A 115,343-nucleotide genomic window follows, 5' to 3' on the forward strand; every position below is an offset into this window, starting at 1 on the left:
GCGAACTCGGCCAACCGCTGTGGCGTGTACCGCAACGGCGCGCCGCCGACCGCGAGCCCGAGCAAGTCCCGACCGCGCTTGTCCGCGCCCATCCGCAGCGCCAGGATCGCGCCCATCGAGTGCGCCACGACGAACACCGGCAGCCGACCCGGCCCCTTCGACTCCGCGCCGGCCGGGATCCCGGCCGCCTCGGCCGACGAGTCGGCGAGGCTCTCGGCCACCTCGTCCAGCAACGCGAACACCAGGTCCGCCTGCGCGTCCAGCCCCTGTCGTTCCCGGGCCAGACCCGCGGAGGCCCCGTAACCGGGTCGGTCGATCGCCAGGACCGCCCAGCCGAGGCCCGCGCCCAACAGCAGGAGTGAGCCCTCGGCGGCGCCCTCGCGATGCCAATAGGCCGCGCGCGACCCGCCGCCGTGCAGCGCGAGCAGCAGTCCGCGGGGGCGGACGCCGGGTCCGGGTCGGGCGAGCAGACCCGACAGGGTCAGGCCCGCGATGTCATAGGCAACGTTCTCGACCCGGCCGGGCATGGTGCTGACCTCCACGTGCGATTGCCCACTGATGACACCACATCCGGTCGCGGGTCATTGACGGGGTATCGGCCCGGTCCAACAATGTAACGGTGTAACAGAGATCCGGTCGGGGTTGTGCCGGCCGGCCCGGACATCGGAGTCACACCGTGAAGCACCAGGACGTGGTCGCCACCGGGCGGCGCATCATCGAGCACATCACCCACCGCACGCTCGACCTGGGCGCGGCGCCCGCCGTCCTGGACGGCTCGTGCTTCACCGACCCGGCCCGGCACGCCCGCGAGCGGGAGGTGCTCTTCCGCCGCACTCCGCAGGTGATCGGCTGGGCCGGCGAGGTGGCCGAGCCGGGCGACTTCATCGCGCGCGACGTGGACGGCGTACCGGTCCTGGTGACCCGGGACCGGGACGGCGGATTGCACGCGTTCCTGGACGCGTGCACCCACCGGGGCATGCGGGTCAGCCGGGACGTCCCGGAGACCGAGGGCCTGACCGGCACCGGTTGCGGCAGCGCGCAGCGCTTTCGCTGCGGCTATCACGGCTGGACCTTCGACGACCGGGGCGCCTTGACCGGGCTGCCCGGGCGCCCGCAGTTCCCCGGGATCGACCCGGAGAGGTTCGGCCTGCGCCCGCTGCCGGTCGCGCTGTCCGCCGGCCTGGTCGTGGTCGGCCTGCGTCCGGACGTCGAAGTGGCCGGTGCGCTGGACGAATTGGAGGACGCCTACGCGGGTTTCCCGTACGACCGCACCCGCGCGGTGGTCAGCGAGCGGTTCGAGTTGGCCTGCAACTGGAAGCTCACCGTCGACGTCAACGTCGAGGCGTACCACGTACCGTTCCTGCACACCGCGACCATCAACGGGATCGTGCTCAACCACGGCATCGTCGACACGTGGGGACCGCACACCCGGTTCGCGGTCCCGATCGTGGGGTTCGAGCAACTCGCCGAAGTCCCCGAGGAGTCCTGGCCCGCGCGGCTGCCGATGGTCAACGTGCAGACGGTGTTGCCGTCCACCGTGCTGATCGAGAGCCCGCTGAGCACCACGATGTTGCGGATCTACCCGGGCGACCGACCGAACCGCTCGGTCGTGCACATGACCGAGGGCACCTGGGAGCCGCCGGCCGAGGGCAGCATCGCCATGGCCCGGGCCAACCACGAGACCAACAAGCGGGTGCTGGTGACCGAGGACTTCCCCGGCGCCGAGTCCTGTCAGCGCGGCTTCGACGCGGGTCTGCCGACGATGGTCGTGGGGACGGGCGAGTCGGCGGTCGCCCATTGGCACCGGGTGTGGGACGGCGCGCTCGATTCGGCGCGGGACTGAGCGCCGCGACGACCCCGGGCCGGCCGGCGGGCCGGCGGGCGCGGGCGGGTTATGATCGTCCTGCTCGCGAAACGCTGTGCGGTTCGCGAAGGAGGCGCCTTTGGCCGGGCGCCTCCTTTTCTTTTTTGCCCGAAGCAGGTCCGTCTTCTGCCCCCAAGCAGGTCCGTCTTTGTCCCGAAGCCGGCCCGCTCCTCGTCCGGCCCCGGTCCGAACGCGGTCCGAACGCGGCTCGAAGCCGGTCCCCACACGATCCGGACCCGATCCGAAGCCGGCCCGTCCCCGGTCCGAACCGGTTCCGGCCCGGTCCCGGAGCACACGCGTACCGGTCCGAAATCGCCGCCGAGGTCGCCCCTGGCGCCTCGTGTTCCCCTCGCGAGTCGGGCCGGCGAACCGTTTCCGGATCGTTTTTCCGGGCTCTATCCGTGCCGCCCCCCAGGTCCTACTCTGCTCTCCAGCAAGCACGTCGACAGGTCCCGGAAGGGCGTGGGCGATGCCCGGAGTGCGGACGCTCGGTGAGGTGCTCGACCACGACGGTCCGCTTGCGGACGGCCCGTTGCGCGAGGTCGCGGCGGGCATCGCCGACGCTCTGGCCCGTGTGCACGCGATCGGTCTCGTGCACGGCCGGCTGGGTCCGGACCAGGTGCTGATCACCCCGTACGGTCCGCGCGTGACCGGCTTCGCGGGCCGCACGGACGCGGACGACGGCGGTGATCCCTCCGAGGACGTGTACGCGTTCGGCACGCTGATCACGCTCGCCGGGGGCGGCACGCCCTCCGCCGAGTTGAGCCCGCTGCTCCGGCGCTGCCTGGATCCCGACCCCGGACAACGTCCGACGGCGGTGGACGTGGACCGGGTGCTGACCCCGCGGCCCTCGATACTGGTCCTGCCCGCCGCTCCCGCGCGCGAGCGCGCCGACATGCCGCAGGCGGCCCGGGCACAGGACCCGCCGACCGGGAGCACGCTGACCCGGCGCCGGCTCCTGATCGCGGGCGGCTTCGCGGTGACCGCGGCGACGGTGACCTCGGCCGGCGTCGCGTTCGCGCGGCTGGGCGAGGGCCGGTCGCAGCCGAAGACGCGATGGCGGCGCGCGGTGGAGGGCCGGGTGACCACCCTCCAGGTCTTCGACAACGTCGCCTACTGCACGACCACCGAGAACGTGGTGATGGCCCTGGGCACCGAGACCGGCGTCGCGCTGTGGACCGCGCGCACCGAGTCGATGGTGTGGTCCGAGCCGGTGGTCTCCGGGACCGCCGTGTTCCTGGCGTGTGTGGCGGGGCAACTCTCCGCGCTCGACCCGGGCAACGGTGAACGCGTGTGGCAGCAGTACGCGGGCGACCAGATCCTCGGCGCGCCGGTGATGCTGGGCTCGTCCCTGGTGGTGGGCACCCGGGACGACCGGGTGCTCGCGTTCGACATCGCGCAGGGCGCGCACCGCTGGGAGTGGAGCGAGTCGGCGCAGCGCGGCGGGGTGATGCCGGCCGTGATCGGCGAGAACGGCGGCGGCGACCTGGTGTACCTGACCCATACCGACGGCACGGTCAGCGCGATCGTCCCCGAGCGCGGGGAGCCGCGATGGTCGATCCACCTCGCCGCGCCGATCACCCGGCCTCCGCACGTCGTCCGTGATCTGGTCTACGTGGTCACCGGGTTCACCCTGGTCGCGCTGAACATCGCCACCGGCGAGATCGTCTGGCGCTTCCGCGGCACCCCGGACCTGACCGCGCCGGTGGTCGTGGACGACATCATCTACACCACCGACGTCGGGACGCTGTACGCGCTGGACGCGCGCACCGGCGCGGAGCGCTGGCGGCGGACCACCGGTGCCGGCGTGCCCAGCCCGGTGGCCGTGGTGGACGGGATCGCCTATGCCGGCGGCACCGACGAGTTGCACGCCTTCGATCGGGCGACGGGCCGGCGGCGCTGGACGCATCCGCTGTCGACCTACCTGACCGCCGCTGCCGCGGGCACCGGCGAGGTGTTGTTGCTGGGTACGGCCGGCTCCGAACTGGTCGCCCTGGAGAGCTGATCCGCCAAGGCCGCGACCGGGGCCGCGGGCGTCGCGGGGGCCGGAGCCGAGGCCGACGTCCCCGCGAGCGCGCGGTGTGCCGTCATCGTGTCCCGCGCGGTCACGGTCACCAGGAGACCGCCGCCCGCGAGATCGCACACCGCCCGGCCCGGCGCACTGGTCGGTCGATCGGGCGGGGCAGGCAGGGTCAACCGGGTGGCCACCACCGTCCCGCCGGCCGTGCCCGCCGGTCCGCGCCAGCCCGGATGCGCGGCCGGGCCGTAGCCGCTTTGCTGGCGCAGCACCGGACGCCCGTCGACGACCACGTCCCAGCGCGAGAGCGCGTCCCCGCAGGGCTCGTCGACACGCCCCAGGACCAGCGTCTCCTGCACCAACAGGCCTGCGTCCGGCGCCGGTTCGGCCCGCACGACGCTGTGGAAGGCGGCCCGCGCGGCCACCACGACCGGTTCCGGCAGCCACTCCAGCAGGCCGCCGGCGCCGATCACCAGGTCCACCCGTTGCCGGGCCGGCGTGCCGTCGCCGATCAGGATCACCGCGGCGGCGGCGGTGCGTACCCGCAGCCGCGCGCCGGCCCCCACCTCGACGCGCAGCGCCAGGTCGTCGCCGCCGATCGGTCCGGCCGCGCCGCCCACGAAGACCACCTCGGCGACACCGCCCGGCACGGACACCTCGCGCGGCAGCAGCGGCACCTGTCCGCGCAGTTCGGTCAGCACCGTGCGGCCGTGCCGAAGTTCCGCGCGGACCAGGGCGGTTGCCCTCACCCGAGGACCGGGGCCGCGGCCGACGCGACCTCGACCCGGCCCGCCGGCCGTACCGGTACCGCCGTGCCGGCCCGCCATGCGGCGATCTGGTCGAGCACCCACGCGGTGACCACGTCCGCGCCCGGACTCTCGCGCAGCGACAGGAAGGCAACCGGGGTGCCCGGTCGCATGCGGGCCGCGTCGCGGTCCATCACGGCCAGGTCGGCGCCGATCTGCGGGGCGATGTCGGTCTTGTTGATCACCAGCAGGTCGGAACGGGTCACCCCGGGGCCGCCCTTGCGCGGCACCTTGTCGCCGCCGGACACGTCGATGACGAACATCTGCACATCGGCCAGACCCCGGCTGAAGGTCATGGTCAGGTTGTCGCCGCCGGACTCGATGATCACCAGGTCCAGGTCCGGATGCGCCGCCTCCAGGTCCTCGATCGCGTCCAGGTTGCCGCTGATGTCGTCGCGCACGGCGGTGTGCGGACAACAGCCGGTCTGCACGGCGGCGATCCGGTCCGCCGCCAACACCCCTGCGGCGCGCAGGAAGTCGGCGTCCTCGGTGGTGTAGATGTCGTTGGTGACCACCGCGAGCGAGAAGCGGTCGGCGAGGACCCGGCACAGCGCGGCGACCAGCGCCGTCTTGCCGGATCCCACCGGTCCGCCGATGCCGATCCGCAACGCGCGCGAGCCGGGCACGGTGGGCGGCGGCGAAAGGTGCGTGTGGGTCCCGCCGTTGCCGGGGGCATGGTCAAGATGCAAAGTGGACGACCTCCTCGTGGGCGTGCAGTTCGGCGCAGACGTCGAGGCCGACCGAGGACCAGCACGGCAGCCGGTCCCAGTCGCCGTCGGCGAACACGGTGCGGGCCGCGTCGGCGGCCTCCTCGGCGACCTGATCGCAGTGCCCGGCCATCTCGGCGAGCACCACGGTGACCGAGATCGGATCGAGGGAGAGCAGCTTGACCGCTGCCGAGGCGGGCCCGTTGACCACGTTGGTCGCGGCCAGCACGGCCGCCTCGCGCTCGTCGAGCCGGGCCCGGGTGGCCGCCGCGCCGAGCACGATCGCGTGGTGCGGGGACACCCCCAGGGCCGGCCACGGTTCGGTGGGCCAGGCCGCCTTGGCCACCCGGCGCAGTGATCGGCCCTGGGCGCGCGAGGCGGCCCGGGCCGGCGCGGAGGGGGTCCGCGCGTCGAGTTCGGCGTCGAGTTCGGCCCACGGCGCGATCTCGGGCAGCGCGTACGGCCCTGCGGTCAGCGCGGCGACGGCGGCGAAGGCCGCCTGCACCGCCCCGGTGCCGTAGAGCTTGCCGAGCAGGAATTCGGTGAGCGTGTCGAGGTCGTGCACCTCGCCCCGCTGGACGGCGTTCTCCAAGCCGCCCGAATGCGCGTAGCCGCCTGCCGGCAGCCTGGAATCCCCGAGCAGGAGAAGTCCAGCACCCATGAGTACCACCTCTTACTGGTCGTAACGTGTCGATGTCGGTCCTGGCCGGTCACCGCAGTCACAGTTCTACATCCTGACGGTGAGTCAGCTTTCACTGACCCTCCGTCAAGAAGCTTTCATGCGCAATCAGAACAGGAAATAACGTTGCGCCATCGGCAGGGTTCCGGCCGGCGCCGCGACCACCTTCTCCCCGTCCACGCGCACCGAGAACGTCTCGGGATCCACCTCGATGTGCGGCATGGCGTCATTGAGCGGCATGGCCGACTTGCCCCGTCCTCGCACATCGCCGGTCGGCACCAGTCGGCGGTCGATGTCCAGCCGCCGCGCGAGCCCGTCCTCCAGCGCCGCCGGCGCCACGAAGTGCACCGACGTCGCCGCGGCGGTGCGCGCCGCCGCACCGAACATGGGCCTGGGCAACACCGGTTGCGGCGTGGGAATGGACGCGTTCGCGTCGCCCATCGCGGCCCACGCGATGGCCCCGCCCTTGACGACCAGGTGCGGTCGTACGCCGAAGAACCTCGGGTCCCACAACACCAGGTCGGCGAGCTTGCCGACGGCGACCGAGCCGACCTCTTCGTCCAGGCCGTGCGCGACGGCCGGGCAGATCGTGTACTTGGCCACATAACGACGGGCCCGCAGGTTGTCCGCGGCCCCGTCGCCGGGCAGCGCGCCGCGCCGGACCTTGTTCACGTGCGCGGTCTGCCACGTGCGCAGCACGGTCTCGCCGACCCGGCCCATCGCCTGGCTGTCCGAGCCGATCATGGAGATCGCCCCGAGGTCGTGCAGCACGTCCTCGGCGGCGATGGTCGAGGGCCGGATCCGCGACTCGGCGAACGCCAGGTCCTCGGCGACGGCCGGATTCAGGTGGTGGCAGACCATCAGCATGTCGAGATGTTCCTCGACCGTGTTGACGGTGTGCGGCCGGGTCGGATTGGTGGACGAGGGCAGGATGTTGGGCAGTCCGGCCACGGTGATGATGTCCGGCGCGTGCCCGCCGCCGGCACCCTCGGTGTGATAGGCGTGAATGGTCCGCCCGCCGATCGCGGCCAGCGTGCCCTCGACGAAACCGGTCTCGTTGAGCGTGTCGCTGTGCAGCGCGACCTGGATGCCCGCCGCGTCCGCCACACGCAGCGCGGCGTCGATCACCGCGGGCGTCGAGCCCCAGTCCTCGTGCAGCTTGAGGCCGCCCGCGCCGGCCCGGATCTGCTCCCACATGGCCTCCTCGGACACGGTGTTGCCCTTGCCCAGGAGGACGAAGTTGATCGGCACCCCGTCCAGCGACTCCAGCATCCGGGCCAGGTGCCACGCGCCGGGCGTGACGGTGGTCGCCTTGCTGCCCTCGGCGGGCCCCGTACCGCCGGCGACCATCGTGGTCACCCCGGCCGACAGCGCCTCGGGGAACTGGGTCGGCGAGATCAGGTGCACATGGCAGTCGACCGCGCCGGCGGTCAGGATCCGGCCGTTGCCCGCGATGATCTCGGTCGACGGGCCGATCACCAGGTCCGGGTGCACTCCATCCATCGTGTCGGGGTTGCCCGCCTTGCCGATCGCCCGGATCCGGCCGTCCCGGATGCCGACGTCGGCCTTGACGATCCCCCAGTGGTCCAGGATCACCGCGCCGGTGATCACCGTATCCGGCGTGCCCTCGGCGCGGGTGGCCACGGACTGCCCCATCGACTCGCGGATCACCTTGCCGCCGCCGAAGATCGCCTCGTCCCCGGCCGCACCGCGCGGGCGGGTCAGGTCCTCGGTCACCTCGACCAGCAGTTCGGTATCGGCGAGCCTGATCCGGTCGCCGGTGGTGGGGCCGTAGAGCAGCGCGTATCGGTGCCGATCGATCGAGGTCATCGCGCGTCCTCCCCGTCCGACGCGCCCCGTGCCGCGTGTCCCGGGCCCATCGCCTCCCCCACGTCCCCGGCGTCCCCGGTGTCGCCCGCGTCCAGCACCCCGCCGCGGCCGGGCCGGAGCCCGGGCACGATCCGGGCACCGGCCAACGGCACCAGCTCCACCTCGCGGGCCACGCCCGGCTCGAACCGCACCGCGGTCCCGGCGGGCACGTGCAGCCGATGCCCCCAGGCCGCTCGGCGATCGAACTCCAACGCGTCGTTGGCCGCCGGGAAGTGCAGATGCGATCCCACCTGCACGGGCCGGTCCCCGGCGTTGACCACCGGCAACACCAGCACCGCCCGCCCCGGGTTCAGCGGGATGGGCTCCTCGCCCAGCAGGATCTCGCCCGGCACCACGGCCGCCAACGACCGGCGCGGCCTCACGGAATCGGCCGATGCACGGTCACCAGCTTGGTCCCGTCCGGGAAGGTGGCCTCCACCTGCACGTCCGCCAACAGCTCCGGAACGCCCTCCATCACGTCGTCCCGGGCGAGCACGTGTCGACCCGCCTCCTGGAGGTCGGCCACCGAGCGCCCGTCCCGCGCGCCCTCCAGCAGGAACGACGACAGGACCGCCACCGACTCCGGGTGGTTGAGCCGCAGTCCTCTGGCTCTCCTGCGCTGCGCCAGATCGGCGGCGTAGGAGACCATCAACCGCTCCTGCTCATGCGGGGTCAGCAACACGTCGTGCCCCTCCTCGAGAGTCGTACCGGCTCGTTGCCCTCGAAGAATCGCCGCCGCGTGTTACCCGTCGAAACGGGGCATGTTAACGCGGTGTATCCAAACCCTCACCACTCGAACGCCGCAACCCGCGCCTCGGGGCGGGGTCGGACGCCGCTCGCATGGTCGTCAGGGACTTGTCGAAGCCGCGCTTCATGAGCCGACTCAGCGGACGCTCGACCAGGCGATGCAGCAGCCATGCCACGGTCAGCGCCGCGACCAGCGCCACCCCGATCGCCGCCCGGTCGCCGAGCCCGCGCTCGCGCAGCCAGTGGATCAGCGTCCAGCCGGCCTCCTGGTGGATCAGATACAGGGGATAGGTCAGCGCGCCGAACACGGCCAGCCCCTTCCACCGCACCCAGTCGAACCAGCCCAGCGCCACCGCGATGATCACCGCGTAGGCCAGAGTGATCGCCACCGACACGCCCACCGTCGACATCGGGTCGCCGACCGCGTCGTCGTAGACCTTCTTCAGGCCCGGCACGTCCGCCATCGCCAGCAGCCAGGTGAAGCCGACCATGGCCCAGAGCAGCAGATTCGGCCCGAAGCGATACATCAGGTAGATGGTCACACCCGCGACGAAGTACGGCGCCTGACGCAACATCGCGAGCTCTTCCAGGATCGGCACCTCGCTGCCGTTCGCGATCATCGCCACGACCAGCCAGATGCCGCAGAAGGCGACCACGCGGCGATAGGTCAATCCCATCGCCACGACGATCGCGAACAGCAGATAGAACTGCAGTTCCAGCCACAGCGTCCAATAGACGCCGTCGACGTCCTTGTACCCGAGCCGGCCCTCGAACATGGTGAAGTTCACCAGCACGGTCCGGGCGTCGATGCCGGCCCGAGCGCCCGGCCGGCCCAGGTCCGGCGCGAAGTGCAGGACCGTGGCGGTGAGCAGGATGGCCGCCCAGAAGGCCGGATACAGGCGCACGACCCGGGAGACCACGAAGTCGCCGGCCTGCCGCCCCCACGAACTCATGCAGATCACGAAGCCGCTGATGATGAAGAACAGTTCGACGCCGAGCCAGCCGTATTGGGTGATCCCGGCGACGGTCGGCATGAAGTCCTGCGGGGTGCGACCGCCCCAGATCTCCGGCACGCCGGCGTCCGCCGTCCAGTGGAAGGACAACACGGCGAGCGCGGCGAACAGTCGAAGCACGTCGAGCGCGTACAGGCGGGTGGGACCCGTGCGGCGGGCGGCGGGAGCCGGGACCGGCGGATCGGGCAAAGGCCCGCGATCCGGTGCGGCGGAGGGTCGCTCTTCGACGGGCGCTTCGGGCATGGTCGGCTTCCTCGACGGTGGGCCGCCTCGGCTCGGACGGTCGACCGCGGTGCGGTCGACACCATCCCACCCGAGGCGGGCGAAAACATACGAACCGATGACCGAGTGCGTCGGCATGTCCGCACTGCCTCGGGAATCACAGGACCCGAGGGTAACGGCCCGCGCGCCCGATCCGGACGGGCGGGCCGACGGGCCGCGTCGGTCACCCGCGCGGCGCCCCGTCGGAGGGGACGCCGCGCTCGGTTCGAGCTGTGTCCGGTCAGAATCCCCCACCCGGCGGGGGGTCGATCGGGTCGGCCGGCCGGAAGCCGAAGACCTTTCCGTAGAACCACAGTTCGGCCTCCAACGCGCGGATGATGTTCTCCGCCCGCCGGAAGCCGTGCTGTTCGCCCTCGAAGGCCAGGTAGACGTACGGCAGCCCCTTCTCCTTCAGGGCCGCGACGATCATCTCCGCCTGGGCCGGCGGGACCACCTGGTCCTCCAGCCCCTGGAACACCGCGAGCGGAGTGGACAGGTGCTCGGTGTGGTTGATCGGCGAGCGCGCCCGATAGACCGCCTCGGCCTCCGGGTACGGGCCGACCAGTCGGTCCAGGTAGCGCGATTCGAACTTGTGCGTGTGCCGGGCCAGCGCCGCGATGTCGGCGACGCCGAAGTGGCTCGCGCCGGCGGTGAAGTCGTCGCCCGCCACCAGCGCGGCCAACGTGGTGTAGCCGCCCGCCGAGCCGCCCCGGATGGCCAGCTTGGTGCCGTCCACGACGCCGGTGTCGGCGAGGTGCCGGGCCACCGCGGTGCAGTCCTCGACGTCGACGATGCCCCACGAGTCGTACAGCAGGTTGCGGTACTCCCGGCCGTAACCGGTGCTGCCGCCGTAGTTGACGTCCGCCACCGCGAAGCCCCGGCTGGTCCAGTACTGGATCCGCAGGTTGAGCACCGCCGACGCCTGCGCGGTCGGCCCGCCGTGGATGGACACGATCAACGGTGGCAGTTCACCCTCCGGCGCCCGCACGTCCGGGTTCTTCGGCAGATACAGCAGCGCGTGCGCGGTACGGCCGGCCGCGGAGGCGAACTCGATCGCCCGCGGCGCGCTGAACCACTGCGCGTCCAACCCGAAGTCCCGGGCCGGGCGCAGCCGTTCGATCTGCAACGCGGTGGCGGTGCCGGGCGCGAGCCGAACCCGGCGCGGCGCGTCCTCGTCGTCCGGACCACCGCCGATCAACAACACCCCGCCGGGCACCGCGACCAGGTCGGACAACCGGTTCAGCCCGGTCTCCACCCGGGCTGGCGGCTGCTCCGGGCGGGTCGGGTCGACCAGACCCAGGTGGTCGAAGCCGCCGGAGCCGACCGAGCAGGCGATCCGGCCGTCGTCGAGGAAGGTGTAGAAGCGCTCGCCGAAGACCCACTGCGGGCCGCCGATCTCCGCCTCGACCGGCGCCACCGCCTCGACCTGCCCACCCGCACCGACCCGGTACAGGTTCCACCACCCGGTGCGGTCCGACGTGAACCACAGCGCGCCGTCCGGCCCCCACTCGGGCTGGACCACCGATTCGCGCCCGCCGCCCGCGAGCGCCTGCGCGCCGGTCGGCCGCGGCCCCGCCTCGATCGCCGCGACCATCAGCTCGGCCGCGTCCCACGGCATGTCCGGGTGCGACCACTGGGTCCAGGCGAGCGCGGAGCCGTCCGCGGCCGGGCGCGGCGAGGACACGAAGTCCGGTCCGGTGACCAGGACCCGATCGCCGCCCGGACCGTCCAGCGGCAGCGCGACGATCTCGTTGACCGCCTCGCCGTGCGTGTTCACCGCCGCCGGCTCGTGGCTCTCGCGCACCGCGACCAGCCACTCGCCCGGACCCCACTGCCCCGCGGGCACGATCGTGAAGTCGGCGTAGCGCAGGCCCGCCTCGACCTCCGGCTCGGCGGAGACCGGCACCGGCGCCGCGTCGCCGGGCGCGAGGCGGTACAACCGCTGATCGGTCCAGTTCGCGAAGACCAGCACACCCGCGCGAACCGTCCAGGCGGCGCCGCCGTACTCGTGCACGCGGGTTCGCGCCGAGAACCCCTCGGGCAGCACGTCCTCGGGCGACCCGCCCGGTCGCAGCCGCACCAACTGGATCCGGCCACCCTCGGACGGCCTACCCTCCGACCACCACACGTCCTCGCCGTCGGCCCGGATGTCGCCGGGAGTCGCGGCCCCCTCCACGAGCCGCTCGGCCGTGATCGGCGAGGGCCAGGACCCGTATGTCTTCGTCTCGTCCGCGTTCATGTCGGCACTCATCCCCCGATCCTCTCCGTCCCGAGCCCGGAAAGCATCCGCCAACGCGCTCGAAAACCCGGTCGACCCGGGCCGGTGCGACACGGGATCATGTCCGTATGACGACAGATCTCGACATTCGCGGCGTGGTGATACCCGCCGCCGAGCTGTCGTGGCGATTCTCGCGCTCCTCCGGACCGGGCGGACAGTCGGTGAACACCACGGACAGCCGCGCCGAGGTGTCCTTCGACCTGGGCGCCAGCACGATGTTGCCCGACGTGCTCAAGGAGCGGGCGCTGCACCGATTGGCCGGGCGCCTGGTGGACGGCGTACTCACGGTCGCCTCGTCCGAGCAGCGTTCCCAGCTCATGAATCGACAGGCCGCGGTCCGCCGATTGGTCGAGCTCCTGGTCGAGGCCACCGCCCCGCCCCCGCCACCCCGGCGGCCGACCAAACCCTCGCGCGGGATGCGCGAACGCAGGCTGCGCAACAAGCACCATCGCGGTGAGATCAAACGACTGCGGCGCTCGACGGGCGATTGATCCCGGATCCGAACAGGATCCGAACCGGGCGCAAAGTCGAGATGAAGTGCCACTTACCGAAGCATTACGGATCACACCCGGAAAACCACGCCCCGAGCACGACGGGCCATCGCACACTGCCAACGCCGGCGCAAGACCCGCGCTCCGCAGTGAACGAAGCGAAGGACTCCGGGATGCCATCCCCCGCACGTGTGCCCCATCCGCCCCATCCGACGATCGTCCCGGTCGCGTCCCGCTCGTCGAGTCATCCGTGACCGCCGTCGGGCGGGCCCGCGCCCGCGCTCGCCACGAGCGCACCTCGAGGGACGACCGGCACGACCCGGATCCCGAGCATCGACCCGGGCCCGTGTTCGTGCGTTGGACCATCGCACCCACGGTCGCCGGCGTGCCCGAGGTACGGCATCGCCTGCGCGACCTGTTACGCGCCTGGGGGGTGGCCGAGGAGATCGAGGAGATCCTGCTCCTGGTCGCCACCGAGCTGACCTCCAACGCGGTCCGACACGCCGCGATCCGTACCGAGCGCATCCGGATCACCGCGTCGCACACCGGCGCCGAGGTCCGCCTCGAGGTCGCCGACGACCACCCGTTCCGCCCGCACGCGCTCCTGGACACCGGCCCGGATGCCGAGGACGGCCGGGGGTTGATGATCGTGAAGCTGATGGTCGCCGAAATCGGCGGCCGGATCGACGTCCTGTCGGTCGGCGCCGGGAAGAGCATCCGGGTCACGGTGCGCGGGGACGCGCCGGGGTAGCCGGCCTCAGCGCACCCGGCGCCACCGCGCCTCACAGAACGAGTACAGCCCGAACACCACCAGGCCCAGTGCCACCACCACGAGCAGGGCGGGCCCCACCGGCGTGCCCGCGAACGAGCGCAACGTCTCGTCCACTCCCTTGGCCCGGTTCGGGTCGAACTTCACCGCCGCCACCACGATGAACACACCGGCCGCGCCGAACACCACACCTCGACTGATTCCGCCGATCATCCCGAGCAGGTCCACCACCTTGCGCTGCGTGGGGCTCATCTCGCCGGTGTTCAGCTTCTCCCGGAACTTGCGCAGCGCGTACCGTACGGCCATCCCGATCCCGACGCCGAGCAGCACCAGTCCGGCCAGTCCCACCAGATACCGACCACCCGGCCAGTCCAGCGCCTTGGCGGTGAGGTCCTTCGAGGTCTCGTTGCTGCTGCCGCCCTGCTCCTTGCCCTGCTCGCCACCGTCCGCGGTGAGGGTGCGGATCAGGGAGACGACCACAAAGCCGTAGAAGATCGCCCGGCCCAGCGACATCAGTCGCTTGCTCGCCTTGTTGCCGTCCGGCACGGCCTGCCCGAACGCGGCCTCCACCAGCCGCCACAGGCACATCCCGATCAGCGCGACGACCAGCACCCACAACATGGCCTCGCCGAACGGCTTCTTGCCGATCTCCTCGACCGCACCGCCCCGGTCGGCTTCCTGGTTCTTGTCGCCGAAGGCGATCTGCACCGCGATCGCGCCGACGAGGATATAGAGGAGGCCGCGTGCGGCCAGGCCCGCTCGGGCAAGGCCCACCATCACCTTGCTGTCGGCGGCCTGCCGCCCGGCGGCCTTGGCTTCACGACCCGATTCGGCCATGGAGGCTGACGCTGACATGTCGTATCCCCAAAGGTTGTCCCGGAGCGCCTTCGCGGCCGTGCCGTACGGCATCCGGCTGGGCAGGCGTCTGCCCGGACCGGCCCTGGGCAAACGGCGCGCAAAGCCGCCGCAGCGTCGGGGATCAAGGAATCGAGAGGTCGTCGGGTGGTCGGGTGGTCGGGTCGCCGGGCGGTCGGGCGGAGGCACCCCCGCCGCGCGGGTCCCATCAGTGGAAGGCGTCCAGGCCGGTGATCGCCTTGCCGATGACCAGGGTGTGCATCTCCGAGGTGCCCTCGTAGGTGAGCACCGACTCCAGGTTGTTCATGTGCCGGATCACCGGGTACTCCAGCGAGATCCCGTTCGCGCCCAGGATCGTACGCGCCTGACGGGCGATCGCGATCGCCTCGCGGACGTTGTTGAGCTTGCCGAAGCTGATCTGCTCCGGGCGCACCGCGCCCGCGTCCTTGCGCCTGCCCAGGTGCAGCGCGAGCAGGTGCGCCTTGCCGATCTCCACCGCCATGTCCGCCAGCTTGGCCTGGGTGAGCTGGAACCCGCCGATCGGCCGGCCGAACTGCTCCCGCGTGCGGGCGTAGTCCAGCGCGGACTCGAAGCACGAGCGCGCCGCGCCCACCGTGCCCCACACGATTCCGTACCGGGCCTCGCCCAGACACGTCAGCGGGCCGCGCATGCCCACCACGTCGGGCAGCACCGCGTCGGCCGGCAACCGTACGTCGTCCAGCGTCAACTCGCTGGTGATCGACGCACGCAGGGACATCTTGTGCCTGATGTCGACGGCCGCGAAGCCGGCGGTGTCGGTGGGCACCACGAAGCCGCGCACACCTTCCTCGGTCTGCGCCCAGATCACCGCCACGTCGGCCACCGAGCCGTTGGTGATCCACATCTTGCGGCCGTTGAGCACCCAGTCGTCGCCGTCCCGCTTGGCGTGCGTACGCATCGACGCCGGATCCGAACCGTGATCGGGCTCGGTCAACCCGTAGCACCCGAGCGCCTCGCCCGCGGCCAGCCGAGGCAGCCACGTGCGTCGGTGCTCCTCGGTGCCGAAGCGGTGGATCGCGAACATCGCCAGCGAGCCCTGCACCGACACCAGCGAGCGCAACCCCGAATCGCACGCCTCCAGTTCCAGGCACGCCAGGCCGTACTGCACCGCACTGGTCCCGGCGCAGCCGTAGCCGTCCAGGGTCATCCCGAGTACGCCGATCCCGCCCAGCCCACGCGCGAGTTCCCGCACGTCGGGCAGCTCGCCGCGCTCGAACCACTCGGCCACGTAAGGCGTGACCCGGTCGGCGCAGAATCGGCGCACGGTGTCCCGGATCGCCTTGTCCTCGGGGTCGAGCAGATCGTCGATGCCGAGCGGGTCCATCGGGTCGAACGCGGGTGCCTTGGCCATCTGCGGGTGCCTCCTGTGTGCGGACCGGGAGACCCGAACGGCGCCGAACGGGTCCCGGTAGATTGCCCCGAACATAGATCCGGAACACGGGGAGCACCACCATGACCCAACCGCCACACGACCCGCATCCCCTGTTCGGTGACGGCGCGGGCCCGCCCGGCGAGACGCCCGAGCAGCGGCGCCGCCGGCTCGAGGAGGAAGAGGAACGTCGCCGCCGCCAGGAGCGCCGTGAGGATCTCGTGGACGCAGCCGGGGAATTGGGCAACCAGCCCTCGGGCGGCGGAGGTGGTGGTGGCGGCGACGGCTGGTCCGGCGGCGGATCCGGCGGTTCCGGGGGGTCCGGCGGTGGATCGGGCGGTGGTCGTGGAGGTGGTGGCGGCGGAGGTGGTGGCGGCGGAGGCGACGGCCGGGGCTGCTGCGGCCGCGGCGGCAACCGGGACGGCGGCGATCGGGACAGTGGTGGAGGCGGGGGTAGTGGCGGCGGGGGCGGCGGCGGGGGCGGTCGCGGAGGCGGCGGGGGAAACGGCGACTGCGGTTGCGACGCGTGCCTGATCAGCCTGTTCTCGCTGCGCCTGATGTGGATCGCGCTGACCAGCCTGCTCCGCCCACGCGGCGGCTCGCCCGCCCGCCGGTTGGGTGCCGCCGTGGAGCGCTACCGCACCGAGATCAGCCCGCGCACCCCGCCGTGCTGCACCTTCACGCCGACCTGTTCGACCTACGGCAAGCAGGCCCTGCACCGGCACGGCGCGGTCCGGGGCACGTATCTGACGGCGCGTCGGCTGATCCGCTGCCGCCCCGGCAACGGCGGCTTCGACCCGGTGCCGGGCGCACGGCGGGCGAAGGGACACTGACCGGCGGTCGGGGGGCGGACCGAGTCCGCCCCCCGACCCGGCGTCACTTCTTCGGCGACGGCGAGCGGCGCATCTCCTTGTGGATCAGCTTCCACTCACGGGCCCGCTCGGCGCGGATGCGATGGTCCTCGCGCGAGGCGATCCAGCGTGCCTCCCGGAGCAGCTTGCGGTAGCTGTCCAGGCGGCGCTGCGGCAGTTCGCCCGCCTCGATCGCGGCGAGCACCGCGCAGCCGGGTTCGCTGTCGTGCGTGCAGTCGGCGAAGCGACAGTCCCGGACCAGGGCGTCGATGTCCGCGAAGGTGCGGTCCAGACCCTCGCCGACGTCGTACATGCCGACGCCGCGCATGCCCGGGGTGTCCACCAGCACGCCGCCGTTCGGCAGCGGGACCAACTCGCGCCAGGTGGTGGTGTGCCGGCCCTTGCCGTCGCCGCGCACCTCCTGGACCGAGGTCACCTCGGCGCCCGCGAGCGCGTTGGTGAGCGTGGACTTGCCCGCGCCGGAGGTGCCGATCAGCGCGACGCTCTGCCCGGCGGTGTAAGCCTGAAGCACGTCCAGGCCCTCGCCGGTGAGCGCGCTGGCGACCACGACGTCCACGCCCATCGCCACCGACTCGACGTCGGTGCGCAGGTCGTCGGCGTCGGCCGCGAGGTCGGCCTTGGTGAGGATGACCAGCGGCCGGGCGCCGCTCTCCCACGCGAGCGTGAGCAACCGCTCCAGCCGGCCGAGATCCGGCGGCACGTCCAGCGGGACGACGGCGCCGATCAGGTCGACGTTGACCGCCAGGACCTGACCCGCCGAGCGCCCGGACGCCTGCGAGCGCACCAGTGCGGTCCGGCGCTCCAGCAGCGCGGCGACGAACGCCTCGCGGCCGTCGTCGGGAAACTCCAGCGCGGCCCAGTCGCCGGTGCACGGCAGTTCACCACCGCCGTGCGCGGCCCGCACGGTGCCGTCGGCGGTGACCACCTCGCACAGCGAGCGGTCCACGCGGGCGATCCGCCCGGGGACGAGGCCGTGGGTCAGGTAGGGAGCGAATTCGATGTCGTGGTCCGCGTCCCAGCCGTAGGCGGCGAGCACGTCGGAGGTCGCGACGGAAGAGGTGTTGCGGGAAATGCGGTGCTGCTGGGAAGACAAGCCGGTGGCCCTTCGAGGGGCGGATCCGCCGACCTGCGCGCCACCCGGAACGACCCGGTGCGGCTACGCGGTGCGAACCCGAGAGATGGAGAGGGGGAATGAGGTCCAGCCCATCCGGGCGACCGTCATCAAGGTCGTGGTCACGACATCCACCTCCCACCTGTTGTGTGCGACCTCGGGTCGCGCGCTCTCGGGTACCACGTGGCCCCAGCGGACCACTCGGGAAAGCCTAGGCCATCACGGCCGGTCGCGTCGAGCGTGTTCCTGCTCGCCGGCCACGGGGCGGGTCGGCCGCGGCGGCCACGCCGTGTCGTCCAGCGGCAGGCCCGGCAACTCCTGCCCGGCGGGCATGTGCAGGCTCGGCGGCTGGCCGTTGGTGGGCGGCGGACCGGGCGGTCGAGGCGGTCGGGACGGCATCCGGGTGGGCACTTCGCCGGCCCGGCGGCTGCCGTTGGCCCGACCGTTGACCGTGCCCGCGTCGCCGCGCTTGGCGTCGCGCGCGTGGATGGCCCAGCGCTCGGGGAACTCGGACGGCGGCTCGGCGATGTCGGGGAGTTCGCCGTGGATGACGGTGTCCTCCATCTCGTCGTGCTCGTCCGAGGTGGGTGTCCAGTCGCCGGGGTTGCCCCGGTGCCGGCCCGAGCGCAGGTGCTCCATGGCCGCGGCGATCTCCTCGGCGGCCTTCTCCTTGTCCCGCTCGGCGCGCGCCTGCGCGGTCTCCTGGCTGGGCCAGACCTGGTCGATCGCGGCGTTGACGGCCGCGCCGATCAGCACGGCCATCGCCGCGAAGTACATCCACACCATGACCGCGACCGGGGCGGCGAGCGAGCCGTAGACGGTGGGGCCGTCGATGGTGGTGGCGAGGTACACGCGCAGCAGGAAGCTGCCGAGGATGCACAGGAGCAGGGCGACCAGCGCACCGGGTATGTCCTCGCGCCACGGCGTCCGTACCGGCACCGACACGTGGTAGAGCGAGGTCAGGAAGCAGACCGAGAGCACCACCAGGACCGGCCAGTACAGGATGTGCACGGTCCCGGCGAAGTGCGGGAAGGCCTTGACCACCAACTCGGGACCGGCCACCAGGAGCGGGATCAGGAACATCCCGAGCAGCAGGCCGACCACGTACAGCGTGAAGGACAGCAGTCGGGTGCGTACGATGCCGCGCTTGCCGGACAGGCCGTACATGATCGTGATGGTGTCGACGTAGACGTTGAGCGCGCGCGAGCCGGACCACAGGGCGATCAGGAAGCCGGCCGAGATGATGTCGGCGCGCCCGGAGTCGAAGACGTCGTTGACCAGTGGGACCACCACCTGCTCGGTGCTCTTGCTGGAGAGCACCGACCCGGCGGCCTTGACGATGTCCGCCTTGAGGTCGTTGACCGTGCTGCCGCCGATCATGCCGTGCAGGTAGCCGACGGTACCGGCGAGCCCGAGCAGCAGCGGGGGCAGCGAGAGCAGCATGAAGAACCCGGCCTCGGCGGCCAGGCCGGTGACCCGGTGGTTGAAGCAGGAGATCACCGTCTCGCGGAGTATCCGCCACAATGCGCTCCGCAACCGGATGCGACCGGCCCCTCGCAGGCGAGGTCGTTGTTGGTAGTCCGCTGCCACCCCTTTAAGGTATCCGGCCGGGGGCCCGCCATTCGCCAAGTCGCCGACCGGGTGGATCCACCCCCCGTTCGGCCGCCCTCCACACCCCGTTCATCAGGTGGTCCGCGCTGGTCAGCGAGTGGGCACGAGCACCCCGGAAAGCCTGCTGAGCACCCGCGCCGCGGTGCGCAGTTCCTCGGCCGGCAGGTCCGCGAAGGCGCTCTCCCAACTCTCCCGGAACAACGTGTCGAGCCGGTACAACTCGCGCCGTCCGGCCGGGGTGAGCCGGGCCACCGAGCCGCCCCGGCCGCGCCCGGCGCGCACCGCCTCGACCAGACCCTCGCGTCCGTGCACGTCCAACAGGTCGCGCACGGCGGGCACCGGCAGGCCGAGCACCCGGGCCAGCCGCTCGTTGTCCAGGTCGAGTTCGTCGGCGAGCGCGGCGAGCAGCCGATACCGGGTACCGTCGGCATCGGCGTCGACCGGACCGACCTGCCCGGCACGATCGGCACGGATCGCGGAGAGGAATCCGTTGAGGGCGTACCGCAGTGTCTCGACCGCTTCCTCGCGACGCGGCTCCGGCCGCTCGGAGGCGGATCCCGCGGTAGATACGGGAACGCATACGGAGCGCGTTCTGCGCCGGGGCGCGCCCAGAACCTCGCCTGGCATACCCATCAGCTCCTCGTCCACTGTGGTGCGTGGGCCGCGTACCGTTCGGGGGAAACGGCATCCGACCACCCGTACCGTAACCAACCGCGGCGACGATCCATGCCGCGACCGGCGGGGAAGATCATCTCATCTCATAATGTGGGCATGCGTGTTCGATATGTGAGATGGGCGTTCGCATCCCGGACAGTGATGGACGGCTTTCTGGCTCCATGTCAATCTTTGCGACATGTCACGCGCCGGTATTGCTCTCGTAGGTCGACTCCACGTCGACCTCGGACGCATGTCCAGCGCCGTCTGTTCGCCGGTCTGACGACCCGCCCGTAGCACCTGTCTGCCGGGCGCGCGGTCGCACCGGCACCTCGACTCTCACGGCCGGTCCGGCGAGGGTGCGGCCGGATGCTCCCCTGCGCGTCCCCCACCGATCCGCCCGGAGGACGCTCCCCATGGCCGCCACTACCGACACCGCCGGCAGCGGTCCCCGCGCCCGCAAGACCGCTCGCCATCGCGGCGAGGGTCAGTGGGCCCTCGGCCATCACGAGCCACTCAACGGGAACGAGCAGTTCAAGAAGGACGACGACGGTCTCAATGTGCGCGCGCGCATCGAGAATGTCTACGCCCATCGCGGCTTCTCCTCGATCGACCCCAACGACCTGCGCGGCCGGATGCGTTGGTGGGGCCTGTACACCCAGCGCAAGCCCGGGATCGACGGCGGCAAGACCGGCGTGCTCGAACCGCACGAGCTCGACGACGAGTACTTCATGCTGCGCGTGCGGGTGGACGGCGGCCGGCTGAACCTGGCCCAGTTGCGGGCCATCGCCGAGGTCTCCGAGCGGTTCGCGCGTGGCACCGCGGACGTCACCGACCGGCAGAACGTGCAGTTCCACTGGATCCGGATCGAGGACGTCCCGGAGATCTGGCGGATCCTGGAGGGCGTCGGCCTGTCCACCACCGAGGCCTGCGGCGACACCCCGCGCGTGGTGCTCGGCTCGCCGGTGGCCGGCGTCGCCGAGGAAGAGATCATCGACGGCACCTGGGCCATCGACGAGATCAACCGGCTGTACATCGGCAAGCCCGAGTACTCGAACCTGCCGCGCAAGTTCAAGACCGCGATCTCCGGATCGCCGCTGCTGGACGTCGCGCACGAGATCAACGACATCTCCTTCGTCGGCGTCGTGCACCCCGAGTTCGGCCCCGGTTTCGACGTGTGGGTCGGCGGCGGGCTGTCCACCAACCCCAAGCTCGCGGTCCGCCTGGGCACCTGGGTGCCGCTGGCGGAGGTGCCGCAGGTCTGGGAAGGCGTCATCTCGATCTTCCGCGACTACGGCTACCGCCGGCTGCGCAACCGCGCGCGGCTGAAGTTCCTGGTCGCCGACTGGGGGCCGGAGCGCTTCCGCGAGGTGCTGGAGAACGAATACCTGGGCCGCAAGCTGGTCGACGGCCCCGCGCCCGAGGCGCCCGCGCAGGTGTGGCGCGACCACGTCGGCGTGCGTCCGCAAAAGGGCGGCGGCTTCTACGTGGGCTTCGCCCCGCGCGTGGGCCGGGTCGACGGCGCGACGCTCGGCAAGATCGCCGACCTCGCCGAGCGGCACGGCTCGGACCGGGTGCGCACCACGGTCGAGCAGAAGATGCTCATCCTGGACGTCACCGAGGACAAGGTCGCCTCGCTCAAGGAGGGTCTGGAGGCGCTCGGTCTGCGGGTGGACCCGAGCCCGTTCCGGCGCGGCACGATGGCCTGCACCGGCATCGAGTTCTGCAAGCTGGCGATCGTGGAGACCAAGGGTCGCGGGATCCGGCTGATCGACGAACTCGAGCAGCGGCTGCCGGAGTTCGACCAGCCGATCACGATCAACATCAACGGTTGCCCGAACGCGTGCGCCCGGATCCAGGTGGCCGACATCGGCCTCAAGGGCCAGTTGGTGCTCGACGACGACGGCGAGCAGGTCGAGGGCTACCAGGTGCACCTGGGCGGCGGGCTCGGCCTGGACCCCGGCTTCGGGCGCAAGATCCGCGGCCTCAAGGTGACCTCGGCGGGCCTGGCCGACTACATCGAACGCGTGCTGCGCCGCTTCCAGGAGCAGCGCACCGAGGGCGAGCGCTTCGCCCAGTGGGCCGTGCGCGCGGCCGACGCGGACCTGTCGTGAGCGCCGCCGGCGGCGCCGAGCCGGGTCAGCGGGCCGTCCCGTTCTACTGCCCCTTCTGCGGCGACGAGGACCTTCGTCCGCACGAGGAGGGACACGGCACCTGGCTGTGCTCGGCCTGCCGGCGGGCGTTCTCGCTGAAGTTCCTGGGTTTGGTCTTCCCGCAGAAGCACGGCACCGCAGAGCACGACCGGTCGATCACACAGGAGGAGGCCCGATGACCGTCACCGAGACCACCGATCTCGAGGCACTCGCCACTCGCGCCGGCCTCGAACTCGAGGACGCCGGCGCGTCGGAGATCCTGGCCTGGACGCACGAGCTGTTCGGCCCGACCTGGTGCGTGACGTCCTCGATGGAGGACGCCGTGGTCGCGCACCTCGCCTCGAAGGTGGCGCCGGGCGTGGACGTGGTCTTCCTGGACACCGGCTACCACTTCCCCGAGACCATCGGCACCCGCGACGCGGTCGCCGCGATCTACGACGTCAACGTGATCACCGTGCACCCGGAGCTGACCGTCGTCCAGCAGGACGAGAAGTACGGCGCCGCGCTGCACGATCGTGATCCCGACGCGTGTTGCGCGATGCGCAAGGTGGCGCCGCTGGAGCGGTCGCTGACGAACTACCGCGCGTGGGCCACCGGACTGCGCCGGGACGACTCGCCGAGCCGGGCGAACACCCCGGTCGTGTCCTGGGACGCGCGCAGGCGCAAGGTCAAGGTCGCCCCGATCGCCCGCTGGACACAGGACGACGTGGACGCCTACGTGGCCGAGCACGGCGTACTGACCAACCCGCTCCTGATGGACGGGTACGCCTCGATCGGCTGCGCGCCGTGCACCCGCCGGGTGGCGCCCGGCGAGGACGCCCGTGCCGGACGATGGGCCGGCAACGGCAAGACCGAGTGTGGGATCCACACATGACCGGCCCGATACGCACCACGGCACCGTGCTCGACGAAGACGAAGGAGGGGTTGGCGTGACCACGACGATCGACAAGGGCACCGCACCCGGGGCCCTGACCCACCTGGACGCGTTGGAAGCCGAGTCCGTGCACATCTTCCGCGAGGTCGCGGGCGAGTTCGAGAAGCCGGTGATCCTGTTCTCCGGCGGCAAGGACTCGATCGTGATGCTGCACCTGGCGCGCAAGGCCTTTTGGCCCGCGCCGGTCCCCTTCGCGCTCCTTCATGTCGATACCGGGCACAACTTCCCCGAGGTCATCGAGTATCGCGACCGCGTGGTGGCCGAGCACAACCTGCGGCTGCACGTGGCGAGCGTGCAGGAGTTCATCGACAACGGCCGGTTGCGCGAGCGCCCGGACGGCACCCGCAACCCGTTGCAGACCGTGCCGCTCCTGGACGCGATCGAGTCCAACCGCTTCGACGCGGTGTTCGGCGGCGGTCGGCGCGACGAGGAGAAGGCCCGGGCCAAGGAGCGGGTGTTCTCGCTGCGCGACGAGTTCGGCGCGTGGGACCCGCGCCGGCAGCGGCCCGAGCTGTGGCAGCTCTACAACGGCCGGCACCGCGTGGGCGAGCACGTGCGGGTGTTCCCGATCTCGAACTGGACCGAGCTGGACGTGTGGCAGTACATCGAGCGGGAGAAGATCGCGCTGCCGCGGATCTACTTCTCGCACGAGCGGGACGTCTTCGAGCGCAACGGGATGTGGCTCTCGCCCGGCGAGTGGGGCGGGCCGAAGGCCGACGAGGAGACGGTGCGGCGCGTGGTGCGCTACCGCACGGTCGGCGACATGAGCTGCACCGGCGCCGTCGACTCCCCCGCCACGACGGTGGCGGACGTGATCGCCGAGATCGCGGTGAGCAGGCTGACCGAACGGGGGGCCACGCGCGCGGACGACAAGATGTCCGAGGCCGCGATGGAAGACCGCAAGCGCGAGGGGTACTTCTAGCCATGAGTGGGACATCCGAGATTTCGCCGGACGCCGCGCCGTCCGCGGACGAGCGCGTGGGTCTGCTCCGGCTGGCCACCGCCGGCTCCGTCGACGACGGCAAGTCCACCCTGGTGGGTCGGCTCCTGCACGACTCCAAGTCGGTGCTCACCGACCAGTTGGAGGCGGTCACCCGGGTCAGCAACGAGCGCGGCCAGGAGGAGGCCGACCTCGCGCTGCTCACCGACGGGCTGCGGGCCGAGCGCGAGCAGGGCATCACCATCGACGTCGCCTACCGCTACTTCGCCACCGCCAGGCGCCGGTTCATCCTCGCCGACACACCGGGCCACGTGCAGTACACGCGCAACATGGTCACCGGCGCCTCCACCGCGGAGCTTGCCGTGGTGCTGGTGGACGCGCGCAACGGCGTGGTCGAGCAGACCCGCCGGCACGCGGCCGTCGCGGCGCTGCTGCGGGTGCCGCACGTGGTGCTCGCGGTGAACAAGATGGACCTGGTCGACTACAGCGAGGAGCGTTTCGCCGAGGTCGCGAACACGTTCACCGAGTACGCCGAGGCGCTCGGTGTGCCCGACGTGCGCTCGATCCCGGTCTCCGCGCTGCGCGGCGACAACGTGGTGGACCCCAGCTCGCACATGGACTGGTTCTCCGGGCCGACCCTGCTGGAGTACCTGGAGACGGTGCCGGTGGAGAGCGACCCGACGCTGGAACCGGCGCGCTTTCCGGTGCAGTACGTGCTGCGGCCGCAGTCGGACGACGAGTACCGCGACTACCGCGGCTATGCCGGCCAGGTCGCCTCCGGGGTGTTCCGCGAGGGCGACGAGGTCGTGGTGCTGCCGTCCGGACAGCGCACCTCGGTCGCGGGCATCGACCGGCTCGGCGTCTCGGTGCGCCAGGCCCGGCAGGGCGAGTCGATCACCCTGCGGCTGGCCGACGACGTGGACATCTCGCGCGGCGACCTGATCGCGCCGGTGGACTCGGCGCCGCGGCCCACCCAGGACGTCGAGGCCACCGTGTGCCACGTCGCCGACCGCCCGCTGCGGGCCGGCGACCGGGTCCTGCTCAAGCACACCACGCGCACGGTCAAGGCGATCGTCAAGGACATCGCCTACCGCCTGGACCTGAACGCCCCCATCGACGGCGTGCTGGGCCACGAGCGCCACCTGACCGAACTGCGCGCCAACGACATCGCGCGGGTCGTCCTGCGCACGGCGCAGCCGCTCGCGCTCGACGACTACGCCGTCGGTCGCCGTACCGGATCCTTCCTGTTGATCGACGAGGCCGACGGCTCGACGCTCACCGCCGGCATGGCCGGCGCCGCGTTCCCCGCGCCGGGTCGATGTCACGGCTGACTCGATCGCGGGTGTGACCACCCGCTTTTGACGCTCCGTCAGTTGTACCCAGACATCGTCCGCCGCCGTCCACCACACACGTCGTCCCGGCCCGCGCACAACGGCGCGGGCCCGAGGGAAGGTCCCCGCATGTCCGTTTTCAGGACAAACCGTCGTAGATCGATGCGTACCGGCTTCACCGCCGCCCTCCTTTTGCCGCTGCTCGCGATGTCCGCGTGCGGCTACGGCGAGGACAAGAAGGACGACAAGAAGAACACGCCGGCCGCGGGCGCGGCGCCGGCATCCGGTGGCGCGAAGGCGGGCACCTCGGCCTCGCAGATCCGCCTGGGCTTCTTCGCCAACGTCACCCACGCGACGCCGCTGATCGGTCTGAACGAGGGCTTCTTCGCCAAGGAGCTGGGGAGCACCGAGATCAAGCCGCAGGTGTTCAACGCCGGACCGGCCGCGATCGAGGCGCTCAAGGGCGGCTCGATCGACGCGACGTACATCGGCCCGAACCCGTCCATCTCCGGCTTCACCAGCACCAACGGCGAGTTGTTGCGGATCGTGGCGGGCGCCACCTCCGGCGGCGCGTCGCTGGTGGTCAAGCCCGGCATCAACGGGCCGGCCGACCTCAAGGGCAAGAAGATCGCCTCGCCGCAGCTCGGCGGCACCCAGGACGTCGCGCTGCGTGCGTGGCTGACCAAGGCCGGCTACAGCGTGGACACCTCCGGCAAGGGCGACGTCAGCGTCGTGCCGACCGACAACGCGCAGACCCTGGCCGCGTTCCAGAAGGGCGACCTGGACGGCGCCTGGCTGCCCGAGCCGTGGGCCACCCGGCTGGTGCTGGAGGCCAACGCCAAGGTCCTGGTGGACGAGCGCACGCTGTGGCCCGACGGCAAGTTCGTCACCACCGACCTGATCGTGTCCACCAAGTTCCTCAAGGAGCACCCGGACACCATCGAGGCGCTGCTCAAGGGCCAGGTCGCGGCGAACGACTGGGCCGCGAGCAACCAGGACAAGGCCAAGACCGCGGTCAACGCGAAGATCGCCGAGTACGCCGGCAAGCCGCTCGCGCAGAATGTGCTCGACACGGCCTGGCCGAACATCTCGATCACCAACGACCCGCTCGCGGCCTCGCTGCAAAAGCTCTCCGACGACGGCGTCGCGGTCGGTGTGACCAAGAAGCTCGACATCCACGGCATCTATGACCTCACTCTGTTGAACAAGGTCCTGACCGCGAGCGGCAAGCCCGCGGTCTCCGACGGGGGCCTGGGCCCGAAGAAGTAGCGTTCGCGCCGCTTCGACCCGGGCGACCGTGCCCGACCGAGCCCTTCCCCGCCCGACGCGCCCACCGAGAGAGGTGATCCGGACATGACCCAGACCATCAGCGAGGCCACGACCAAGGCCACGACCCCTGTCGAGACCGGCTTCGCGGTCCGCCTTGACCAGGTCACCAAGATCTTCGGCCGAGGCGGCGGCACGCCCGTCCTGGACGGCATCGACCTGACCGTCGCCCCGGGCGAGTTCGTCTGCCTCCTGGGCGCGTCGGGCTGCGGGAAGTCCACCCTGCTCAACCTGATCGCCGACCTGGACCGGCCCACCTCGGGCACCATCGAGGTCTCCGGCGACCGCCCCGCGCTGATGTTCCAGGACCACGCGCTGTTCCCGTGGCTGACCGCGGGCAAGAACATCGAGCTGGCCCTGAAACTGCGCGGGGTCCCCCGCGACCAGCGGCGCGCCGAGACCGACGCGCTGCTGGAGCTGGTCCGGCTCGGCGGCGCGCACAAGAAGCGCGTGCACGAGTTGTCCGGCGGCATGCGCCAGCGGGTGGCGCTGGCCCGCGCGCTCGCGCAGGCCGGCGATCTGCTGCTGATGGACGAGCCGTTCGCCGCGCTGGACGCGATCACCCGCGACGTGCTGCACGACGAGCTGACCCGGATCTGGGCGGAGACCGGCCGCTCGGTGGTGTTCGTGACGCACAACGTCCGCGAGGCGGTGCGACTCGCCCAGCGGGTCGTGCTGATGTCCTCGCGCCCGGGTCGGATCGCCCGGGAGTGGAAGATCGACATTCCACAGCCGCGCCGGATCGAGTCCACCGGCGTGTCCGAGCTGTCCGTGGAGATCACCGACGAGTTGCGAGGGGAGATCCGCCGCCATGGCCGCGCCTGATCTGACGAAGTCCGCCCCCGAGATCGAGGCCGACGCCGGCAAGGCCCATGTCGAGGAGGACCTGGCCGGGCTCGAGGCCGGTCTGGACGCGCTGGAGAGCTACGAGAAGGAGCGCAAGCCGTTCTCCCGCGTCCTGCTGGAGAAGGTGCTCCCGCCGATCCTGGCGATCCTGCTGGTGCTGGCCGCCTGGCAGATCGCCTACTCGATGGAGATCAAGCCCCGCTACGCACTGCCCAGCCCGCAGGACGTGTGGGACGCGTTCATGGTGCAGTGGAAGAAGGGCACCGTCTTCGACATCCTGTGGACGAGCCTGTCCCGGGGCATCCTGGGCTTTTTGATCGCGGTCGCGATCGGCACCCCGCTGGGCCTGATCGTGGCCCGGGTGAGCTGGATCCGGGCCGCGATCGGCCCGATCCTCTCCGGTCTCCAGTCGCTGCCCTCGGTGGCGTGGGTGCCGCCGGCGGTGATCTGGTTCGGACTGAACAACAGCGCCATCTACGCGGTCGTGCTGCTCGGGGCGGTGCCCTCGATCGCGAACGGCCTGGTGGCCGGGATCGATCAGATCCCGCCGCTGTACCTGCGCGCGGGCCGGGTGCTCGGCGCGCGCGGCCTGAACAGCGTGTGGCACGTCATGCTGCCCGCGTCACTGCCCGGCTACGTGGCCGGTCTCAAGCAGGGCTGGGCCTTCTCGTGGCGCTCGCTGATGGCCGCGGAGCTGATCGCCGCAGGGCCCGAACTGGGCTCGGGGCTGGGCCAATTGATGGACCAGGGACGAGACCTGGGCGACATGCCGATGATGTTGACGGCGGTGTTCATGATCCTGATCGTGGGCATCGGCATCGAGATGCTGGTCTTCACCCCCATCGAACGCCTCGTGCTGCGCCAGCGCGGCCTGGTCGCGGGGAAGTAGCCATGCGCCCCGCTCCCCCGCTCCTGGCCGTCGCGCACGGCAGCCGCGACCCTCGGCACGCCGAGGCGATGGCCGCCCTGGCCGGACGCGTTCGCGCGCTGCGGCCGGGGTTGCGGGTGGAGATCGGCTACCTGGACCACTGCGGCCCGCGGGTACCCGAGCGCCTGGACGAACTGGCCGACGCCGGTGCGGACGCGGTGGTCGCGGTGCCGCTGCTGTTCACCCCGGCGTTCCACGCCAAGCAGGACGTGCCCGACGTACTGCGACACACCCGCCTGACCGTGCGTCAGGCGGCCACACTGGCCCCCTCTCCGCTCCTGCTGGCCGCCCTGGACCTGCGCATGCGCGAGGCCGGGGTACGGCTGGGCGACGGCCGCTACGGCGTCGTCCTGGCCACCGCCGGTTCCACCGACCCGGAGGCGAACGCGGTGATCACCATTGTCGCGCGGGAGTGGCGGCGCACCGGTTGGTGCGCCGTGGTCCCCGCGTTCGCCTCCGTCCACCAGGGCTCCACGATCGGCGCCGCGGTCGCCGATCTGCGCGCTCTGGGCGCCGAGCGGATCGTCGTCGCGTCCTGCATGCTGGCGCCGGGCATCCTGCCTGACCGGATCCGCGAGCAGGCCGCGGCGGCGGGCGCCGACCCGATCACCGAGCCGGTCGCGGACACCGACGAGATCGCCCGTCTGGTGCTCGACCGCTACGACGCGGCGCTGCCGTCGCGATCCCGGCTCTCCGCCTGACCCGAGACCGGTACCATCACCGGCGTGATCGACTCGGTGGCCGGCGAACGTTCGGTACTCGTACGCGCGTGCGCGAAGGTCGGAGTGCCGTCCGCCGGCGCCACGTTGCTCGCCTTCGGCGAGAACGCGGTGTTCGCGCTGCCCGGTCCGGGCCTGGTGGTCCGGGTCGCGCGCGGGGCGCACATGGCCGAGCGGGCCCGCCGCGAGATCGCGGTCGCGTGCTGGCTCGCCGAACAGGACTTCCCCGCGGTGCGACCGGCGGCGGGCGTCGACCCGCAGCCGGTGTCGATCGACGGCCGTCCGGTCACCTTCTGGCAATTGCTCTCGCCGGCCGAGCGCGAGCCGGACATCGTCGACCTGGCCAAACTGCTCAAGAAGCTGCACGCGCTGCCCGCGCCGCCGTTCGCGCTGCCCGCCCGGGAGCCGCTCGCGCTCGTGGAGACCTGGCTGGACTCCGCGGACGCCGCGGTGGGGTTGGAGGATCGCCGCTTTCTGCTGGCCCGCCGCGACGCGCTTCAGGCGGCCTGCCGCGAGCTGACCCCGACGCTGCCGCGCGGCCTGATCCACGGCGACGCGCTGCTGCGCAACGTCGGCGTGCACGGCGGCCGGGCACTGCTGCTGGACTGGGAGACGGTCGCCCACGACCTGCGCGAGTTCGACCTGGTGCCCACCCCGTTGTCCGCCATGCGCTACGGCCTGCCCGACGGCGCCGAGCGACGGTTCGCGAAGAAGTACGGCTTCGACGTCACCGACTGGCCCGGCTACCCGGTGCTGCGCGACACCCGCGAACTGGCCGCCACCGCCTGGGTCGCCCAGCACGTGCCCGGCAACCCGGCGGCGGAGGAGGAGTTCCACCACCGGGTCCGCACGCTGCGCACCGGCGACCTGGACGCCCGCTGGCACGCGTTCTGAGCGCCGCGGGCGCTCACGAGGTGCGCTTGCTGTCCGCCCACTGCTGCTCGAACTCTTCCTGGAACAACGGGTAGAGCCCGCGCACCGTGTCGCCCGCCGCGTCGGCGCGCAGCACGAAGGCGGGCGACTCGATCCCGCGCGCGTGCCGCAGGTACGGCTGGACCAGGCCGACGTCGCCGTCCACCAGGTAGGCGCCGAATCGAGGCGCCTCGTCGTACAGCCGGATCTCGATCCGCCTGGGCTCGCGCAGCTTCGAGCGGATCCGGCGCATGTGCAGGATGTTGAGCGTGGTCATCCGGGACAGCAGCCCCTTCTTGATGCCCTCGTCCCGCTCCCGCTGCTTCATCGCGTCGCCTGCCGGGTTCAGGAACAACAGCCGCATCTCGCAGCCGCTCGCGCCCAGCCGGGCGAGATCGCGCCCGGAGTAGTTCTGGCACAGCAGGTTCAGCGACACGCCCATCGCGTCGATCCCGCGCGCGCCGTCCACCAGGTCGGCGAACGGCAACCGGCGTTGCAGCGCCGAGCGGTCCTGGAAGACCCCGACCACGTCCGCGTAGCGCCCGGCGAACAGCTCCTCCACCGCGTCCAGCGCCAGCCTGCGGTCGCCCCGGTCGGCGAGCGGGCCGTCCAGCATCGCCAGCACCCGCAGGCACGCGCGTTCGACCTGGGCCAGCACATCCGGCGACAACACCCGGTTGCGGGCCACGATGTGCCGGCCGATCTCGACCTCTTCCAGGGCGCGTTCCAGCTTGCGCCGGTCCGGCAGGAACGGTTCGAAGCACCACCAGTTGCGCACCATCAGCTCGCGCAGTTGCGGCAGGGTCAGGAACGCGATCAGTTCGTCGTCGGCCGGGTCCACGATGTATCCGCGGCGGCGGCTCATCTCCCGTACCGCCTCGGCGCGTTCGACCCATTCGTTCTGCGCGTTGCCGGCCGCGGCCAGCACCCAGGCGCCGTCGTCGTGGGGGTGTTCGCCGGGGCCGTAGACCGGGATGAGCACCGCGCCGATCACCGCGCGCAGCCGCTGTTCGATCAGGTTCAGGTACACGTACGCCCGACCCGCCCGGCGGGCCCGCAGCAGCGCGCCGGCCCAGTCCTCCTCGGTCCAGGTGAGCGTCGCGGGGTCTATCCCGGGCATCGGGTCGGGCGGGCCGGAGCCGTCCAGGACGGCGGTGTCGACGATCGCGTGCCGGGGGCCGGGCAGCGCTCCCGGGTCGATCGCGAACGAGCCGGTGTCGGTGAGCCCGGCCGTCCCGGCCGAGGACTCGCCGTCGGGGTAGGGGGCGTACGGATCCGGGAAGGTGTCACCGCCGCCGCCCGGCAGCGGGCCGCCCAGGTCACCGAAGCCGGTCGTACTCGTCCCCTCCACAGGATTCTCGGTCGTCGAGGGTGGCGAGTCGGACTCCCGATCGGCCATCGCGTCCCATCCGTTCGTCGTCGAGCCGGAACCGAACGAGCGTATAGCGAAACCCGGGGGCCTCGGGGAGCCCGCGCGGGCCGGGTCGGATACCCCGTTCGAGTGATGGAGCCGCGCGGATTACCCGGATGGCGTAAGGCGATTGGGGGGACTCGACGCGCTCTGGCAACTTCTGCCCAGCGGCACGACGGCGTGCCGGAACAATTGCCGGACGGGAGAGGGTCTTCCCTCCACCTGTTCCGAGACGCAACCGGGACGGATCGACGGTCCGTCTCATGCGGCAGGAACCGTGGCACCCAGGAGGTCGTCATGTTGGCCACGAACAGCAGGATCCCGGCGGGACGAAACGGCGCCGAGGACGATTTCGCCAAGTACCGCGACGTGGTCGCGGACATCTTCGCCCACCACCGGCGGACCACCGTCGCGGGCACCAACGAGGCCGGATGCTCGTGCGGCGGCCCGTGGCCGTGCCGGGACGAGATGCTCGCGGCCGAACTGCTCGACTGGATCTGATCGTTCCGATCGAAACCGATCGCAGTCGACGGCGCGCACGACCACCGCCCCGGGCCGGAATTCCACCCGACCGGGGGACGCCGGAGCGGATCTCGCACATGGATCCGGTTCGGTACGGGAGACTGCAAGCTGCCGAAGCACGATCCGCGACAAAGCAGGTTGCTCATGCAGGTCTGGCCCGGTCATCCGTATCCGCTCGGCGCCACGTACGACGGCGCCGGCACCAACTTCGCGGTCTTCTCGGAGGCCGCCGAACGCGTCTGGTTGTGCCTTCTCGACGAAGACGGCACCGAGCGGCGTGTCGAGCTGCGCGAGGCCGACGCGTTCGTCCGGCACGCCTACCTGCCCGGGATCCAGCCCGGACAGCGGTACGGCTACCGCGTCCAGGGCCCGTTCGCCCCGGCCTCGGGGGCCCGGTGCAACCCGAACAAGCTGCTGCTCGACCCGTACGCGAAGGCGATGTGCGGCGAGGTGCACTGGCACGAGTCGATGTACGGCTACTCGTTCGAGCACCCGGACCTGATGAGCACCACCGACTCCGGGCCGCACACGATGGCCTCGGTGGTGATCAACCCGTACTTCGACTGGGGTGACGACCGGCCGCCACGCACCGAGTACCACGACACGGTGATCTACGAGGCGCACGTGCGCGGGCTGACCCGCACCCATCCGGGGCTGCCCGAGGAGATTCGCGGCACCTACGCGGGCATGGCGCACCCGGCGGTGATCGAGCACCTGGTGAGCCTGGGCGTGACCGCGATCGAGCTGATGCCGGTACACCAGTTCGTCCAGGACCACCGGCTGTCCGACCTGGGCATGCGCAACTACTGGGGCTACAACACGATCGGCTTCTTCGCGCCGCACGCGGCCTACTCGTCCACGGGCGAACGCGGGCAGCAGGTGCAGGAGTTCCGCTCGATGGTCAAGGCGCTGCACGCGGCGGGCATCGAGGTGATCCTCGACGTGGTCTACAACCACACCGCCGAGGGCAACCACCTCGGTCCCACACTGTCCTTCCGCGGCCTGGACAACGCCTCCTACTACCGGCTCGCCGACGACAAGCGCTACTACCTGGACACCACCGGCACCGGCAACAGCCTTCTGATGCGCAGTCCGCACGTGCTCCAGTTGATCATGGACTCGCTGCGCTACTGGGTCACCGACATGCATGTCGACGGCTTCCGCTTCGACCTCGCGGCCACCCTGGCCCGGCAGTTCCACGAGGTGGACCGGCTGTCCTCGTTCTTCGACCTGGTCCAGCAGGACCCGGTGGTGTCCCAGGTCAAGCTGATCGCCGAGCCGTGGGACCTGGGCGAGGGCGGCTACCAGGTGGGCAACTTTCCGCCGCTGTGGACCGAGTGGAACGGCAAGTACCGGGATACCGTGCGCGACTTCTGGCGCGGCGAGGAGCGCACACTGGCCGAGTTCGGCTCGCGGCTGACCGGCTCCTCCGACCTGTACCAGGACGACGGCCGGCGGCCGATCGCCTCGATCAACTTCGTCACCTGCCACGACGGCTTCACGCTGCACGACCTGGTGTCCTACAACGACAAGCACAACGCGGCCAACCGTGAGGACAACCGGGACGGCGAGAGCCACAACCGCTCCTGGAACCACGGCGTCGAGGGCGAGACGGACGATCCGGACGTGCTCGCGCTGCGGGCCCGCCAGCAGCGCAACTTCATCGCCACCGTGCTGTTGTCCCAGGGCGTGCCGATGATCGCGCACGGCGACGAGTTCGGCCGCACCCAGCGGGGCAACAACAACGTCTACTGCCAGGACAACGAACTCGCGTGGGTGAAGTGGCCACAGGGCGAGGAGCCCGACCAACTGGAGTTCATGCGGATGATGACCCGGCTGCGGGCAGAGCATCCGGTGTTCCGGCGCCGGCGCTTCTTCCACGGCAGGTCGGTCCAGGGCACCCACGACGAACTCACCGACATCGCGTGGTTCACGCCCACGGGCGAGGAGATGTCCGACGGCGACTGGTGGGCGGCGGCGGCCAAGTCCGTCGCGGTCTTCCTCAACGGCAACGCCATCTCCGAGCCCGACCCGCGCGGTCAGAAGATCACCGACGACTCGTTCCTGCTCCTGTTCAACGCCTCGCACGAGGCCGAGGAGTTCACCATCCCCGACGGCCTGGGCAAGACCTGGACGGTCGTGGTCGACACCGCCGACGACAAGACCACGATGCACGAGCCCAAGACCCGCGCGACCGTCGACGGCGGCTCCTGCCAATCGGTCGAGGCCCGCTCACTGGTGGTGCTGCAACGGCCCTGACCGGGCGTGCGCCTACGCACCGGTGCCCCCGGCGCTCGACCGGGGGCACGGCTCGTCGAGCCGGCGCGTCGCCCCCGCCGCCCGAGCCCGCCGACGCGCGTCCGATCAGGTTTCACCACCCCGGCGGGTGGTAGCCCGTGGTCCTCCGGGGAAGCTTGTCCGCATGACCTCGTCGCCTTCGCGTGTCCCCACCGGCACCTACCGGCTGCAACTGCAACCCGCCTTCGGGTTCGCCGACGCCGCCGCCGCCGTGCCCTACATCGCCTCGCTCGGGGTGAGCCACCTGCACCTGTCACCCATCCTGCAGGCGGTGCCCGGGTCCACCCACGGCTACGACGTCGTCGACCACTCGCGCGTGTCCGCCGACCTGGGCGGCGAGGACGGCCTGCGCGAGCTCGCCGCCTCGGCCGCCGCGCACGGCCTGGGCATCGTGGTGGACATCGTGCCCAACCACATGGCGGTGCCCACGCCCGAGTCGCTCAACAGGCCGCTGTGGGAGACCCTGCGGGACGGGCCGGACTCGCCCTACGCCCGCTGGTTCGACATCGACTGGACGCGGCACGACGGCCGGGTCCTGCTGCCCGTGCTCGGCGGACCCGTCGAGGAGGTCGCCGACGAGCTGATCGTGGACGGCGACGTGCTGCGCTACCACGACCACGAGTTCCCGCTCCGGGCCGGCACCGACAAGCTCGCGCTCGAGGAGCTGCTCGCCGCGCAACACTTCGAACTCGCGTACTGGCGGCGCGCGGACACCGAGCTCAACTACCGCCGGTTCTTCACCATCGCGGGCCTGATCGGGCTGCGCCAGGAGGACGACGAGGTCTTCTCGGCCACCCACGAGACCATCCTGCGTCTGCTCAACGAGGGCCTGGTGCACGGCCTGCGGATCGACCACCCGGACGGGCTCGCCGACCCACGCGCGTACCTGGACCGGCTGCGCGCCGCCGCGCCGAACGCGTGGATCGTGGTGGAGAAGATCCTCGCCGACGAGGAGCGGCTCGCCGCCGACTGGGCCTGCGACGGCACCACCGGCTACGACGCGCTGCGCCGGGTGGACTCCCTGTTCACCGACCCCGAGGGCGCCGAGCCGCTGCGCGCACTGCACCGCGAGCAGACCGGCGTCCGTGAGGGCTTCGACTATCTCGCCCAGGAGGCCAAGGCCGAGGTGCTCGACGGTGGACTTGCCACCGAGTTCGCCCGACTGCGACGGGCCCTGGACCGACTCGAACCGATCGCCGGCGCCGGTGACATCGGCCGCGCGCTGCCGCCGCTGCTGGCCGCGTTCCCCACCTACCGCCCCTACCCCGGCGGCGGCCCCGAATCGATCGCGGCGATGGCACGCGCCCTCACCGGCGTCCCCGGGCAGGTCTCCGAAGCGGCCCGGGAGATCGCCGAACTCGCGCTCGCCGACGGAGAGTTCGGCACCCGCTTCGGCCAGGTGGCGGCGGCGCTCGCGGCCAAGGGCGTCGAGGACCGCGCGTTCTACCGTTGGTACGGCCTGACTTCGCTGAACGAGGTCGGCGGCGCACCGGACTCGATCGGCCTGGACATCGCCGGCTTCCACGCCGCGTGCGCGCGGATGTCGCCGACCACGATGACCACGCTGAGCACCCACGACACCAAGCGCAGCGAGGACGTGCGGGCCCGACTCACGGTGCTGGCCGAGGTGCCCGAGGACTGGGCCGAGCGGGTGCACACGTGGAACGACTGGTCCCGGCCGCACCGCTCCGAGTTCCGCTTCGGGCCGGACGGCTACGACACCTACCTGCTGTGGCAGACCCTGGTCGGCGCGTGGCCGCTGAGCCCCGACCGGGCCGTCGCCTACCTGCGCAAGGCGATGCGCGAGGCGGCCCGGGCCACCACCTGGACCGACCCGAACCCCGACTACGAACAGGCGAGCGAGGCGTTCGTGCGCGCCGTCCTGGCGGACGAGGAACTCACCGCCGACATCGCCGAGTTCGTCACCGACCTGGACCGTCCCGCACGCGCCGTCTCGCTCGGTGCCAAGCTGGTCCAGCTCACCATGCCGGGCGTGCCGGACGTCTACCAGGGCGGCGAACTGGCGCTGTACACCCTGGTCGACCCGGACAACCGGGCCCCGGTCGACTTCGGCCGCGAGCACGGCCCGCTGGACGCGCTCAAGTTCAAGGTCACCTCGGCCGCGCTGCGGCTGCGGCGCGAGCATCCGACCTGGTTCGCCGGCGCCTACGAGCCGCTGCTCGCGCGCGGCAAGGAGGCCGACTACGCGATCGCGTTCGTGCGCGGCGGCGAGGCGATCACCGTGGCGACCCGACTGCCGGCCGGTCTCGCGGCCAAGGGCGGCTGGGGCGGCGCGCTGCTCCCGCTGCCGCCGGGCCGCTGGGTCGACGCGCTCACCGGCGACACGTACACCGGCCAGGCCCGGCTGCGGCACATCCTGGAGAACCTGCCGGTGGCCCTGCTCACCCGCGGCTGACCCGGCCGCCCCCGCTCACGCACGTTCGCATCCGCCGCCACCCGTCGCCACGTTCGCCCGCACGTTCCCGGAAAGGACACAACCATCGTGGTCAGGTTCGAGGTCTGGGCTCCGAAAGCGTCGTCCCTCGACGTCGTCGTCGACGGCCGGCGCAAGCCGATGCGGGACGCGAACCGGCCGGGGTGGTGGCAGGCGGACGTGCCGGCCGCGGTCCACGGGAGCGACTACGCGTTCGTGATCGACGGCAGCACACCGCTGCCCGACCCGCGCTCGCCGTGGCAACCACAGGGTCCGGACGGCCCGAGCCGGGTGGTGGACCACGCCGCGTACGCGTGGGCCGATCAGTCCTGGACCGGCCGGCCGCTGCCCGGCGCGGTGGTCTACGAGCTGCACATCGGCACCTTCACCGTCGAGGGCACCTTCGCGGCGGCGATCGAGCGGCTGGAGCACCTGGTCGACCTGGGCGTCACGCACGTCGAGGTGATGCCGGTGTCCGCCTTCCCGGGCAAGGCCGGGTGGGGCTACGACGGCGTGTGCCCCTGGGCGGTGCACGAACCCTACGGCGGTCCGGAGGGCCTCAAACGCTTCGTGGACGCCTGCCACGGGCACGGCCTGGGCGTGATCCTGGACGTGGTGCACAACCACCTGGGGCCGTCCGGGAACCACCTGCCGCGCTTCGGGCCCTACTTCACCGACCGCTACAAGACGCCGTGGGGCTGGGCGGTCAACCTGGACGGCCCCGGCTCCGACGAGGTGCGCGCCTACCTGGTCGCCAGCGCGCTGATGTGGCTGCGCGACTACCACGTGGACGGGCTGCGGCTGGACGCGGTGCACGCGCTGGCGGACAACCGCGCGGTGCCCTTCCTCGAGGAGTTGTCCGAGGCGGTGGACAAGCTCGCCGCCTCGACCGGCCGGCCGCTGTTCCTGATCGCCGAGTCGGACCTGAACGACCCGCGCGTGGTCACCCCGCGCGAGAGCGGCGGGATGGGCGTCCAGGCCCAGTGGAGCGACGATTTCCACCACGCCCTGCACTCCCTGCTCACCGGTGAACGGCAGGGCTATTACGGCGACTTCGGGTCGATGGGCACGCTCGCCAAGACGCTCACCCGGGTCTGGCTGCACGACGGCACGTGGTCCTCGTTCCGCGAGCGCACGCACGGCCGCCCGGTGCCGACCTCGCGGATGCCCGCGTACCGCTTCCTGGGTTACCTGCAAACCCACGACCAGGTCGGCAACCGGGCCACCGGCGACCGGATCTCGGCCACGCTGCCGCCGGCGCTGCTGGCCGCGGGCGCGGCCCTGGTGCTGACCTCGCCGTTCACCCCGATGTTGTTCATGGGCGAGGAATGGGGCGCGTCCACGCCGTGGCAGTACTTCACCGACCACACCGATCCCGCGCTGGCGGAGGCGGTGCGGGGCGGACGCCGCGCCGAGTTCGCCTCGCACGGCTGGGACGCCGCGCAGATCCCGGACCCGCAGTCGCCGCAGACCGTGCGCGACTCGTGTCTGGACTGGGACGAGCGCGAGCGCGCCCCGCACGCGGCGCTGCTGGCCTGGTACAAGCGGTTGATCGCGCTGCGCCGGGAGTGGGAGAACCTGACCGATCCGGACCTGACCCGGGTGCAGGTCACCTTCGAGGAGACCGCCGGCTGGCTGATGGTGCACCGGGGCGCGTTCCGTACGGCGGTCAATCTCGCCGAGCAGCCCGCGACGCTGCCGATGGGCACCGGCGCGGCCGAGATCGTCGCGGCGTGGGACGACCGCGCGGAGATCCGCCGGGGCCTGGTCGGCACCACGCTGCGCCTGCCCGCGACCTCGGTCGCGGTGGTGCGTGTGGGGTCACGCTAGAACCGTCGGCGTGCGCGCGGGTCGTCCCGGATCCGATCCGACCCGCGCGCGATCGTGCTCACGTGTCGAGCAGCCGCTTACGCTCCGCCTCGACGTCGAAGGTGCCCGGCGGATACTGCGGGTCCACCTCGGTGAGGTGCTCCAGCAGCAGCCGGCTGATCGCCCAGTTGCGGTACCACTTGCGATCCGAGGGCACCACGTACCAGGGAGCCGCGTCGAGGTCGCACCTCTCCAGCGCCGCTTCGTAGGCCGCTTGGTACTGCGGCCACACCGCGCGCTCGTCGATGTCCGCCGGGTTGAACTTCCAGTGCTTGTCCGGGTTGTCCAGCCGCGCGAGCAGGCGCTCCTTCTGCTCCTCGGGCGAGATGTGCAGGAAGACCTTGACCACGGTCACCTCGTCCTTGGCCAGCCCCTGCTCGAACCGGTTGATCGCGCCGTAGCGGCGCGCCCACACCTGGCGCGGGACCAGGTTGCGCACTCGCGCGATCAGCACGTCCTCGTAGTGCGAGCGGTCGAACACGCCGATCAGGCCGGGTCCCGGCAGGTTGTTGCGGATCCGCCACAGGAACGGGTGCCCGAGCTCCTCCTCGGTGGGCGCCTTGAACGCGTGGATGTGGCAGCCCGACGGGTTGAACTGACCGATCACGTGCTTGACCGTGCCGCCCTTGCCGGAGGTGTCCATGCCCTGGACCACCAGCAGCACCCGGCGCCGCGCACCACCGGCCACCGCCTGCGCGTACAACTTCTCCTGGAGTTCGGCCAGTCGCGGGCCCATCGCGGCGATGTCGGCGACCGCGTCCGCCTTGTCGCCGGCGAAGGCCGGGGTCGCGCGCGGGTCGATCGTGCTCAGGTCGACCGGGCCGCCGGTCGGGCGCAGCGCGGCCCGGACGGACGGTACGTCGCTCCGGGGGCGAGGGATGTCGGCGGGCCGCTCGGCGACGACCCGGAGCCGGGGCGGCTCGGCCACGGGCTCGGCCGCCGGCTCGACGGCGTCCGCGGCTTCGGCCCGCTCCTCGACGAGCGTCTCGAGTTCCAGCGTCTCGAGTTCGACCGATTCGAGCCCGACCACCTCCAGGCCACCACCCGCTTCGAGGCCACCGGTTTCGAGCCCACCGGTTTCGAGTCCACCCGTGGGGAAGCCGAGTGCCTCGGCGGCGGCGCGCTCGGCCTCGGCCCGCTCGGCTGCCTGCTTGGCGGCCTTCTTCGCGCGCTTCTTGGCCGCCTTCGCGGCCTCGGCCGCTTCGGCCGCCTCGCGCTCGGCTGCGGCCTCCCGGGCCTTGGCGGCCTTCTTGGCCGCCTTGCGCGCCGCCCTGGCCTGCTCGGCGAGGCGCTCCCGCTCGGCCTTCAGCGCCTTCTCGGCCTTGGTGACCTTTACAGCCTTCTCGGGCTTCTCGGGCTTCGACACCTCGGCGGTCTTGGCGGCCTTGGCGGCAGCCTTGGCCGCCTTCGCGGCGGCCTTGTCCCGCGGCGCCTCGCCCAGGCCCACCGGGGCGTGCCTCTTCGAGTCCCGGTCGGCCCTGCCTGCACTCTTGCGTTCGGCCTTCTTCGCCATGCGCTGCCTCCGCGTCGTCGGGACCCGGCTCCGATGATGCCTCACCCGCATACCGGTCGCCCACGGACAACACCCGCGCGACGCACGGCCGACCCCGGACCCCGCACGGCCGCTCCGGTCAGTGCGTCGGGACGCGACCCGCGCCGTCGCGCGCCATCGCCACCAGGCGCGATACCGCGCGCAGGTACTTCTTGCGATAGCCGCCGGCCAGCATCTCCTCGGTGAACAGCTCGTCGAACGGCACGCCCGAGGCGACGATCGGCAGTTCCCGGTCGTACATCCGGTCCGCGAGCACCACCAGGCGCAGCGCGGTCGCCTGGTCCCCGACCGGGCGCACACCACGCCAGAAGATCCCGGTGACGCCGTCGAGCATCGCGCCGTAGCGGCTGGGGTGCACGCCGGCCAGGTGGGCGAGCAGGTCGGGGAAGTCGTCGAGCGCGGCGCCGTCGGGCGCGGCCTCGGCGGACTCACCGACCACGTCGTCCTCGACCGGCGTCGGCGCGGCGGGCAGGCCGCGGTGCCGGTAGTCCTCGCCGTCGATGCGCAGCGCCTCGAAGCGCGCGGACAGTTTCTGTATCTCGCGCATGAAGTCCTGCGCGGCGAATCGCCCCTCGCCGAGCTTGTCCGGCAGCGTGTTCGAGGTCGCGGCCAGCTTGACCCCCGCGTCGGCCAGCTTGCCGAGCAGCGTGGAGACCAGGACGGTGTCGCCCGGGTCGTCCAGCTCGAACTCGTCGATGCACAACAACCGGTGTCCGGACAGCGCCTCGACGGTGTGCCGGAAGCCCAGCGCGCCGACCAGGTTGGTCAGCTCGACGAACGTGCACAGCGACTTGGGCCCGGGGGCGGCGTGCCACAGCGACGCGAGCAGGTGCGTCTTGCCGACGCCGTAGCCGCCGTCGAGATAGATCCCGCTCGGTCCGGCCGCGGGCTCGCGGCGGAACCAGCGCCGCTTCCCGTTCCCGCCGTCGCCGTTGAGCTCGGCGGCGAACCGCTCCAGGCGCACCACGGCCGCGGCCTGCCCGGGCTGGTTCGGATCGGGGATGTAGGTATCGAAGCGCACGTCGCCGAAGCGCGGCGGCGGAACCATCTCGGCAACGAGACGGTCGGCGGGGACGCTGGGCTGACGCCGGGTGAGCGACACGACGTGGGGCACGGACACGATCATCAAGCCTACGACCCGTGCAAAACTCGGTCGCATGCGCCGTCTCCTTCCCGTGCCCAGCGCCCCCGCCGAGCCCGACGTCGACCTCGTCGAGGCGTACGCCTATCCCCCCGGTCGAACCTGGCTGCGGGCGAACATGGTGGCCAGCCTGGACGGCGCCGCGCAGGCCCCCGACGGCCTGTCGGCGGGGTTGTCCTCACCGGCGGACAAACGCGTGTTCGGCGTGCTGCGCGGCCTGGCCGACGTGATCGTGGTGGGCGCGTCCACGGTGCGCAACGAGGGCTACCGGCCGCCGAAGCCCAAGCCCGCCTACGCCGCCGCGCGCGCCGCCGCCGGGCAGCTCCCGGCACCGGTGATCGCGATCGTCTCGCGCAGCCTGGCCATCGACTTCACCACCCCGCTGTTCACCGAGGCGATCACCCCGACCATCGTGATCACCTGCGAGAACGCCCGCCCGGAGGGCCTGGCGGCGGCGGCCGAGTACGGCGACGTGCTCCGGGCCGGACGGGACCGGGTGGACTTCCCGAGCGCCCTGGACGCGCTGGCGGCACGCGGACTGACCCGGCAGCTCACCGAGGGCGGACCGCACGTACTGGCCCAGATCGCCGCGTGCGGTCGGCTGGACGAGCTGTGCCTGACCGTGAGCCCGCTGCTGACCGCGGGCCCCGCCGATCGCATCCTGGCGGGCCCCGGCCTGACCGGCGCGATGTCGATGCGCCCGATCTCGCTGCTGGAGGAGGACGGGTCGCTGTTCGCCCGCTACGTCCGCCCCTGAGCGATCGTCCCCGCGCGGTCCCGAGCGCTTCCGAGCGCTTCCGAGCGGTCGCCGGACGGTCGCCGATCCGGAGAGTGGGAGGGTGGTCCCCCGGGCAGACGGGGCTCAGACACCGGCCCGGCGGCCGGCTCACGTGGATCAAGGGAGTGTTGCGTGTACACGATCGTGCTGCTCGTCGAAAAGGTCCTGAACGAGGCGGACGTCAAGTTCGTCACCAGCCTGCACGAGGGCGTCGAGACCTCCTTCGTGGTGGTCCTGCCCGGCAAGGCCGACCATCGCAAGCTGCTCCAGGCGCTGGACGACGTGGCCCTGGTCCGGCTGGACGAGGCCGCGGAGGACATCGAGGACCGGCCCGGCCCGGACGACGGCGCGGACGCGGCCCGGCGCACCCTGGAGGCGAGCGTGGCGGCGCTGCGCGCGTTCGGCGCGAACGCGGTCGGCGAGACCACCCCCGGGCGCGACCCGCTGGACACGCTCAAGCAGATCGTCGAGCGGCACGACGCCGACGAGGTGATCGTGCTCACCGACCCGCACTTCATCGAAGAGGTCTTCCATCGCGATTGGGCCTCGCGGGCCCGGCAGAACGTGGGTGTCCCGGTGCTCAAGCTCTTCGCACACGATCTGGGCTGACACAATCGCGGGGAGCCCGCGCCGAACCGCCCGGGTCCCACGATTCGAAGGAGCCCGCTTCATGGCACCCCCCGCCGAGCCCGTCGACCTCGGCAGCCCCTTCTTCGTCGGCATCGGTGGCGCCGGCATGTCCGGGCTCGCCAAGATCCTCGCGATCCGCGGGGCGCGGGTGTCCGGCAGCGACGCCAAGGACTCCACGCAGGTGCTCGCGCTGCGCCAGCTCGGCTGCACAGTGCACGTGGGCCACGACGCGGCCAACGTGGCCGACGACGTGACCTGTGTGGTCGTGTCGTCCGCGATCCGCGAGAGCAACCCCGAACTGGTCGTCGCGCGCGAGCGCGGCATCCCGATCGTGCACCGCGCGGACGCGCTCGCCCGGCTGATGGACGGACGCCGCTCGGTGGCGGTCGCCGGCACGCACGGCAAGACCACCACGACCAGCATGCTCGCGGTCGGCCTGACCTCGCTGGGTCTGGACCCGTCCTTCGCGATCGGCGCCGACCTCAACGAGGCGGGCAGCAACGCGCATCACGGCTCCGGCAACATCTTCGTGGCCGAGGCGGACGAGAGCGATCGCAGCTTCCACAAGTACGCGCCCGAGGTCGCCGTCGTCCTCAACGTCGAGTTGGACCACCACGCCAACTACGGCTCGCTGGACGACGTCCTGGAGGCGTTCGAGATCTTCGCCGCCCGGATCGTCCCCGGCGGCACCCTGGTGGTGTCCGCCGACGACGCCGGCGCGCTCACTCTGCGCGAGCGGCTCGCGGTGTCCCTGCCGACGCTGAACGTGGTCACCGTCGGCGAGCGCGAGCACGCGGACCTGCGCCTGGTGGAGATCGAGTCGCTCGGTCTGGGCAGCCGGGTCACCGTGCGGGGCAAGGCCGCCGGCGGCGAGTTGGACTTCACCGTCGCGGTGCCCGGTCGGCACAACGCCTCCAACGCGGTGATGGCGCTCGCGGTCGGCCTGGCGCTGGGCGTCGAGCCGCAGCGGATGGCCGAGGGCCTGGGCAACTACCAGGGCGTGCGCCGCCGCTTCCAGCTCAAGGGCGAGGAGAGCGGCATCCGGGTGATCGACTCGTACGCGCACCACCCCACCGAGATCGCCGCCGACCTGGCCACCGCGCGCGGCGCGGTGGGCGCCGGCCGGGTGATCGCGGTCTACCAGCCGCACCTGTTCAGCCGCACGCAGCAGCTCGGCGTCGAGATGGGCCGCGCGCTGGCCGCCGCCGACATCGCGGTGGTGATGGACATCTACGCCGCCCGTGAGGACCCGCAACCCGGCGTGACCAGCAACATCATCGCGCACGCCGCGCTGGACAACGGCGGCCTGGTGCGCACCGAGCACAGCTGGTCCGACGTCGCGGGTTCGGTGGCCGGCCTGGCCCGGCCGGGCGACCTGATCCTGACCATGGGCGCGGGCGACGTCACGCTGCTCGGCCCGGAGATCCTGGACGCGATCCGCGACCGCGCCAACGCCCCGCGCTGAGCCCCGGTCGGCCCGGGTCGACCAACCGCGGTGCCGTGACGTCCCCGAGGGCAACGTCACGGCACCGTTGCGTGTTGGATGTGAACATGGCCTACGAAATCGAGAAGACCGACGACCAGTGGCGGGCCGAGCTGTCCCCCGAGGAGTTCCGGGTGCTGCGCCAGGCGGGCACCGAGCGCGCCTGGACGGGCGAGTACACCGAGACCAAGACGACCGGCGTCTACCGCTGTCGGGCGTGCCGGGCCGAGCTGTTCCGTTCCGACACCAAGTTCGACAGCCACTGCGGGTGGCCGTCCTTCTACGCGCCGCTGGCCGAGGACCGGGTCGAGTACATCGAGGACTCCTCGATGGGCATGACCCGGGTCGAGGTGCGCTGCAAGAGCTGCGGCTCGCATCTGGGACACGTCTTCGAGGGCGAGGGCTACGGGACGCCGACCGACCAGCGCTACTGCATCAACTCCATCTCGCTGACCCTGGAACCCGACCCGGCGGTGTGACGCGCGCTGCCGCGGCCTTCCCGGCCGCGGCACCGGCCTCGTCCGCGCCGGCGGCGGCCGCGCGAGGCGCCGGTCAAACATGCTTTCGGGTGGTGCGGCAAAGGTCACATCGCCCCACGCGGACCGTGTTCGTCCACTAAGCCTGTGGACCATGAATCCGTGGTTGCCACCCCTCGCGTACTCGGTCTGGACGGCGCTCGTGCTCGGCGTCGCCATCGGGTCCGCCCGGCGCGGCGGCCGGCGGGCGAACAAACGGCGCCTGGCCGAACTGGGTCCGACCGAGTACGCGTTCGTGTCCGGCGGCGCCGCCCGCGCGGCGGACGTGTCGATCCTGATCCTGCTCGGCACCGACGGCCTGCACGTGAGCCGGGACGGGCAGGTCGTCGCCACCCGCACACCCGAGCCTGGCGCGGCGTCGGACGCGCCGCTGCGGGTGCTGGACGAGGAGTACGGCGGCCTGCCGCTGCGCGAACTGCGCACGCGGGTGGCCGCCTCGGCGGAGATCCAGGCGATCGGCGCCTCGCTGTTCGCGGACGGTCTGGTCGCGCCGCCGGACGCGCGGGCACGCCGACTGCCCCGCTGGGCGCTGTTCGCGACCATCCCGCTGGGTGTGGCCACCGCCGTGGCGGGCTTCGTGGGCGCCGACGACGGGGCGGCGAGCGCGCTGCCGTGGGTGGGCCTGCTGCTCGCGGTGATCGGGGTCCAGGCCTGCGTCGCGGGCCTGCTGCTGCTCGGCGTGTTCGGTGAGCGGGTGGTGCCCACCGCGCCGACCGCGCGCCGGCTGATCCGGGTGCGCCGGGACGAGGCGGCGGTGGCGGCGCTGGGCGCCGACGGGATCGGCGCGGTCGCGCTGTGGGGTCTGGACCGCTACCCCGACCCGGTGGTCAAGCAGATCTTCCGCCGCAACGCGCCCACCCCCGGCAACCGGGACCCGGGCTCGGCGTGGTGCGGCGGCACGTCCTGCGCGTCCCCGCAGGGCGCCCGGGCGGGCTCCTGCGGCGGCAGCGCGGACGGCTGCGGCGGGTAGCGCCCGACCGCGGTTCCCGTCCGGGGTTCCCGGTCCCGGGCGAACCGAGGGAACTCCGCCTGTTTCGGACCGAGACGGGCCCGTCATGCTGGGCGTATGCGGACAGCGGTGGGAATCGGATGGCGGCCGGAGATCGACCTGACCGTCGAGCGCCTGGCCGGCGTCGACTTCGTCGAGGTGGTCGCCGAGAACGTGTGTGTGGAGCACCTGCCGGAGTCGTTGCGGGTGTTGCGCGCGCGGGGAGTGGAGGTGATCCCGCACGGGGTCGGCCTCGGGCTCGCGGGCGCGGACCGGCCCGACCCGGCGCGACTGGCCCGGCTGGCGGAGGTCGCCGAGGCGCTGGGGTCGCCGCTGGTCAGCGAGCACCTGGCGTTCGTCCGCGCGGGCGGCATGGAGGCCGGCCACCTGCTGCCCGCGCCGATGACCCGGGACGCGCTCGAGGTGGTCGTGGAGAACGTGCGGATCGCCCAGGAATCACTGCCGGTCCCGCTCGCCCTGGAGAACCCGGCGACGCTGCTGTCCTGGCCCGGCAACGAGATGAGCGAGGCGCGGTTCCTGACCGAGTTGGTCGAGCGCACCGGCGTGCGGCTGCTGATCGACGTGGCCAACCTGCACACCGAACGGGTCAACCACGGCCTGGACCCGGCCGCCGCGCTGGTCGAACTGCCGCTGGAGGCGGTCGAGTACGTGCACGTCGCCGGTGGCGTCGAGCGCGGCGGCCTGTGGCACGACACGCACGCGCACCCGGTGACCGCGCCGATCCTCGAGGTGCTGGAGATGTTGTGCGCGCTGCGCCCGCCGCCGCGCGTGTTGCTGGAGCGCGACTCCGACTTCCCGCCCGCCGGCGAGATGGCCGCCGAACTGGCCGCGATCCGCGCGGTGGTCGACCGTACGGCGGTGCGCTCGTGAGCGCGCGCGAGCGGCTGGCCCGGCAGCAGAGCGAGTTGCTCGCGGCGCTGGTCGCGGGCGGGCCCACGCCGGCCGGCTTCGATCCGGACCGGGTGCGCGCACAGGCGCGCGCGCTGGCCGCCAAGCGGCGCGACTCGGCGCTGCGCGCGGTGCCCGAGCTGGCGACGGCCCTGGGCCCGCGCTGGCCGGGCGAGTTCATCACGTGGGCCCTGGTGCACCCGAAGCCGGCGGACGGCGGCACCCGTGCGGACGTGCACGCCTTCGCGGCCCATCTGTGGGAGCGCGACGCGCTGCCGGCCGCGCTGGCCGAGGTGTTCATCCCGCGCGAGCCGTCCCGGTGGGGCCGGTGGCGGGCACGGCTCGGGCTCCGCCCGTGGACGCGCGACCGGTAGGTACGAGCAGGCGATCACGCACAGAGGGTGGGTGGCATGACCTGGTTCATGGTGGTTCCGTTCGTCATCGCGGGCACGTGCGCGCTGGTGGCGAGCCTGAGCGTCCGGGCGGCGGCCAGACGGCGGATGCGCCGCACGTTCGGCCGGCCGTACGGGCCCGGCGGCGGCCGGCCGCCCGGCGGGTCGTCGTTCGGCCCCCACCCCGGCTCCGGCCCGCCTCCCGGCCAGTGGTTGCCGGGCCCGCCCCCGTTCGACGGATACAACCCGCACCATTCGCCCGGCCCCGACTGGCAGGGGCACCACTCGCACGGCCACCACGCCTCGTGCGGTGGGAACTCCTCGTGCGGCGGGAGCGGGGGCTCCTCGTGTTCGAGCGGCTCGTCCTGTTCGAGCGGGTCCTCGTGCTCCGGCGGGTCTTCGTGTTCGAGCGGGTCCTCGTGTTCGAGCAGCTCGTCCTAGGTACCGGCGCCCCGAGGCGGTCGGGCCGATCGTGGCCGCCCGACCGCCGCACGGGGACGACTCAGGCCAGACCGGCGAGCAGCTCGCCGACCGGGTGCCGGCGACCGGTGTAGAACGGCACCTCCTCGCGCACGTGCCGACGGGTCTCCGAACCGCGCAGGTGCCGCATCAGGTCGACGATGCGGTGCAGTTCGTCGGCCTCGAAGGCGAGGATCCACTCGTAGTCGCCGAGCGCGAACGAGGGCACCGTGTTGGCCCGCACATCCGGGAAGCCGCGCGCCATCTTCCCGTGCTCCGCGAGCAGCCGACGGCGCTCGTCGTCCTCCAGCAGGTACCACTCGTACGAGCGCACGAACGGGTACACCGCGACGTAGTCGCGCGGGGTCTCGTCGGCCAGGAAGGCCGGGATGTGACTCTTGTTGAACTCGGCCGGGCGGTGCAGCGCCATGTTCGACCACACCGGCTCCAGCAGCCGCCCCAGACCGGTGCGGCGGAAGCGGTTGTACGCCTCCTGGAGCGAGTCCGAGTCCTCGGCGTGCCACCAGATCATGATGTCCGCGTCGGCGCGCAGGCCGGAGACGTCGTAGGTACCGCGCACCACGACGTCCTTGTCCAGCAGCTGCTCGAACAATTGCTCGACCTCGCCGGCCAGGCCGGCCCGGCCGCCGGGCAGCGGCTCACGGAGCCGGAAGACCGACCACATCGTGTACCTGATCACCTGGTTGAGGTCGCGGGCCTTGCGGCGCGCCGGCGTGGGGGCGCCCTCGGCCTCCAGGACGTCGTCGGTGAGCGCGGCCTCGATCACGGCTGCGGCGGCGTCGACCGGTTCCGGGGTGTTCTCCGCGGTGCTTTGCGTCATGGGTCGATTCTCTCTCCCCCGTGTCCGAGCTCAGCGCACGGGGCGCGCGAGCGGCTTCGCGAGCTGCGCCAGCACGTCGGCCGCGGCCGACGTCGCGCTCGCCACACACGCCGGAATGCCCACGCCCTCGTACACCGCGCCGCACACCGCGAGCCGGGGCAGCCGCTCCACCGCGTCGCGCACGCACGCGATCCGACCGAGATGGCCCACCGCGTACTGCGGCAACCCCCCGCCCCAGCGGGTGACCTTCGTGTCGATCGGCTCGGCCATCGGGCCGATCGCGTCGCGCAGGTCGGCGAGCGAGTCGGCGACCAGGTCCGCGTCCTCGCGTTGCAGCACGGCCTCCTCGCCGGCCCGCCCGAGCGAGGTACGCAGCACGAACGTCTCCGGATCCGCGTCGGCGATCCAGCCCCACTTGTTGGACGCGAAGGTGCTCGCCTTGATCCGCCGGCCGTCGATCGGCGGGACCAGGAACCCGCTGCCCTCGGGCACCGTCGCCAGGTCGGCGCGCCGGAACGCGAGGGTGACCAGGGCCATTCCGGCGTACTCGATGGAGGACAGTTCGACCGCCGCGACCGTCGAGTGCGGGCGCAGCAGCCGGGCGGCGGGCGCGGCCGGCACCGCGAGCACCACGGCGTCCGCCTCGATCGGCACCGGCGCGCTGGTCGGTCCGGTGACCAGTCGCCAGCCGGTCGGCGTACGCTCCAGCGCGCGCACCGTGGTCCGGGTCCGGATCTCGCCGCGCCCGGTCGCCACCACCGCGCCCGCGACCGCGACCGGCAACCGCCCGACGCCGCCTCGGATGCCCATGAACACCGGGCCGCCCGGTCGCTCGGCGGCCCGCTCCAGCAGCCCGCGCACACCCGCGACCAGCGACCCGCCGCCGCGCGCGAACGGAAGCAGTTGCGGGACCGCCGCGGCCAGCGAGATGTCGTAGGAATTGCCCGCGTACACCCCGCCCAGCAGCGGCTCGACCAGCCGGTCCACCACCTCGTGGCCGACCCGCTCGGCCACGTAGCGGCCCACCGAGACGTCGTCCTCGTAGCGGTGCGGCGCCAGCGCGTGGTCCAGCGGGATCCGGGCCAGGCCCGCGGGCGACAACACCCCGCTCGCGGCCAGTGGTTCCAGGTCGCCGGGCACACCCATCACGTGCCCGCGCGGCATCGGCCGCAACGCGCCGCGCGTCCACAACGACGCGGTCGCGGTGCTCGGCGGGCGCAGGTCCGCGGCCAGACCGACCTCGCGCGCGAGGTCGATCGACTCGGTGCGCCGGGCCAGCATCGACTCGGCGCCCTCGTCCACCGCGACGCCGGCGATGGTGCCGGCGTGCAGCTTGCCGCCGACCCGGGCGGAGCCCTCGAGCACCGTGACGGTCAGCCCCGGATCGCCGTCCCGGAGCAGAACCCAGGCGGCCGTGAGACCGGCGATTCCGCCACCCACGACGACGACATGACGACCGTTTTCCACCGGCGAACTGTCCACACCGCACCTTCTCACGAGCATCGTCCCGGGCACGGAACCGGTCACGACTCGGCACCGTCCCATCACCGACTTCGAGGGGGGACCGAGATGACCGCACGACACGCGAGACGCACGGGCCCGGTGCTCGCGACCGCCGTGGCCGCGGTGCTGGTGGTGGGCGGGTGCAGCGGCGACGGTTCGGGCGGCAAGGACCGCTCCGGATCCGGATCCAAGCCGGCGGCGGGCGCGGCGGAGGCGGCGGCGCCCGCGGCGCCCGGCGCGCCCGGCGGCAAGGCCGCCCCGAACCCGGCCGTCGACCCGGCCGCCGGGCAGCGCAAGGTGGTGCTGACCGGCGACCTGCGGATACGGGTGCCCGACCTCGATCGCGCCACCGCCGACGCACAGGCCGTCGCCCGGGCACGCGGCGGCCTGGTCACCGACGAACGCACCACCCGCTCGAGCGATCGGGACGCGAGCAGGACGGACACCGCGACCACCACGCTCACCCTCAAGGTCCCGCCGACCGAGTTCGATCGGGCGTTGGACGAACTGAGCCGGATCGGCAAGGTGGTCAACCGGCAACGCACCGCCAAGGACGTCACCGACGAGGTCGTGGACGTGAACAGCCGGATCGACTCGCAGCGCCGCAGCTTGGAGCGCACCAGACAACTGATGGACAGGGCCGACACGATCGCCGACATCGTCACCCTGGAGAGCGAGTTGACCCGCCGCGAGGCGGACCTGGAGTCGCTGCTCAAGCGGCAGCAGGCGCTCACCGCGCAGACCGACCTGTCGACGATCACGATCACGATCGGCAGCGACCCGAAACAGGCGGCGGCCGAACCGAAGGACGACGACGACGGCTTCACCGGCGCGGTCGGCGACGCGTGGTCGGCGGGCTGGCACGGTCTGGCCGGCACCGGCCGGGTGATCGCGATCGTGCTGGCGGCGGTCTTCCCGTTCGCGCTGATCCTGATCGCGGTCTGGCTGCTCGACCGCTTCACGGGCCGCCGACTGCGCCGACTGCGCCCCCTGCGCCGCACCCGACCCCCGGCACCGGCCTGGCTCGGCTCGACCGCGCCGACGCCACCGACTCCGCCGATCGTGTCCGCCCGACCCGAGCCGTCGACCCCCGCCACCCGGGAGGAGCCGCCCGAGCCGCGACCGTAGCCGCTCCCGCGAGCGCCGGCCGAGGTCGCCTCGACCCCTCCGGCGCTCGACGCGAGAGCGCCCTACCGCGCGCTGACCTCGTGCACGTGCGCCACGATGCGCGTGAGCACCTCGGGGTCGGTGTTCGGCAGGACGCCGTGCCCGAGGTTGAAGATGTGCCCCTCGGCCGCGCGGCCGGCGGCGAGCACCTCGTCGGTCTTGGTCCGCACCGCGTCCCACGGCGCGAACACCACCGCCGAATCCAGGTTGCCCTGCAGCGCCTTGCCCGGCCCCACCCGGGTCACCGCCTCGTCCAGCGGAATGCGCCAGTCGACGCCGACCACGTCGGCCCCGGCCTCGCCGAACATGCGCAGCAGTTCCCCGGTACCGACGCCGAAGTGGATCCGCGGCACGCCGTAGTGCTCGACCGAGGCCAACACCTTCGTGCTGGCCGGCAGCACCGACGCCCGGTAGTCGGCGGCGGACAGCGCGCCGGCCCACGAGTCGAACAGTTGGATCGCCGACGCGCCCGCCTCGATCTGCACCTTCAGGAACGCCGAGGTGATCTGTGCGAGCCGGTCCACCAGGTCGGCCCAAAGCTGCGGGTCGCCGTACATCAGCGCCTTGGTGCGCTCGTGGTTCTTCGACGGACCGCCCTCGACGAGGTAGCTCGCCAGCGTGAACGGCGCACCGGCGAAGCCGATCAGCGGTGTGCCGCCGAGTTCGCCGACGAGTTGGCCGACCGCCTCGGTGATGTAGGGGACGTCCTCCGGCGTCAGGTCGCGCAACTGCGCGAGGTCGGCGCGCGAGCGGATCGGGTTCGCGACCACGGGGCCGACGCCGGGCTTGATGTCGAGGTCGACGCCGATCGCCTTGAGCGGGACGACGATGTCGCTGAAGAAGATCGCCGCGTCCACGCCGTGCCGGCGCACCGGTTGCAGGGTGATCTCGGTGACCATGTCCGGCAGCGTGCACGATTCGAGCATCGCGGTGCCCTCGCGCAGCTTGCGGTACTCGGGCAGCGAACGACCCGCCTGGCGCATGAACCACACCGGGGTGTGCGGGACGGGTTCACGTCGGCAGGCCCGCAGGAAGGCCGAGTCTCGGACGGTGGCGTGCGGAAGGCTCGTTTCGGTCACATCCGCCATCGTCCCAGACGCACCCGGACGGCCCAGACCGAGCACCCCCGCCCGGCGCGTCGCCCGGGCCTGGCGACCCCGGCGCGGCCTAGGCTGCCAGGCATGGCAGCAGTCGGCGAGACCGAGGAGCCCGAGGAGTTCCGGCAGGCGCTGGCCGGATGGCGGACCGCGATCCTGCGCCCGGAGATCGTCCTGGAGGAGATGTCCCGGCCGCGCGGCCTGGCCCCCTTCTCCGCGGCGTTCGCGGCCGAGGTGGCCCTGGGCGAGGACGAGGACGAACTGGCCGGCGGCCGGATCGTGCTGCTGCACGACCCGGCGGGCCACGAGGCCTGGGAGGGAACGTTCCGCGTGGTCACCATGACGCGCGCCGAACTCGAACCCGAGCTGGCCATGGACCCGCTGCTGCCCGAGGTCGGCTGGACCTGGCTGACCGAGTCCCTGCACGCCGTCGGCGCCGCCTATCGGGCCCCCAGCGGCACCGTCAGTCGCAGTACGTCGCAGGGTTTCGGCGGGCTTTCCGGGCAGATCGCCCGCACCGAGATCGAGGTGCGGGCATCCTGGACGCCGGCCGACGACGAGTTGTTGCCGCACCTGTTGGCGTGGACCGAACTCATGTGCACGTGCGCGGGTTTGCCGCCGGTGGTTTCCGGCGAGGGGGTGGTGGCCATACCGCGCCGGCCCTCGCGACCCGGTTCCTGACACGCCGGGTCCGCACCACGAGACCTCACGGTCACACACCCGGGTCAACGTCGCATAACGGATTTGGATCTTCCTCTAAAGCCGAGCGCCATATGTGCCGAAGGACAGGGTGACCACCCCGAAGGAGTAGCTGGTCGGGCCGCTTCTTCGGGAATCGCGATCACTGCGCAGGAGGCCCGGTGTCGGTACTTCTCGATCACCCTGCAAACCTGCTTGCCTACCGTCCTTCCAAGCCCACGGCAATGGTTGTCGTCGCGGACCCTCGGGTTCGTGACGCGGTCATCCGCCACCTGTGGGCCCTCGGTGTACGCGACGTCGTCGGGGCGTCGACCATCGCCGAGGCTCGATCCCGTGCCGGCACGCCGCGCGACCTGTGTGTCGCCGACGTGCACCTGCCGGACGGCTCCGGACTCACGCTTCTCACCGAGATGCGCGCGTCCGGTTGGCCGAACGGCTTGGCACTCTCCGCAGCCGACGACATCGGTGCCGTCCGTTCCGCGCTTGCCGCGGGCGTTCGGGGCTATGTCGTGACCGGCGCGCGAGCGGGACTGAACCCTGGACACGCACGGCAAGCGGGAATGCACCACGGGATGCCCCAGGCAAACCGCATGCGTCCGTCGGAACAGCGCGGGACGGAGCCCGGCTCCGGCGTCCGGGAGCTTTCGGCGCGCGAGATCGAGGTCCTGCGCCTCGTCGCGGAGGGCCGGTCCAACAAGGCGATCGGCCAGGCGATGGGCCTGTCGGCGCTGACGGTCAAGAGCCATCTCGCCCGCATCGCCCGCAAGATGGGCACGGGCGACCGTGCCGGCATGGTGGCCCTCGCGTTGCGGGCGGGCATCATCAGCTGACGCAGGTCGGCCGAGCATCAGGACACCTCATCAGGTACGGCCCAATCCCGGCGGGTGGACCCACCCGCCGGGATTCGGCATGTGGCGCCGCGCCCGAGACAGGTGGTCCCGCCGCCGAGCCGGCGGGCCGATTCCGACTCCCCGGCACGTCCCGGATGTTTCGCGCCGGCTGATTTTGTGCGGTTTCCACCCGCCGTACACCCCCCGTGGCGCGCCCACCTTGGCGGGGACCTGCCCGATCGGGTGGACGGGCGGGTTATTTTGGTGGGGTGACCGACGCCTCCTTCGAAACCTCATCCGAACTTCCGGCGCCGGTCCCCCCGGCGCCGGTCCCTCTACTGGCACCTCGTGAGGGCGTACCGCCGGTCGTGGCGGATCCGCGGGCGCTCGCCGAGACCGTCGCCGCCTTCGCCGCCGGAGCGGGACCGGTCGCCGTCGACGCCGAACGGGCGTCGGGCTATCGCTACGGACAACGCGCGTATCTGATCCAACTGCGTCGGGCCGGCGCCGGCAGCGCCCTGGTCGACCCCGCCGCGTGCCCGGACCTGTCCGAATTGGGCGCGGCCATCGTCGACGCCGAATGGGTCCTGCACGCGGCCTCCCAGGACCTGCCGTGCCTGGCCGAGGTCGGTATGGTGCCGCGACGGATCTTCGACACCGAGCTGGCCGGCCGGTTGGCCGCCTTCCCCCGGGTGGGACTGGGCGCGATGGTCGAGACCGTGCTCGGCTTCTCGTTGGAGAAGGGGCACTCGGCGGTGGACTGGTCCACCCGGCCGCTGCCCGAGCCGTGGCTGCGCTATGCGGCGCTGGACGTCGAGGTGCTGATCGAGCTGCGCGACGAGCTCGAAGCCGTCCTGATCGAGCAGGGCAAGCTGGACTGGGCCCTGCAGGAGTTCGCCGCGATCGCCGCCGCGCCGCCGCCGGCGCCTCGGGTGGACCCGTGGCGACGCACGTCCGGGCTGCACCGCGTGCGGCGGCGCCGCCAGCTCGCGATCGTGCGCTCGCTGTGGCTGGCCCGGGACGCCATCGCGCGGCAGAAGGACGTCTCGCCGGGCCGGGTCATCCCGGACGGCGCGATCGTCGAGGCCGCGCTCGCCGGGCCCGCCTCGGTGGCCGCGCTGCTCGCGCTGCCCGGCTTCACCGGTCGCGACAGTCGGCGTCAGGCCGGGGTGTGGCTGGCCGCGATCGAGCAGGCCCGGGCGCTGCCCGAGGTCGAACTGCCGATGTCCACGTTGCCGCACGAGGGCCCGCCGCCGGCCCGGGCATGGACGGACAAGGACCCGGCCGCCGCGGAGCGCCTGACCGCCGCCAAGACGGCCGTGGCGGCCATCGCGGACGAGCACACGCTGCCCACCGAGAACCTGCTCGCGCCGGACTACGTGCGCCGGCTCGCCTGGGCCCCGCCCGCGGCCCCCACCGCCGACGCGGTCGCCGACGTACTGCGCGCGTTCGGTGCCCGGTCCTGGCAGATCGGCCTGACCGCGCACGCGCTGTCCGGCGCGTTCCTGCGACTGGCCGCGCACGCCGCCAACGGCACGAGCGCCTGACGGCTACGGCCGTACGGCCGTGCACCGGGCGCGCCCCGCCCGGTGCACGCACCCCGGTGTCGAGCAGCGCCCGGCGTCGGCCCGCCGCCCGCGCTTCGCCGCCTGTGCGTGCCCGGACACCCTTACCGGGGCTTTGCTTTGCCCGCATTGACGCCGGAACCGCCGGGTGGTTTGGTTAGCCTCGCCTAAATTTCAACATTTGTTCGAGTCGTGGGGTGGCCTGTGTTCGCCAACTATCTGATTGGCCTGCGCGAGGGCCTGGAGGCGGCCCTCGTGGTCAGCATCCTGATCGCCTATCTCGTCAAGAGCGAGCGCCGGGACGCGCTGCCCGCGGTCTGGCTCGGGGTCGGCGCCGCGGTGGCGCTGAGCGTCGCGCTCGAGGCGACCCTCGAACTGACCTCGGCCGAGATGACGTTCAAGCAGCAGGAGTTGTTCGGCGGGTCGTTGTCGATCCTCGCGGTGCTGCTGGTGACCTGGATGATCTTCTGGATGCGGCGCACCTCGCACGCGCTCAGGGCGCAATTGCAGGGTCGGCTCGACCAGGCGCTCGCGATGGGTACCGGCGCGCTGGTGACCACCGCGTTCCTGTCCGTGGGCCGCGAGGGCCTGGAAACCGCGGTGATCGTGTGGGGCACCGCCCGCTCCACCGGCGAGAACACCGACCCGATGATCGGCGTCGCCCTCGGCCTGGCCACCGCCGTCGTCCTGGGCTACCTCTTCTACGCCGGCGCCGTCCGGATCAACCTCGCGAAGTTCTTCCTGTGGACCGGCGCCGGCCTCGTCGTCGTCGCCGCCGGCGTCCTGGCCTACGGCGTCCACGACCTCCAGGAGGCCGACTTCGTCCCCGGCCTCAACAACCGCGCCTTCGACATCACCGACACCATCCCCCCGGACAGCTGGTACGGCACCCTCTTCAAGGGCATCCTCAACTTCCAGCCCGACCCCACCGTCCTCCAGGTCGCCGTCTGGCTCGCGTATCTGGTCCCCGTGATGGCCCTGTTCCTCTTCCTCCCCAAGGGCGACGGTAAGAGCAGGACACCGGCGGCCGGCCTGGAAACCCCGGCCACCGCCTGAGCAAGGACCACACCACGGCGAAGGGCCCGATCCGTACCTCGGATCGGGCCCTTCGCGGCAACGCCCGCAGGACGGTGGGGCAGGCCGGGAGACGTACCGCGCGCGGTGGCGTGGCACGGTCGCCGCGGGTCAGCCGAACAGCGCCTTCCCCCAGTGGTCGTCCGCGCCGCGCACCCCGCCGGGACACGCGAACAGGGCCGAACCCACGTGCTGGATGTACTCGTTCATCGTGTCGTTGGCCGCGAGGTGCTGCTGGAGCGGGATGAAGCCCTTGCGCGGGTCGCGCTGGTAGGCCAGGAAGAACAGACCCGCCTCGAGCCGGCCGAGCCCGTCCGAGCCGTCCACGAACGAGTAGCCGCGGCGCAGGATGGTCGCGCCGTTGTTCGAGTCGGGATGCGACAGCCGTACGTGCGAGTTCTCCGGCAGCGCCTTGAGCGGGACCACGTCGTGTTCGCCGGTCGCGCCGTGCGGCGCGCCGACGCCCTTGGAGCGGCCGATGATGTCCTGTTGCTCCGCGAGCGAGGTCCGGTCCCAGGTCTCGATGTGCATCCGGATCCGGCGGGCGACCAGGTAGGACCCGCCGGTCATCCAGTCCGGACCCTCGCCGGCCGGCACCCACACGTGCTCGCGCAGTCGCTCGGTCTCGGTGCCGGCGATGTTGCGGGTGCCGTCCTTGAAGCCGAACAGATTGCGCGGCGTCATCGCCTCGGGCGTGGTCGAGGAGGTCTTGCCGAAACCCAACTGGGACCAGCGCACCGACACCACGCCGAAGCCGATCCGGGCCAGGTTGCGGATCGCGTGCACCGCCACCTGCGGGTCGTCCGCGCAGGCCTGCACGGCGATGTCGCCGCCGGAGCGCTGCGGGTCGAGCTTGTCGCCGGGGAACAGGGGCAGTTCGGCGAGCGCCTCGGGCTTCCTCGCGGCGATTCCGAACCGGTCCTTGCCGTCCTTGTCGAACAGCGAGGGCCCGAACCCGACGGTGAGCGTGAGGTTGTTCGGCGGCAACCCCACCGCCTCGCCGGTGTCGTCCGGCGGCGACTGTGGGACGCCGCTGTCCGCGCCGGTCCCGATCGCCTTCCCGGTGGTCATCGCGGCCGCGGCCGCGGTCCACTGCCGGAGCATCCTGACCAGCTTGGCGCGGTCGTCGGTGATCACGTCGAACACGCAGAAGTGCAGCCGGTCCTGGACCGGGGTGGCGATGCCCGCCTGGTTGACGCCGTAAAAGTCCACCGCGCCCGTCGGTTCGTCGGCCGACGTGTCGTCGATGCCGGTGACCGCGGTGGCCACCCCGCCGGCTGTCGCGGCGCCGACCACGAGCGCGCCGCCGGTCCAACCCAGCAGGGCCCGTCGACTGAAACCGTCACCCGACGGCTCGACCGTCTCGGTGTCGTGCTCGATCTCGGTCATGGGCCCTCCCTATGGCGTTTGTTGCGACCGGACGTCGTGCCGCGACCGGCCGTATTGCGACCGCACGTTTCGATACGGCCGGCCGCTTCGGCGCGGCCGGCCGTACCGGGCTAGGCGACGACGCCGGCCAGCTTCGACAGCGGCTCGCCGAGCGCGTTGACCGCGTCCGACAGTTCCTTGCGCTTGGCCTCGTCGACGGTGTCGTAGGAAACGTAGCCCTCGCCCTGCCTGTACTTGGTCAGCAGGCCCTGGATCTTGGCGAACTCGCCGTCGAGGGTGCCGGCCAGCGCCGCGTCCTTCTCCGCCACGTACGGCTTGAGCAGGTCGAACGCCTTCTTCGCGCCGTCCACGTTGCCCACGAAGTCCCACAGGTCGGTGTGGCTGAACGCCTCTTCCTCGCCGGTGACCTTGCCGGTCGCCACCTCGTCGAGCAGTTCCTTGGCGCCGTTGGCGATCGAGGTCGGGGTGATCTCGGCCGTTCCGACCTTCGACTGCAGTGTCTTGAGGTCGGCCAGCAGCCGGTCGGCGTAGCGCTTGTCCTCGTCGGTGATCTGCCCGGTCGTCCACAACGTCTTCTCGATCCGGTGCCAGCCGGACCACTCCTGCCCCGGCTCCAGGTCCGCCTCGCGGGCGTCCATCTGCGGGTCGAGGTCGCCGAAGCTCTCCGCCACCGGCTCGATGGTCTCCCAGCCCAGGCGCGACTTCGGGTAGAGGTCCTTGGCCTTGGCCACGTCGCCGGCCTTGACCGCGTTCACGAACTCGGTGGCGATCGGCAACATCCGATCCACCGTCTCGGTGGTGAACGCGCGGTAGTGCGCGACGGCCGTGGCCAGGCGCGGGTCGACCGGCTTCTCGGCGGGCGTACCGGCGACCGTGATCGTCTGCCGGATGCCGTCCCCCTTCATGCCCGGCTTGCAGGCGACCTCGTACTTGCCGGCCTTGATCTCGAAGGTCAGCGTCGCCGACGTGCCGGGGCCGATGTTCTCCCGCTCGGTGACGATCCGGTCGCCCTGCGCGTAGACGTAGAGCTCGGTGACCTGGCTGCCCTTGTTGGTCACCTTGATGCTGTTCTTGCCGGCCGACCAGTCCTTCTTCGCGACGTCGCACGACTTGTCCTTCGCGGTGACCTTGACCGCGTCGCCGGAGGAGGAGTCGTCACCGCCGCACGCGGTGAGGGCGAGCGGGAGCGCGAGCAACAGTCCGGTACCCAGCACACGGGCGGCGGGGCGGCGACGGACGACAGACATGGACTCTCCCGGGGACGAGACAGCGCGAAGACGGGTCGAGGCCCGGCAGACGGATGGCGTGGGGATGCGTCGCGCCCGACACGGCGGGACACACCGGGTCGAACACGCATACACAAAGCGGGTGTTCAAATGCGACGAAAGGCAGTTATTAGGCAAGGCTAACCAAGCCTAGGCTTGGCTTATTTTGTCAGCCGAATGCCCCCATACGGTCAAGCCGGGGTAAAGGCCCGCGCCGGCGAAAGTGGATCACGTCACGTCGCCCGCGACTGCCACCCGACCCCGCCCCCATCACGTGCCGAGGGGTGGGATCCCGCCCGCGGCGCGGCCCACGACGGCCCGCGACGACCCGGACGAGACGACCGGCGGGACACGTCGGTGATCGGAATGGAGCCGAGGGCTAGGACCATTGGTTACTCATGAGTAGCATGGGGCCCGAACCCATCGCAGGAGGAGTGTGCGCTCGTGCCTCGTAACGTCCGGGACGTCGTCTTCGTAGACGGCGTCCGTACCCCCTTCGGCAAGGCCGGCCCCAAGGGCATCTACCACGAGACGCGAGCCGACGACCTCGTCATCGCGTGTATCCGTGAGCTGATGCGCCGCAACCCGTCGCTGCCGCCGGCCCGCGTGGACGAGGTCGCCATCGCGGCCACCACGCAGATCGGCGACCAGGGCCTGACCATCGGCCGCACCGCGGCGCTGCTCGCGGGGCTGCCGCGCGAGGTGCCCGGCTACTCGATCGACCGCATGTGCGCGGGCGCGATGACCGCGGTCACCACGGCCGCCGGCGGCATCGCGTTCGGCGCCTACGACGTCGTGGTCGCGGGCGGTGTCGAGCACATGGGCCGCCACCCCATGGGCGAGGGCGCCGACCCGAACCCGCGGATCATCTCCGAGCAGCTCGTGGACCCGTCCGCGCTGGTCATGGGCAACACCGCGGAGAACATCCACGACCGCTTCCCGCAGCTCACCAAGGAGCGCGCGGACAAGTTCGCCGTCGGCAGCCAGGACAAGGCCGCCAAGGCGTACGCCGACAACAAGATCCAGCCCGACCTGGTGCCGGTCGCGGCCCGCTCGGTCGAGCAGGGCTGGGGCCTGTCGAGCGTGGACGAGCCGATGCGCCCGGGCACCACGCTCGAGGGCCTCGGCGCGCTGAAGACCCCGTTCCGTCCGCACGGCCGGGTCACCGCGGGCAACGCGGCCGGCCTCAACGACGGCGCGACCGCGTGTCTGCTCGCCTCCGAGGACGCCGCGCGCGAGCTGGGCCTGCCGATCAAGATGCGGCTCGTGCAGTTCGCCTTCGCCGGCGTCGAGCCCGAGGTGATGGGCATCGGCCCGGTCCCGGCCACCGAGAAGGCGCTGGAGCGGGCCGGCCTCACCATCGAGGACATCGGCCTGTTCGAGCTGAACGAGGCGTTCGCGGTCCAGGTGTTGTCCTTCCTGGACCACTACAAGATCGCCGACGACGACCCGCGCGTGAACAAGTACGGCGGCGCGATCGCCTTCGGCCACCCTCTCGCCTCGTCCGGCGTGCGCCTGATGACGCAGCTCGCGCGCCAGTTCGAGGAGCACCCCGAGGTTCGCTACGGCCTGACCTCGATGTGCATCGGGCTCGGCATGGGCGGCACCGTCATCTGGGAGAACCCGAACTGGACCGCGAACACCGCGAACTCCGAGGGGAACGACAAGTGAGCGACCTGACCCGACTGGCCGCCGAGGTCTTCCCGGACGAGCTGGTCTCGCACTTCCCCGTACGCGTGCTCGATCTCCCGGGCGGCGCGGGCAGGTTCGCGCTGATCACGATCGACAACGGCTTCGACCACACCAAGCCGAACACGTTCGGCCCGGCCGGTCTGGGCGAGCTGAACGCTGCGATCGACAAGGTCGAGGCGCTGGCCGCGGCGGGCGACATCGTCGCGGCGGGCGTGACCGGCAAGCCGTTCATCTTCGCGGTCGGCGCCGACCTCAAGGGCGTCGAGAAGGTCGGCCTGCGCGAGCACGCGCACGCCATCGGCAAGGCCGGCCACGACGCGTTCAAGCGGCTGACCACGCTGCCGGTGCCCACGTTCGCGTTCTACAACGGCGCGGCGATGGGCGGCGGCGTCGAGATCGGACTGGCCTGCACGTACCGCACCATCTCCACCGCGGTGCCGGCCTTCTCGCTGCCCGAGTGCTTCCTGGGTCTGGTCCCCGGCTGGGGCGGCTGCGTGCTGCTGCCGAACCTGATCGGCCCGGACAACGCGGTCACCGTGATCATCGAGAACGCGCTGAACCAGAACCGGCAGCTCAACGGTCCCAAGGCCTTCAAGCTCGGGATCGCGGACGCGCTGGTGGACTCGGCCGACTTCCTGGCCCAGTCGCTGGTGTGGGCGGGCAAGGTCGTCTCCGGCGAGATCGTGGTCGAGCGGCCGGAGATCGACCGCGGCGCCGGTTGGGACGCGGCGATCGCCCGAGGTCGCGAGATCGCCGACTCGAAGGTGCACGGGGCCTCCCCCGCGCCGTATCGCGCGCTGGAGATCATCGACGCCGCGCGCACGGCCCGGTTCGGCGATGTCGCCTCCCTCCAGGCCGGCTTCGACGCCGAGGACGACGCGCTCGCCGATCTGATCATGGGCGACGAACTGCGCGCGGGGCTGTACTCGTTCAACCTGATCCAAAAGCGCGCCAAGCGCCCGGCCGGCGCCCCCGACCGGCAGCTCGCCCGCCCGGTCACCAAGGTCGGCGTGGTCGGCGCCGGGCTGATGGCCTCGCAGCTCGCGCTGCTGTTCGCGCGTCGCCTGCGGGTGCCGGTCGTGCTGACCGACATCGACCAGGAGCGGGTGGACAAGGGCGTCGGCTACGTGCACGCCGAGGTCGACAAGCTGCTGCTCAAGAAGCGGATCTCGGCGGACGCCGCGAACCGGCTCAAGGCGCTGGTGACCGGCTCGCTGACCAAGGACGCGTTCGCGGACGCCGACTTCGTGATCGAGGCCGTGTTCGAGGAGATGTCGGTCAAGCAGCAGGTGTTCGCCGAGGTCGAGGCCGTGGTCTCGCCGACCTGCATCCTGGCCACCAACACCTCGTCCCTGTCGATCACCGAGATGGCCTCGAAGTTGGCGCACCCCGAGCGGGTCGTGGGCTTCCACTTCTTCAACCCGGTCGCGGTCCTGCCGCTCCTGGAGATCGTGCGCGCGGAGCAGACCGACGACGGTGCGCTCGCCACCGCCTTCGCGGTCTCCAAGCAGCTCAAGAAGACCTCGGTCCTGGTCAAGGACGCCCCGGCGTTCGTGGTCAACCGCGTCCTCACCCGCTTCCTGGGCGAGGTGCTGGCCGCGGTGGACGAGGGCACCCCGATCGAGAGCGCCGACAACGCGCTGGCCCCGCTGGGCCTGCCGATGTCCCCGATGGTCCTGCTCGAACTCGTCGGACCGGCGATCGCCGCGCACGTCGGCGAAACCCTGCACACGGCCTTCCCGGACCGCTTCGGCGTCTCGCCCAACCTCGAGCGTGTGGTCAAGGCCGGGAAGCGCTCCTTCCTGACCTGGGCCTCGGGCGCCCAGGAGGTCGACCCCGAGGTCGCCGCGCTGCTGCAGGTGGGCGACTCCCCCTCCACGGAGGAGCAGGTCCGCGACCGGGCGTTGGCGGCCCTGGCCGACGAGATCAACCGCATGCTCGAAGAGGGCGTCGTCGCCGCCCCGCAGGACATCGACCTGTGCATGATCACCGGCGCCGGCTGGCCCTTCCACCTGGGCGGCATCACGCCGTACCTGGACCGCGCCGGGGTCAGCGAGAAGACCCTCGGCAAGTGCTTCCTCCCGGCGGGCGCGGCTTCGGTGCCGCGCTAGTCGACAACGTGCGAAGGGCGGCCCTGCTCCATCGGGCCGCCCTTGGCGCGCGTGTCGGACGCGGTCGGACGCGCCGGCATCGCGGTGTCGGTGCGCGCCGTGCGCGCCTGCTCGATCACGCCGCCCGCAGCAGCTCCGCGACCAGGAAGTCGAGAACCGTCTCCTCTTCGAGCTTGACGCCCGACGCGAGCATGGTCGGGGTGAGTTCGGGGTCCCATGTGGCGTTGTGGGGGCCGCCCGCGAGGGGCTCCAGTGGGGTGGCGTGCCTTCGGGCCAGACCGACGCCTGCTTCGTAGTCCGCGGTTGCCATCCGCCACGGCGAGGCGCCGAAACGGCGCAGCACCCGGTCGGCCATCGCCAGGCCCGGCCAGTCGAAGTCGCCGTGGTAGCGCAATCGGGCGCCGGCCCCGGCGAGGGCTTCGAGCAGGGTGATCACCACGGTCGCCGGGTTGCCGGCGGTACACACGAGCGCGGCTCGCACGCCGCGATCGGCGGCGACCTCGACCACCCGTGGGTTCTCGCAGACGTAGACCCGCGTCCCCGGCGGAACGGGCGGACCGGCCAGCCGACGGATCTCCCGCATGCTCAGATGCGTCTCGTATCCCGCGTCCGCGCGCTCGCGCAGCAGTCGAGAGGCCGGACTCGAACCCGGGGGCCGCAGACCGAGGGTCAGCACGGTCGCCGAGACCTCGTCGGTGACCGCGCCGGCCGTTCGCCACAGGTCACGCCGGCCCGGCGCGTGGGCGGGGATCTCACCCCGCGCGTGTCGAAGCGCCAGCCCGCGCAGCACGATCCGGGCCAGGAGCGTGCCATCGTCGAGCCCGTGCGCGGTACCGGTGACCAGGGCGGCCAGGTCGCCGCGACCGACGGGGCGGTCGGGGTCGATGGTGGTCAGGACTCGGGCGCCCTGTTCGATCAGCCGCAGGGCGGCGGCCGTGTCCAGGCGGGCGAGGGTACCGGAGCGGCGTACGGACTCGACCCAGTCTCGGTCGGCGATCGTGGCGGCCTCGTCCCACAGCCGCGTCGTGGCGTCGCGGGCGCTGAGGCGTTCGCCCCGGCGGTCGCGGATGGGGCCGCCGAGCGCTTCGAGCGCGGGGATCAAACCGCCTGCGGTGGCACGCAGTCGGGCGTCGACGTCGGCGAGCGCCACCGTGACGTTTCCGGTCGGCGACACGGACCTGCCGAGCAGCATCGACAGTTCACGGCGCTCGGCCTGGTCCCAGTGCCCGCCGCGGATGTGGCCTTGCACGGTGCGGCCGTTGCCCTCCAGACGGGCACGCAGGCGTTGCCACAAGCCGGCGAGTTCGGGGCGGGCGAGCCAGGCCACCGTGGCCGGGGAGAGCTCCGGCGATGTCGGGATCTGCGGCGGATCGACGCTCGCCGTGCCACCGGGCGGGTTCGAACTCACGTCGCCACCAGGCGCTTGCGGGAGCCGTCCCAGGTGAAGTGGAGAGTTGCCACCCCGCGATGGTGCGGGTCGCGCAGGCATTCGTAGATGTGCAGCGACGGCACCTCGCGGAAGGTGCCCCACAGGCGTTCGCTGGTCAGTACGAAGTCGAGATCGAGCCGGACCAGGAGGCCCAACAGGCGCCCGTGCGTGGGTTCGTCGACCTTGGCGAACGCGTCGTCGAGCAGGATCATCCGCGGCGCCTGGACGGCACCGGCCGCGACCGACTCGAAGTGCGCGGCGGCGGTGGCGAACAGGACGAGGTAGGAGATCACCCGCTGCTCGCCCTGGCTGAGGCCGGTCCGAGCGTTGAGGGCGCGTGCGCTGCCGGGGCGCGCGTCGTCGAGAACCTGGACACCGAAGGCGTGCCATTCGCGGTAGTCCAGGGCCCGACGCAGGTGCAGGGCGTAGCCGGCGGTGGGGTCCTTGAGACGTTCGGCCTCGATCAGCCGCTGGAGCACGGTCCGCAGGCTTTCCGCGTGTTCGCGCGAGCGCAGCGCGGCGGGTCCGTCCAGCAGGTCGACCGCGGCGCGGGTATCGGCGTCGGCGTCCTCCCGGATCTTCCACACCAAGCGCGCGCCGAGGCCGTGCGAGGTGCGGACGCCGTCCAGGGTCTCGTTCATCAACGCGATCAGCGCCTTCGCCGCGAACACCTGACCGGTGAGGTTGTCACCCAGCTCGCCCAGCAGGTACTTCTCGAAGACCTCGCGCTCGCGCTCGGAGAGGCGGTTGCGGGCGTCCTGGGCCTGCCCGGCCAGTCGCAGTGCGATCAGGGCCACGTCGTGCCGCCCGTGGTCGTCGGCTATGTGGCACAACTTGACCCCGTCGGTCTCGGTCAACGCGGCGTCGTAACCGCCGCGCAGGCCGGCCCGGAGTTCGGTGTACCGGTTGAGCAGGGTCGTATCGGAGACGTCCTTCGTCGGCGCGCCGAGCCGCTCGCGGATCTCCCGCAGGAGGCCGTCGAGGGCGCGGATCCGGGCGCGGACATCGGTGCCGGGCGGCTCGGGCGCGATCAGCGCCTCGACGCCGTCGAGACCGGCGCCGCGCTGGACCTCGGGCAGCGCGAGCGCACGGCGCAGGTCCGCGCCGGCGTCGACCACGGCCTCCTCCAGGGCACTCAGATCCGCCTTGCGGGCGTCGCGTTCGGTTTCGGCTCGGATGGCCTCGTCGTGGATCCTCGCCACGGCGCGCTCCGCGGGGCGGATCTCGCCGCGGGCCTCCTCCAGGCGCCGGGACACCTCCCGCTCGCGGGCCAAAATGGCCTGCGGGTCCTCACCGAGCGCGGCCTCCAGTACGGCCAGCCCGGCCCGTTCCTCGGCGAGGTGCAGCAGGCTGTCCTCATGCGCGGCAACCAGGCGATCGTGCTCCTCGTGGGCCGTTCGCCATCCATCGCGCGCGTCCCGATGCGGCGCGAGTGCGTCGCGCGCCGCGAGGACGCGCCGACGCAGTCCCTCGACGTCGTGTCGGACCCGATCCACGAGCCCGCGCAACCTGGCCAGTTCGGCCTGTTCGGCGGGCAGCGCGTGTGCGGTCGCGTAGGCGTGGGCGCGCTCTCGACACGTGACCTCGACGACCCGCTTCGCGTCCGCGTCCCGGCGGGCGACGGCCAACCCGGTCGCCAGGTCACGCGACTGTTCGCGGGCCTCGCCGAGCCTGACCCAGGCCGCGTGCAGATCGCGGCCCGAGGGCAGGGCGCGAAGCAGGGCACGCAGTTCCTCACGCCGGCGATCGAGGCCGGCGAGCGCGGCCTGCCGGCTCTCGTGTTCGACTCGGGCGTTCTCGATCCGGATGACGAGCTCGGCGAGCCGCCGGCGCCGGGTCGCGGCGCGAACCTCGGCTCCGACGTACTCGGCCTGTGCCTTGGTGTACGTTCCGGTTGCCACGCCGAGTTTCCAGGTGCCGTCGGGAGCGATCCGGCTCGTGCCCTCGTGCACACCGATCGAGCGCAGCAGCGCCCGAACCTGACCACCGGTCACGCCGCTCTCCGGCACGGACACCGGGACGAGCAGGTCGTCCAGGCTCTGCCCGCCGATGGCACCCGCCGGCACCAGGAGCACGTCGCGGGTGTCCGCGGCCAACACTCGGCCCTCGGCGGTGACCCAGCCATCGAGCAGCCCCGATGCCTCCAGCGCGGCCTCCAAGCCCGCCCGTTCGGCATCGCTCAGGTGGACGGCGAAATCGACGAGGCGGTACAGCGGCGCACCGGTACCCGGTGCCCGGAGCGCCGATCGGAACCGTCCGGCGGCAGGCATCGAGTCGACTCGGCGGGTCCACTCGTCGTGCTCGGCGCGAAGCGCGGCGAGTTCGCCGGCCGCGGTCCGGACCTGTTCGCGAGCCTCGTCGCGATCCGCGTCGAGCGCGACGACCAGCGGATCCACCACCATCCGCGCGGCGCGCTCGACGTCGTCGTACGTGTCGGCCGGCAGCGCGCGCTCCGCCAGGGGCAGCGAATCGTCCTGCGCCGCGGTCACCAGCGTCACGATCGGCGCCGCCAGGTCTGCGAGCGGGTGCGCCCACGCGCGGACCCGCTCGGCGAACACGGCGCCGGCCTGCTCCACCTCGGCCGTGTGCCGGTCGATGCGCAGCCGCGCGTGCTCCACCTGGGTGTCCAGGCGCTCGACGTCCGAGGCGGCGGTCCGCGCCGCCTGACCGGCGTCGAGCGCCGCCACCAAGTGCCGATCGAGTTCGCCGACGGCACGCAGTCGGGCCCGGACCACGGGGCCGGCCGCTTCCAGTCGGCTCGCCCACTCCTCGATGGCCGCACGCAGCGGTTCGACATCCACTGCGATCACCCCGGGGGCGAAGGTCTCGACGGGGGTGGTCGGTGCGACGCCGGTCGTGGTGGCGTCGAGCCCGGCGGGTACGACCGTTCGAACGAGCGCGCGGTGTTCGGCTCCGAGATCCTTGACCGTGCCCGCGATCCGTTCGAGGTCGGCCGCGAGCCGGGCAGCGGCGGCCTCCTCCGCCCGACGGGCGGTGTCGGCGGCGCGGCCGGCGGACCGGGAGGCGTCCTCGATCGCCTGGACCCGCAGCGTACGGTCCTGGATCTCGGTCAGACTCCGGTAGGCGGCACTCTCCTGGAGGGCCCGCAACTCCGCCGTGGCGGCGCGGAACAAGTCCCCCCAGTGGGTGAGTACTTCGGTGCGCCGGTCCTCTTCGGCGCGCAGGTCGGCGGCCTTGCGCTCACTGTCCCCCGCGGCCCGCCGACCGGCGGCCAGACCGGTCAACCGATCGGCCACCCTGTCGACCCGGCCTCGGAGCACTCCGTGCAGATATCCCTGATAGCCGGTCAGGAAACGAGCCAGAGCCCGGTCCAGCTCTTCGAGATCGTGGAGGTCGTGCCGGATGGCCGCCAGGTCGTCGAGATGCTTGGCGACCATCGCCAGGATGTCCTCGTCCAGCGGCGGCAGCGCCTCGGTGAGGACGGCGGTCAGGCCACCGGCCTCGATCCGGTCCCCCACAGTGGGCCGGCGCAGGCGGTGCAGGAGATGGGTCAGGCTGCGGTAGCGGGCGACGTCCGTGAGGCCGAACAGATCCCGGGCGACCCGGGTGCGATGCTCGGCCGCGCGATCGGTGACGTTGGCCGCGCCGACTGCCTCCTTGAGGCGGTCGATCCCGAGCGGTTGTCCGTTCTCGACGAGCGTCAAGTCGTGGTCCACGCGCCGGCTCGTGACGAAGAAGAAGGGTTTGGCCTCCTTCGTCGAGTTGGACGCGCGCACGGCCGCGCCGAGGGTGATGTGCCGGAGGGCGCCATCGCCGTCGACGCGTTCGAACTCGACCCACAGGTAGCCGAGCCGATTGGTCGCGGTATAGCCGTCGAGCATCAGCCACTTGAGCGTGGTCCGCCCGGTGCCCATCGCGTCGATCGAGCGCTGTTCGCCGTCGAGCAGGTAGGGCAGCAACATCTCGAGCGCCTTGGACTTGCCCGCACCGTTCTTGCCGCGCAGCAGCATCCGGCCGTCGGCGAAGTCGAAGCGCGCGTCGTCGTACTGCCAGACGTTGCGGATGCCCGCGCGGGAGAGGCGGAATCGGTGCGGGTGTCGCGGGAGGGCGAGGGGAATCGGCACTGTCACAAAGGGATACCTTCCTGAACCGCGCGGGGCTGCCGCTCGCGGACGCGGGCGGCATAGCGGGCGGCGATCGCGGGGACCTCCCACACGACCCCCTCCTCCCCGGCCACGGGTCTCCGCAAGAGCCTCATGTGTGCCAGGAGTCGGGTGACCTCGTCACGAAGGCGGGTGGGGTTCTCGATCAGATCGCGCTGCCACCCGGCCTTACGCCCATACTGCGCCACGAGCGCCGCGAGTGTCTCGTCGATCACCGGCTCGGCCGCGAAGACCGCGGCGGTCGGCTCGTGGGGACGCAGCCGGGCGACCAGACGTTCGATCAGCAGCAGCGCCGCCTGGGCGACCGTTCCTCGGCCGGGGAAAGCCAGATCGGACAACTCGTCGGCGGGGTCGAACAAGGCGACGCCCTCGGCGCGGATCTCCGCGTGCAGGCCGAGGAATTCCTCGAACGTGCGGGCCTCCCGCCGCTGATTCCTGCGCAGCCAGTCGTCCTCGTCCGCATCGAGTTCGTCGCGAAGGACGACGGGGGTCTCCGCCAAGCGTCGACGGACCGCCACGCGCACGCCGTGATGGCCCGGTTCCCGGGCGAGCGCGACCAGGTGCGCGGCGTCGTTCGCCTGTCCGAGCGGGCCGGCGATCAATGCCCGGGCGAGGTCGCGGTCGACGCTCAGCAGTGCCTCCGCGTCCTCCTTCTCGACGTAGTCGCCGAGGTTGCCGTCGACCTCGACCAGTACTCCCCACAGCACGAGTTGGCGCAGAGCGGCGGTGAGCGTGCGACGCTCGACCTGCCGGCCCGCGTCCTCGAGTTCGATCCGGGCGTCGACCGCCGCGCCGCGGATGTCGGTGACGAGTTGGGACAACAACACCTGATCGGACGCGGTGACCAGCGCCGCGAGGCCGAGAGTGAGGTAGGCGTAGGTCCGCGGATTGAACGGCGTCCCGGTGGAGCGGGTGAGCCCACGCCCCGCGCCCGCTCCGGGCCCGGCCTTCAGCAGCCGGGCGAAACGCGCCTCGACAACGACCTCGTAGCCGAGGAACCGACGAAAAGCGGTGGTGAGCCACTCGGCGTGCCGGCGGATCGCGGCGAACTCGTCGCGATGCGGTCCGTCCGCGAGCACCAGCGCGTCGGCGAGCAGTCGTCGGGCCGCGATACGTCGCTCGTCCGCGATCGCGGCGTCGTGGTCGAGGTCGCTCATCGACTCTCCCGGACCGTGGAAAGGCCCCAATCGGCGCCGGCCCGGCCGAGCAGGAGGCGTAGTCCCTCGATCTCGAAGTCACCTTCGGCGCTGCGTACCACCGTGCGAGCCGCGGGTTCGACGCGCAGCCCGAGCGCGATATCGAGCTCTTCGAGGTCGCAGCGGGCGCCGTCGAGGGCGGCGAGATCACCACTCACGCTGCCCAGCGCGCCGGTGAACAACTCCTCGAACAGCCCCTTGGCCGCCGTGGAGAGCCTGGCCCGCTCGAACTGGCCGGCCACTGCCCGCAGTTCGGCGGCAGCCTCGGTTCGAGCGGTCGCCTCGGCGTGGGCGCGTGCCATCAGGTGGGCCTTTTGCGCGGTGTGGTCCTCGACCGACGCCGCCCGTCCGCGTTGCGACCGCTCACCGCGCTCGCGCAGGGCGAGCGGCACCTCCGCCACCGGTCCCTCCCACCAGCTCGTTCCGGCGGGAACCGTTTGGTCGAGGTCCCCGGCCACGCCCAGCCGACGTGCCCCGTAGAGCCCGAACGCCGCCGCGTACAGGTCATGAGCGCCGGCCTCGTCGCACGCGTCGAACCAGGCGGCGAGTCGGATCAGATCGCCGCGCCGGGACTGCCCCGAAGTGGTCGAGCGGATCATCCGCTTGGCGTTGGCGAGCAGCGAGCCGAGCGCACGCATCGTCGCGGCCCGGAGCTGATCGACCTGACTGCCGCGCCCATCCGTGTCGACGAACCACGCGCGCAGCGCGTCCCAATCGGCGAGTTCGCGGCCACGACTGCGCTGTACCCGTGCGCCGGTGACCTCTTCGATGCCGGTCAGGCCGCCCCCGAGATCGTCGATCCGGCGCAGAAGGTCACCCAGATGCGGCCACAGCGCGTCGAGGGAGGCCCGGATGCGCGGCGTATGAAACGCCACGTCCGCACGGATGGCCTCGACGTAGTCGAGCAGCAGTGCCTTGAACCCGTGGTACTCGTCACCGTCGAGGTCGTAGCGCGCCAACACCTGCCCCAGGTAGGCATAGAAGTCCCGCACCGACTCGGCGAACTCACCGAACTGAACGAACAACGTGGCGACCGCGTCCCTGCCCTGCTCGGTGTCCACGCCACCGGGCGCCACCACCCCCAGAGCCAGCCCCGCCAGTTCCCGGTCCACCAGCGCGAGCAACTCGGCGGCCACCTCACGCGCCGCATCCGCCCAGGAGAGCACGTCGTCCACGTCCCGCTGGATGCGCTCGCCGAGCTTGGAGATCTGATAGCGCGCCCGGGCCCGCTGGAACTCGGCGATGCTGGCGGCCCGCACACGATGTGTACTGCGGATCAGGTTCCCCCAGCCGACCAGCGCGTCCAACCGAGCGGTCACGGTATCCAGGTCACCCCGGCCCAGCCGCTCTGCGACCTCGTGTGCCGACAGATCGGCCATCAACGAGGTCCCGAACAGTCGGACGATGGCGAGATAGTCGTCCCGCTCCGGCACACTCAGATAGCTGTACGCAACCAGCCGAGCCCGATTCTCCTGGTCGCCGTGCGTCATCCGCTCAGCCTAGGCGACCTCGGCCGGCCCCTCCCCGCGAAGCCGCCAAAAGCCACGGCCTCGGAGATCGGCTCTGCGGCGATCCGGGGAGTTCCCCCGTCGGAACCGACGGGGCCATCCATGCGGCGAACGCCACAGTGGCGGACATGAACGATGTGCCGACGGGGCCATCCATGCGGCGAACGCCACAATGGCGGACATGAACGATGTGGTGCGGGCCGTCTCGGCGGGCGAGTTGGAGCGGCTTCGGGAGATCGAGGTGGCGGCCGGGGTGGGCTTCGCGGCGGTGGGGATGCCGGAGATCGCGGCGGACGAGCCGCTGTCCGTCGAGGAGTTGGATGCGTATCGGGTCGGCGGACGGTGCCTGGTGGTCGGCGAACCGGCGCTGGCCTACGTGATCTGGGATCTCGTGGACGGCGCCGCGCACATCGAACAGGTGTCGGTGCATCCCGACGGGGCGCGGCGTGGACTGGGGCGGGCGTTGATCGATCGGGTGCAGGCGGACAGCGGGCTCGCGTCGACCCTGACCACATTTCGGGACGTGGCGTGGAACGCGCCGTACTACGCACGGATCGGATTCCGGGTGCTCGACCCGGGCGAGGTGACTCCGGGCCTGGCCGCGATCCGGGCCCACGAGGCGGCCATCGGGCTGGACCGGTGGCCGCGGGTGTGCATGCGACGGCCGTTCGCCGACCTGCGACTGTAGGGCGAGGCCCCGGAAGCACGGCGCGGGGGTGCCGCCCCGAAACCACGGCACTGAGCGACGCCCCGGAACCGCGGCTCCCGGGCGAAGGGAGAGCACGCACCGAAGTCGATCTCTTCTTCGCACTGATTTTCGGATTTCCCTGCCGTTGCCGACAGCCGGTCGACTAGCTTCTGCGCATGACGGATGCGCTGGGTGCGACGGACGAGTCGGCCGAGGTCAGCGGGACGGACGAGGAAGTCGAGCCGGAACCGACACCCGAGCGCAAGCCCTGGTCGCGACGCCGCAAGGCGGTCGTGGGACTGGTCACGCTGCTCACGCTGTCACTGTTCGTGATCGGCGGATGTACGGCCTGGCTGCTCTACTCGCTGAACTCCAACATCAAGCGGATCGACGGGGTCTTCGATCGCTCGGGCATCCCCGCCGCGGGGCCGCGTCCGGCGGCCGATCCCGCCGCCGGCCGGGCGCTGAACATCCTGCTCGTCGGGATGGACGCGGCGGCGGCCGGTGCCGATCCCGAGGCGCTGGAGGGCCGACGCAGCGACACCATGATGCTTCTGCACCTGCCCGCCGGTCGGGCGTCGATCTCGGCGATCTCGCTGCCGCGCGACTCGTGGGTGTCGATCCCCGGGCGCGGCGAGGCCAAGCTGAACGCGGCGTTCTCGTGGGGCGGGCCGGCGCTGCTCGTGGCCACCGTCGAGAACCTGACCGGGGTCCGGATCGACCACTACGCGGCGGTGGACTTCGGCGGCTTCAAGGGCATGGTCGACGCGCTCGGCGGGGTGACGGTGGACGCCGACAAGGGCGAGGCCAAGCTGGACGGCAACGAGGCGCTCAAGTTCGTGCGGCAGCGGTACGGGCTCGAACGGGGCGACCTCGACCGCGTCGCGCGCCAGCAGCAGCTCCTGGGCGCGATCGCGGAGAAGGTCACCGCGGAGGGCGTACTCGCCAGCCCGCTGCGGACCGAGAACCTGCTGCAGTCGCTGACCAGGTCGCTGACCGTCGACGACGACCTGAACTTCAAGGCGCTGCTCGACCTGGCCACCGACCTCAAGGGCATCAGCGAGTCCGACCTGGCGTTCCGCACCGCGCCGGTCGCCGGATTCGGCGAACGCGCCGGCGGCCAGAGCGTGGTCCTGCTCGACGACAAACGTTGCAAGGAGCTGTTCGCCGCGGTCCGCGCCGACATCCCGTGGCCGGAGCCGGCCCCCGGCGAACTGTGGCGGCCGTGAGCGCTCAGCGCAGTCGGTGCAGGGCCCGGCGGGCGGCCTTGGCCACGTCGGGATCGGGGTGGGTGGCCTCGGCGAAGCGCAGCACGTCCTCGGCGCACGGGTGGCCCATCGTCGCGAGTTCGCCGAAGACCACGTCGGCGCCCGGGCCCTGACTGCCGGTCACCTCGGTGAGCAGGCCCAGTACGGCGGCCTCGTGCCGGCCGAGCAGCGCCGCGGCGGCATTGTCCGCGGTGAGCCAGGCCAGGGTGCGCAGCGTCGCGGGGGGCACGTCGCGGTCGTGGGTCAGGCGCCAGTTCCACACGTGCGGGGCGAGGGTGGGATCGGCGGCGGCCTCGGCGAGGGCGCGTTCGACGGCGGCCTCGGGGAGGTCCGCGTCACCCACGTGGGCGAAGAGCATGAGCCGCTCCGTGGGGCCGGCCGCGCCCGCGACCGCGAACAGTTCGGACAGCGCGGCATCGACCGGACGGCACGCGATCCAGCTCGCGAACGTACGCGTGGCCACCGGTCGCGGCCACGCCCCCATCGCACCGAGCAGCCGGGCGCCCGACGCCGCGGTGTAGTCGTCGACGGTGGCGACCGGCAGCCCCTGCTCGCGGAACATCCGGTGCACGAGCGTGCCACCGAGGCCGGTCAACGTGATGCCCTCGGCGGTGCGCCGAACGATGCCGAGCGCCGCCAGCCGATCGGCAAGCAGGATCACACCGGCCCGAACCCGGCCGAGCAACTCGGCGGGCGTGCGATCCGCGATCGCGGGCGGGGTCGCGGGCGCGGGCTGGGTCGCGGGCGCGGCCCCGGGCAGGTGCGGGTCGGGCACAAGCGCGTCAGTCGCGGGCAGGTCGGTCGCAGGCGCGGCCGCAGGCGGGTCGGCCGCAGATGAGGACGAGGCGCTCACGGGCGTGCGCGGGTCGGTCGCGGGCGGGGTCGCGGGCATGCGCGGGTCGGTCGCGGGCGGGTACCCGTCGCCCGCAGGCGCGGGCGCAGGCGAACTCGGCTCGGGCTCGGGCGCGGGCGCGGGCGCGGGCGCGGGCGCGGGCGCGGGCGAAGGCGGGCATTCGTCGGCCGCAGGCGCAGACATGCGCAAGTCGGTCGCGTGCAGGTACCCGTCGATCGCAGACGCACACGCAGACGCAGACGCACTCGAGTCGATCGCATCCGCGCCCGCGCCGCACAGCCGGCCCAGTTCCCGGACCAAGTCGGGCGCGTCCAGGATCCGGCCGAGCGCGAACGCCTCGTCGTCGGCCGGCGGCTCGGCGGGCAACGTGCGCACCACGTGGTCGAGGTCGCGGCGCACCGCCAGACCGACGAACAGCGACACCGGGAGCGGACCACCGAGCTGGACCAAGCCGGTGAACAGCGACGCGGCGAGCCCCTCGGGAACATCCCATCGCTGCTCGTGGGCCTCGCCGAACGTCGCGTTGTCCTCGGCTACCACCACCATCGCGCGCGCGGCGAGCGCGATCAGCTCGCGGTCGCCACCCTCGCGCCACACCCGCAGACCGTCCGCGACGTGCACCGCGTCGTCGGCCAGGACCAGCAGGCCGGTGCCCAGTGCGAGCGTCCAACGCCGGTGCAGGGCGTGCTCGCCCCGGGCGGTACGGGGCGGGGCGGTGGCGGGACGGGGCGGCTGCGCGCGAATGCCGAGTTCGGCCATGACCCGGCGCGCGACCCCGCCCGCGAGTACCTCCTCGTGGGTGACCGGCAACGGCCCGTGCTCCGCCACGTACTCCGCGAGCGCGGCGGCCTGCGCGAGCAGCGGTGACATCCGCGCGGCCAGCGCGCACTCGGAGGTGGGCGGCACGTACAGCGGCGGCAGCGCGGGATCGGTCGGACCGCCACCCGGGCCGGTGAGCGGCGCGGGCACACCCAGCTCCAGGAAGCGAGTGCGCAACCCGTACAGCCCCAGCGGGGTCAGCCGCACCGCCATGAACGGCGCCCCACCACCGACGAGCTCACGGATCTCCAGGACGCCGAACGCGCGCAGGTCGTCCATCTGATGAGCCAGCGTCAGGCCGGTGAACAGCGCCGGATCGGCGACCGATGGCGACCGCGGGCGGCCGTCGGGCGTATACGAGAGCAGTTCGAACAACCCGCCCATCGGCACCCATCGACCCGCGTGGTCGTACAGCTCCCGCAACAACTCGCGGATCACGTCGCCCCCGCGCAGCACGTGCCCGGCGCGACGCACCGCCGGTCGCCCGGTGGCCTCGCCCACCGCGACGCCCTCCCACAGGCTCGACCACACGCCCAGCACGTCGCGGGGTCGGCCGACCGCCAGCGCCCGGGCGAGCGCGCCGGCGGTCGCGACGGTGCGGCCGACCTCGATCAGGCCCGCAGCGCACGCGATCGACCAGACGTGGTGCAACGGCTCCACGTCACGCGCGCTGCGGACGCCCGCGATCGGTTCGATGCCCAGCAGCAGCGCGGCCTCGGCCGCGGGCGCCAAACGCAGGACCCCGGTCGCGGTGACCGGCCGGCCGCGACCGACCCAGCGGGCAAGGGTGAGCGCGGCGGCGAACGACGGCGCCGTCGACGCGGCCCGGGCCAGCTCGCGCTCGTCCGGCAACCGCACCGCCGGCAACGCCCTGCCTCGGCCGGGACCGGTCGCGTAGCCCGCCACGAACAACTTCTTCGCCGATCCCCAGCAGGTCGAATCGGCCATCCGAGCCGGGAGTTCTCCCTCGTGCCGATCCAACACCGCCAACATCGGGTCGAGCCGGTCGCTGTCCGGATGCAGGGGCCCGCGCTCGCGCAGGAACTCCAGAAACAGCCGCAACGCGGGCACGACCAGTCCGACCGTGTCGTCACGGGGCAGCGCAACGTGCGCGGGCACCAGCGTCTCCAGCAGCGCGTTCAGGTCGCCGGCGCGCCAGCGGGTGTGGTCGTCGAGCCGCAGACAGGCCACCCGCAGATCGAGCAGCGTGCCCAGGACGTCGATCATCCGCTCCGCGTCCCGGGCCGGTCGGCCCGCTCGCGCGAGCCACGTGCCGAAGTCGGCCACGATGCCGCAGGAATCGGGAGATAGCGCCACGTCGCAGAGCGTAGTGAGCGCCGCAGCCCCTTCGCATGGATTTCGGACAATCCATGCGAACCCCCAAGACCCGAAACCACCACCCCTCATGAGGCCGCCGAGCACACCACCATCCGCGCCTCCACCTACCGCAATTCCCGGGCGACGCCCGCGATCAGCCCCGAAATCATCCGTACCTGCGCCGACCGGCGTCCGCGCACGCGACGACGGTTCGCCACCCACAACCGCCGGCCCTCGCACCCGCGACCACTCGCGCCCGCGCCTGCGCCCATTCCCACCTGCGACCGCACCCGCGACCCTCCCAGCCGCGCCCTCGACCCACCAGCGCCTGCGCCTGCGTCCCCTCGCGTCTGCCCCACACCCGCGACCACGCCCCCACCTGCGCCTGCGCCCATCAACCCCCGCGCCTGCACCTGTGCCCGCAGGCGTCGCCACTCGCAGCCACCGGTGCCCACGCATGACGACACCCGCACCCGCCCCCCACAACCACCTGCGCCCGCGCCCGCGGCCGCGCTCACACTCGCAGGCTCCCCCACCCCGTGCGCCATGCCATTCCGCGCCCATCCCCAACGGTGATGTCCGCCACTTTTACTGACAGAGCGTCAGATCTCCAGCGGACCTGCGTGAACACCGGCGCGTCGGGACGGAAAAAGACAGCCGTCTCCCTTCAGGTGACGGGTCGTCAGGTGGCATGGTGACCCCAGCGCAGAGCACGCCCGCAACGGCGGCCCCGCGCCGAGGCGACAACGTACGCGATCCACAGTGAGGTGCCCCGTGCTGCTCGACCCTTCCGCCGCCCTGCTCACCGATCGCGTCGCCGTGGTCACCGGTGCCGCCCGGGGAATCGGCGCGGCGACGGCCGTCGCGCTGGCCAGGTTCGGCGCCGACGTCGCCATCTGCGACCGCGAGCCGCTCGGCCTCCAGGAGACCGCGAAGGCGATCGAGGCCACCGGGCGCCGCGCGGTCGCGGCCGAACTCGACGTCCGCGACGGCGACGGCGTCGAGCACTTCCTCCGCGAGGCGCACACCACGCTCGGCCCGCTGGACATCCTCGTCAACAACGCCGGCGGCGGCTTCTGGTCGCCGTTCCTGGAGGTCCGCCCCAAGGGCCAGACCGCCCTCGTCGACGAGAACTTCACCTCCGTCACACACGTGATCCGGCACGGCACCCCCCTCATGCGCGAGGGCGGCTCGATCGTCAACGTCACCAGCATCGAGGCATTCCGCGCGGCGCCCGGGTTCGCGGTGTACGCCGCGATGAAAGCCGCGGTCGAGCAACTCACCAAATCGCTCGCCCTCGAACTCTCGCACCGCCGCATCCGGGTCAACTGCGTCGCCCCCGACGCGATCCCCACCCCCGGCGACGCCGGCCTCGCGGAGACTTTCGAGACCGACGAGGGCGCCTACGACTATGCCGCCAAGGTCCCCCTCGGCCTCGGCACCCCCGACGACTGCGCCGCCCCGATCGTCTTCCTCGCCGGCGACCTGGCCCGCTTCGTCACCGGCACCACCCTGCACGTCGACGGCGGCACCATGGCCGCCTCCGGCTGGGTCCGCCGCCCGGACGGCACCTTCACCCCCTGACTGCCCCCCGCACCCGCCGGCCCGGCCCCGCACCCGCACCCGCCGGCCCCAGCGCTCGCGACCACCCGAAGCGCCCGAACATACCCACCGCCGGAACGTACACACCGCCCGTCAAACCCACCGCCCACCGGACCCGACCGACCATCCCGCCCGACCCGACCGACCGCGGAATTGGGAGTGCAATGGAATTCGGCATCTTTCTTCAGGGCTACAACCCGTCGTTCCGGCGCGAGGGAAACCCCAACGCCGAACACGAAGCGCTGATGAACGACATGGACTTCGCGATCGCCGCCGACCTGGCCGGCTTCAAGTACGTCTGGCTGAGCGAGCACCACTTCCTCGACGAGTACTCCCACCTGTCCGCCAACGACGTCATGTGCGGCTACCTCGCACACGCCACCGAGCGGATCCACATCGGCTCCGGCATCTTCAACCCGCTCCCCCAGGTCAACCACCCGGCCAAGGTCGCCGAACGGGTCACGATGCTCGACCACCTCACCAAGGGCCGCTTCGAGTTCGGCACCGGCCGCGGCGCCGGCAGCCACGAGATTCTCGGCTTCCTGCCCGGCATCGAGGACATGTCCGAGACGAAGGCCATCTGGGAGGACGTGATCCGCGAGTTCCCGAAGATGTTCCTCCAGGACACCTACGAGGGCTACGACGGCGCCTACTGGCAACTCCCGCCGCGCAAGATCCTGCCCAAGCCGTACGGAAAGTCGCACCCGGCCATGTGGTACGCCGCCGGCAGCCCGCCCTCGTACGCGATGGCCGCCCGAATGGGCCTGGGCGTACTGGGCTTCTCGATCGGCGACCCGGCGAGCGCCGAGAAGCTCGTGGCCGGCTACAAGCGCGAGATCGGCAACGCCGAACCGATCGCCGACTTCGTCAACGACAACGTACTCGCGGTCAGCACCGGCTTCGTCGCCGAAACCCGGGAACAGGCGGTCGCCAACGCGGTCGCGGCCCGGCCGATGTACCTGACCAGCAACGTCTTCCGCTACCACGACACATTCCCGCACCCGGAGGGCATCCCGTACTGGCCCGAGTTGATGCCCGACCTGACCCCCGAGCTGGTCGAGTTCGCCGCCGACGCCGGCGCGCTGATCTGCGGTGCGCCGGACGGCGTACTCGACGCGGTCAAGGCCTACGAGGCGGTCGGCGTGGACCAACTCGTGCTCGGCCTGGGCTGCGACAACCGCGAGAACACACTCAAGACCATCGAGCTGTTCGGGAAGCACATCATCCCCAAGCTCGACACCGAGCCGGAACACCGCACCACCCGGTTCCGCCGGCAGGCCTGACCACCCCCGCCCGGTCGGCGTCCCCGGCCGGGTCCGTCCCGCCCGACACGTGTCACCGCACGACCCGAAAGGCAGCCATGAGCTTCAAGGAATACCCGATCCGGGTGGGCAGCATGCTGTTCACCGCCGTGGACCCCGAGCGCGGCCACGAGGTGAGCTACAACCGCTGGTACGAGCGCGACCACTACTACGCGGGCTGCATGATCGGCCCCGGCATGCTCGCGGGCAGCCGCTGGGTGGCCACCGCCGACCTCAAGGCGCTGCGCTTCCCGGCCGACACCGACGTCGTCCCGGCCATCGAGGCGGGCTCCTACGTCGCGATCTACTGGATCAACGACGGCCAGTTCGACGAGTGGAACGCGTGGGCGGTCGACCAGGTCAACTGGCTCTACGGCAACGACCGCGGCTTCCAGCACCGGATCCACGCGCACACCGGCATGTATCTGCACGACAGCCGCTGGTACCGCGACCAGGACCCGGTTCCGCTGGAGCTCGCCCTGGACCGCAACTACCAGGGTCTGGTCTCGCTCGCCGTACAGCGCGCCGAGGGCACCACGCAGGAGGACCTGGAGGCGTGGTTCACCGCGCAGTTGCCGGACTTCCTCAAGGGCTCGCCGATCGCGTCGGTGGCCGCGTGGACCGCCGTCCCGCTCAAGGACGACGCCCCCGCGTTCGTACCGCGCGACCCGAACGCGGCGACCCGCAGCATGCAGCTGTACTTCCTCGAGGGCGACCCGCGCGAGAGCTGGGACGCCTTCAAGGCGTGGGCCGAGCGGATCGACGCCTCGGGCATCGGCCGGGTCACCTACTGCGCCCCGTGGATCCCCACCGTGGTCGGCACCGACAAGTACACGGACGAACTCTGGGGCTGATCCCGACCGTTGATCGACACGTACGCGGCCCCGGGTCCAGTCGACCCGGGGCCGCGTACGTCACCGCAACAGCCGTCACCGGAACAGCCGCAACGAACATCCGTCGATGAACAGCCGCGACCACAAGCCGTCGCGATCACCGCAGTCGGCTGTGCTGCTTCCCGTAGAAGAAGTAGACGGCGAAACCGGCCACCATCCACACCACGAACCGAAGCCACGTCTCGCTGCTGAGGTTGATCATCAACCACAGCGTGGCCATCATCGACAGGATCGGCAGCCACGGCACGAACGGCACCCGGAACGCGCGCGGCAACTCGGGCCTGGTCCGGCGCAGAATCAGCACACTCACCGCGACCACCATGAACGCGAACAGCGTGCCGATGTTGACCATGACGTCGATCTCGTGGATCGGGGTGAATCCGGCGATCGCCGCGACCACAACCGCGATCAGCATCGTACTCACGTGCGGCGTGCCGTACTTGGGATGCACCTTCGCGAACAGCGGCGGCAGCAGCCCGTCCCGGCTCATCGCGAAGAAGACCCGGCTCTGACCCATCATCAGGATCATGCACACGGTGGTCAGACCGGCCACCGCGCCGATGCTGATGATGGTCGCGATCCAGCCCTTGCCGACCGCCCGGAACGCCTCCGCCAACGGCGCGGACGACGAGAGCATGTCGTAGCGTTGCATCCCGACCACGACCAGCGAGACCGAGACGTACAGGATCGTGCAGATCAGCAGCGAGCCGAGGATCCCGATCGGCATGTCGCGCTGCGGCTTGCGGGTCTCCTCGGCGGCGGTGGCGACCACGTCGAATCCGATGTACGCGAAGAACACCAGGGCCGCGCCGGAGAAGATCCCCATCGCCCCGTAGATCTGCGGGTCGAACCCGAACAGGGTCTGCACGAGCGGCGCCTTGAGCCCGTCCTTGCCCGAGCCCGACGGCTGCGAGTCGGGCACGAAGGGGTTGTAGTTGCCGGTCTTGATGAAGAACAGACCGGCGAAGATCACCAACAACACGATCGCGATCTTGATGGTGACCATGACGAGGTTGAACCGCGCCGAGAGCTTGACGCCGAACACCAGGATCGTCGCGACTCCCAGTACCAGCACCAGCGCCGGCAGGTTGACCGTCCCGCCGTCACCGGGCGCGGCCGTGATCGCCTGCGGCAGTTCGATGTCCGCCTGCGAGAGCAGCGAGGTCAGATAACCCGACCAGCCGATCGAAACCACCCCGACGCCGAGCGCGAGTTCGAGGATCAGGTCCCACCCGATGATCCACGCGGGCAATTCGCCGAGCGTGGTGTACGAGAACGTGTACGCCGAACCCGCCACCGGGACCGTGGACGCGAATTCGGCGTAGCACAGCGCGGCGAGCCCACAGACGACCCCCGCCAGCACGAACGACAACGCGACGGCCGGACCGGCGTAGTCCCTCGCGGCGGTACCGGTCAGCACGAAGATACCCGTGCCGACCACCACGCCGACGCCGAAGACCATCAGGTCGAGCGCGGACAACTCCCGGCGTAGACCGTGCCCTTCGGAGACATCGGTGTCCTGGATGGACTGCTCGATGTTCTTGGTGCGAAACAGCGCGTTGGCCATGGCAACACCTCCTGGTGGCGGAGACCGTTGCCATGATCGAGGGTTTCACTCCTGTTTTCGGGTGACCGATCCTCGGCGCGTCAGGGTGATCTTCGAACTCGACCCCGAGGCGCCGAAGCGGCGACCGGCCCGAGACCGGCGCTCCTCGAAGCGCGAGAGCCCCCGAATCCGGGCACCGACGGGCACGGTTCGGCCCGCGAACCGAAGGAGTGGACGGCCCGGGAAGGCCGCCCACCCCGCAGGCTGGGAAGCCGGGAAACGGGAAGCCCGGAAAAGCGAAACGGCCCCGGGGCCGGGAGCGGAAGCCATGGCTCCCACCCCGACCCCGAGGCCGTCACATCGCGCGCGCCGCTCTCGGGTCAGGCGGTCGTCTCGTGCTGCTCGGCGTCGGCGTCCGCCGTCTTGGACGCGATCTCCTCGACCACCTGGCGCGAGATGTCCTGGGCGTTCAGCCCGATCCGGGCCAGCACCTCCGGACGCTCCGCGTGGTCCAGGAACTCCTGCGGGATGCCGAAGTCGCGCAACGGTACGTCCACCCGCGCGTCCCGCAGCGACTGCGCGATCATCGAACCCACGCCACCGGCACGGCCGTTGTCCTCGATCGTGACCACGAGCCGGTGCCGGGCCGCCAGCGGCGCGAGCCCGGCCGGGACCGGCTTGATCCAGCGCGGGTCGACCACGGTCGCGGCAATGCCCTGGTCGGCGAGCCGGTCGGCGACCTCGACCCCGATCTCGGCCATCTGCCCGACGGTCACGATCAGCACGTCGCCGCGCTCACCGCCACCGTTGCGCTCGGGGCCGGTACGGCGCAGCACGTCCATCCCGTCGATCCGGCCGATCGCCTCGATGTCGGGACCCACCGCGCCCTTGCCGAACCGCACCACGGTCGGCGCGTCGCCGACCTCCATCGCCTCGCGCAGTTGGGCACGCACCTGTGTCGCGTCCCGGGGAGCGGCGAGCCGCAGGCCCGGCACGACCTGGAGGATCGACATGTCCCACATGCCGTTGTGGCTGGCCCCGTCCGGCCCGGTCACACCGGCCCGGTCGAGCACGAAGGTCACACCGCACTTGTGCAGCGCGACGTCCATCAGCACCTGGTCGAACGCGCGGTTGAGGAAGGTGGCGTACACCGCGACGACCGGGTGCAGGCCACCGGTGGCCAGGCCCGCCGCCGAGGTCACCGCGTGCTGCTCGGCGATCCCGACGTCGAACACCCGGTCCGGGTGCTTGGCGGCGAACTTGTGCAGCCCGACCGGGATCAGCATCGCGGCGGTGATGCCGACGACGTCCTCGCGCTCGTCGGCGATGGCGACCATCTCGTCGGCGAACACCGACGTCCACGAAGCGCCCGACTTCTTCACCGGCAGGCCGGTCTCGGGGTTGATCACCCCGACCGCGTGGAACTGGTCGGCCGCGTCGTTGACCGCGTGCGCGTAGCCCTTGCCCTTCTGGGTGATCGCGTGCACGATCACCGGCCCGCCGAAGCCCCGGGCCCGGCGCAGCGCGTTCTCCACGGCCTCGACGTCGTGCCCGTCGATCGGACCCACGTACTTCAGGCCCAGGTCCTCGAACAGGCCCTGCGGCGCGACCGCGTCCTTGAGGCCCTTCTTGGCGCCGTGCAGCATGTCGTAGACGGGGCCGCCGACCACCGGCGTGCGGCCGAGGACGCCCTTGCCCCACTCCAGGAAACGCTCGTAACCGCGCGTGGTGCGCAGCGTCGCGAGGTGGTCGGCGAGGCCGCCCTGGGTCGGACCGTACGAGCGCTCGTTGTCGTTGACCACGATGATCACCGGGCGGTCCTTGGCCGCCGCGATGTTGTTCAGTGCCTCCCAGGCCATGCCGCCGGTCAGCGCGCCGTCGCCGATCACCGCGACCACGTGCCGATCGTGCTGCCCACGCACCTGGTACGCCTTGGCGAGGCCGTCGGCCCAGGACAGCACCGTCGAGGCGTGCGAGTTCTCGATCACGTCGTGCTCGGACTCGGCACGACTGGGGTAGCCGGACAGGCCGCCGGCCTGGCGGAGCCGATCGAAGCCGTCCTTGCGGCCGGTCACGATCTTGTGCACGTAGCTCTGGTGACCGGTGTCGAACAGGATCTTGTCGCGCGGCGACTCGAACACCCGGTGCATCGCGATCGTCAGCTCGACCACACCGAGGTTGGGACCCAGGTGACCACCGGTCTTGGAGACGGACTCCACCAGGAAGGTGCGGATCTCGTCCGCGAGCTGCGCGAGCTGCTCGGGCGAGAGGGCCTTGAGATCACGGGGTCCTCGAATGCTGTCCAGCAGGGCCACCCGTTCCTCCTTCGTCAGATCCGTCACCGCCCCCACGGGTCTGCGTGCAGGAGAGGCGTCCACCGAGTCTAGACGCGGCGGTGCACCCGGATGGTTCGCATCGAGGTACCGCGATGGGCCATCCGTGCGGAACGGCTCACATCGAGACGCCGGCGATCTGCGCCTCGGGTGTGCGTTCGACGGCGAAGGGAGACATCTCGCTCATCACCATCGCCATCGCGCCGAGCACCTCGGCCCGCTCGCCGAGCGACCCGGTGACCACGGACAGTCGGCGCGAGGCGCTGGGAATGGCGTACCGCCCGACCGACTCGACGATCGGCGCGATCAACAGGTCGCCGGCGCCGGCGAGGTCGCCGCCGAGGATGATCCGTTGCGGATTGAGCAGGTTCGTCAGGCTCGCCACACCCACTCCCACGTGCCTGCCGGCGTCCGCGACCACCCGCCGGCAGCCCGCGTCGCCGTCCTTGGCGAGCTCGATCATGCGCTGGATGGTCAGGTCGGTGCCGTGACTGCCGCGGAGCAGGTCGAGCAGGTAGGAGGCGTTGGTGAAGGTCTCCAGGCAGCCGCGGTTGCCGCACCGGCACACCGGTCCGGACTCGTCCAGCGTTATGTGACCGATCTCGCCCGCGGTACCGCCCGGGCCCCGGTACAGCCGGCCGCCGATCACCAGGCCCGCGCCGACGCCGCCGGACACCTTGAGGTAGGCCATCTCGGTACAACCCACGCCCGCGCCCCACACGAGTTCGCCCAGCGCGCCGAGGTTGGCGTCGTTGTCGACCAAGACCGGCAGGCCCAGCCGTGCCTGCATCGCCTCGCGCGGGTGGCAGCCCACCCAGCCCGGCAGGATCGTGGTCGAGCCGAGCGCGCCGGTGTCGATGTCGATCGGGCCGGGCACGCCGAGCCCGACGCCGGTGACCTCGCCCCGAACCGCGCCGGCGCGCTCGAGCAGCACGCCGAGCAGGCGGTCCGCGAGCGCGAAGCCCTCGTCGGCGGAGGAGTCGACGTCGATCGGCACGTGCTCCTCGGCGAGCACGCGGTGCGCGAAGTCACCGATCGCCACGCGCAGGTGACGGTGGCCGAAATCGATGCCGACGACGACGCCCGACGCGCGACTGAGCGAGACGTTGCGGGCCCGCCGGCCGCCGGAGGACGTGGGGGTCACCTCGACCATGTCGAGGGCCTTCAACTCCCGTACGATGTTCGACACCGTCGCGGCGGACAGCCCGGTACTCCTGGCGATCTCGGCCTGGGTGAGCGCACCCGCCATGCGCACCGCGTGCAGGACCCGATCGAGGTTGGCCCGGTGCAGCGAGGACTGGGACCCGGAGGAGTGCGACCCCGGCGGCTGGGCCTCCCGGAAGCGGGCCCCCGTCATGCCGTCGGACATCTGCGATCCCCTCGCCCCGGTGCATCTGACGCACTTCTTGTGTGCAAGTCCTGAACTCTATTGCGCCCTTCGTGCGGGCAGAAGAGTCAAACCTGAACGCAGGCGTCACGATCGGGCCTCTATTCACCGCTCGGCGCGCGGTGAACGCATGGAACGTTACAAACACCCCTTTCGCGCCGGCGCCCGGCGACCCCGTGCACGTGCCTTGTGCCCCGCGCCTTGTGCCTTCTTGTGCACGGGCGTCGGGCGACGCCGCGCCCGCTCACCCCCTCCGCGACGCGGAACGTGTCACGGTCACAGCCGAGGCTCCCAACGTTCGCCCGCGAGGGCCTCCTCGACCAGCCGAACCGCCCGCTCGGTGGCCGCCGCCCGTGAGCCCTCGTACTCGTACATGCGCAGCACCGCCTCCAAAGCGGCCACGGGCACCCGGCCCGCGAGTTCGACGCGCGCCGTGCCGTAGCCGTGCCGGGCGGCGGCGAGCGCGGCGGCGACGTGCTGACGGGCCATCCGGGCCAGGATCAGCGGGTATTTGCGCAGCACGTCGTGGCTTCGATAGCCGGGTGGGCACAGGTCGTACAGCCAGGCGACCGCCGTGTGCTCCCAACCCGGTACACCGGGTGGCCGAACGCCTCGCGGCCAACCCGCCGGCGCGATCCCGTCCCTCCCGCGGGGCTTGGATTCCGCCCCGTTCCCAGCCTCGGCACGCCTGAAGCGACCCGGCTGCTCCCAGGCCGGGGTGTCGCGATCGCCATTGCCGTACATATGTTCGATTATGCGCGGTGGTTGGCCGAGAATGCACGCATGGATCATGGAGGGGGACATCCCGCACCCGCGTTCGACCTCCGGATCGGCGGGATCGGCCCCGCTCCGCCCCCGTTCGACTCTCGTACGACCTTCCAGGAGGACCCGTGATCCAGGCCGACCGCTCCGGCGACGAGGCCGCGTTCGCCCACATACCGCTGGTCGGCGTGTGGCGGAACGGCTTCCTGGAATCGATCCACCACGGCACGGCCGTACTCGCCGGCACCGACGGCTCGGTGGTCGAGGGACACGGCGCGGTGGACGCGCCGATGTTCCCGCGCTCGACCAACAAGCCGTTCCAGGGCCTGGCGATGGCGCGCAACGGGCTCGACCTGGACGGCGAGCTGCTCGCGCTCGCCTGCGCCAGCCACTCCGGCGAGACGTTCCACCTGGAGGGGAGCCGACGGATCCTGGCCCGGGCGGGCCTGCCGGAGAGCGCGCTGCGGTGCGTGGCGGACCTGCCCCTGGGCGCGGCGCAGCGCGACGCGTGGCTGGCGGCCGGCAAGGGGCCGGAGCGGATCGCGATGAACTGCTCGGGCAAGCACGCCGCGATGCTGCTCACCTGCGTGCGCAACGGCTGGTCGACCGAGGACTACCTGGATCCGGAGCACCCGCTGCAGCGGGCCGTGCGCCGGGCAGTCGAGGACGTCGCCGGCGAGCCGGTCGCGGCGGTGGGTGTGGACGGGTGCGGGGCACCGCTGTTCGCCATCTCGCTCGCGGGCCTGGCCCGGTCCTACGGCCGCTTCGCGGGGGCCTCCGAGGGCACGCCCGAACGACGGATCGCGGACGCGATGCGCGCCCACCCGGAGTGGGTCGCGGGCACCGGTCGCGACGTGACGAACCTGATGCGGGCGATCCCGGGCCTGCTCGCCAAGGACGGCGCGGAGGCGGTGTACGCGGTGGGCCTGCCGGACGGTCGGGGCGCCGCGGTCAAGATCGCGGACGGGGCGACGCGGGCACACATCGTCGCCATCGCGGCGCTGCTGTGGCGCATGGGCGTGGACGAGCAGACCCTCGCCCCGTTCGCGCAGGCACCCGTCTACGGCGCCGGCGAGGTGGTCGGCGCCGTCCGCGCGTTCCCCCTTTTGGGTGAACCAACGCCCTAGCCCTGTCGCCCACACGAGCCGGGCACAAAACTGACCCTGCGGCCGGTTGGGAAACCAACCGGCCGCGCCAGTGCCGCCCGATCCCGGTGCCCTCGCACGTGCCGGCGGATGCGCCCGCGGGTGCGAGCGCAAGGGCCGCGCCCGCGAGCGCAGCCGCACCGACCGCACCCGCCACATTCCGTCCCGGATCGGCGACTCGCTCGGGCCGAACCCGAAAGGCACCGGGCCGAGCCCCCGAAGGAGCCCGACCCGGTGCCTCGATGGCGCGCGACCTACCGTCGCCGCGGCGATCGTCAGCCCTTGTTCACCAGCGACCGCAGCACGTACTGCATGATCCCGCCGTTGCGGTAGTAGTCCGCCTCGCCGGGGGTGTCGATGCGCACGACCGCGTCGAACTCGACGCCGGTGTCCGTGGTGACCTTGACGGTCTTGGGGGTGCGACCCTCGTTCAGCGCGGTGATGCCCTCGAACGCGAAGGTCTCCTCGCCGGTGAGGCCGAGGGAGGCGGCGCTGTGGCCGGCCGGGAACTGCAGCGGGATGACGCCCATGCCGATCAGGTTCGAGCGGTGGATGCGCTCGTACGACTCGGCGATCACCGCGCGCACGCCCAGCAGCGAGGTGCCCTTGGCGGCCCAGTCGCGGGACGAGCCCGAGCCGTACTCCTTGCCCGCCAGCACCACCAGCGGAATGCCCGCGGCCTGGTAGTTCACCGACGCGTCGTAGATCGTCGACACCGGGGCGTCGGCCTGCGTGAAGTCACGCGTGAAGCCGCCCTCGGTGCCCGGCGCGATCTGGTTGCGCAGACGGATGTTCGCGAACGTGCCGCGGATCATCACCTCGTGGTTGCCCCGGCGCGAGCCGTACGAGTTGAAGTCCTTGCGCTCGACACCGTTCTCGGCCAGGTACTTGCCCGCCGGACTGTCGCCCTTGATCGAGCCCGCCGGCGAGATGTGGTCGGTGGTGACCGAGTCGCCCAGCTTGGCCAGCACGCGCGCGCCCGCGATGTCCACGACCGGCGCCGGCTGCATCTGCATGCCCTCGAAGTACGGAGGCTTGCGCACGTAGGTGGACTGCGGGTCCCACTCGAAGGTGGCGCCCGTCGGGATCTCCAGCGACTGCCAGCGCGAGTCGCCCGCGAAGACGTCGGCGTAGCGGTCGATGAACATGTCCTGGTCGATCGAGGAGGCCACGACCTCGGCGATCTCCTCGTCGCTCGGCCAGATGTCCGCGAGGTAGACCGGCTTGCCCTCGGAGTCCACGCCCAGCGGCTCGGTGGTGATGTCGATGTCCATCGACCCCACGAGCGCGTACGCGATCACCAGCGGCGGCGAGGCCAGGTAGTTCATCTTGACGTCGGGGTTGATCCGACCCTCGAAGTTGCGGTTGCCCGAAAGCACCGAGACGACCGCGAGGTCGGCGTCGTTGACCGCCTTGGAGACCTCCTCCGGCAGCGGGCCGGAGTTGCCGATGCAGGTCACGCACCCGTAGCCGACCAGCGAGAAGCCGACCTTCTCCAGGTACGGGATCAGGCCCGCCTTCTCGTAGTAGTCCATGACGACCTTGGACCCGGGCGCAAGCGTGGTCTTGACCCACGGCTTGCGGGTCAGACCCTTCTCGACGGCCTTCTTCGCGAGCAGCGCGGCGCCGAGCATGACCGAGGGGTTCGAGGTGTTGGTGCACGAGGTGATCGAGGCGATCACGACAGCGCCGTGGTCGATCTCGTACTCGACGCCGTCCTCGCCGACCACCGTGGTCGGGTTGTGCACGCGACCGTTGGAGCCGGTGGGCGCGTCCGAGGCCGGGAAGGACTCCTTGCCGGACTCGTCGCCGTTGGTGACGTAGTCCGCCAGCGCGCTACGGAAGCGGGCCTTGGCCTCGGCCAGCACGACCCGGTCCTGCGGGCGCTTGGGGCCGGAGATCGAGGGCACCACGGTGGAGAGGTCGAGCTCGATGTACTCCGAGTACTCCGGCTCGTGGCTCGGGTCGTGCCACAGGCCCTGGGCCTTCGCGTACGCCTCGACCAGCGCGAGCTGCTTGTCGTCCCGGCCGGTCAGTCGCAGGTAGGTGATCGTCTCGGCGTCGATCGGGAAGATCGCGCAGGTCGAGCCGAACTCCGGCGACATGTTGCCGATGGTGGCGCGGTTGGCCAGCGGCACCGCGCCGACGCCGTCGCCGTAGAACTCGACGAACTTGCCCACCACACCGTGCTTGCGCAGCATGTCGGTGATGGTCAGCACGACGTCGGTGGCGGTGACGCCGGGCTGCGCCTTGCCGGAGAGCTTGAAGCCGACCACGCGCGGGATCAACATGCTGACCGGCTGGCCGAGCATCGCGGCCTCGGCCTCGATGCCGCCGACGCCCCAGCCGAGCACGCCCAGGCCGTTGACCATCGTGGTGTGCGAGTCGGTGCCGACGCAGGTGTCGGGGTATGCCTGGCCGTTGCGCACCATGATGGTGCGAGCCAGGTGCTCGATGTTGACCTGGTGCACGATGCCGGTGCCGGGCGGTACGACCTTGAACTCGTCGAACGCGGTCTGGCCCCAACGCAGGAACTGGTAGCGCTCCTTGTTGCGGCCGTATTCGATGTCGGTGTTGATCTCGAACGCGTCCGGCCGGTTGAACACGTCGGCGATGACCGAGTGGTCGATGACCATCTCGGCGGGCGCGAGCGGGTTGATCCGGGAGGCGTCGCCGCCGAGGGCCTTCACGGCCTCGCGCATCGTGGCGAGGTCCACGACACACGGCACGCCGGTGAAGTCCTGCATGATCACGCGCGCCGGCGTGAACTGGATCTCTTCGCTCGGCTCGGCCTTCGCGTCCCAGCCGCCCAGGGCACGGATGTGATCGGCGGTGATGTTCGCGCCGTCCTCCGTGCGGAGCAGGTTCTCCAGCAGGACCTTCAGGCTGTAGGGGAGGCGCTTGCTGCCCTCCACCTTGTCCAGCCGGAAGATTTCGTACGACTCGTCACCCACGTTCAGGGTGGAGCGAGCGTCGAAGCTGTTCGCGGACACGACGGTCTCCCTTGATCTTGTGCGTTTCTCCCGCATCCTGCCGACACCCACTCGACTCACGCCAAGCAAGGTGACCCTAAGTAGGGGATGCCGGGGTCTGCGCCCCGCAGATATCTTGATGTCAAGACAAGTCTAGTCTAGGCCCCGACTCCTCCGTGCGGGTACCCGCCACACCCGCGCCGACCCGTCGCTCGCGGATTCCTGTGGGCGATCTCCCCCACACGCGCGCGTGCGCCCCTAACATGCGGACAGCGAGTCCGGCACGACCCACGCGTGGGTCCGGCGAGTGGCCCGGGTATGCGTTCGGAGCACGAGCGCCTCGGGCGGGATGGCGACGAGGGGGATGACGCCATGAAGCGGATCCGGATCGGCGTATTGGGCGCGGCTCGCATCGCGCCGGCCGCACTGGTCAAGCCCGCGCGGCTGATCCCGGAGGTGCAGGTCGCCGCGATCGCCGCCCGCGACGCTGCCCGCGCGGATACCTTCGCGCGACGGCAGGGCATCCCGCGAGTGCATACGGACTACGCCGCCTTGATCGCGGACCCGGAGTTGGACGCGGTGTACATCCCGCTGCCCAACGGGTTGCACGCGCACTGGACGATCCGCGCGCTGGAAGCCGGCAAACATGTGCTGTGCGAGAAGCCGATGGCCGCCAACGAGGCCGAGGCACGCGAGATCGCGGACACCGCCGCGAGTGCCGGCCTGGTGGCGATGGAGGCCTTCCACTATCGGTATCACCCGCTCGCGGGCCGGATGCGCGAGATCCTGGACGACGGCGAGTTGGGCGAGATCCGCCGAATCACCACGTCGATGTGCTTCCCGCTGCCGCTGCTCGGCGACATCCGCTACCGCTACGACCTGGCGGGCGGGGCGCTGATGGACGGCGGGTGCTACGCGGTGCACCTGATGCGACTGCTGGCGGGCGACGACGGAAGCGACCCGATCGAGGTGGTGGACGCGCACGCCCTGACGGTCCGCAAGGACCGGCGGGTGGACCGCGCGATGTCGGCCCGACTGCGCCTGCCCGGCGGCGTGACCGGCACCGTGCACGCGTCGATGTTGTCCCGGCGCGTCCTGGACATGCACGCGCACGTCGTCGGCACCCGCGGCGAGATGCGCGTACTGAACTACCTGATGCCGCACCTGCCGCACCGCTTCACCGTGCACACGGGCAAGCGCAAGCGCCGCGAGCACCTGGGCGAGGCCGCGAGGACCCCGACGTACCGCCTGCAACTCCAGGCGTTCGCGGACGCGATCCGCCTCGGCGGGCCGCCGCTGACGCCCGCTGCGGACGCGGTGCCGACGCTGCGCGTCATGGACGCGATCTACCGCGCGGCGGGCCTGCCCCTGCGCGGACAGACCCCGCCCACCAGGTGAGCGCGAAAGAGCCCCGCCGTAACCGAGGCCGGCCCATCACGCCTCGAGATACGACGCGCCGGCTCAAAGCATGATGTAGTGCAGGATCACGTCGTGGACGTGTCGGCCCTTGTCGTCGCTGCGAAACTCCACGCTGTAGGTCTGCGTGCCGACGTGGATCGCTATTTCGCTGGAGCTCAGGTACGAGCCGGTGAAGCTCTTGTTGGAGACCATGCTCACGCTGCTGATCTTCGAATAGGGCAAGGAGGTGATCGCGACCTTCTTGCCCACGAAGCTGTTGTCCTGGATGATCGCGCGCCGGTCGGTCAGGCCGATGAACCCGGTGCCGACGCCCTTCGCGTCGTAGACCGCGATGATCTGCTCACCCGGCAGCAACCCGCTCTGGATCTTCTCCAATTGCTCACGCTTGTCGAAGACGACGTTTCCCGCTCCGCTCATCCTTTGCTCCTCCTCGTCGACCTGCGACACCCAGCCTAAGGCCGCTCGATCAGCGCCATTCACTCGTCGCGTGGAAGTGTCGCAACGTGTCCTCGTACGCGGTCAGATCCAGCTCCTGTCGCGCGAGCCACTCGTCGGAGTAGTACGAGTGCGCGTAGCGCTCGCCACCGTCGCACAGCAGCGTCACCACCGAGCCGGTCCGACCCGCGGCGCGCATCTCGGCCACCAGACGCAGCGCACCCCACAGGTTGGTGCCGGTCGAGCCGCCCGCCTTGTGTCCGGTACGCCGGTGCAGGTCGCGCATCGCCGCCACCGACGCGGCGTCGGGGACCTTGATCATGCGATCGACGATGTTCGGCATGAAGCTGGCCTCGACCCGGGGCCGACCGATGCCCTCGATCCGCGACGAACACGCGTCGGTGTACGCCGGATCGTGCGTGCGCCATCCGTCGAAGAAGGCCGAGTTCTCGGGATCCACGACGCAGATCTTGGAGTGGTGCCGGCGGTAGCGGACGTAGCGGCCCATGGTCGCGCTCGTGCCGCCGGTGCCGGCGCCGACCACGATCCACTCGGGGATGGGATGCCGCTCCTCGGACATCTGCTCGAACACCGACTCGGCGATGTTGTTGTTGCCCCGCCAGTCGGTTGCGCGCTCGGCGTAGGTGAACTGGTCCATGAAGTGCCCGCCGGTCTCCGCCGCCAGCGCGCGCGAGACGTCGTACACGGTGGCGGCGTCCTCGACCAGGTGACATCGGCCGCCGTGGAACTCGATCAGCTCGATCTTCTCGGGGCTGGTGGTGGCGGGCATGACCGCTACGAACGGCAGGCCGATCTGGTTGGCGAAGTACGCCTCCGAGACGGCCGTGGAACCCGAGGACGCCTCGATCACGGTGGTGCCCTCCTCGATCCACCCGTTGCACAGGGCGTAGAGGAAGAGCGAACGCGCGAGCCGGTGCTTGAGCGAGCCGGTCGGGTGGGTCGACTCGTCCTTGAGGTAGAGGTCGATGCCCCACTCCGCGGGCAGCGGGTAGGCCAGCAGGTGGGTGTCGGCGGAACGGTTCGCGTCGGCGGCGACCTTGCGGATGGCCTCGTCCACCCAGTCGCGGGTCTTGGCGCTGAAACGATCCACATCGTGGTCCACCGACGTCACGTCCACTCCCCTGGCTGGTTCATACCCCGCGCCGGGTTCGGGCGGCGAGGGCTGCGGGATCGATGGTGATCGATCGTGGCCCAGGCTACGGGCCGACGCGCGGGCCCCTGGGCCAACCCCTCGAATGGCCCATGAGCTGCGCATACGTATTCTCGGCCGGAAGTTGTGACGTGCCGGGGGGTCCGCCGCGTCTATGGGGTGGGTACGCGCGAGGGCGCGTAGGGACGAGGAGGGTCTATGGCGGGCTTCGACGCTGAGCCGGCCGATTTCCTGGAGTTCGCCAACGCGTGCAGCGGTCGGCTGTTCCGGACGGCCTGGCTCCTGTGTGGCGATTGGCATCTCGCCGAGGACCTCGTGCAAACGACGCTGGGCAAGTTGTATCGGGCCTGGAAGCGGGTCAGCCGGGCCGACAGCCCGGAGGCGTACGCGCGCACCGTGCTGACACGCACCTATCTGTCCCACCGACGCAGGCTGAGCAGCACCGAGCAGCCCTACGCCGACCTGCCGGAGGGCTCCGGCCCCGAGGAGGACCAGGCGTTGCGGTTGACGCTCTTGAAGAGCCTGGCCGAACTGCCGCCCAAGGACCGGGCGGTACTGGTCCTGCGGTACTGGGAGGACCTGAGCGTGGAGCAGACGGCGCGGCAGATGGGCGTGTCCGAGGGGGCTGTGCGCAGCAGATCGATGCGGGCGTTGGAGAAGTTGCGCAGCGTGCTCGGGGCCGAGTCGGGATGGCTCTCCGCCGCATGAGGGAGTTGCCGCGTACACCGCCGGTACGGCCGTACGGCTGGTGAGCAGCAACGACCTGTGTTCGCACGGATGTCACCGATGGCGAGGAGACGGTAGGTCTATGGGGTCCGACGAGAATGAGCTGGCGGCCGCGATGCGGACGTCGGCGTCGGGGCTGGTCCCCCCGACGGGATTGGTCGCGGGCGGCATCGCCCGAGGCAGACGCATGAAGCTGGTACGACGTATCCAGGTCGGCGCGTCGACCGCGGCGGTACTGGCCGTCGCGAGTACGACCCTGCTCGTCGTGGCGAACGGAAACGACGACCACCGCGGGCGGGTGGCGGGTCCCGCGAGCACGACCGCCGAGGTCTCCGCGCCCGCCACCGAGGCCGGGCCCAAGCCCCGGCCGACGCTCACGGTGCCGGCCGGGACGGTGCCCGTGCTGCCACCGCTGCTGCTGCACAAGCTCTTGGCACTTGTGCCGGAGAACCTCCTGACCTCCCGGCTCACCGGCTCGGACAACACGAACCGGACGTCTGCGGGAATTCACAACGCAGGCGCTTCGGCGTCGTTCGTTCTCGAGGACTCGGCGGGGCCCAGCCTGCTCTCGGTGTCGGTGGAGCAGAACGCCGACACCCCGGAAACCGTTGAATGTCCGCACCCGGGCGGCGAGGTCTACGCCAAATGCGTGAACTACGAGGCTCCGGCAGGCCGGGTGGTGGAGCGGCAGGACTGGGTCTACCCCGCGGCGCCGGACACCCCGGAGAACCGCGCGGACGGCAAGGCCGGACCGTGGGGCAACGGGCCCAAGGTCTGGTCCGTGCGAGTCCTGCGTCGTGACGGCGTCGTGATCACCATCGAGGAGATCGCCTCGCGGGAGGAGAAGGGCGACATCGGCCGGAACACGCCGATCCTGTCGATGGACCGGCTGCGTGCGATCGCCACCGACCCGACCTGGCAGCTGTGGGTGGCCTCGGACGCCAACAAGGCGGCGGCCGACGCCTCGCCCAAGATCGGCAACCGATCCCCGTTCGGCGAGAATTACCAAACCCCGCCGTCCACCTCGCCATCCCCGTCGAACACGGGGGCAGCGCGGTCGGAGAACGGGACCGAAGCCGTCTCGTCGGGGTCCGGTGTCCCCTCCGGAACCGTCGGGACCTCGCGGTCCTGAACATCTTCGACGCCTGCCGGGCATGACTCGCCGTCGGCCGGGCATGCGCCGGATATCGAGCCCCCGGGCGCCTCTGACTCCCCCCTCACGCTCCGGGGGCTCGATGCCGTCCCGGTCCTCCCGTCTGGGATCCTGACGCGGGGTCCTGCCGGCCCCGAGGAGACTTCGAGGGAGGCGGTCGCGATGACCGAGGGCATAGGGATCGGTCTGGGCGGCGTGGGGTTCGAAGGTGGCTACGCGGAATACGGCCCGGCGGACGCCGAGGACCGCGCCCGGCACATCCTGGAGGTCTTCGAACGGGCCTTCGGCGCGCTGATCGATGGCGACTCCGCCGCGTTCCGGGTGAAGTTCCGCAAGATGGCGGCTTCGGCGTTCGCGTTCTATCGGGGCACGGCCTGCCTGTTCTACGCCGACCTGGACGGTCGTGTGGACCCCTTCCTGGACGAACGCAACTCGCGGGTGTGGATCCACGGCGACCTGCACGCGGAGAACTTCGGCACGTACATGAACGCGGACGGCAAGCTCGTGTTCAACGTCAACGACTTCGACGAGGCGTACGTCGGCCCGTGGACCTGGGACGTCAAGCGCTTCGCGGCGAGCCTCGCGCTGATCGGACACGGCAAGGCCCTCAGCGACGACACGATCACGACCCTCGTCGCGGGCTACGGCGCCGCCTACCTCGACCAGCTTCGACTGCTGACCGACAAGACCACGCCACAGGAGGCCGCGCTGACCCTGGCGACGACCGAGGGGCCGCTCCTGGAGGTGCTGCGGCAGGCCCGGCTGCAGACCCGAATCGAGTTGCTCCGCTCGCAGACGGTGGTGCAAGACCACGAACGGCGATTCGCCCTGTCCGGCGGCGCGTTCGAGTTGTCCGACGACGTCAAGGCGACGGTCTTGGAGGCCTTCGGGCGCTACCTGGACACGTTGCCTCCCGCGACCCGGCAGCGGCCGGACACCTACGACGTCAAGGACGTCGTAGGGCGGCGCGGGGTCGGCATCGGCAGCGCCGGCCTGCCCTCGTACAACTTGCTGATCGAGGGCAACACGGAGGCGTTGGAGAACGACGTGATCCTGTACATGAAGCAGGGCCAGACGCCGTCGGTGAGCCACCACGTCACCGACCCCGAGGTACGGTCCTACTTCGAGCACGAAGGACACCGCACGGTCATCTCGCAGCGCGCACTGCAGGCGCACGCGGACCCGTGGCTGGGCTACACCGACATCGACGGGGTGGGCCAGCTGGTCGCCGAGGTGTCGCCGTACGCGAACGACCTGGACTGGTCCGACCTCAACGAGGTGGACACGATCGCGGAGGTCGTGGAATACCTGGGCCGGGCCACCGCGACGATGCACGCGGTGGCCGACGAGGAAAGCGGTCACACGCTCGTACCGTTCTCGACCGAGCACGCGATCCTCGAGGCGATCGAGCGCGACGAGGAGGGCTTCACGACCTCGCTCGTGGACTTCGCGCACGCGTACGGGGCGCGCGCTCGCGCCGACCACGCCATCTTCGTCGACCTCTTCCGTAACGGGCTGATTCGGGGGTTGTAGGCGCCACCGGCGGCGCGAAGACGCCCTCACGGTGCTGTCCGATTCCCGCCGGCCACTCCTGCGGGAACGGGTGACACTGGTCGACGTGATGGACGACGAGCAGTGCTACCGAGCGTGCAGCAGCCGGGACAGTCGGTTCGACGGCTGGTTCTACATGGCGGTCACGAGCACCGACATCTACTGTCGGCCGAGTTGCCCCGCGGTCAAGCCGAAGCGTGAGAACGCGCGGTTCTACCCGTCGGCTGCGGCCGCACAGGCGGCGGGTTTCCGGGCGTGCAAGCGCTGCCGTCCGGACACCTCGCCGGGTTCGCCGGAGTGGGACGTCCGCGCCGACGTGGTCGGGCGCGCGATGCGGCTGATCGCGGACGGGGTCGTCGACCGTGAGGGCGTCGGCGGCCTCGCGGGCCGGCTCGGGTACAGCGACCGCCAGTTGAACCGTCTGCTGATGGCCGAGGTCGGCGCGGGCCCTCTCGCGCTCGCCCGGGCTCGACGGGCGCAGACGGCCAGGGTCCTGCTGGAGACCTCCGACCTCCAGATCGCGCAGGTCGCGTTCGCAGCCGGGTTCGCGAGCGTGCGGCAGTTCAACGACACCGTGCGCGAGGTGTTCGGCCGCACCCCCACGGAGGTGCGTGGGCGGGCCGGCGCCCGAGGCGTCGAGCCGGGCGAGATCCGGCTGCGGCTGCCCTACCGGGAGCCGATCGCGCTCGGGCACGCGCTGGATTTCCTGGGGTTGCGGGCGATCCCCGGCGTCGAGGAGTACGTCGACGGGGTCTACCGCCGGGTGCTGTCGCTCCCGCACGGCACCGGCGTGGTCGAGCTCTCGCCCGGCCCCTCCTGGGTGTGGTGCCGCCTGGTCCTCGCCGACCTGCGCGACTTGGGCGCCGCCGTGCAGCGCTGCCGACGACTGCTCGACCTGGACGCGGACCCGCTCGCGGTCGACGAGGCGCTCGGGAGCGCCGAAGCGGGCGAGGGTGGCTTGGGCGCGCTCGTGCGGGCCACCCCGGGGCTGCGCTCGCCGGGACACGTGGACCCCGACGAACTCGCCGTGCGAGCCGTGCTCGGCCAGCAGGTCTCGGTAGCGGGCGCGCGCACGATCGCGGGCCGGCTGACGGCCCTGTACGGCAAGCCGCTGGCAGCACCCCTGGGCGGACTCACCCACGCGTTCCCCTCCGCGACCGCGCTGGCGGACGCGGATCCGGCGGATCTACCGATGCCCGTGTCACGCAAGAAGGCGCTGTTCGCGCTCACCGGTGCGCTGGCGTCGGGGACGGTCCGGCTCGACCCGGGCGTGGATCGCAGGGCGGCGGAGGCGGGCCTTTTGGCCCTTCCGGGTATCGGCCCCTGGACGGCGTCGTACATTCGACTGCGGGCACTGGGCGATCCGGACGTGTTCCTGCCCACCGACTTGGGCGTCAAGCACGCACTCGCGCGATGGGACCTCCCGGTCTCGGCCGCGCAGTCGTGGTCCCCCTGGCGCTCGTACGCACTGCACCACCTGTGGGCGAGCCTGTCCGCAGCACCCACCGTCTCGGTGAAGGAAGCAGCATGAACCAGGACGCCCTGTTCGAGGCCGTCGAAGCGCCCGACCCGCACGTGCCCCCGGCCGTGTTCCACACCCCGCTCGACGGCCCCCGCCGATACGCGGTGATGGACTCCCCGGTCGGCGAGCTGCTCATGATCGGCGACGGCGACTCGCTCACCGCCCTCTACATGGCCGCCACGCCGGGCGCGGACTGGGTACACGATCCCGGTGCGTTCACCCAGGCGCAGGCGCAGTTGAGCGCTTACTTCGCCGGCGAACTGCGCGAGTTCGACCTGCCGTTGGCGCCGGCGGGCACGGACTTCCAGCTCAAGGTCTGGTCGGCCCTGACCACCATCCCGTTCGGGCACACGATGTCCTACGGCGCCCTGGCGACGAGGTTCCTCGGCCAACCGACGGCGTCCCGCGCGGTCGGACTCGCCAACGGCCGCAACCCGATCAGCATCATCATCCCCTGCCACCGGGTGATCGGCGCCGACGGCACCTTGACCGGCTACGCGGGCGGATTGCCGCGCAAGCAGCGCCTGTTGGCGCTGGAGCACGTCCGCGTCACCGGGTAGCCGGGCCACTCCGAACCGCACCGGCGCCGGCGAGGCCGCGCGATTCACGACTGGAACGCCCGCCGCACGACCCCCGCGACCCGCCCCCGCCGGAGCGTGTCGCGCCAGGTGAAGCGCAGCACGAGCGCGCCCACGAGGGCCAGTTCGTTGGCCCGGGACCGGTCGCGAAAGAGCGCGTCGGGCCGCGAGTGCACGTCCGCGCCGTCCGCCTCCGCGAAGATCGGTCGCAAGCCGGTCAGCCACGCGAGATCCACGCGGGCCCGGCCGCCGCCGGGCAGTACGACCTCGTGCTGCAACTCGTCCGATGCGACCCCGCCCCGAACGCAGTCGAGTCGTACCCGCGACTCCAATGGGCTCTCGGCCCGCGCGTCCGCGATTTCGAGCAACGGCCGAGCCCGCCCCGCCCCGGGCCGGCCCGCTGCCGCCTGCTCGACCGCCTCCAGCTCCGCCGCCTCGACCAGGCCCAGATGCAGCGCCGAATCGAGGACCGCCAGACCCTCCTCGGGCGGCAGCGTCGGCACCAGGTCGGCCAGTGTTCGCACCGGTGTCGTCACCGCAAATCCGTCCACCGTCACGATCTCGTCGGCCCGCAACCGGCGCCGATGCGCAACGATGCCGGGCCCACCACGACGCGACGCCGTGTCGGGCGTCGCGATGTGCACACATTCCACCGGCGGCACGCCACGCATCCCGTGCACGCGGGCCGCACTGTGCAATACGGCCACGGCTCGTTCGCCATAGGCCGCGAGCCCGGCGCGCAACAACCCGCGCGAGGAGAGCGCACATCGATCGGCATCGACGAGCCCCACGCCTCGCGCGAGTTCGCGCACCTTCCCATCGTTGACGAGTCTGCGCCACACCCGCCCGGACACCCCGGCGGATACCGCCTGTTCCCGTGTTACCACTCCGTCGTGCTGCCATGCCAACCCCCGCAAGACTCGTACGGCCTCTTCCATCCCCGGATCCTGGTCCGTGCGGCCCGCGGCGCGGTGTGAGCGGTCGCAATCTGTGGACAACCCGGCACTTGTGGACACCCAGGGGCGTGCTTTGCCGGATTCGTGGATGATCTTCAGCCATTGGACACCTTCATGATCATTGCGAGCCGCCGCGCGGCCGGCGCCAACCGGTGTGATGGGCGGGTCCCCACGCCCCGTACCGTCCCGAGGATCGCCATGCCCAACTTCCGCAAACACCGACGCGTCGCGGCCGTGTGCGCCGCGCTCGCGCTCACGGTGGGCGCCGGTTCCGCCTACGCCGAGAGCCGGCCGGCTCCCCGTGCGACCACTCCCGCCGGCGCCACCCCCGCCGCGCCCGCCAAGGTGTCCTTCAACGTCATCAGCGACGTGCAGGGCGACCTCGCGGACTTCGGTCGAGCACTCGACCAGATGAAGGTGATCAACCCCGCAAGCGGCGCGCTCGTCGTCAACGGCGACATCACCCCGCGCGGCTACAGGGCCGAGTACGACCAGGTGAAGCAGGTCCTGAACACGCGTCCGCACCCGGCGAACACGTTCTTCACGATCGGCAACCACGAGTTCTACGTGCCCAAGTACTGCAATCCGGACAAGCTGTGTCAGGAGACCTGGCCCAACGGCACCACCGAGCAGTCGCTCTTCCAGAACTTCTACGACTTCACCGGGCTCGACAAGGTCTACTACGAGCGCGTCGTCGACGGTGTCCCGATGTTGTTCCTCGGCACCGAGAAGTACATGAAGTACAGCGACCCCACCAAGTGGGACGAGGTGTGGTTCAGCGATGAGCAGCTGACCTGGCTCGAGCAGCGAATGAACTACTGGGAGGCGCAGGGCAAGCCGACGTTCGTGTTCTCGCACCACGTCCTGCCGGACACGGTCTCGGGCACGCGCAACAAGCTCTACAAGTCGGACTACCTCCAAGCCGACCGCATCATGAGCATCCTGGGCGCGCACAAGGACGCCGTGCTGTTCACCTCGCACACGCACTGGGACCTGAACCTGTCCGACTGGGCGGTGCGCAAGGTCGTGCCGGGGACCGGCAACCTCGAAGGCTTCACGGTCGTCAACACCGGTGCCGTCCAAACCCAGTGGACCGACGACGGCTCGGGTGGTGAGAGCGCGCTGAGCGGGTTGGAGAACAGCGGGCTCCAGGTCGAGGTCACCAACGACCGGGTGTCGATCAAGGCCCGCGACTTCCGGCGCAACCAGTGGGTCAAGGAGCTGAACGTCTCACTGCACACCAAGTGCGCCGCGGCCAAGCCGTGGACCGAGTCGATGACGTACACGAACGGCGACACCGTCGTGTGGAACAACCACACGTGGCGCGCCAAGTGGTGGACGCGCGGCGAGACGCCGGGCACGACCGGCCAGTGGGGCGTGTGGGAGGACCAGGGCGCCTGCTGATCGCCCGCGACAAGACCTGAAGGGGTGGGACCGTCGGCGGCCGGTCCCACCCCTTCGGCCGACCCGCGCCGCCCGCAGCGGACGTCTCAGGACTTCGGGGCGAGCCGCGGGGTCGACCACCGCATGAGGGTACCTCCGGTGAAGGCATCGCCTCGACCGATATGGCACCGCTTCGGCCCCGCGCACGACGGTGCTCGCCGGGCCGTTGGCGACCAAGGCAACCGGTTGTCGATGCCCTCACCCGCCGAGTCGAGCACTACCGGGGCCCGGCTCGACGTCGGACCGACGACGACGGGGACGTACGCGGAAGGTCTCGTGCGAGATCGGGCGCCGCATCCGAAGCCACCGGGGCCCGAGCCGGGCCGATCATGGGGTCGATGCGCACGATGGTCAGGTCCCCGTGCTCGAGTACGCCCGCTCTCCGTCGCGCGCCCACCCACCGGACGAGTTCACGGGGACTGCCCGCGGCCGGCTCGCGCAATTCCTCCCACGGCCGCCCACCGGCGAGAGCGCTGCGCAGGAACCACGCGCCGGCCGTGTCGTTGGCCACGTACAGCAGGTCCCGGTCGGTCCAGGTTCCTCGCGCACACCGAACCCGCCGCGCCACCGCGGCGGGGTCCGCGCCGTTGCTGGTCGCGACGTCGGGCCGTCGTGAGGTCGGAAACACCCGCCAGAGCCGGTCGCCGCGCACCTGGAAGAGATAGGCGTCGCCGAGCACCGCCGCCGCCCACTGGCCCCGCCCGGACAACCAAGGATGCGGCGCGATGTGCGCCGCGAGCACCGCGGACGCGTGCGCTCCGCGTTCCAATTTGCGTAGTTCGTAGGGCTGTACCGGCATTCCGCGCCGGTCCCGCTCGACCAGGTAGCGCTTGGTCAGGTCGGGCCATCGGTCCGCCGCACGCGCCAGCACGTCGGCGAATCCCGTACCGCCGCACAGGAGCGGGGTGGGCGCCGCACCGCACGCCCGCACCAGGAGTTCGGCCCAGCGCCGCGCGAGCAGACTCTCTGCAGCGCCGTCCGCGAGGGCGACCCGCAAGGCGCCCGGGCGGTCGACGCGGGCGCGCCTGCACGCGGGTCCGGCCGGCGGCAGGAACCCGCGTCCGGCCCCGTCGCCGATCCAGACCGCGTCCTCGTATTCGAGGGGTTCGCCTTCGTGCCGGTGCAGCGCCAGGACCGTGACGTTCGCGCGCACCGTGCCGTCTCCTCTGTGGTGGTACGAGAACCGCTCAGCCGCGTACGTCCGCGATCGGGTTGAGGATGTCGACGTAGACGGACTGGGTCTCCAACGGGACTTCGAGTTCGTCGAGACCCGCGACACGGGTGAGCAGGTTGGCCTTGCACCGCAGTGTGGCACCGTCGAGGAGGCGGTCCACGAGCGGGCGCCCGGCGGGGTGATCCGTGCGCGTGCGCACGAGCCGGTCGCGGAAGATCGCGATCAACGCCCGCTCGTCGGCCAGCCCTTGCGCACCCATCGCGCCGACGAGGCCGAGCACGTTGTTGATCGCGAGGTAGTAGCCGAGCCGTTCGTCGATCACGTGGTCGGGACACCAGGTCCCCAGGTCCCGGCCCGCGCCCGGGAGCCAGCGGGCCAGGCGCGCGCCGCGTTCGGCCGAGAAGTAGTAGCCCTGATTGCCGCGATAGCGTCCGCCGATCGGGCGGCCGTCGGTGTCCAGCACGACCAGCGTGTTCTGTTGATGGGCCTCCAGCCCGAGACCGTACTCACCGTGCAGCCACAGGATCGGTGCGACCAACACGTCCAGGTAGCGGCGGAACCACGACTCGGCCGTCTCGCGCAACGGCGTCGCGGTACGGGCGGCGAGCGTGTACAACACGTCGGCGAGCATCGACCGACCCCGCGGCAGGTCGGGGCGCGGCGCGGCCAGTCCCGCGATGCAGTACACGCGGTCGCGCGGGCCGAACGGGTTGTCCCGCACCACGAGTTCGAGGCCGGATTCGCCGCGCCCGCCGGGGACGTCCACCGCTATCCAGCCAAGATCACGCAGCACGTCGAACCCCGGGTGGGCGGAGTGCATGACGCGCTTGAGACCGGCGTCGAGCATCCGGTGCACGGCGAGGCCTCGGCGCAGTTCACTGCGGTGGTTCTCCCGGCGGGAGTTGGTGATCTCGACGCCGAGCGAGGTCTTCAGCATGACGGGCGCGCCGGTGCGGTACACGGTGCGCAGCGAGGAGGTGGCCGACCACGCGGGCCCGCCGGGGCCGAGGTCGCGGAGCAGCCCGCGCTCCAAGAGCGCGGCGACACCGGGTCGCCCGAGGACGTCGCGGGCCTGCCAGGGGTGCGCCGGCAGGGCGACCATGCCCGGCGGCAGGTTCACATCGCCTTCGGCGAGCCCTGCGAGCACCACCGGCACGGGTCGCCCCAGATCGCCGTCGTGGATCGCCACCGAGGGGTCCACGGCGAACCAGTGCAGGGGGAACGATCCGCGCAATTCCGGCGAGTAGCGCGGCGACGAGGGTCCGTACATGCCTTGCCGGGACGCCGGCGAGGGATGCATCGGGTGGCCGAGAACAATCGACTGTTCGGTGCTCAGGAACGGCGTCGTTCCCGGAATGTCCTCGGGCACCTTGCGGCGCTCGGCGAGGTGGTGGGCGATCCGCCGGGTCGAGTCGATCACCCGGTCGGTCATGTCGGCGATCGCGGTGATCGAGCCGACTCGGCCGTGCGCCGCCTCGATTGCGAGGAGTACGGCCAGCGTGGTCGCGTCGAGTGCGACACCACTGCTCAGTCGGACCGGGCCGAAGCGGTGCATGCCGGTCTCGGAGCGGTACAGGATCGGCGCGACGACCGTGCTGGCGGTCGCCGGCAGCGGAAGCCGTAACGGCCCGTCCACCGGAACCGCGGTTCCGCTTTCGCGGATGCGGCAACGAAGCAGGTTCTCTATGGCCGCGTGATCGGCGGCACGTGCGGGCGCGGGGTCGAGCAGTGGATCACTCGCCCCTCGGTCGCCGGGGGCGAGGTGTCGGGCGGCGCCGAGTACCGCGCCGGTGCGCGGGTGTTCGGGTTCGGGATGGGCCGGGTGGGCACGCGCGGGCGAGGGCTCGTCGCCTGCCGGGCCCGGAACGGGCTTTCGAGGGCTGCCCGGTCGCGCCGGCTCCGGAAGCGCCTCCGCGGATGTCGACATGTGCGGTACGTACCTCCCCTGGTCTGCACGGCCGTGGGTCGGGTTCGAATTGTGGACGCGGTCCATTCGCCACCGCTCCGAGGGACGTTCACCGTACGGCAATCCGCCGGTTATCAGAATCATGTCCCGCGACGGGCTCCCGTGTGCGGGCTTTGCGTGATGGCAACCCCTTGTCATGCTCCGGCGAGGTCGGCGGTCGCGGACCGATCGCGGGCGCGACCCGTCGCTCACGGCGTCGGCACCGGGCATGCCCGAGGACGCTTCGCCACGGTACGAACGGCCCCGTAAGAGCGGCATCAGGGGCCGGAGTCGGCAGCTCCGGTCGGTTTCGTGCTCCCCCGGGTGGGGTCGCGCGGACTTGGCAAGGTGATCGTGGGGTCCGCCGGCCCGTGACGATCGTCGATGCGAACGATTGGGGATGAGCGCGACGTGCATCTCGCACCTCGCACCCATAAGGAGTTTGCGCCATTTACGACGGATCGGGGCACCGGTGGGGAATTTCTCCGCCGCGATCTGCTCGATCCGTCGATCATCGCCACCGACCGTCCACTTGTGGTTACGATACGAACGCCCTTGTGCCGTAGGTGCCGAGGGGCGGAACGGGGGGAATCTCGGTCCAGTCCGTACTTCCGCGCGCACGTTTCCGCGGACGCTTGGACGAGGCTCCGTCGCTGCCTGGAGAACGACCTGCCGCCTCCGCGCGTCGGGCCTCAGCCTTGGGCAAACACGGAATCCGGAGCCGGTCATGCCATACCAGCATCAGCCGAACGGCCCACACCAACCGCCATACGGGCAACAGCCCCACCAGCCCTATCCGTCGCAGATCCCGCCCCCGTACCCGCCACCGCACCCACCCCCCGCGCCGCGACCGAGACGGCGGCGGCAATGGGAGGTTGATGTTGCTTCTCACGCTGATCGGGACGGTGGCGACCGTGCTGAGCATGCTCGTCGCGGCGGGCATCGGCCCGTTCGATCTCTCGGACGACTCGCCGGCGTCGGGCGGGGCGACAAGAACGGGGCCGACCCGGCGGCCTCGGCGCAGGGGCCCGCGAAGCAGACGGCGGAAAGCTACGTGCGGGCGGTCAACGAGGTCTGTTCGGCTCGTTCGGACAACGTCACCAGGCTCTTGAACGACCCGACCGCCTCGACCGTCTCGAATGACGTCGCGCAGCAACGCACCGCGCTGAGCGACGAGCGCCGAGTTGAAGAACACCCGATCCCACATCAGGGCCGTACCGTTGCCGGCCGATCCGGCCGCGGCCGGGCCGTTCACGCAATGGCGTAACGCCTACGACAGCCGGGTCGACGCCCTGAGCGAGGCGGCCGCGACGCTGAACAGCGGCGACTCGGCGGGCTTTCGGGTCGCGTCGGACCGATTCGTCAACGAGACGGGCCCGATGAAAGACAAGCAACGCGCCCTGAACCTCGCCTGCCCGTAGCAGGCACGGGTGACGGGGCCGGGAGGGGGAAGCCGGGTGAGCGGGTCAGGCGACCGGCCACGGCAGGATCACCCACAGGGTCTTGCCGTCCGGGTGTGCCTCAATGTGGATCTGACCGCCGAGTTCGGTGACGATGTTGCGCACGATCAACAGTCCTCGACCCGACGTGTCGTCGACCGTTTCCAACAGGGCGACCGGACGGTAGGGATGGCGGTCGCGTACACCCAGCCACAACCAACCGTCGTGCACGGTACAGGTGACCGATACCTCCGGCGACAAGACGGCCGCGTGTTCGACGGAGTTGGTGATCAGCTCGGAGGCGACCAGCTTGAGGGCGTAGCCCAGATCGTGTCCGTAGGGCAGTCCCCAGTAGGTCAGATGGTCCGCCAGGGCCCGTCGGGCCTGTGCGACAGAGGCCGGTTGGGCGGGCAGGGTGAACCAGCAGGATCGCTCGTATCCCGTTCCCATGTCACCCCTTTCGGCACCGCGCCTCAGCGTACTGACCGGCGCGCTTGCGGGCGCACGGTTGACGATTCGTCATATCGCTACGATTCGATGATCGGTCGCGTGTGTGAGTGAAGGTCGACATGGGCAAGACCATCGCAGTCCACGTCCCTCCCGACGTGTGATTGTGAGCGCCGAACAGCGGCATTCCTCTGCGAATGACCGGATTGTGCACGGTGCGGATTCCAGAAGGGTGACTACCTGTGGTGGAAGATCTCGATGCCGTCGAACAGGCCATGTTGGCCAACCTTCTCGACGGTCGTCGGCCTCGTCGGCGCACCTCGGAGACGCCGACCCGGTCCAATCGACAACACCAGCCCCCGCAGCAGCAGCGCCGTCAGGCGCAGTCGGTGCCGCGTGCGGTCATCCCGGCGCCGGTGCCCGCGGCGGCACCCAACCGGGACGCTACGCGCGTTCTCGACATCGGTCGCGTGATCAAGCAGATCGACCCCCGGACCACGCCCGAGCAACGGCACGCGATGGCGACGAGCTGGACCCAGTTGGATCTGACTGCGGCCCAGGTGTTGGCCTGGCTGACCGCCGGCATCCTGCCCGCGGAGTACAAGCTGGCGGCGGCGTGCCTGGAGCGGGGCCTGACCCCGCAGGACATGAAGACTCGCCTGGACGGCGTGCGCGTGGTCGAGCGGCTGCGCAGCGACGGCGTGGACGGCGTGGTGGCGCAACTGCGCAGCGGCGCCGCGTAGGCGGGCCGCGCCGGGGGACATCGCGGGCCGGGCCGGTGGATGATCATTGACATGGTTCATTACCAAGCCTAGCTTTTAGCGATGTGAAGGATTCGGGGGCGGGTTCCGCCGCCCCACCCACTCTGACGCATCGCCAGATCATGTTGGTCTTCTGCGGGTTGATGCTCGGCGTCATGCTGGCATCGCTCGACGCGACCATCGTCTCGACGGCGATGCCGACGATCGTTGCCGACCTCGGCGGGCTCGAACACCTGGCATGGGTGACCACCGCGTACACCCTGGCCACGGCGGTTTCGATCCCGCTGTACGGAAAGCTCGGCGACGTATACGGGCGCAAGCGGCTCTTCCAGTTCGCCATCGTGGTGTTCCTCGTGGGCTCCATGCTGTGCGGTACCGCACAGTCGATGGGCGCCCTGATCGCCTTCCGGGCGATCCAGGGACTCGGCGCCGGCGGGCTGATGAGCAACGCGCAGGCCATCATCGGCGACCTCGTACCGCCCGCCGAACGCGGTCGATACCAGGGCTTCATCGCGTCCACGGTCGCGTTCTCGACCGTGTGCGGGCCGCTGATCGGCGGCTTCTTCACCGAGGCGCTGTCGTGGCGATGGGTGTTCTATGTGAACATCCCACTGGGCGCGGTGGCGCTGATGGTCACGTCCGTGGTGCTCAGGCTGCCGCGCAAGGCCTACACCAAGCGTCCGTTCGACGGTTTCGGCCTGGCCCTGCTCACCTGCGGAACCAGTGCCTTGATCCTGTTCACCAGTTGGGGCGGTACGCAGTTTGCCTGGGTCTCCGCGTCGAGCCTGGTGCTGGCCCTGACGGCGGTCGGCGCGCTCGCGGCCTTCGTGTTGGTGGAGCGGCGTGCGGCCGACCCGTTGATTCCGCTGCGGTTGCTCTCGCGCAACACGATCGTGCGGGTCGCGTGTCCGCTGACGATGGTCACCGGTTGCCTGACCCTGGGAATGAGCACGTTCCTGCCCATCTACCAGCAGATCGTGCGCGGCCACGGGCCGACCCGGTCCGGGCTGCTGCTCGCGCCGATGATGCTCTCGATGATGGTGTGTTCGACGCTGTCGGGTCGGCTGATCTCGCGAATCGGCAAGTACAAGCGGTTCCCTCTGGTCGGCACGCTGCTGGCCGCGGCAGGGCTCGTGGTGTTGTCACTGCTCGGCGTCGACAGCCCGTACTGGCACCTGCTGATCGGGCTGATGGTGCTGGGGTTCGGGCTCGGCACGATCGGTCCGGTCACCACGCTCGCGGTGCAGAACTCGGTCGACCACGCGGACATCGGTGTGGCCACCGGCCTGAACTCGTTCGCGCGCTCGATCGGCTCGGCCCTGGGCGCGGCCGTGCTCGGCGCGGTGTTCGCGCACGGGGTGGCCGACGGGACGGGGCCGGCCCGGGCGGGTGAATCCGGCATGGGGATCACTCGGCAGGCGATCGACGCGTTGCCGGCGGAGCAGCGGGAGGCGACGCTGGTCGGGTTCGCGGACGCGCTCGACGCGGTGTTCCTGGCCGCCGTCCCGATCGCGGTGCTCGGCTTCGTCCTCGCGCTCATGTTGCGGGAGATCCCCTTGCGTCGCGGCCCGAAGCAGGTCGCGGCGGTCTCAACAAGCACCGAGCGCAAGCTGTTCGAGACCGGCTGACAGATCGCGCAGGTCCTCTGCGGCGTCCCAGGCCCAGTGGTTGGGGTTGCCGGCGAGCGCCTCGTCGGTCTCCAGTCGGCGCAGTGCGAGCCCCGCGAGGTCCAGGACCAGGTCGTGTTCGCCCTCTCCGTTCAACCGGTGCAGCACGCCCACGACGTCGCATACCCGCCGGGTGAGGCTGCGTTCGGGGATGCCTTCGATCAACCGGGAGAGACCGTAGCCGGCCATCAAGCTCAGGATCATGCCGCGTATGGCCGATAGGTCGCGCCGTTCCCGGGCCGGTTCGAACCGACGCCACCAGCACACCCACGCTTGCGGCTCCGTGGTCGCGCGAGCCTCGATCGCGGTACGACGCGGCTGGAAGGACGCCGACCGCGCGGATCCGGCGAGCATCAACCGCTCCAGCGCCGCGTCCACCGCGACCTCCAGGTCGGGGTGCGGCCGATCCGAGCACACGCGGGTTCGGGTCTGTTCGGCGGCTGTCATCGCCATCGTCGTCATGCGATGTATTGGAGCGGAGTGTCTCGTCGGCCCGCCCTGCGATCACTCGAAAGAGGGACAATGTGTCGCATGAACGAGTGGGAACTGTGGCGCCAGGACGACAATGGCGCGCGTTTCCGGATCCGGGGCCATACCAATCGTGTGGCCGCGATCGCCGGCCGATTGTCCGGACGCCGCACGAGCAGCTGTACTGGGTGGCGGGCCCACGAACCCCGAGCTGCCCGACACCGGCCGCCCCCGCGGACCTGATCCAGGTCCTGGCGGCGGATCGCGAGCCTTCGGCGCCCGCGTTCCTCGTCGCCTTCCGGGACGTCGGGGCGTCGTTGCGGGATGAGCGCTGCCTCGAACGCGACACGATCGCGGCCGTGTTCAGCGCCGCGCGGGACACCGCCGAGTCCGGGCCCGCGCGGGCGCGGGCGCGATCCCGAGCGCGAGCGGGCGGGCGAAGGCGACCCGGAGCGGGCTCCGGCGCTCGACCGCGCACGGGACCATCTGGCCCACGCAGCGGCGCACAACCTTCAAGGCGTCTACGTTCGCCGTGCCGGCGGGTTGGACGGTCCGGCAGGGCAGTGAGGTGCCCAACGTGCTGTGCGTGTGCCGCCCGCCGCGCTCCTGGGGCGCCCGAACGACGGGTGTGCGGTGGACGGCGTGGAAATCCGCCTCCCTGATCCGCCGGACGACGAAGCGGGCCGGGTGCTGCACTTCGAATCCGGATCGGGCTGGGTTCGGCAGGGCAACGCCTGGTGCCGCGGGGCGGTCCCCCCGCGGCACCATGTTGACCACGTCCTCGACGTTCGTCGAACACGGGTGCCGCCCGGTCGGACCCCAGGCCGTCGACTACCGACGCTGGTCAGCCGGTTGCGACCACGGATCGACCTATCACCCGCGGGTGTGGTGGCTGCCGACCACAAAGCCGTCCAGCGCGACCTTCGCCATGCCACCGAGTCCGGACGCGACGGTCGATCGAGTTGCCGCGTCCTTCGACTTCTCGGGCTACTCCGGAGTCCGGGGACGACGGCCGTCTCCCGCGGCCGCCGTCACGGCTTCTCCCAGATCTGGAAGGCCCGGACCGTGAAGGGCACGTCGGGCACGAAGACCCCGTCGCCCGGATACGTGCTGAAGTCGCCTTCCGTGGCGCACTCCCTGCTCTGGTACATCGTCACGTAGCGATCCATGCGGTTCGCGAAGGAGAGCGCGTCGACCCCGTCGGGCAGGGAAATGCACTGCTCGACGTTGACTTCGGCCAACTCGAATGCCGCCGCCGGCGCACCGGCGAAGGCCGGCCCTGTCCAGAAGCACACCTGCCCCGGTTCACACGTGGCAGCCCCGGTCGGGTCGGCGGAGGCCCCCGGCGCCGCCACGGCCAGCAGGCTCGTGGTCAGGGCCAGCGCGCAGACAAAACGACGTCGCATGCGGTTCATCGGTGATACCCCGTTCGTCGAATCCGTTGCCCCGGTTCCGACGTGTGTCCAGGGTCGCTCGTGTATCGGCGAAGCGCCGGCAAATGTGGCCGGATTACTTCGAAAGAGTGCATTGAAGATCAACTTCTGCCATCTCGGAACCAGAGTGCGAAACGTTTCGTCGCTGTAGATATCGGCTCATTCGGAGGCTGTCATGGCTGTTGTATCCGTCCCCCGTCGCCATCTCGTCCGCTCCGCCCTCGGCGTCGCCGCCGTCGTCGGCATCACCGCCACCACCGTGTTGTCCGGGACCGCGCAGGCCGCCGGCACCACGTACCTGACCAACATCCGCACCGGACAACACGCGACCTTCGACCGCGTGGTCCTCGACTTCTCCGCCGGCCTCCCGGCGTACGGGAGCACCACGAGCAGCGGTCTCGAGCAGTGCGCGAGCGGCAAGCCCGTCAGCTTCCCGAACAGCGCCGAATACCTCGAACTGGACATCGCCGGCGCCGCGCACGACGACGACGGCAACGCCACGTACACCGGCCCGCGCCACGTGGTGACCAACATGCCTTCGCTCACCGGGTACGCGGTCACGTGCGACTTCGAGGGCAAGCTCAAGGTCGGCATCGGTTACAAGAGCAACGTGCACGAGGTGCTCACGTTCGTCCTGAACAACCCGAGCCGCATCGTGATCGACGTCAAGCGCTGACCGGGACCGGGCCGCGCTCCGCCGCAGCCGGCCCGGGCCTTCCTACCGGTTCATCCGACGTTCGACCGCCGCCAGCTCGGCGGCGGTCAGCACGTTCGGCGTGCCCACCGCGAGCGAGCGCACGTACACCTCGCACAACCACTCCAGGATCCGGGTACGGTCGTACGCCTCGATCAGGTCCCGTCCCAGGGTCACGCCCCCGTGGTTGGCCATCAGCGCCGCGCTGCGGCCGCCCGCGAGCGCCGCTCGCACCGAGGCAGCCAATTCCGGCGTCCCGTAGGTCGCGTACGGCGCGACCCGCACATCGTGCCCGCCGAGCAGCAGCACGTTGTAGTGGATCGCCGGCAACACCGGCAGCGTTGTCGCCACCACCGCCCCGAACACCGCGTGCGTGTGCACCACGGCGCCGGCGTTCGGGTCGCTCTCGTACAGCGCGAGGTGCATCGGCGTCTCGGAGGAAGGCGTCCGCGTGCCCTCCACGACCGTGCCCGTCATGTCCACGACCACGCACTCCGCCGGCGTGATGCGCTCCAGCGGGACACCGGAGGGGGTGACCGCGACCAGCGGGCCCCGGCGCACGCTCAGGTTGCCCGAGGCTCCGACCACAAGTCCGCACTCGACGATCCGTGCTCCGAACTCGCACAGTTCGCGACGCTCGTCCTCCAACAACACCGCGGCCTCCCGACCGGGATACGCCCGGATTCGCTCTGACACCACCATGACCGATCGAGGCCGACTCGGCCCGAACGGATCCAATCAGATCGGCGTACTCAGATGCCGCCGTGGTGTCGGTGGAAGGCCTCCGCGTCGACGCCCTCGCCCTCGTCGCCCACGGTCGCGCGCACCGCGGCGGACAAACCACGCGCCCGCATGCGTCTCGGTCCCGGTGCGACCATCGGGTCGCTGTTCAGGTCCTTCAGCAGAGCCACGCACAGCGCCAGCATCACCAGCACGAACGGCAACGCGACCAGGATGGTCGCCTGTTGCAGCGCGGTGAGACCACCCGCGACCAGGAGCACCGCCGCGACCGCGCCGATCAGCGCGCCCCACCCCACCACCAGCCAGCGCGCCGGTTTGAGCGAGCCGCGGCTGGTCAGCGAGCCGAGCACGAGCGAGGCCGAGTCGGCCCCGGTGACGAAGTACAGCGCGACCAGGATCATCGCCACGGTCGCGGTGACGGCGTACAGGGGTAGCGCGTCGAGCATCGCGAACAGGCCCGACTCCGGCCCGTCGGCGACCTTGGTCACCAGATCGGCCGAGCCGGTCTGTTGCAGGCGCAGCGCGGTCCCGCCCATCACCGCGAACCAGATCGTGCTCGCCCCGCTGGGTACCAGCAGGACGCCGATCACGAACTGGCGAACCGTCCGGCCGCGCGAGATGCGTGCGATGAACGTGCCCACGAATGGAGCCCAGGACAGCCACCACGCCCAGTAGAAGATCGTCCACGAGCCCATCCAGGCGTCCCCGCCGAAGGTTCCGGTACGGGTCGCCAGGGTCAGCAGATCGTTGAGGTAGCTGCCGACGGAGGCGGGCAGCACCCCGAGCACGTACACCGTCGGGCCGACCACGAACACGAACACCATGAGCACCAGCGCGAGCAGCACGTTGGCGGTGCTGAGCCACTTGACGCCGCGATGGATCCCACTGAAGGCGGACACCACGAAGGCGGCCGTGAGCGCGATGATGATCACCACGTGCAGCGTCGAGGTGTCCTTGATGTCGGTGGTCAGGTCCAGGCCCTTGGCCACCTGGAGGGCGCCGAGTCCCAGGCTGGTGGCCGAGCCGAACACGGTCGCGAAGATGGCGAGCAGGTCGATCGCCTGCCCGGCGGCACCGTCCGCGTGGCGACCCAGGAGCGGTACGAACGCGGCGCTGACCCGATTTCCGCGACCGCGCCGAAACGTGGCGTAGGCGAGGGCGAGGCCGGCGATCGCGTAGATCGCCCACGGATGCAACGTCCAGTGGAAGAGCGTCCATTCGAGCGCCGCGCCGGCCGCCCTCGGAGTCTGGGCGACCGCGCCCGAGGCCGGTGGTGGCGCGGCGAAGTGTTGGATGGGTTCGGCCACGGCGTAGAACATCAGCCCGATACCCATGCCCGCGCTGAACATCATCGCGACCCAGGCGCCGGTACTGAATTCCGGCTCGTCGTCGTCCTCGCCCAAGCGAATTCGGCCGTACTTCGACGCGGCGATGAAGACCGCGAGCACGAGAAAGGTGTCGGCGGCGACGACGAACAGCCAGCCGAAGTTGCGGATCGTCCAATCGAGTCCGGTCGACGCCGCGGTGTCGAGCGAACCCTTGGCGAGGACGCCCCACAGGACGACCGCGAGCACGAGGGCGAAGCCGATGGCCGCGACGACCGGGTCCACGCGGGGCGCGGCGGCGTCGTCCCGGCTGGATCCGCTCACGTGGTCGTCCTTTTCATCCGCTCAAGCGCCACACGACATGGTGCGGTCTCACGGATGGGGAAGGGCGGGACGCGCCGGAACAGCCTCCGGCGTCACTCCTTTGTCGCAACCACCGGCGCGTCGTTCGTCGCGGATCGGTACAACGCCACGATCTGCCGAATGCAACCCGCCCGGCAACGCGAGGCGTTCGTCGAGCGCGGTGTGGGTGGCCGATCCGAACCGGATCGACGAAGCGGCTCACGGCTGCGAGGGCGGAGCGCAGGTCGCCTTCCGAACCGGGATCGCCCGGCTCGACCGGACCGTCCGGATCACCGAGTCCCGGCCCGGCCGGGTCTCCGAACAGCACGGCACGATCCGCACGGAGCAGAGCGGGGATCACGTCGCGTTCGCTCACCGTCCCGGCGTCGTCCACCACCACCAGGTCGAAGCGCACGTCATCGGGCAATCGCCGAACCGCGCGCGGCGACATCACCCTCACGGGTGCGCCCGCCGGCGCAGCCGACGGGCCGACCCGCACCCCCGACACCGGCCTCGGGCGGACAACCGCCGTCGCCGACGCTCGGGTTCGATACCGGTGGGCGTGCGCTTGTAGGCCTACCACCCCGCCGGGCCCGCCGGCGGTGATGGTGTGGGCGAGCGAGGTGTACAGGAAGTGCTCGTACCCGCCCGCGGCCCCCTCCGGTGATACCGCTCTCGCCGTCAGGTCGGCCATGAGCGGTCCCAAGCCGGCGGTCGCGAGGGCGCGGTACCAGCGACAGCGGTCCGCCAGTCGCTCGCAGGACACGCCGTCCGCCGAGATCGACTCGGCGAGCCGATCGAGCCGCTCCCCGATATCGGGCAACGCGGCGTCCACCGGCAGGCCCAGGACCGGGAACAGCGATTCCGCGTAGCCCGCAAGCGCCTGCCGTTCGCATTCCGAGTCGGACCACGCCGGGACCATTTCCCGCAGGAACACCGTCTCGGGCAACCCGTCCGGCTGTTCCTGGAAGAGACGGACCAAGGCTCGGGCCTCGGTCATGGTGAGCCGCATTGCGGCCCGGTCGGTCGGGAATCGCGTACGTTCGCGCAGGTATCGGCGCGCCGCGGGTCGTCCGTACCAGCGTGTGGTCGCCGGCAGTCGGGGAATGGAGTACGGACCGGTGAGGACTTCCGGGTCGACCACGATCGAGAGCTGCCGCACTCGCTTGACGAGTGCGAGACACGCCGTCCATTCGGCGAGATCACGCGGCTCGGCCCGATCGGGGTGGAGCCGGGCCCGGGACGCGGCCGCCCGGATCTCGCGCCACCTTGCGCGCAGTTCGGCGACTTCGCCGACCACGGAGCGGGCCTGCTCGAGCGTGTCGATCCGCACGCCGTGCCAAGCCGCATCACGCAACCCGCCCGCATGCGCCAATCGTTCGAGGTCGCGCCCGAGCCGATGGGCCTCGTTCGGATCGAGCGCCGACACAAGCTCCGGATCGAGCACGGGCCCGGTCCACAACGGCCGCCCCACGAGGTGATCCTGAACTCCGGCCAGGGTCAACCCCCAAGCCCCGTACGGCGCGACCATCGAGCGCGCATGCCGAGGCGCGTTACAACCAGCACGCGTCCGCCGGCGTCGAGTTCGCGGCGGATCACCATCGCGGCGGTCCTGGTCTTGCCCGTACCGGCCACCCCCACGACCACCAAAGCGGGAGGACGGGCAGACGCGGCGGCGAGTACCCGTATCTGGTCCAGGTCGGCGTCGCCCACCCACCCGACCACCGCCGCGTCGGGCTCAGCCGCCCGCAGCGTCACCGCGGCCCCGGCCAAGGCCGCGACGACGCCTCCGCGAGCGGTGTACCAGTGATGCCCCGAGTCGGTCGGCAACGGAAACCGCCCGTTCGCCCACCGCGGCAAAGCGGCACCGACGACCTCGTCCTGACTGTGCGTCATGTCCCGTCCCCCTCAGGAAGACTCTCCTCCGGGACCGCACACGACCGCAGGGGGCAATCCCTCAAAACCGGGAGCCCGCCGAACACGTCCACCGGCCCCGGACACTGGCGACGGACACCGGCGCCGACCACAACGCATCACCGGCAACCGCTTGCGGCCGCAGCCGGACGCCCATCGC

Annotated in this window: 95 protein-coding genes (1 of these 95 only partly in view); 51 read left to right on the top strand and 44 right to left on the bottom strand. The window is 71.3% G+C overall.

Annotated elements, in window-relative coordinates:
- Positions 1–527, bottom strand: partial view of an alpha/beta fold hydrolase gene (locus tag ACIRL2_RS00825; RefSeq protein WP_402229164.1) — the 5' portion only. Its footprint begins 421 nt before the window's first position; 527 of the gene's 948 nt are visible here — the first part of the coding sequence; the start codon lies at positions 525–527; its stop codon lies off the left edge, out of view.
- A gap of 149 nt (positions 528–676) precedes the next feature.
- On the opposite strand from ACIRL2_RS00825, the gene ACIRL2_RS00830 reads away from it, so the two are divergent.
- A complete protein-coding gene (locus ACIRL2_RS00830) occupies positions 677–1,843 on the top strand; it encodes an SRPBCC family protein (RefSeq protein WP_402229166.1) in 1,167 nt (388 codons plus the stop codon).
- A gap of 490 nt (positions 1,844–2,333) precedes the next feature.
- A complete protein-coding gene (locus ACIRL2_RS00835) occupies positions 2,334–3,869 on the top strand; it encodes a PQQ-binding-like beta-propeller repeat protein (protein ID WP_402229168.1) in 1,536 nt (511 codons plus the stop codon).
- On the opposite strand, the gene ACIRL2_RS00840 is transcribed toward ACIRL2_RS00835, so the two are convergent.
- The 8 genes from ACIRL2_RS00840 to ACIRL2_RS00875 all read right to left on the bottom strand — a co-directional run bounded on the left by ACIRL2_RS00840 (position 3,785) and on the right by ACIRL2_RS00875 (position 12,214).
- A complete protein-coding gene (locus tag ACIRL2_RS00840) occupies positions 3,785–4,630 on the bottom strand; it encodes an urease accessory protein UreD (RefSeq protein WP_402229170.1) in 846 nt (281 codons plus the stop codon). The two genes, ACIRL2_RS00835 and ACIRL2_RS00840, sit on opposite strands and share 85 nt — an antisense overlap.
- Positions 4,627–5,376, bottom strand: coding sequence for an urease accessory protein UreG (gene ureG, locus ACIRL2_RS00845; RefSeq protein WP_402229172.1), 750 nt, complete (start codon positions 5,374–5,376; stop codon positions 4,627–4,629). The genes ACIRL2_RS00840 and ureG overlap by 4 nt, the downstream gene beginning before the upstream one ends.
- A complete protein-coding gene (locus tag ACIRL2_RS00850) occupies positions 5,366–6,055 on the bottom strand; it encodes an urease accessory protein UreF (protein ID WP_402229174.1) in 690 nt (229 codons plus the stop codon). The genes ureG and ACIRL2_RS00850 overlap by 11 nt, the downstream gene beginning before the upstream one ends.
- A gap of 126 nt (positions 6,056–6,181) precedes the next feature.
- The gene (locus tag ACIRL2_RS00855) at positions 6,182–7,903 is read right to left on the bottom strand and encodes an urease subunit alpha (RefSeq protein ID WP_402229176.1); all 1,722 of its coding nucleotides are present in this window, start codon (positions 7,901–7,903) and stop codon (positions 6,182–6,184) included.
- Entirely contained in the window at positions 7,900–8,325 is a 426-nt protein-coding gene (locus ACIRL2_RS00860; RefSeq protein ID WP_402229178.1) for an urease subunit beta, read from the bottom strand. The genes ACIRL2_RS00855 and ACIRL2_RS00860 overlap by 4 nt, the downstream gene beginning before the upstream one ends.
- Positions 8,322–8,624: an urease subunit gamma gene (locus ACIRL2_RS00865; protein ID WP_395859746.1), complete on the bottom strand. Its 303-nt coding sequence runs from the start codon at positions 8,622–8,624 to the stop codon at positions 8,322–8,324. The genes ACIRL2_RS00860 and ACIRL2_RS00865 overlap by 4 nt, the downstream gene beginning before the upstream one ends.
- Positions 8,625–8,706: 82 nt before the next feature.
- Complete coding sequence (locus ACIRL2_RS00870; protein ID WP_395859747.1) at positions 8,707–9,945, bottom strand: acyltransferase family protein; 1,239 nt, start codon at positions 9,943–9,945, stop codon at positions 8,707–8,709.
- Positions 9,946–10,204: 259 nt separating this feature from the next.
- Complete coding sequence (locus ACIRL2_RS00875) at positions 10,205–12,214, bottom strand: S9 family peptidase (protein ID WP_402229182.1); 2,010 nt, start codon at positions 12,212–12,214, stop codon at positions 10,205–10,207.
- 95 nt (positions 12,215–12,309) lie between these two features.
- Here ACIRL2_RS00875 and arfB point away from each other — a divergent pair, with 95 nt between their 5' ends.
- Together arfB and ACIRL2_RS00885 are read left to right on the top strand one after the other, a co-directional pair.
- The gene (gene arfB / locus ACIRL2_RS00880) at positions 12,310–12,732 is read left to right on the top strand and encodes an alternative ribosome rescue aminoacyl-tRNA hydrolase ArfB (protein WP_395859749.1); all 423 of its coding nucleotides are present in this window, start codon (positions 12,310–12,312) and stop codon (positions 12,730–12,732) included.
- A gap of 250 nt (positions 12,733–12,982) precedes the next feature.
- A complete protein-coding gene (locus ACIRL2_RS00885) occupies positions 12,983–13,483 on the top strand; it encodes an ATP-binding protein (RefSeq protein ID WP_402229185.1) in 501 nt (166 codons plus the stop codon).
- 6 nt (positions 13,484–13,489) lie between these two features.
- Here ACIRL2_RS00885 and ACIRL2_RS00890 read toward each other — a convergent pair whose 3' ends face one another.
- Together ACIRL2_RS00890 and ACIRL2_RS00895 are read right to left on the bottom strand one after the other, a co-directional pair.
- Complete coding sequence (locus ACIRL2_RS00890; RefSeq protein ID WP_395859750.1) at positions 13,490–14,356, bottom strand: DUF1206 domain-containing protein; 867 nt, start codon at positions 14,354–14,356, stop codon at positions 13,490–13,492.
- Between the two features lie 208 nt (positions 14,357–14,564).
- A complete protein-coding gene (locus ACIRL2_RS00895; protein WP_402229187.1) occupies positions 14,565–15,746 on the bottom strand; it encodes an acyl-CoA dehydrogenase family protein in 1,182 nt (393 codons plus the stop codon).
- Positions 15,747–15,847: 101 nt separating this feature from the next.
- Here ACIRL2_RS00895 and yidD point away from each other — a divergent pair, with 101 nt between their 5' ends.
- Complete coding sequence (yidD, locus tag ACIRL2_RS00900) at positions 15,848–16,597, top strand: membrane protein insertion efficiency factor YidD (protein WP_402229189.1); 750 nt, start codon at positions 15,848–15,850, stop codon at positions 16,595–16,597.
- A gap of 43 nt (positions 16,598–16,640) precedes the next feature.
- On the opposite strand, the gene rsgA is transcribed toward yidD, so the two are convergent.
- From rsgA to ACIRL2_RS00915, 3 genes are all read right to left on the bottom strand, one after another.
- Complete coding sequence (gene rsgA / locus ACIRL2_RS00905) at positions 16,641–17,729, bottom strand: ribosome small subunit-dependent GTPase A (protein WP_402229191.1); 1,089 nt, start codon at positions 17,727–17,729, stop codon at positions 16,641–16,643.
- A 237-nt stretch (positions 17,730–17,966) separates the two neighbouring features.
- Positions 17,967–19,337: a YihY/virulence factor BrkB family protein gene (locus ACIRL2_RS00910; RefSeq protein ID WP_402229193.1), complete on the bottom strand. Its 1,371-nt coding sequence runs from the start codon at positions 19,335–19,337 to the stop codon at positions 17,967–17,969.
- A 111-nt stretch (positions 19,338–19,448) separates the two neighbouring features.
- Positions 19,449–19,985: a hypothetical protein gene (locus ACIRL2_RS00915; RefSeq protein ID WP_395859755.1), complete on the bottom strand. Its 537-nt coding sequence runs from the start codon at positions 19,983–19,985 to the stop codon at positions 19,449–19,451.
- Positions 19,986–20,211: 226 nt separating this feature from the next.
- On the opposite strand from ACIRL2_RS00915, the gene ACIRL2_RS00920 reads away from it, so the two are divergent.
- From ACIRL2_RS00920 to ACIRL2_RS00970, 11 genes are all read left to right on the top strand, one after another.
- Complete coding sequence (locus ACIRL2_RS00920) at positions 20,212–20,295, top strand: putative leader peptide (RefSeq protein WP_355541009.1); 84 nt, start codon at positions 20,212–20,214, stop codon at positions 20,293–20,295.
- A gap of 133 nt (positions 20,296–20,428) precedes the next feature.
- Positions 20,429–22,126 carry a nitrite/sulfite reductase gene (locus tag ACIRL2_RS00925; protein ID WP_395859756.1) on the top strand — a complete coding sequence of 566 codons (1,698 nt, stop codon included), beginning with the start codon at positions 20,429–20,431 and terminating at the stop codon, positions 22,124–22,126.
- A complete protein-coding gene (locus ACIRL2_RS00930) occupies positions 22,123–22,344 on the top strand; it encodes a hypothetical protein (RefSeq protein ID WP_395859757.1) in 222 nt (73 codons plus the stop codon). Before ACIRL2_RS00925 ends, ACIRL2_RS00930 begins: the two co-directional genes overlap by 4 nt.
- Positions 22,341–23,039, top strand: a complete 699-nt coding sequence (locus tag ACIRL2_RS00935) for a phosphoadenylyl-sulfate reductase (RefSeq protein WP_395859758.1) — start codon at positions 22,341–22,343, stop codon at positions 23,037–23,039. The genes ACIRL2_RS00930 and ACIRL2_RS00935 overlap by 4 nt, the downstream gene beginning before the upstream one ends.
- A gap of 55 nt (positions 23,040–23,094) precedes the next feature.
- Positions 23,095–24,021, top strand: coding sequence for a sulfate adenylyltransferase subunit CysD (cysD, locus tag ACIRL2_RS00940; protein ID WP_395859759.1), 927 nt, complete (start codon positions 23,095–23,097; stop codon positions 24,019–24,021).
- A gap of 2 nt (positions 24,022–24,023) precedes the next feature.
- Positions 24,024–25,370, top strand: coding sequence for a sulfate adenylyltransferase subunit 1 (locus tag ACIRL2_RS00945; protein ID WP_395859760.1), 1,347 nt, complete (start codon positions 24,024–24,026; stop codon positions 25,368–25,370).
- 162 nt (positions 25,371–25,532) lie between these two features.
- Positions 25,533–26,639, top strand: coding sequence for an ABC transporter substrate-binding protein (locus ACIRL2_RS00950; protein ID WP_395859761.1), 1,107 nt, complete (start codon positions 25,533–25,535; stop codon positions 26,637–26,639).
- 84 nt (positions 26,640–26,723) lie between these two features.
- Entirely contained in the window at positions 26,724–27,521 is a 798-nt protein-coding gene (locus tag ACIRL2_RS00955) for an ABC transporter ATP-binding protein (protein ID WP_395859762.1), read from the top strand.
- On the top strand, positions 27,508–28,431 hold the full coding sequence (locus ACIRL2_RS00960) for an ABC transporter permease (protein WP_402229200.1): 924 nt from the start codon (positions 27,508–27,510) through the stop codon (positions 28,429–28,431). The genes ACIRL2_RS00955 and ACIRL2_RS00960 overlap by 14 nt, the downstream gene beginning before the upstream one ends.
- Before the next feature lie 2 nt (positions 28,432–28,433).
- The gene (locus ACIRL2_RS00965; RefSeq protein ID WP_402229202.1) at positions 28,434–29,171 is read left to right on the top strand and encodes a sirohydrochlorin chelatase; all 738 of its coding nucleotides are present in this window, start codon (positions 28,434–28,436) and stop codon (positions 29,169–29,171) included.
- Positions 29,172–29,195: 24 nt separating this feature from the next.
- The gene (locus ACIRL2_RS00970) at positions 29,196–30,083 is read left to right on the top strand and encodes a phosphotransferase enzyme family protein (RefSeq protein WP_402229205.1); all 888 of its coding nucleotides are present in this window, start codon (positions 29,196–29,198) and stop codon (positions 30,081–30,083) included.
- A gap of 13 nt (positions 30,084–30,096) precedes the next feature.
- On the opposite strand, the gene ACIRL2_RS00975 is transcribed toward ACIRL2_RS00970, so the two are convergent.
- Positions 30,097–31,221 (bottom strand): SAV2148 family HEPN domain-containing protein, encoded by a 1,125-nt coding sequence (locus ACIRL2_RS00975; protein WP_395859921.1) that lies wholly within the window; start codon positions 31,219–31,221, stop codon positions 30,097–30,099.
- Between the two features lie 588 nt (positions 31,222–31,809).
- Here ACIRL2_RS00975 and ACIRL2_RS00980 point away from each other — a divergent pair.
- From ACIRL2_RS00980 to treZ, 4 genes are all read left to right on the top strand, one after another.
- Positions 31,810–32,013 carry a hypothetical protein gene (locus ACIRL2_RS00980; protein ID WP_395859766.1) on the top strand — a complete coding sequence of 68 codons (204 nt, stop codon included), beginning with the start codon at positions 31,810–31,812 and terminating at the stop codon, positions 32,011–32,013.
- Positions 32,014–32,178: 165 nt separating this feature from the next.
- On the top strand, positions 32,179–34,293 hold the full coding sequence (gene glgX / locus ACIRL2_RS00985) for a glycogen debranching protein GlgX (protein ID WP_395859767.1): 2,115 nt from the start codon (positions 32,179–32,181) through the stop codon (positions 34,291–34,293).
- 163 nt (positions 34,294–34,456) lie between these two features.
- Complete coding sequence (gene treY / locus ACIRL2_RS00990) at positions 34,457–36,748, top strand: malto-oligosyltrehalose synthase (protein ID WP_402229207.1); 2,292 nt, start codon at positions 34,457–34,459, stop codon at positions 36,746–36,748.
- Between the two features lie 87 nt (positions 36,749–36,835).
- Complete coding sequence (gene treZ / locus ACIRL2_RS00995; protein WP_402229210.1) at positions 36,836–38,596, top strand: malto-oligosyltrehalose trehalohydrolase; 1,761 nt, start codon at positions 36,836–36,838, stop codon at positions 38,594–38,596.
- 58 nt (positions 38,597–38,654) lie between these two features.
- Here treZ and ACIRL2_RS01000 read toward each other — a convergent pair whose 3' ends face one another.
- On the bottom strand, positions 38,655–39,515 hold the full coding sequence (locus ACIRL2_RS01000; RefSeq protein WP_402229606.1) for a PPK2 family polyphosphate kinase: 861 nt from the start codon (positions 39,513–39,515) through the stop codon (positions 38,655–38,657).
- Positions 39,516–40,266: 751 nt separating this feature from the next.
- The gene (gene zapE, locus ACIRL2_RS01005; protein WP_395859925.1) at positions 40,267–41,313 is read right to left on the bottom strand and encodes a cell division protein ZapE; all 1,047 of its coding nucleotides are present in this window, start codon (positions 41,311–41,313) and stop codon (positions 40,267–40,269) included.
- A gap of 31 nt (positions 41,314–41,344) precedes the next feature.
- On the opposite strand from zapE, the gene ACIRL2_RS01010 reads away from it, so the two are divergent.
- The 7 genes from ACIRL2_RS01010 (at position 41,345) to ACIRL2_RS01040 (ending at position 47,026) form a co-directional block, all read left to right on the top strand.
- Positions 41,345–42,085, top strand: coding sequence for a pyrimidine reductase family protein (locus ACIRL2_RS01010; RefSeq protein ID WP_395859770.1), 741 nt, complete (start codon positions 41,345–41,347; stop codon positions 42,083–42,085).
- A 153-nt stretch (positions 42,086–42,238) separates the two neighbouring features.
- Positions 42,239–42,715 (top strand): indole-3-glycerol phosphate synthase, encoded by a 477-nt coding sequence (locus ACIRL2_RS01015; RefSeq protein WP_395859771.1) that lies wholly within the window; start codon positions 42,239–42,241, stop codon positions 42,713–42,715.
- Between the two features lie 61 nt (positions 42,716–42,776).
- Positions 42,777–44,201: a UDP-N-acetylmuramate--L-alanine ligase gene (gene murC / locus ACIRL2_RS01020; protein ID WP_395859772.1), complete on the top strand. Its 1,425-nt coding sequence runs from the start codon at positions 42,777–42,779 to the stop codon at positions 44,199–44,201.
- A gap of 86 nt (positions 44,202–44,287) precedes the next feature.
- On the top strand, positions 44,288–44,698 hold the full coding sequence (msrB, locus tag ACIRL2_RS01025) for a peptide-methionine (R)-S-oxide reductase MsrB (protein ID WP_395859773.1): 411 nt from the start codon (positions 44,288–44,290) through the stop codon (positions 44,696–44,698).
- 151 nt (positions 44,699–44,849) lie between these two features.
- The gene (locus ACIRL2_RS01030) at positions 44,850–45,725 is read left to right on the top strand and encodes a TIGR04222 domain-containing membrane protein (RefSeq protein WP_395859774.1); all 876 of its coding nucleotides are present in this window, start codon (positions 44,850–44,852) and stop codon (positions 45,723–45,725) included.
- 96 nt (positions 45,726–45,821) lie between these two features.
- Positions 45,822–46,634: a DUF692 domain-containing protein gene (locus ACIRL2_RS01035; protein WP_395859775.1), complete on the top strand. Its 813-nt coding sequence runs from the start codon at positions 45,822–45,824 to the stop codon at positions 46,632–46,634.
- Positions 46,631–47,026, top strand: coding sequence for a hypothetical protein (locus tag ACIRL2_RS01040; protein WP_402229215.1), 396 nt, complete (start codon positions 46,631–46,633; stop codon positions 47,024–47,026). Before ACIRL2_RS01035 ends, ACIRL2_RS01040 begins: the two co-directional genes overlap by 4 nt.
- A 520-nt stretch (positions 47,027–47,546) precedes the next feature.
- On the opposite strand, the gene hemQ is transcribed toward ACIRL2_RS01040, so the two are convergent.
- Together hemQ and hemG are read right to left on the bottom strand one after the other, a co-directional pair.
- Positions 47,547–48,344: a hydrogen peroxide-dependent heme synthase gene (gene hemQ / locus ACIRL2_RS01045; protein WP_395859777.1), complete on the bottom strand. Its 798-nt coding sequence runs from the start codon at positions 48,342–48,344 to the stop codon at positions 47,547–47,549.
- Positions 48,345–48,374: 30 nt separating this feature from the next.
- The gene (gene hemG / locus ACIRL2_RS01050; RefSeq protein ID WP_395859927.1) at positions 48,375–49,847 is read right to left on the bottom strand and encodes a protoporphyrinogen oxidase; all 1,473 of its coding nucleotides are present in this window, start codon (positions 49,845–49,847) and stop codon (positions 48,375–48,377) included.
- Positions 49,848–49,913: 66 nt separating this feature from the next.
- On the opposite strand from hemG, the gene ACIRL2_RS01055 reads away from it, so the two are divergent.
- On the top strand, positions 49,914–50,975 hold the full coding sequence (locus ACIRL2_RS01055) for a DUF4349 domain-containing protein (protein WP_402229218.1): 1,062 nt from the start codon (positions 49,914–49,916) through the stop codon (positions 50,973–50,975).
- A 62-nt stretch (positions 50,976–51,037) separates the two neighbouring features.
- Here the strand turns inward: ACIRL2_RS01055 and hemE are convergent, their stop codons facing one another.
- Positions 51,038–52,102, bottom strand: a complete 1,065-nt coding sequence (gene hemE, locus ACIRL2_RS01060; RefSeq protein WP_395859779.1) for a uroporphyrinogen decarboxylase — start codon at positions 52,100–52,102, stop codon at positions 51,038–51,040.
- Between the two features lie 93 nt (positions 52,103–52,195).
- Between hemE and ACIRL2_RS01065 the strand changes: the two genes are divergently transcribed.
- The 4 genes from ACIRL2_RS01065 (at position 52,196) to efeU (ending at position 56,261) form a co-directional block, all read left to right on the top strand.
- A complete protein-coding gene (locus ACIRL2_RS01065) occupies positions 52,196–52,792 on the top strand; it encodes a DUF3000 domain-containing protein (protein WP_395859780.1) in 597 nt (198 codons plus the stop codon).
- 179 nt (positions 52,793–52,971) lie between these two features.
- Positions 52,972–53,640, top strand: coding sequence for a response regulator transcription factor (locus ACIRL2_RS01070; RefSeq protein WP_078974877.1), 669 nt, complete (start codon positions 52,972–52,974; stop codon positions 53,638–53,640).
- Positions 53,641–53,909: 269 nt separating this feature from the next.
- Positions 53,910–55,187 (top strand): HRDC domain-containing protein, encoded by a 1,278-nt coding sequence (locus ACIRL2_RS01075; RefSeq protein WP_395859781.1) that lies wholly within the window; start codon positions 53,910–53,912, stop codon positions 55,185–55,187.
- A gap of 222 nt (positions 55,188–55,409) precedes the next feature.
- A complete protein-coding gene (gene efeU, locus ACIRL2_RS01080; protein ID WP_395859782.1) occupies positions 55,410–56,261 on the top strand; it encodes an iron uptake transporter permease EfeU in 852 nt (283 codons plus the stop codon).
- A 129-nt stretch (positions 56,262–56,390) separates the two neighbouring features.
- On the opposite strand, the gene efeB is transcribed toward efeU, so the two are convergent.
- Together efeB and efeO are read right to left on the bottom strand one after the other, a co-directional pair.
- Positions 56,391–57,668 (bottom strand): iron uptake transporter deferrochelatase/peroxidase subunit, encoded by a 1,278-nt coding sequence (gene efeB / locus ACIRL2_RS01085; protein WP_395859783.1) that lies wholly within the window; start codon positions 57,666–57,668, stop codon positions 56,391–56,393.
- 110 nt (positions 57,669–57,778) lie between these two features.
- The gene (gene efeO, locus ACIRL2_RS01090; RefSeq protein WP_402229222.1) at positions 57,779–58,915 is read right to left on the bottom strand and encodes an iron uptake system protein EfeO; all 1,137 of its coding nucleotides are present in this window, start codon (positions 58,913–58,915) and stop codon (positions 57,779–57,781) included.
- Between the two features lie 462 nt (positions 58,916–59,377).
- On the opposite strand from efeO, the gene ACIRL2_RS01095 reads away from it, so the two are divergent.
- Together ACIRL2_RS01095 and ACIRL2_RS01100 are read left to right on the top strand one after the other, a co-directional pair.
- Positions 59,378–60,604, top strand: a complete 1,227-nt coding sequence (locus tag ACIRL2_RS01095; RefSeq protein WP_402229225.1) for a thiolase family protein — start codon at positions 59,378–59,380, stop codon at positions 60,602–60,604.
- On the top strand, positions 60,601–62,736 hold the full coding sequence (locus tag ACIRL2_RS01100; RefSeq protein WP_402229227.1) for a 3-hydroxyacyl-CoA dehydrogenase NAD-binding domain-containing protein: 2,136 nt from the start codon (positions 60,601–60,603) through the stop codon (positions 62,734–62,736). The genes ACIRL2_RS01095 and ACIRL2_RS01100 overlap by 4 nt, the downstream gene beginning before the upstream one ends.
- Before the next feature lie 115 nt (positions 62,737–62,851).
- Here ACIRL2_RS01100 and ACIRL2_RS01105 read toward each other — a convergent pair whose 3' ends face one another.
- From ACIRL2_RS01105 to ACIRL2_RS01120, 4 genes are read right to left on the bottom strand one after another with little or no spacing between them, the layout of a single operon-like run.
- Positions 62,852–64,144 carry a TIGR02679 family protein gene (locus ACIRL2_RS01105; RefSeq protein WP_395859787.1) on the bottom strand — a complete coding sequence of 431 codons (1,293 nt, stop codon included), beginning with the start codon at positions 64,142–64,144 and terminating at the stop codon, positions 62,852–62,854.
- A complete protein-coding gene (locus ACIRL2_RS01110; RefSeq protein WP_395859788.1) occupies positions 64,141–68,256 on the bottom strand; it encodes a TIGR02680 family protein in 4,116 nt (1,371 codons plus the stop codon). Before ACIRL2_RS01110 ends, ACIRL2_RS01105 begins: the two co-directional genes overlap by 4 nt.
- Positions 68,253–69,446: a TIGR02678 family protein gene (locus ACIRL2_RS01115; RefSeq protein ID WP_395859789.1), complete on the bottom strand. Its 1,194-nt coding sequence runs from the start codon at positions 69,444–69,446 to the stop codon at positions 68,253–68,255. Before ACIRL2_RS01115 ends, ACIRL2_RS01110 begins: the two co-directional genes overlap by 4 nt.
- Complete coding sequence (locus ACIRL2_RS01120) at positions 69,443–70,975, bottom strand: DUF2397 domain-containing protein (protein WP_395859790.1); 1,533 nt, start codon at positions 70,973–70,975, stop codon at positions 69,443–69,445. Before ACIRL2_RS01120 ends, ACIRL2_RS01115 begins: the two co-directional genes overlap by 4 nt.
- A gap of 199 nt (positions 70,976–71,174) precedes the next feature.
- Here ACIRL2_RS01120 and ACIRL2_RS01125 point away from each other — a divergent pair, with 199 nt between their 5' ends.
- Together ACIRL2_RS01125 and ACIRL2_RS01130 are read left to right on the top strand one after the other, a co-directional pair.
- Positions 71,175–71,681 (top strand): GNAT family N-acetyltransferase, encoded by a 507-nt coding sequence (locus ACIRL2_RS01125; RefSeq protein WP_395859791.1) that lies wholly within the window; start codon positions 71,175–71,177, stop codon positions 71,679–71,681.
- Between the two features lie 176 nt (positions 71,682–71,857).
- Positions 71,858–72,910: an LCP family protein gene (locus tag ACIRL2_RS01130; protein ID WP_402229231.1), complete on the top strand. Its 1,053-nt coding sequence runs from the start codon at positions 71,858–71,860 to the stop codon at positions 72,908–72,910.
- Positions 72,911–72,914: 4 nt separating this feature from the next.
- Here the strand turns inward: ACIRL2_RS01130 and ACIRL2_RS01135 are convergent, their stop codons facing one another.
- Positions 72,915–75,938, bottom strand: coding sequence for a hypothetical protein (locus tag ACIRL2_RS01135; RefSeq protein ID WP_402229234.1), 3,024 nt, complete (start codon positions 75,936–75,938; stop codon positions 72,915–72,917).
- A gap of 774 nt (positions 75,939–76,712) precedes the next feature.
- On the opposite strand from ACIRL2_RS01135, the gene ACIRL2_RS01140 reads away from it, so the two are divergent.
- The 3 genes from ACIRL2_RS01140 to ACIRL2_RS01150 all read left to right on the top strand — a co-directional run bounded on the left by ACIRL2_RS01140 (position 76,713) and on the right by ACIRL2_RS01150 (position 79,695).
- A complete protein-coding gene (locus tag ACIRL2_RS01140; protein WP_402229236.1) occupies positions 76,713–77,522 on the top strand; it encodes an SDR family NAD(P)-dependent oxidoreductase in 810 nt (269 codons plus the stop codon).
- A 182-nt stretch (positions 77,523–77,704) separates the two neighbouring features.
- On the top strand, positions 77,705–78,823 hold the full coding sequence (locus tag ACIRL2_RS01145; protein ID WP_402229238.1) for an LLM class flavin-dependent oxidoreductase: 1,119 nt from the start codon (positions 77,705–77,707) through the stop codon (positions 78,821–78,823).
- A 77-nt stretch (positions 78,824–78,900) separates the two neighbouring features.
- Positions 78,901–79,695 carry a hypothetical protein gene (locus ACIRL2_RS01150; RefSeq protein ID WP_402229241.1) on the top strand — a complete coding sequence of 265 codons (795 nt, stop codon included), beginning with the start codon at positions 78,901–78,903 and terminating at the stop codon, positions 79,693–79,695.
- 136 nt (positions 79,696–79,831) lie between these two features.
- On the opposite strand, the gene ACIRL2_RS01155 is transcribed toward ACIRL2_RS01150, so the two are convergent.
- The 4 genes from ACIRL2_RS01155 to ACIRL2_RS01170 all read right to left on the bottom strand — a co-directional run bounded on the left by ACIRL2_RS01155 (position 79,832) and on the right by ACIRL2_RS01170 (position 85,744).
- Positions 79,832–81,301: an amino acid permease gene (locus ACIRL2_RS01155; RefSeq protein ID WP_402229243.1), complete on the bottom strand. Its 1,470-nt coding sequence runs from the start codon at positions 81,299–81,301 to the stop codon at positions 79,832–79,834.
- Between the two features lie 359 nt (positions 81,302–81,660).
- Positions 81,661–83,595, bottom strand: a complete 1,935-nt coding sequence (dxs, locus tag ACIRL2_RS01160) for a 1-deoxy-D-xylulose-5-phosphate synthase (RefSeq protein WP_395859929.1) — start codon at positions 83,593–83,595, stop codon at positions 81,661–81,663.
- Positions 83,596–83,731: 136 nt separating this feature from the next.
- Positions 83,732–84,862: an ROK family transcriptional regulator gene (locus ACIRL2_RS01165; protein ID WP_402229610.1), complete on the bottom strand. Its 1,131-nt coding sequence runs from the start codon at positions 84,860–84,862 to the stop codon at positions 83,732–83,734.
- 414 nt (positions 84,863–85,276) lie between these two features.
- The gene (locus ACIRL2_RS01170; protein ID WP_395859798.1) at positions 85,277–85,744 is read right to left on the bottom strand and encodes a hypothetical protein; all 468 of its coding nucleotides are present in this window, start codon (positions 85,742–85,744) and stop codon (positions 85,277–85,279) included.
- A gap of 146 nt (positions 85,745–85,890) precedes the next feature.
- Here ACIRL2_RS01170 and ACIRL2_RS01175 point away from each other — a divergent pair, with 146 nt between their 5' ends.
- On the top strand, positions 85,891–86,889 hold the full coding sequence (locus tag ACIRL2_RS01175) for an asparaginase (RefSeq protein WP_402229245.1): 999 nt from the start codon (positions 85,891–85,893) through the stop codon (positions 86,887–86,889).
- A 293-nt stretch (positions 86,890–87,182) separates the two neighbouring features.
- Here ACIRL2_RS01175 and acnA read toward each other — a convergent pair whose 3' ends face one another.
- Entirely contained in the window at positions 87,183–89,900 is a 2,718-nt protein-coding gene (gene acnA, locus ACIRL2_RS01180; RefSeq protein WP_402229248.1) for an aconitate hydratase AcnA, read from the bottom strand.
- Between the two features lie 351 nt (positions 89,901–90,251).
- Here acnA and ACIRL2_RS01185 point away from each other — a divergent pair, with 351 nt between their 5' ends.
- Complete coding sequence (locus tag ACIRL2_RS01185; protein ID WP_402229250.1) at positions 90,252–91,277, top strand: Gfo/Idh/MocA family protein; 1,026 nt, start codon at positions 90,252–90,254, stop codon at positions 91,275–91,277.
- Between the two features lie 63 nt (positions 91,278–91,340).
- On the opposite strand, the gene ACIRL2_RS01190 is transcribed toward ACIRL2_RS01185, so the two are convergent.
- Positions 91,341–91,715 carry a PH domain-containing protein gene (locus tag ACIRL2_RS01190; protein WP_395859802.1) on the bottom strand — a complete coding sequence of 125 codons (375 nt, stop codon included), beginning with the start codon at positions 91,713–91,715 and terminating at the stop codon, positions 91,341–91,343.
- Positions 91,716–91,764: 49 nt separating this feature from the next.
- Positions 91,765–92,871, bottom strand: coding sequence for a PLP-dependent cysteine synthase family protein (locus ACIRL2_RS01195; protein WP_402229253.1), 1,107 nt, complete (start codon positions 92,869–92,871; stop codon positions 91,765–91,767).
- Positions 92,872–93,102: 231 nt separating this feature from the next.
- On the opposite strand from ACIRL2_RS01195, the gene ACIRL2_RS01200 reads away from it, so the two are divergent.
- From ACIRL2_RS01200 to ACIRL2_RS01220, 5 genes are all read left to right on the top strand, one after another.
- Complete coding sequence (locus ACIRL2_RS01200) at positions 93,103–93,612, top strand: SigE family RNA polymerase sigma factor (protein WP_395859804.1); 510 nt, start codon at positions 93,103–93,105, stop codon at positions 93,610–93,612.
- 100 nt (positions 93,613–93,712) lie between these two features.
- The gene (locus ACIRL2_RS01205) at positions 93,713–94,762 is read left to right on the top strand and encodes a hypothetical protein (protein WP_402229256.1); all 1,050 of its coding nucleotides are present in this window, start codon (positions 93,713–93,715) and stop codon (positions 94,760–94,762) included.
- A gap of 183 nt (positions 94,763–94,945) precedes the next feature.
- The gene (locus ACIRL2_RS01210; RefSeq protein WP_402229258.1) at positions 94,946–96,316 is read left to right on the top strand and encodes a DUF2252 domain-containing protein; all 1,371 of its coding nucleotides are present in this window, start codon (positions 94,946–94,948) and stop codon (positions 96,314–96,316) included.
- Positions 96,317–96,404: 88 nt separating this feature from the next.
- A complete protein-coding gene (locus ACIRL2_RS01215) occupies positions 96,405–97,865 on the top strand; it encodes an AlkA N-terminal domain-containing protein (protein WP_395859933.1) in 1,461 nt (486 codons plus the stop codon).
- Positions 97,862–98,416 carry a methylated-DNA--[protein]-cysteine S-methyltransferase gene (locus tag ACIRL2_RS01220; RefSeq protein WP_395859807.1) on the top strand — a complete coding sequence of 185 codons (555 nt, stop codon included), beginning with the start codon at positions 97,862–97,864 and terminating at the stop codon, positions 98,414–98,416. The genes ACIRL2_RS01215 and ACIRL2_RS01220 overlap by 4 nt, the downstream gene beginning before the upstream one ends.
- 44 nt (positions 98,417–98,460) lie before the next feature.
- Here the strand turns inward: ACIRL2_RS01220 and ACIRL2_RS01225 are convergent, their stop codons facing one another.
- Positions 98,461–99,372, bottom strand: coding sequence for a hypothetical protein (locus tag ACIRL2_RS01225; protein WP_402229260.1), 912 nt, complete (start codon positions 99,370–99,372; stop codon positions 98,461–98,463).
- A gap of 216 nt (positions 99,373–99,588) precedes the next feature.
- On the opposite strand from ACIRL2_RS01225, the gene ACIRL2_RS01230 reads away from it, so the two are divergent.
- Positions 99,589–100,794, top strand: coding sequence for a DUF4073 domain-containing protein (locus ACIRL2_RS01230; protein ID WP_402229263.1), 1,206 nt, complete (start codon positions 99,589–99,591; stop codon positions 100,792–100,794).
- Positions 100,795–101,050: 256 nt separating this feature from the next.
- Here the strand turns inward: ACIRL2_RS01230 and ACIRL2_RS01235 are convergent, their stop codons facing one another.
- Positions 101,051–101,986, bottom strand: a complete 936-nt coding sequence (locus ACIRL2_RS01235; RefSeq protein WP_395859810.1) for a hypothetical protein — start codon at positions 101,984–101,986, stop codon at positions 101,051–101,053.
- A gap of 34 nt (positions 101,987–102,020) precedes the next feature.
- Positions 102,021–103,934, bottom strand: coding sequence for an IucA/IucC family protein (locus tag ACIRL2_RS01240; protein WP_395859811.1), 1,914 nt, complete (start codon positions 103,932–103,934; stop codon positions 102,021–102,023).
- 1,202 nt (positions 103,935–105,136) lie between these two features.
- Between ACIRL2_RS01240 and ACIRL2_RS01245 the strand changes: the two genes are divergently transcribed.
- Positions 105,137–105,373: a hypothetical protein gene (locus tag ACIRL2_RS01245; RefSeq protein ID WP_402229266.1), complete on the top strand. Its 237-nt coding sequence runs from the start codon at positions 105,137–105,139 to the stop codon at positions 105,371–105,373.
- A 45-nt stretch (positions 105,374–105,418) separates the two neighbouring features.
- Here ACIRL2_RS01245 and ACIRL2_RS01250 read toward each other — a convergent pair whose 3' ends face one another.
- A complete protein-coding gene (locus ACIRL2_RS01250) occupies positions 105,419–105,841 on the bottom strand; it encodes an ATP-binding protein (RefSeq protein ID WP_355529513.1) in 423 nt (140 codons plus the stop codon).
- 242 nt (positions 105,842–106,083) lie between these two features.
- Here ACIRL2_RS01250 and ACIRL2_RS01255 point away from each other — a divergent pair, with 242 nt between their 5' ends.
- Positions 106,084–106,581 (top strand): hypothetical protein, encoded by a 498-nt coding sequence (locus tag ACIRL2_RS01255; RefSeq protein WP_395859813.1) that lies wholly within the window; start codon positions 106,084–106,086, stop codon positions 106,579–106,581.
- 83 nt (positions 106,582–106,664) lie between these two features.
- A complete protein-coding gene (locus ACIRL2_RS01260) occupies positions 106,665–108,227 on the top strand; it encodes an MDR family MFS transporter (RefSeq protein WP_402229269.1) in 1,563 nt (520 codons plus the stop codon).
- Here the strand turns inward: ACIRL2_RS01260 and ACIRL2_RS01265 are convergent.
- Positions 108,189–108,728: a hypothetical protein gene (locus tag ACIRL2_RS01265; protein WP_402229272.1), complete on the bottom strand. Its 540-nt coding sequence runs from the start codon at positions 108,726–108,728 to the stop codon at positions 108,189–108,191. The two genes, ACIRL2_RS01260 and ACIRL2_RS01265, sit on opposite strands and share 39 nt — an antisense overlap.
- A 1,037-nt stretch (positions 108,729–109,765) precedes the next feature.
- Positions 109,766–110,140: a peptidase inhibitor family I36 protein gene (locus ACIRL2_RS01270; RefSeq protein WP_402229274.1), complete on the bottom strand. Its 375-nt coding sequence runs from the start codon at positions 110,138–110,140 to the stop codon at positions 109,766–109,768.
- 202 nt (positions 110,141–110,342) lie between these two features.
- Here ACIRL2_RS01270 and ACIRL2_RS01275 point away from each other — a divergent pair, with 202 nt between their 5' ends.
- Entirely contained in the window at positions 110,343–110,843 is a 501-nt protein-coding gene (locus ACIRL2_RS01275; protein WP_395859817.1) for a hypothetical protein, read from the top strand.
- 42 nt (positions 110,844–110,885) lie between these two features.
- Here the strand turns inward: ACIRL2_RS01275 and ACIRL2_RS01280 are convergent, their stop codons facing one another.
- From ACIRL2_RS01280 to ACIRL2_RS01295, 4 genes are read right to left on the bottom strand one after another with little or no spacing between them, the layout of a single operon-like run.
- Entirely contained in the window at positions 110,886–111,563 is a 678-nt protein-coding gene (locus ACIRL2_RS01280) for a class II aldolase/adducin family protein (RefSeq protein WP_395859818.1), read from the bottom strand.
- 50 nt (positions 111,564–111,613) lie between these two features.
- Positions 111,614–113,251 (bottom strand): BCCT family transporter, encoded by a 1,638-nt coding sequence (locus tag ACIRL2_RS01285; RefSeq protein ID WP_402229276.1) that lies wholly within the window; start codon positions 113,249–113,251, stop codon positions 111,614–111,616.
- A gap of 13 nt (positions 113,252–113,264) precedes the next feature.
- Positions 113,265–114,743 (bottom strand): hypothetical protein, encoded by a 1,479-nt coding sequence (locus ACIRL2_RS01290; protein ID WP_402229278.1) that lies wholly within the window; start codon positions 114,741–114,743, stop codon positions 113,265–113,267.
- Between the two features lie 26 nt (positions 114,744–114,769).
- On the bottom strand, positions 114,770–115,165 hold the full coding sequence (locus ACIRL2_RS01295; protein WP_395859821.1) for a hypothetical protein: 396 nt from the start codon (positions 115,163–115,165) through the stop codon (positions 114,770–114,772).
- Between the last annotated feature and the right edge of the window lie 178 nt (positions 115,166–115,343).

The organism is Embleya sp. NPDC127516 (assembly GCF_044765325.1).
Classification (GTDB): domain Bacteria; phylum Actinomycetota; class Actinomycetes; order Streptomycetales; family Streptomycetaceae; genus Embleya.

Coding starts and splice junctions, on each gene's coding strand:
- ACIRL2_RS00875 (WP_402229182.1), bottom strand. CDS start 12,214: ATGAGTGCCGACATGAACGCGGACGAGACGAAGACATACGGGTCCTGG.
- ACIRL2_RS00975 (WP_395859921.1), bottom strand. CDS start 31,221: ATGCCCGGGATAGACCCCGCGACGCTCACCTGGACCGAGGAGGACTGG.
- ACIRL2_RS00945 (WP_395859760.1), top strand. CDS start 24,024: ATGAGTGGGACATCCGAGATTTCGCCGGACGCCGCGCCGTCCGCGGAC.
- hemQ (WP_395859777.1), bottom strand. CDS start 48,344: ATGACGCAAAGCACCGCGGAGAACACCCCGGAACCGGTCGACGCCGCC.
- ACIRL2_RS01055 (WP_402229218.1), top strand. CDS start 49,914: ATGACCGCACGACACGCGAGACGCACGGGCCCGGTGCTCGCGACCGCC.
- ACIRL2_RS00915 (WP_395859755.1), bottom strand. CDS start 19,985: ATGCCAGGCGAGGTTCTGGGCGCGCCCCGGCGCAGAACGCGCTCCGTA.
- ACIRL2_RS00965 (WP_402229202.1), top strand. CDS start 28,434: ATGCGCCCCGCTCCCCCGCTCCTGGCCGTCGCGCACGGCAGCCGCGAC.
- yidD (WP_402229189.1), top strand. CDS start 15,848: ATGACCCAACCGCCACACGACCCGCATCCCCTGTTCGGTGACGGCGCG.
- ACIRL2_RS01065 (WP_395859780.1), top strand. CDS start 52,196: ATGGCAGCAGTCGGCGAGACCGAGGAGCCCGAGGAGTTCCGGCAGGCG.
- ACIRL2_RS01185 (WP_402229250.1), top strand. CDS start 90,252: ATGAAGCGGATCCGGATCGGCGTATTGGGCGCGGCTCGCATCGCGCCG.
- efeB (WP_395859783.1), bottom strand. CDS start 57,668: ATGACCGAGATCGAGCACGACACCGAGACGGTCGAGCCGTCGGGTGAC.
- ACIRL2_RS00925 (WP_395859756.1), top strand. CDS start 20,429: ATGGCCGCCACTACCGACACCGCCGGCAGCGGTCCCCGCGCCCGCAAG.
- glgX (WP_395859767.1), top strand. CDS start 32,179: ATGCAGGTCTGGCCCGGTCATCCGTATCCGCTCGGCGCCACGTACGAC.
- arfB (WP_395859749.1), top strand. CDS start 12,310: ATGACGACAGATCTCGACATTCGCGGCGTGGTGATACCCGCCGCCGAG.
- ACIRL2_RS01250 (WP_355529513.1), bottom strand. CDS start 105,841: ATGGGAACGGGATACGAGCGATCCTGCTGGTTCACCCTGCCCGCCCAA.
- ACIRL2_RS01165 (WP_402229610.1), bottom strand. CDS start 84,862: ATGGCGGGTGCGCTCACCCAGGCCGAGATCGCCAGGAGTACCGGGCTG.
- murC (WP_395859772.1), top strand. CDS start 42,777: ATGGCACCCCCCGCCGAGCCCGTCGACCTCGGCAGCCCCTTCTTCGTC.
- ACIRL2_RS00935 (WP_395859758.1), top strand. CDS start 22,341: ATGACCGTCACCGAGACCACCGATCTCGAGGCACTCGCCACTCGCGCC.
- ACIRL2_RS00835 (WP_402229168.1), top strand. CDS start 2,334: ATGCCCGGAGTGCGGACGCTCGGTGAGGTGCTCGACCACGACGGTCCG.
- zapE (WP_395859925.1), bottom strand. CDS start 41,313: ATGATCGTGTCCGTGCCCCACGTCGTGTCGCTCACCCGGCGTCAGCCC.
- ACIRL2_RS01150 (WP_402229241.1), top strand. CDS start 78,901: ATGAGCTTCAAGGAATACCCGATCCGGGTGGGCAGCATGCTGTTCACC.
- ACIRL2_RS00960 (WP_402229200.1), top strand. CDS start 27,508: ATGGCCGCGCCTGATCTGACGAAGTCCGCCCCCGAGATCGAGGCCGAC.
- ACIRL2_RS00950 (WP_395859761.1), top strand. CDS start 25,533: ATGCGTACCGGCTTCACCGCCGCCCTCCTTTTGCCGCTGCTCGCGATG.
- ACIRL2_RS01120 (WP_395859790.1), bottom strand. CDS start 70,975: ATGACGCACGGCGACCAGGAGAATCGGGCTCGGCTGGTTGCGTACAGC.
- ACIRL2_RS00980 (WP_395859766.1), top strand. CDS start 31,810: ATGTTGGCCACGAACAGCAGGATCCCGGCGGGACGAAACGGCGCCGAG.
- ACIRL2_RS00895 (WP_402229187.1), bottom strand. CDS start 15,746: ATGGCCAAGGCACCCGCGTTCGACCCGATGGACCCGCTCGGCATCGAC.
- ACIRL2_RS01270 (WP_402229274.1), bottom strand. CDS start 110,140: ATGCGACGTCGTTTTGTCTGCGCGCTGGCCCTGACCACGAGCCTGCTG.
- ACIRL2_RS01145 (WP_402229238.1), top strand. CDS start 77,705: ATGGAATTCGGCATCTTTCTTCAGGGCTACAACCCGTCGTTCCGGCGC.
- ACIRL2_RS01155 (WP_402229243.1), bottom strand. CDS start 81,301: ATGGCCAACGCGCTGTTTCGCACCAAGAACATCGAGCAGTCCATCCAG.
- ACIRL2_RS01170 (WP_395859798.1), bottom strand. CDS start 85,744: ATGTACGGCAATGGCGATCGCGACACCCCGGCCTGGGAGCAGCCGGGT.
- ACIRL2_RS01210 (WP_402229258.1), top strand. CDS start 94,946: ATGACCGAGGGCATAGGGATCGGTCTGGGCGGCGTGGGGTTCGAAGGT.
- ACIRL2_RS00920 (WP_355541009.1), top strand. CDS start 20,212: ATGTCACGCGCCGGTATTGCTCTCGTAGGTCGACTCCACGTCGACCTC.
- ACIRL2_RS00855 (WP_402229176.1), bottom strand. CDS start 7,903: ATGACCTCGATCGATCGGCACCGATACGCGCTGCTCTACGGCCCCACC.
- hemE (WP_395859779.1), bottom strand. CDS start 52,102: ATGGCGGATGTGACCGAAACGAGCCTTCCGCACGCCACCGTCCGAGAC.
- ACIRL2_RS01035 (WP_395859775.1), top strand. CDS start 45,822: ATGCGGACAGCGGTGGGAATCGGATGGCGGCCGGAGATCGACCTGACC.
- ACIRL2_RS00890 (WP_395859750.1), bottom strand. CDS start 14,356: ATGTCAGCGTCAGCCTCCATGGCCGAATCGGGTCGTGAAGCCAAGGCC.
- ACIRL2_RS01115 (WP_395859789.1), bottom strand. CDS start 69,446: ATGAGCGACCTCGACCACGACGCCGCGATCGCGGACGAGCGACGTATC.
- ACIRL2_RS01200 (WP_395859804.1), top strand. CDS start 93,103: ATGGCGGGCTTCGACGCTGAGCCGGCCGATTTCCTGGAGTTCGCCAAC.
- msrB (WP_395859773.1), top strand. CDS start 44,288: ATGGCCTACGAAATCGAGAAGACCGACGACCAGTGGCGGGCCGAGCTG.
- ACIRL2_RS01130 (WP_402229231.1), top strand. CDS start 71,858: ATGACGGATGCGCTGGGTGCGACGGACGAGTCGGCCGAGGTCAGCGGG.
- ACIRL2_RS01030 (WP_395859774.1), top strand. CDS start 44,850: ATGAATCCGTGGTTGCCACCCCTCGCGTACTCGGTCTGGACGGCGCTC.
- ACIRL2_RS01295 (WP_395859821.1), bottom strand. CDS start 115,165: ATGACGCACAGTCAGGACGAGGTCGTCGGTGCCGCTTTGCCGCGGTGG.
- ACIRL2_RS01125 (WP_395859791.1), top strand. CDS start 71,175: ATGAACGATGTGGTGCGGGCCGTCTCGGCGGGCGAGTTGGAGCGGCTT.
- ACIRL2_RS01280 (WP_395859818.1), bottom strand. CDS start 111,563: ATGGTGGTGTCAGAGCGAATCCGGGCGTATCCCGGTCGGGAGGCCGCG.
- efeO (WP_402229222.1), bottom strand. CDS start 58,915: ATGTCTGTCGTCCGTCGCCGCCCCGCCGCCCGTGTGCTGGGTACCGGA.
- ACIRL2_RS01220 (WP_395859807.1), top strand. CDS start 97,862: ATGAACCAGGACGCCCTGTTCGAGGCCGTCGAAGCGCCCGACCCGCAC.
- ACIRL2_RS00955 (WP_395859762.1), top strand. CDS start 26,724: ATGACCCAGACCATCAGCGAGGCCACGACCAAGGCCACGACCCCTGTC.
- ACIRL2_RS01275 (WP_395859817.1), top strand. CDS start 110,343: ATGGCTGTTGTATCCGTCCCCCGTCGCCATCTCGTCCGCTCCGCCCTC.
- ACIRL2_RS01190 (WP_395859802.1), bottom strand. CDS start 91,715: ATGAGCGGAGCGGGAAACGTCGTCTTCGACAAGCGTGAGCAATTGGAG.
- ACIRL2_RS01205 (WP_402229256.1), top strand. CDS start 93,713: ATGGGGTCCGACGAGAATGAGCTGGCGGCCGCGATGCGGACGTCGGCG.
- ACIRL2_RS01265 (WP_402229272.1), bottom strand. CDS start 108,728: ATGACGACGATGGCGATGACAGCCGCCGAACAGACCCGAACCCGCGTG.
- ACIRL2_RS01225 (WP_402229260.1), bottom strand. CDS start 99,372: ATGGAAGAGGCCGTACGAGTCTTGCGGGGGTTGGCATGGCAGCACGAC.
- ACIRL2_RS01010 (WP_395859770.1), top strand. CDS start 41,345: ATGCGCCGTCTCCTTCCCGTGCCCAGCGCCCCCGCCGAGCCCGACGTC.
- ACIRL2_RS00870 (WP_395859747.1), bottom strand. CDS start 9,945: ATGCCCGAAGCGCCCGTCGAAGAGCGACCCTCCGCCGCACCGGATCGC.
- hemG (WP_395859927.1), bottom strand. CDS start 49,847: ATGCTCGTGAGAAGGTGCGGTGTGGACAGTTCGCCGGTGGAAAACGGT.
- ACIRL2_RS01240 (WP_395859811.1), bottom strand. CDS start 103,934: ATGTCGACATCCGCGGAGGCGCTTCCGGAGCCGGCGCGACCGGGCAGC.
- ACIRL2_RS01230 (WP_402229263.1), top strand. CDS start 99,589: ATGCCCAACTTCCGCAAACACCGACGCGTCGCGGCCGTGTGCGCCGCG.
- ACIRL2_RS01215 (WP_395859933.1), top strand. CDS start 96,405: ATGGACGACGAGCAGTGCTACCGAGCGTGCAGCAGCCGGGACAGTCGG.
- ACIRL2_RS00850 (WP_402229174.1), bottom strand. CDS start 6,055: ATGGGTGCTGGACTTCTCCTGCTCGGGGATTCCAGGCTGCCGGCAGGC.
- treY (WP_402229207.1), top strand. CDS start 34,457: ATGACCTCGTCGCCTTCGCGTGTCCCCACCGGCACCTACCGGCTGCAA.